At 50.7% G+C, this 115,343-nt stretch carries 99 protein-coding genes, 3 tRNA genes and 8 pseudogenes (1 of these 110 running past the window's edge); 28 read left to right on the top strand and 82 right to left on the bottom strand.

Features of this window, described 5'->3' with window-relative positions; translation table 11 throughout:
• The 12 genes from rlmN to Q9O24_07830 form a co-directional block, all read right to left on the bottom strand.
• Positions 1–798: the 5' portion of a 23S rRNA (adenine(2503)-C(2))-methyltransferase RlmN gene (gene rlmN, locus Q9O24_07885; protein ID MDQ7075055.1), read on the bottom strand. Its footprint begins 309 nt before the window's first position; 798 of the gene's 1,107 nt are visible here — the first part of the coding sequence; it begins with the start codon at positions 796–798; the stop codon falls past the left edge of the window.
• Positions 782–1,210, bottom strand: coding sequence for a nucleoside-diphosphate kinase (ndk, locus tag Q9O24_07880; GenBank protein MDQ7075054.1), 429 nt, complete (start codon positions 1,208–1,210; stop codon positions 782–784). The genes rlmN and ndk overlap by 17 nt, the downstream gene beginning before the upstream one ends.
• A gap of 100 nt (positions 1,211–1,310) precedes the next feature.
• Positions 1,311–1,511: a Fe-S cluster assembly protein IscX gene (iscX, locus tag Q9O24_07875; protein MDQ7075053.1), complete on the bottom strand. Its 201-nt coding sequence runs from the start codon at positions 1,509–1,511 to the stop codon at positions 1,311–1,313.
• Positions 1,512–1,526: 15 nt separating this feature from the next.
• The gene (fdx, locus tag Q9O24_07870; GenBank protein MDQ7075052.1) at positions 1,527–1,865 is read right to left on the bottom strand and encodes an ISC system 2Fe-2S type ferredoxin; all 339 of its coding nucleotides are present in this window, start codon (positions 1,863–1,865) and stop codon (positions 1,527–1,529) included.
• 32 nt (positions 1,866–1,897) lie between these two features.
• Positions 1,898–3,769: a Fe-S protein assembly chaperone HscA gene (hscA, locus tag Q9O24_07865; GenBank protein ID MDQ7075051.1), complete on the bottom strand. Its 1,872-nt coding sequence runs from the start codon at positions 3,767–3,769 to the stop codon at positions 1,898–1,900.
• 14 nt (positions 3,770–3,783) lie between these two features.
• The gene (hscB, locus tag Q9O24_07860) at positions 3,784–4,323 is read right to left on the bottom strand and encodes a co-chaperone HscB (protein MDQ7075050.1); all 540 of its coding nucleotides are present in this window, start codon (positions 4,321–4,323) and stop codon (positions 3,784–3,786) included.
• An 85-nt stretch (positions 4,324–4,408) separates the two neighbouring features.
• Entirely contained in the window at positions 4,409–4,732 is a 324-nt protein-coding gene (gene iscA / locus Q9O24_07855; protein ID MDQ7075049.1) for an iron-sulfur cluster assembly protein IscA, read from the bottom strand.
• 33 nt (positions 4,733–4,765) lie between these two features.
• Entirely contained in the window at positions 4,766–5,146 is a 381-nt protein-coding gene (iscU, locus tag Q9O24_07850; GenBank protein MDQ7075048.1) for a Fe-S cluster assembly scaffold IscU, read from the bottom strand.
• Positions 5,147–5,205: 59 nt separating this feature from the next.
• Positions 5,206–6,420 carry an IscS subfamily cysteine desulfurase gene (locus Q9O24_07845; GenBank protein ID MDQ7075047.1) on the bottom strand — a complete coding sequence of 405 codons (1,215 nt, stop codon included), beginning with the start codon at positions 6,418–6,420 and terminating at the stop codon, positions 5,206–5,208.
• 63 nt (positions 6,421–6,483) lie between these two features.
• Positions 6,484–6,972, bottom strand: coding sequence for a Fe-S cluster assembly transcriptional regulator IscR (iscR, locus tag Q9O24_07840; protein ID MDQ7075046.1), 489 nt, complete (start codon positions 6,970–6,972; stop codon positions 6,484–6,486).
• A 55-nt stretch (positions 6,973–7,027) separates the two neighbouring features.
• Positions 7,028–7,879, bottom strand: coding sequence for a serine O-acetyltransferase (cysE, locus tag Q9O24_07835; protein ID MDQ7075045.1), 852 nt, complete (start codon positions 7,877–7,879; stop codon positions 7,028–7,030).
• A gap of 73 nt (positions 7,880–7,952) precedes the next feature.
• Positions 7,953–8,684, bottom strand: coding sequence for an RNA methyltransferase (locus tag Q9O24_07830; protein ID MDQ7075044.1), 732 nt, complete (start codon positions 8,682–8,684; stop codon positions 7,953–7,955).
• Between the two features lie 119 nt (positions 8,685–8,803).
• Here Q9O24_07830 and Q9O24_07825 point away from each other — a divergent pair.
• Positions 8,804–9,605 (top strand): annotated as a pseudogene (locus Q9O24_07825) (inositol monophosphatase family protein).
• Between the two features lie 7 nt (positions 9,606–9,612).
• On the opposite strand, the pseudogene Q9O24_07820 reads toward Q9O24_07825, so the two are convergent.
• From Q9O24_07820 to msrA, 7 genes and pseudogenes are all read right to left on the bottom strand, one after another.
• Positions 9,613–12,835 (bottom strand): annotated as a pseudogene (locus Q9O24_07820) (type I restriction endonuclease subunit R).
• Positions 12,832–14,019, bottom strand: coding sequence for a restriction endonuclease subunit S (locus tag Q9O24_07815; protein ID MDQ7075043.1), 1,188 nt, complete (start codon positions 14,017–14,019; stop codon positions 12,832–12,834). Before Q9O24_07815 ends, Q9O24_07820 begins: the two are co-directional and overlap by 4 nt.
• Positions 14,016–16,206 (bottom strand): annotated as a pseudogene (locus Q9O24_07810) (N-6 DNA methylase). Before Q9O24_07810 ends, Q9O24_07815 begins: the two are co-directional and overlap by 4 nt.
• Before the next feature lie 158 nt (positions 16,207–16,364).
• Positions 16,365–17,198 (bottom strand): protein phosphatase 2C domain-containing protein, encoded by an 834-nt coding sequence (locus Q9O24_07805; protein ID MDQ7075042.1) that lies wholly within the window; start codon positions 17,196–17,198, stop codon positions 16,365–16,367.
• Positions 17,146–17,910, bottom strand: a complete 765-nt coding sequence (gene tagF, locus Q9O24_07800) for a type VI secretion system-associated protein TagF (protein ID MDQ7075041.1) — start codon at positions 17,908–17,910, stop codon at positions 17,146–17,148. Before tagF ends, Q9O24_07805 begins: the two co-directional genes overlap by 53 nt.
• Positions 17,911–18,195: 285 nt before the next feature.
• Positions 18,196–19,398: a transposase gene (locus tag Q9O24_07795; protein ID MDQ7075040.1), complete on the bottom strand. Its 1,203-nt coding sequence runs from the start codon at positions 19,396–19,398 to the stop codon at positions 18,196–18,198.
• A gap of 43 nt (positions 19,399–19,441) precedes the next feature.
• Complete coding sequence (msrA, locus tag Q9O24_07790) at positions 19,442–20,047, bottom strand: peptide-methionine (S)-S-oxide reductase MsrA (GenBank protein ID MDQ7075039.1); 606 nt, start codon at positions 20,045–20,047, stop codon at positions 19,442–19,444.
• A 449-nt stretch (positions 20,048–20,496) separates the two neighbouring features.
• On the opposite strand from msrA, the gene Q9O24_07785 reads away from it, so the two are divergent.
• Both Q9O24_07785 and Q9O24_07780 read left to right on the top strand, forming a co-directional pair.
• A complete protein-coding gene (locus Q9O24_07785) occupies positions 20,497–20,769 on the top strand; it encodes a BrnT family toxin (protein MDQ7075038.1) in 273 nt (90 codons plus the stop codon).
• Between the two features lie 3 nt (positions 20,770–20,772).
• A complete protein-coding gene (locus tag Q9O24_07780) occupies positions 20,773–21,021 on the top strand; it encodes a BrnA antitoxin family protein (protein MDQ7075037.1) in 249 nt (82 codons plus the stop codon).
• 413 nt (positions 21,022–21,434) lie between these two features.
• Here Q9O24_07780 and Q9O24_07775 read toward each other — a convergent pair whose 3' ends face one another.
• The 10 genes from Q9O24_07775 to queC form a co-directional block, all read right to left on the bottom strand.
• A complete protein-coding gene (locus Q9O24_07775) occupies positions 21,435–22,154 on the bottom strand; it encodes a hypothetical protein (protein ID MDQ7075036.1) in 720 nt (239 codons plus the stop codon).
• The gene (locus tag Q9O24_07770) at positions 22,051–24,222 is read right to left on the bottom strand and encodes a DUF927 domain-containing protein (protein MDQ7075035.1); all 2,172 of its coding nucleotides are present in this window, start codon (positions 24,220–24,222) and stop codon (positions 22,051–22,053) included. The genes Q9O24_07775 and Q9O24_07770 overlap by 104 nt, the downstream gene beginning before the upstream one ends.
• The gene (locus tag Q9O24_07765; GenBank protein ID MDQ7075034.1) at positions 24,219–24,461 is read right to left on the bottom strand and encodes a hypothetical protein; all 243 of its coding nucleotides are present in this window, start codon (positions 24,459–24,461) and stop codon (positions 24,219–24,221) included. Before Q9O24_07765 ends, Q9O24_07770 begins: the two co-directional genes overlap by 4 nt.
• Before the next feature lie 657 nt (positions 24,462–25,118).
• The gene (locus Q9O24_07760; GenBank protein ID MDQ7075033.1) at positions 25,119–25,493 is read right to left on the bottom strand and encodes a hypothetical protein; all 375 of its coding nucleotides are present in this window, start codon (positions 25,491–25,493) and stop codon (positions 25,119–25,121) included.
• 8 nt (positions 25,494–25,501) lie between these two features.
• On the bottom strand, positions 25,502–25,738 hold the full coding sequence (locus Q9O24_07755) for a hypothetical protein (GenBank protein ID MDQ7075032.1): 237 nt from the start codon (positions 25,736–25,738) through the stop codon (positions 25,502–25,504).
• 101 nt (positions 25,739–25,839) lie between these two features.
• Positions 25,840–26,163, bottom strand: coding sequence for a hypothetical protein (locus Q9O24_07750; GenBank protein MDQ7075031.1), 324 nt, complete (start codon positions 26,161–26,163; stop codon positions 25,840–25,842).
• Positions 26,164–26,424: 261 nt separating this feature from the next.
• Entirely contained in the window at positions 26,425–27,492 is a 1,068-nt protein-coding gene (locus Q9O24_07745; GenBank protein MDQ7075030.1) for a site-specific integrase, read from the bottom strand.
• A gap of 368 nt (positions 27,493–27,860) precedes the next feature.
• Positions 27,861–27,936: transfer RNA gene (locus Q9O24_07740), tRNA-Lys, on the bottom strand.
• A 103-nt stretch (positions 27,937–28,039) separates the two neighbouring features.
• Positions 28,040–29,263 (bottom strand): YeeE/YedE family protein, encoded by a 1,224-nt coding sequence (locus Q9O24_07735; protein ID MDQ7075029.1) that lies wholly within the window; start codon positions 29,261–29,263, stop codon positions 28,040–28,042.
• 120 nt (positions 29,264–29,383) lie between these two features.
• Positions 29,384–30,064, bottom strand: a complete 681-nt coding sequence (gene queC / locus Q9O24_07730; protein MDQ7075028.1) for a 7-cyano-7-deazaguanine synthase QueC — start codon at positions 30,062–30,064, stop codon at positions 29,384–29,386.
• 228 nt (positions 30,065–30,292) lie between these two features.
• On the opposite strand from queC, the gene Q9O24_07725 reads away from it, so the two are divergent.
• Positions 30,293–31,756, top strand: a complete 1,464-nt coding sequence (locus Q9O24_07725) for a response regulator (protein MDQ7075027.1) — start codon at positions 30,293–30,295, stop codon at positions 31,754–31,756.
• Positions 31,753–32,316: a hypothetical protein gene (locus Q9O24_07720; GenBank protein MDQ7075026.1), complete on the top strand. Its 564-nt coding sequence runs from the start codon at positions 31,753–31,755 to the stop codon at positions 32,314–32,316. Before Q9O24_07725 ends, Q9O24_07720 begins: the two co-directional genes overlap by 4 nt.
• Here the strand turns inward: Q9O24_07720 and Q9O24_07715 are convergent.
• Both Q9O24_07715 and glgA read right to left on the bottom strand, forming a co-directional pair.
• Positions 32,313–33,077 (bottom strand): polysaccharide biosynthesis/export family protein, encoded by a 765-nt coding sequence (locus tag Q9O24_07715; GenBank protein MDQ7075025.1) that lies wholly within the window; start codon positions 33,075–33,077, stop codon positions 32,313–32,315. The genes Q9O24_07720 and Q9O24_07715 overlap by 4 nt on opposite strands.
• A 132-nt stretch (positions 33,078–33,209) precedes the next feature.
• Positions 33,210–34,673 (bottom strand): annotated as a pseudogene (gene glgA / locus Q9O24_07710) (glycogen synthase GlgA).
• A gap of 180 nt (positions 34,674–34,853) precedes the next feature.
• Here glgA and pgi point away from each other — a divergent pair.
• From pgi to Q9O24_07695, 3 genes are all read left to right on the top strand, one after another.
• Positions 34,854–36,494, top strand: coding sequence for a glucose-6-phosphate isomerase (pgi, locus tag Q9O24_07705; protein MDQ7075024.1), 1,641 nt, complete (start codon positions 34,854–34,856; stop codon positions 36,492–36,494).
• A 171-nt stretch (positions 36,495–36,665) separates the two neighbouring features.
• Positions 36,666–38,594: a hypothetical protein gene (locus Q9O24_07700; protein ID MDQ7075023.1), complete on the top strand. Its 1,929-nt coding sequence runs from the start codon at positions 36,666–36,668 to the stop codon at positions 38,592–38,594.
• A 212-nt stretch (positions 38,595–38,806) separates the two neighbouring features.
• Positions 38,807–39,373 carry a hypothetical protein gene (locus Q9O24_07695; protein ID MDQ7075022.1) on the top strand — a complete coding sequence of 189 codons (567 nt, stop codon included), beginning with the start codon at positions 38,807–38,809 and terminating at the stop codon, positions 39,371–39,373.
• A 44-nt stretch (positions 39,374–39,417) separates the two neighbouring features.
• Here the strand turns inward: Q9O24_07695 and Q9O24_07690 are convergent, their stop codons facing one another.
• Complete coding sequence (locus tag Q9O24_07690; protein ID MDQ7075021.1) at positions 39,418–39,780, bottom strand: CZB domain-containing protein; 363 nt, start codon at positions 39,778–39,780, stop codon at positions 39,418–39,420.
• A gap of 182 nt (positions 39,781–39,962) precedes the next feature.
• On the opposite strand from Q9O24_07690, the gene Q9O24_07685 reads away from it, so the two are divergent.
• From Q9O24_07685 to Q9O24_07670, 4 genes are read left to right on the top strand one after another with little or no spacing between them, the layout of a single operon-like run.
• A complete protein-coding gene (locus Q9O24_07685) occupies positions 39,963–41,201 on the top strand; it encodes a serine/threonine-protein kinase (protein MDQ7075020.1) in 1,239 nt (412 codons plus the stop codon).
• 52 nt (positions 41,202–41,253) lie between these two features.
• Positions 41,254–42,543: an FGGY-family carbohydrate kinase gene (locus Q9O24_07680; protein ID MDQ7075019.1), complete on the top strand. Its 1,290-nt coding sequence runs from the start codon at positions 41,254–41,256 to the stop codon at positions 42,541–42,543.
• Between the two features lie 41 nt (positions 42,544–42,584).
• Positions 42,585–43,319 carry a sulfate transporter CysZ gene (gene cysZ / locus Q9O24_07675; GenBank protein MDQ7075018.1) on the top strand — a complete coding sequence of 245 codons (735 nt, stop codon included), beginning with the start codon at positions 42,585–42,587 and terminating at the stop codon, positions 43,317–43,319.
• Positions 43,320–43,336: 17 nt separating this feature from the next.
• Entirely contained in the window at positions 43,337–44,188 is an 852-nt protein-coding gene (locus Q9O24_07670; protein MDQ7075017.1) for a peptidoglycan DD-metalloendopeptidase family protein, read from the top strand.
• A 22-nt stretch (positions 44,189–44,210) separates the two neighbouring features.
• On the opposite strand, the gene Q9O24_07665 is transcribed toward Q9O24_07670, so the two are convergent.
• The 6 genes from Q9O24_07665 to Q9O24_07640 all read right to left on the bottom strand — a co-directional run bounded on the left by Q9O24_07665 (position 44,211) and on the right by Q9O24_07640 (position 48,506).
• The gene (locus tag Q9O24_07665; protein MDQ7075016.1) at positions 44,211–45,440 is read right to left on the bottom strand and encodes a molybdopterin molybdotransferase MoeA; all 1,230 of its coding nucleotides are present in this window, start codon (positions 45,438–45,440) and stop codon (positions 44,211–44,213) included.
• A 26-nt stretch (positions 45,441–45,466) separates the two neighbouring features.
• A complete protein-coding gene (gene moaB / locus Q9O24_07660; protein MDQ7075015.1) occupies positions 45,467–45,997 on the bottom strand; it encodes a molybdenum cofactor biosynthesis protein B in 531 nt (176 codons plus the stop codon).
• A gap of 57 nt (positions 45,998–46,054) precedes the next feature.
• Complete coding sequence (locus tag Q9O24_07655) at positions 46,055–46,369, bottom strand: hypothetical protein (protein MDQ7075014.1); 315 nt, start codon at positions 46,367–46,369, stop codon at positions 46,055–46,057.
• The gene (locus Q9O24_07650) at positions 46,366–46,713 is read right to left on the bottom strand and encodes an ArsC family reductase (protein MDQ7075013.1); all 348 of its coding nucleotides are present in this window, start codon (positions 46,711–46,713) and stop codon (positions 46,366–46,368) included. The genes Q9O24_07655 and Q9O24_07650 overlap by 4 nt, the downstream gene beginning before the upstream one ends.
• A 3-nt stretch (positions 46,714–46,716) precedes the next feature.
• On the bottom strand, positions 46,717–47,898 hold the full coding sequence (locus Q9O24_07645) for a pyridoxal phosphate-dependent aminotransferase (protein MDQ7075012.1): 1,182 nt from the start codon (positions 47,896–47,898) through the stop codon (positions 46,717–46,719).
• Positions 47,899–48,020: 122 nt separating this feature from the next.
• Positions 48,021–48,506 (bottom strand): YajQ family cyclic di-GMP-binding protein, encoded by a 486-nt coding sequence (locus tag Q9O24_07640; protein ID MDQ7075011.1) that lies wholly within the window; start codon positions 48,504–48,506, stop codon positions 48,021–48,023.
• Between the two features lie 64 nt (positions 48,507–48,570).
• Here Q9O24_07640 and Q9O24_07635 point away from each other — a divergent pair, with 64 nt between their 5' ends.
• Positions 48,571–48,945 carry a DUF423 domain-containing protein gene (locus tag Q9O24_07635; GenBank protein ID MDQ7075010.1) on the top strand — a complete coding sequence of 125 codons (375 nt, stop codon included), beginning with the start codon at positions 48,571–48,573 and terminating at the stop codon, positions 48,943–48,945.
• Positions 48,946–49,044: 99 nt separating this feature from the next.
• Here Q9O24_07635 and Q9O24_07630 read toward each other — a convergent pair.
• Together Q9O24_07630 and Q9O24_07625 are read right to left on the bottom strand one after the other, a co-directional pair.
• Positions 49,045–49,121 (bottom strand) — tRNA-Val (locus Q9O24_07630).
• Positions 49,122–49,198: 77 nt separating this feature from the next.
• Positions 49,199–49,795, bottom strand: coding sequence for a SprT family zinc-dependent metalloprotease (locus tag Q9O24_07625; protein ID MDQ7075009.1), 597 nt, complete (start codon positions 49,793–49,795; stop codon positions 49,199–49,201).
• On the opposite strand from Q9O24_07625, the gene Q9O24_07620 reads away from it, so the two are divergent.
• Both Q9O24_07620 and Q9O24_07615 read left to right on the top strand, forming a co-directional pair.
• Positions 49,790–51,094 carry a glycosyltransferase family 4 protein gene (locus Q9O24_07620; protein MDQ7075008.1) on the top strand — a complete coding sequence of 435 codons (1,305 nt, stop codon included), beginning with the start codon at positions 49,790–49,792 and terminating at the stop codon, positions 51,092–51,094. The genes Q9O24_07625 and Q9O24_07620 overlap by 6 nt on opposite strands.
• 18 nt (positions 51,095–51,112) lie before the next feature.
• Positions 51,113–51,754 carry a hypothetical protein gene (locus Q9O24_07615; protein MDQ7075007.1) on the top strand — a complete coding sequence of 214 codons (642 nt, stop codon included), beginning with the start codon at positions 51,113–51,115 and terminating at the stop codon, positions 51,752–51,754.
• Positions 51,755–51,836: 82 nt separating this feature from the next.
• On the opposite strand, the gene Q9O24_07610 is transcribed toward Q9O24_07615, so the two are convergent.
• The 7 genes from Q9O24_07610 to Q9O24_07580 form a co-directional block, all read right to left on the bottom strand.
• Positions 51,837–52,694: a PA4780 family RIO1-like protein kinase gene (locus Q9O24_07610; GenBank protein MDQ7075006.1), complete on the bottom strand. Its 858-nt coding sequence runs from the start codon at positions 52,692–52,694 to the stop codon at positions 51,837–51,839.
• A gap of 184 nt (positions 52,695–52,878) precedes the next feature.
• Positions 52,879–56,358 carry a DEAD/DEAH box helicase family protein gene (locus Q9O24_07605; GenBank protein MDQ7075005.1) on the bottom strand — a complete coding sequence of 1,160 codons (3,480 nt, stop codon included), beginning with the start codon at positions 56,356–56,358 and terminating at the stop codon, positions 52,879–52,881.
• A 133-nt stretch (positions 56,359–56,491) separates the two neighbouring features.
• A complete protein-coding gene (locus tag Q9O24_07600; GenBank protein ID MDQ7075004.1) occupies positions 56,492–56,884 on the bottom strand; it encodes a hypothetical protein in 393 nt (130 codons plus the stop codon).
• Positions 56,881–58,149, bottom strand: coding sequence for an AAA family ATPase (locus Q9O24_07595; GenBank protein ID MDQ7075003.1), 1,269 nt, complete (start codon positions 58,147–58,149; stop codon positions 56,881–56,883). The genes Q9O24_07600 and Q9O24_07595 overlap by 4 nt, the downstream gene beginning before the upstream one ends.
• A 564-nt stretch (positions 58,150–58,713) precedes the next feature.
• Positions 58,714–59,349 carry a restriction endonuclease subunit S gene (locus Q9O24_07590; GenBank protein MDQ7075002.1) on the bottom strand — a complete coding sequence of 212 codons (636 nt, stop codon included), beginning with the start codon at positions 59,347–59,349 and terminating at the stop codon, positions 58,714–58,716.
• Positions 59,350–59,500: 151 nt separating this feature from the next.
• Positions 59,501–59,791 carry a GIY-YIG nuclease family protein gene (locus Q9O24_07585; GenBank protein ID MDQ7075001.1) on the bottom strand — a complete coding sequence of 97 codons (291 nt, stop codon included), beginning with the start codon at positions 59,789–59,791 and terminating at the stop codon, positions 59,501–59,503.
• A gap of 40 nt (positions 59,792–59,831) precedes the next feature.
• Positions 59,832–61,319, bottom strand: a complete 1,488-nt coding sequence (locus Q9O24_07580) for a class I SAM-dependent DNA methyltransferase (protein MDQ7075000.1) — start codon at positions 61,317–61,319, stop codon at positions 59,832–59,834.
• A gap of 153 nt (positions 61,320–61,472) precedes the next feature.
• On the opposite strand from Q9O24_07580, the gene acs reads away from it, so the two are divergent.
• Entirely contained in the window at positions 61,473–63,419 is a 1,947-nt protein-coding gene (gene acs, locus Q9O24_07575; protein MDQ7074999.1) for an acetate--CoA ligase, read from the top strand.
• A 112-nt stretch (positions 63,420–63,531) separates the two neighbouring features.
• A pseudogene (locus Q9O24_07570) lies at positions 63,532–64,642 on the top strand (Fic family protein).
• Here Q9O24_07570 and Q9O24_07565 read toward each other — a convergent pair.
• From Q9O24_07565 to recD, 3 genes are read right to left on the bottom strand one after another with little or no spacing between them, the layout of a single operon-like run.
• Positions 64,619–65,485, bottom strand: coding sequence for a DNA ligase (locus Q9O24_07565; protein ID MDQ7074998.1), 867 nt, complete (start codon positions 65,483–65,485; stop codon positions 64,619–64,621). The pseudogene Q9O24_07570 and the gene Q9O24_07565 sit on opposite strands and share 24 nt — an antisense overlap.
• Positions 65,442–66,407 (bottom strand): DHH family phosphoesterase, encoded by a 966-nt coding sequence (locus tag Q9O24_07560; GenBank protein ID MDQ7074997.1) that lies wholly within the window; start codon positions 66,405–66,407, stop codon positions 65,442–65,444. The genes Q9O24_07565 and Q9O24_07560 overlap by 44 nt, the downstream gene beginning before the upstream one ends.
• A gap of 28 nt (positions 66,408–66,435) precedes the next feature.
• Positions 66,436–68,262 (bottom strand): exodeoxyribonuclease V subunit alpha, encoded by a 1,827-nt coding sequence (gene recD / locus Q9O24_07555; GenBank protein MDQ7074996.1) that lies wholly within the window; start codon positions 68,260–68,262, stop codon positions 66,436–66,438.
• Positions 68,263–68,286: 24 nt separating this feature from the next.
• Between recD and mltF the strand changes: the two genes are divergently transcribed.
• A complete protein-coding gene (gene mltF / locus Q9O24_07550) occupies positions 68,287–69,786 on the top strand; it encodes a membrane-bound lytic murein transglycosylase MltF (protein MDQ7074995.1) in 1,500 nt (499 codons plus the stop codon).
• A gap of 6 nt (positions 69,787–69,792) precedes the next feature.
• Here the strand turns inward: mltF and recB are convergent, their stop codons facing one another.
• The 12 genes from recB to Q9O24_07490 form a co-directional block, all read right to left on the bottom strand.
• A complete protein-coding gene (recB, locus tag Q9O24_07545) occupies positions 69,793–72,294 on the bottom strand; it encodes an exodeoxyribonuclease V subunit beta (GenBank protein ID MDQ7074994.1) in 2,502 nt (833 codons plus the stop codon).
• Positions 72,295–72,299: 5 nt separating this feature from the next.
• Complete coding sequence (locus Q9O24_07540) at positions 72,300–73,367, bottom strand: UvrD-helicase domain-containing protein (GenBank protein MDQ7074993.1); 1,068 nt, start codon at positions 73,365–73,367, stop codon at positions 72,300–72,302.
• Positions 73,368–73,436: 69 nt separating this feature from the next.
• Positions 73,437–73,910, bottom strand: coding sequence for a cyclic nucleotide-binding domain-containing protein (locus Q9O24_07535; GenBank protein MDQ7074992.1), 474 nt, complete (start codon positions 73,908–73,910; stop codon positions 73,437–73,439).
• An 81-nt stretch (positions 73,911–73,991) separates the two neighbouring features.
• Positions 73,992–76,325 carry an MMPL family transporter gene (locus Q9O24_07530; protein MDQ7074991.1) on the bottom strand — a complete coding sequence of 778 codons (2,334 nt, stop codon included), beginning with the start codon at positions 76,323–76,325 and terminating at the stop codon, positions 73,992–73,994.
• On the bottom strand, positions 76,322–77,146 hold the full coding sequence (locus Q9O24_07525; protein ID MDQ7074990.1) for a YCF48-related protein: 825 nt from the start codon (positions 77,144–77,146) through the stop codon (positions 76,322–76,324). The genes Q9O24_07530 and Q9O24_07525 overlap by 4 nt, the downstream gene beginning before the upstream one ends.
• A 144-nt stretch (positions 77,147–77,290) precedes the next feature.
• The gene (locus tag Q9O24_07520) at positions 77,291–78,658 is read right to left on the bottom strand and encodes a DUF1329 domain-containing protein (protein ID MDQ7074989.1); all 1,368 of its coding nucleotides are present in this window, start codon (positions 78,656–78,658) and stop codon (positions 77,291–77,293) included.
• Positions 78,659–78,672: 14 nt separating this feature from the next.
• Complete coding sequence (locus Q9O24_07515; GenBank protein ID MDQ7074988.1) at positions 78,673–80,505, bottom strand: DUF1302 domain-containing protein; 1,833 nt, start codon at positions 80,503–80,505, stop codon at positions 78,673–78,675.
• 56 nt (positions 80,506–80,561) lie between these two features.
• Entirely contained in the window at positions 80,562–81,089 is a 528-nt protein-coding gene (locus Q9O24_07510) for a hypothetical protein (protein ID MDQ7074987.1), read from the bottom strand.
• A gap of 1 nt (position 81,090) precedes the next feature.
• Positions 81,091–82,656: a hypothetical protein gene (locus Q9O24_07505; protein ID MDQ7074986.1), complete on the bottom strand. Its 1,566-nt coding sequence runs from the start codon at positions 82,654–82,656 to the stop codon at positions 81,091–81,093.
• A gap of 248 nt (positions 82,657–82,904) precedes the next feature.
• The gene (locus Q9O24_07500) at positions 82,905–84,104 is read right to left on the bottom strand and encodes an acetyl-CoA C-acyltransferase (protein ID MDQ7074985.1); all 1,200 of its coding nucleotides are present in this window, start codon (positions 84,102–84,104) and stop codon (positions 82,905–82,907) included.
• A gap of 13 nt (positions 84,105–84,117) precedes the next feature.
• Entirely contained in the window at positions 84,118–86,490 is a 2,373-nt protein-coding gene (locus tag Q9O24_07495; protein ID MDQ7074984.1) for a 3-hydroxyacyl-CoA dehydrogenase/enoyl-CoA hydratase family protein, read from the bottom strand.
• A 70-nt stretch (positions 86,491–86,560) separates the two neighbouring features.
• Positions 86,561–88,789 carry an acyl-CoA dehydrogenase gene (locus tag Q9O24_07490; GenBank protein MDQ7074983.1) on the bottom strand — a complete coding sequence of 743 codons (2,229 nt, stop codon included), beginning with the start codon at positions 88,787–88,789 and terminating at the stop codon, positions 86,561–86,563.
• A 166-nt stretch (positions 88,790–88,955) separates the two neighbouring features.
• Between Q9O24_07490 and folE the strand changes: the two genes are divergently transcribed.
• Positions 88,956–89,495 (top strand): GTP cyclohydrolase I FolE, encoded by a 540-nt coding sequence (gene folE, locus Q9O24_07485; protein ID MDQ7074982.1) that lies wholly within the window; start codon positions 88,956–88,958, stop codon positions 89,493–89,495.
• Here the strand turns inward: folE and lolD are convergent, their stop codons facing one another.
• The 11 genes and pseudogenes from lolD to holA all read right to left on the bottom strand — a co-directional run bounded on the left by lolD (position 89,496) and on the right by holA (position 102,033).
• Entirely contained in the window at positions 89,496–90,203 is a 708-nt protein-coding gene (gene lolD, locus Q9O24_07480) for a lipoprotein-releasing ABC transporter ATP-binding protein LolD (protein MDQ7074981.1), read from the bottom strand.
• Positions 90,196–91,445: pseudogene (locus Q9O24_07475) on the bottom strand (lipoprotein-releasing ABC transporter permease subunit). The gene lolD and the pseudogene Q9O24_07475 overlap by 8 nt, the downstream one beginning before the upstream one ends.
• A gap of 84 nt (positions 91,446–91,529) precedes the next feature.
• The gene (locus Q9O24_07470) at positions 91,530–92,354 is read right to left on the bottom strand and encodes a carbon-nitrogen hydrolase family protein (GenBank protein MDQ7074980.1); all 825 of its coding nucleotides are present in this window, start codon (positions 92,352–92,354) and stop codon (positions 91,530–91,532) included.
• 5 nt (positions 92,355–92,359) lie between these two features.
• Complete coding sequence (locus Q9O24_07465; protein ID MDQ7074979.1) at positions 92,360–92,719, bottom strand: hypothetical protein; 360 nt, start codon at positions 92,717–92,719, stop codon at positions 92,360–92,362.
• Positions 92,703–96,602, bottom strand: a complete 3,900-nt coding sequence (locus tag Q9O24_07460; protein MDQ7074978.1) for a YhdP family protein — start codon at positions 96,600–96,602, stop codon at positions 92,703–92,705. Before Q9O24_07460 ends, Q9O24_07465 begins: the two co-directional genes overlap by 17 nt.
• A 7-nt stretch (positions 96,603–96,609) precedes the next feature.
• Positions 96,610–98,067 (bottom strand): ribonuclease G, encoded by a 1,458-nt coding sequence (gene rng, locus Q9O24_07455; protein MDQ7074977.1) that lies wholly within the window; start codon positions 98,065–98,067, stop codon positions 96,610–96,612.
• Positions 98,068–98,101: 34 nt separating this feature from the next.
• Positions 98,102–98,569 carry a 23S rRNA (pseudouridine(1915)-N(3))-methyltransferase RlmH gene (rlmH, locus tag Q9O24_07450; GenBank protein MDQ7074976.1) on the bottom strand — a complete coding sequence of 156 codons (468 nt, stop codon included), beginning with the start codon at positions 98,567–98,569 and terminating at the stop codon, positions 98,102–98,104.
• A 7-nt stretch (positions 98,570–98,576) separates the two neighbouring features.
• Complete coding sequence (gene rsfS, locus Q9O24_07445; GenBank protein MDQ7074975.1) at positions 98,577–98,930, bottom strand: ribosome silencing factor; 354 nt, start codon at positions 98,928–98,930, stop codon at positions 98,577–98,579.
• A gap of 15 nt (positions 98,931–98,945) precedes the next feature.
• Positions 98,946–99,581, bottom strand: coding sequence for a nicotinate-nucleotide adenylyltransferase (nadD, locus tag Q9O24_07440; GenBank protein ID MDQ7074974.1), 636 nt, complete (start codon positions 99,579–99,581; stop codon positions 98,946–98,948).
• 15 nt (positions 99,582–99,596) lie between these two features.
• Positions 99,597–100,859, bottom strand: a complete 1,263-nt coding sequence (locus Q9O24_07435; protein MDQ7074973.1) for a glutamate-5-semialdehyde dehydrogenase — start codon at positions 100,857–100,859, stop codon at positions 99,597–99,599.
• A 166-nt stretch (positions 100,860–101,025) separates the two neighbouring features.
• Complete coding sequence (holA, locus tag Q9O24_07430; protein MDQ7074972.1) at positions 101,026–102,033, bottom strand: DNA polymerase III subunit delta; 1,008 nt, start codon at positions 102,031–102,033, stop codon at positions 101,026–101,028.
• A gap of 95 nt (positions 102,034–102,128) precedes the next feature.
• On the opposite strand from holA, the gene Q9O24_07425 reads away from it, so the two are divergent.
• Both Q9O24_07425 and Q9O24_07420 read left to right on the top strand, forming a co-directional pair.
• The gene (locus tag Q9O24_07425; protein ID MDQ7074971.1) at positions 102,129–102,692 is read left to right on the top strand and encodes a hypothetical protein; all 564 of its coding nucleotides are present in this window, start codon (positions 102,129–102,131) and stop codon (positions 102,690–102,692) included.
• 6 nt (positions 102,693–102,698) lie between these two features.
• Positions 102,699–103,730, top strand: a complete 1,032-nt coding sequence (locus Q9O24_07420) for a quinone-dependent dihydroorotate dehydrogenase (GenBank protein ID MDQ7074970.1) — start codon at positions 102,699–102,701, stop codon at positions 103,728–103,730.
• Positions 103,731–103,748: 18 nt separating this feature from the next.
• Here Q9O24_07420 and Q9O24_07415 read toward each other — a convergent pair whose 3' ends face one another.
• Together Q9O24_07415 and Q9O24_07410 are read right to left on the bottom strand one after the other, a co-directional pair.
• On the bottom strand, positions 103,749–104,123 hold the full coding sequence (locus tag Q9O24_07415; GenBank protein MDQ7074969.1) for a SirB2 family protein: 375 nt from the start codon (positions 104,121–104,123) through the stop codon (positions 103,749–103,751).
• Positions 104,124–104,126: 3 nt separating this feature from the next.
• Complete coding sequence (locus tag Q9O24_07410; GenBank protein ID MDQ7074968.1) at positions 104,127–104,786, bottom strand: thiopurine S-methyltransferase; 660 nt, start codon at positions 104,784–104,786, stop codon at positions 104,127–104,129.
• 80 nt (positions 104,787–104,866) lie between these two features.
• On the opposite strand from Q9O24_07410, the gene Q9O24_07405 reads away from it, so the two are divergent.
• The 3 genes from Q9O24_07405 to Q9O24_07395 all read left to right on the top strand — a co-directional run bounded on the left by Q9O24_07405 (position 104,867) and on the right by Q9O24_07395 (position 106,375).
• On the top strand, positions 104,867–105,721 hold the full coding sequence (locus Q9O24_07405; GenBank protein ID MDQ7074967.1) for a nucleoside recognition domain-containing protein: 855 nt from the start codon (positions 104,867–104,869) through the stop codon (positions 105,719–105,721).
• Complete coding sequence (locus tag Q9O24_07400) at positions 105,718–106,239, top strand: nucleoside recognition domain-containing protein (GenBank protein ID MDQ7074966.1); 522 nt, start codon at positions 105,718–105,720, stop codon at positions 106,237–106,239. The genes Q9O24_07405 and Q9O24_07400 overlap by 4 nt, the downstream gene beginning before the upstream one ends.
• Before the next feature lie 61 nt (positions 106,240–106,300).
• Positions 106,301–106,375 (top strand) — tRNA-Val (locus Q9O24_07395).
• Positions 106,376–106,420: 45 nt separating this feature from the next.
• Here the strand turns inward: Q9O24_07395 and Q9O24_07390 are convergent.
• The 5 genes from Q9O24_07390 to Q9O24_07370 all read right to left on the bottom strand — a co-directional run bounded on the left by Q9O24_07390 (position 106,421) and on the right by Q9O24_07370 (position 108,355).
• The gene (locus Q9O24_07390; GenBank protein ID MDQ7074965.1) at positions 106,421–106,912 is read right to left on the bottom strand and encodes a YchJ family protein; all 492 of its coding nucleotides are present in this window, start codon (positions 106,910–106,912) and stop codon (positions 106,421–106,423) included.
• On the bottom strand, positions 106,909–107,256 hold the full coding sequence (locus tag Q9O24_07385) for a hypothetical protein (GenBank protein MDQ7074964.1): 348 nt from the start codon (positions 107,254–107,256) through the stop codon (positions 106,909–106,911). Before Q9O24_07385 ends, Q9O24_07390 begins: the two co-directional genes overlap by 4 nt.
• Entirely contained in the window at positions 107,253–107,585 is a 333-nt protein-coding gene (locus Q9O24_07380; GenBank protein ID MDQ7074963.1) for a DUF3301 domain-containing protein, read from the bottom strand. The genes Q9O24_07385 and Q9O24_07380 overlap by 4 nt, the downstream gene beginning before the upstream one ends.
• A gap of 196 nt (positions 107,586–107,781) precedes the next feature.
• A complete protein-coding gene (locus tag Q9O24_07375) occupies positions 107,782–108,111 on the bottom strand; it encodes a toxin-antitoxin system HicB family antitoxin (GenBank protein MDQ7074962.1) in 330 nt (109 codons plus the stop codon).
• Complete coding sequence (locus tag Q9O24_07370) at positions 108,104–108,355, bottom strand: toxin HicA (protein ID MDQ7074961.1); 252 nt, start codon at positions 108,353–108,355, stop codon at positions 108,104–108,106. Before Q9O24_07370 ends, Q9O24_07375 begins: the two co-directional genes overlap by 8 nt.
• Positions 108,356–108,675: 320 nt before the next feature.
• Between Q9O24_07370 and Q9O24_07365 the strand changes: the two genes are divergently transcribed.
• The 3 genes and pseudogenes from Q9O24_07365 to lpdA all read left to right on the top strand — a co-directional run bounded on the left by Q9O24_07365 (position 108,676) and on the right by lpdA (position 114,184).
• Positions 108,676–111,510: a 2-oxoglutarate dehydrogenase E1 component gene (locus Q9O24_07365; GenBank protein ID MDQ7074960.1), complete on the top strand. Its 2,835-nt coding sequence runs from the start codon at positions 108,676–108,678 to the stop codon at positions 111,508–111,510.
• Positions 111,511–111,528: 18 nt separating this feature from the next.
• Positions 111,529–112,753, top strand: a pseudogene (odhB, locus tag Q9O24_07360) (2-oxoglutarate dehydrogenase complex dihydrolipoyllysine-residue succinyltransferase).
• 9 nt (positions 112,754–112,762) lie between these two features.
• A complete protein-coding gene (gene lpdA / locus Q9O24_07355; protein ID MDQ7074959.1) occupies positions 112,763–114,184 on the top strand; it encodes a dihydrolipoyl dehydrogenase in 1,422 nt (473 codons plus the stop codon).
• Between the two features lie 110 nt (positions 114,185–114,294).
• Here lpdA and Q9O24_07350 read toward each other — a convergent pair whose 3' ends face one another.
• Positions 114,295–114,522: a type II toxin-antitoxin system prevent-host-death family antitoxin gene (locus Q9O24_07350; GenBank protein ID MDQ7074958.1), complete on the bottom strand. Its 228-nt coding sequence runs from the start codon at positions 114,520–114,522 to the stop codon at positions 114,295–114,297.
• Positions 114,509–114,916 (bottom strand): type II toxin-antitoxin system VapC family toxin, encoded by a 408-nt coding sequence (locus Q9O24_07345; protein ID MDQ7074957.1) that lies wholly within the window; start codon positions 114,914–114,916, stop codon positions 114,509–114,511. The genes Q9O24_07350 and Q9O24_07345 overlap by 14 nt, the downstream gene beginning before the upstream one ends.
• Positions 114,917–115,061: 145 nt before the next feature.
• Between Q9O24_07345 and Q9O24_07340 the strand changes: the two are divergent.
• Positions 115,062–115,343, top strand: a pseudogene (locus Q9O24_07340) (FAD-dependent oxidoreductase).

The raw sequence follows: 115,343 nt of genomic DNA, 5'->3' as shown, positions 1-115,343 counted from the left end.
ATACTCAAAGGTAATGTGTTTTTTACGGTCGGTGGCCACAAAACGTTTGCACGCCGCCATTAGCTCTTCAATCGGATATTTTTTGTTCAATGGCACCAACCCATCACGCAGCTCATCCACAGGCGCATGCAAAGAAACCGCCAAACTGACGTCCACATCGTCCTTGAGACGATCCATCGCCGGAACCACCCCCGCCGTGCTCACGGTCACGCGCCGTTTACCAAAACCAAACGCTTGATCGTGCATCATCAGTTTCAGTGCAGGGATCAAGTTTTTGTAGTTCAGCAGCGGCTCACCCATCCCCATCAGGACGATATTGGTGATGCGCCGACTGCCTGCGATGCCGCCGCCCAAACGCCGATTAGCTTGCCAAATTTGGCCGACAATTTCAGCGGTGGAAAGATTACGATTAAACCCTTGCCGTGCCGTGGCACAAAAAGAGCAATCCAGAGCACACCCAACCTGAGAAGAGATGCACAAGGTACCGCGAGACGTTTCAGGGATAAACACCGACTCAATGCCGTTGCCACTGTCGAGATCAAACAGCCACTTGGTCGTGCCATCGGTTGAAATTTGTTCTTGAGTCACTTCGGGCAGAGCCAATTCCGTATCGGCTTTGAGTCGCTCACGCAGCTTGTTGCTCAAATCGGTCATGCTGTCGTAATCAACCACCCCTTGGTGGTAAATCCAGCGCATCACTTGAGCGGTACGGAAGGGTTTTTCGCCCAACTGGGCGAAAAATTCTTTCAGAGCCTGCTGGTCTAAGTCCAGCAGGTTGAGTTTAGCGGATTCGTTCACACACACCTTCAGGGAAGAAATAGGCGATTTCAACCGCAGCGGTTTCAGGAGCATCGGAACCGTGCACCGCATTTTCATCCAGACTATCGGCAAAATCAGCCCGAATGGTACCGGCAGCCGCGTCTTTAGGGTTGGTTGCACCCATCAACTCGCGGTTTTTGACAATCGCGTTTTCACCTTCCAACACCTGCATCATCACCGGTCCTGAAATCATAAAAGAGACCAAGTCCGCGAAGAAAGGCCGCTCTTTGTGTACGGCGTAAAAGCCTTCCGCTTGCGCTTGACTCAATTGCAGCATTTTAGAGGCCACCACGGACAAGCCAGCAGATTCAAACCGGCTGTAAATCTGCCCAATGACGTTTTTGGCTACTGCATCGGGTTTTACAATGGAAAAAGTACGTTCAATTGCCACAATCAATTACTCCAAGGTCTTTAAATAAAAAGAAACACTAAAAAAACGCGATGGTACGCGGCTTATTGCCCCATTTAAAGACCCTATAGATAAAATTTATCTACTCTTTCTCTTCAATCCATGTGCCTTGAATCGCTTCCAAGATTTTTTCATTGGAACGTTCGGGGTCATCATCAAAATTGTCCAACGCCGTCACCCATGCGTGTAAATCGGTAAAACGGATGTAACGCGGATCCACATCGGGGTGCGCCTCATCCAGTTCAATGGCAATGTCCAGTACATCGGTCCACTTTAATTCCATGTCAACGCTCCTCTCTTAACCGTGCTCAGAGACCATATTAATGGTGTATTTTGGCAGCTCGACCACCAAATTTTCCTCACCCACCACCACCTGACAACTCAAGCGGGAGTCAGGATCTAAGCCCCACGCCTTGTCTAACAGGTCGTCTTCCAACTCGGTGTTCTCTGACAGTGACTCACCGCCTTCACGCACATGAACGTGGCAGGTGGTGCAGGCACAGGATTTTTCACAAGCGTGTTCAATCTCAATGCCGTTGGCCAACGCCGCATCACAAATGGTGATACCTGGCTCCACTTCAAACATCGCCCCTTCAGGACAGATCTCTTCATGGGGTAAAAAAATAATTTGTGTCATTTTATATGCTCCGCAGCAGCGTAGGCTGCCTATCATTCGTATTCATTTAAATTATGCCCCGCCATCGCTTTACGTACGCTGGCGTTCATGCGACGTGCCACATAGGCTTCACTGCACTGCTCTAATCGTTTAATCGCACTCTTAATGGCCAGATGATCGTCCGCCTCAGCCACCGCCAGCACAGCGGCTCGGGCGGTCTGAATCTGACTCAACTCATCGGCCTGAAGAAAATCATCGCCGTCACTGGCCAGAGCCGCATCCAAGGCTTCAATCACCCGCTGCGCCTCCACCTGCTGCTCACGTAAGCTGCGCGCGTCTTTGTCCGCTTGGGCGTAATCCATCGAATCGCGCAACATCTGCTCGATCTCTTGATCCTGCAAGCCGTACGAAGGTTTGACCTCAATGCTCGCCTGCACACCGCTGGTCAACTCCGTAGCCGTCACGTTCAACAGGCCATCCGCATCCACTTGTAAGGTGACTTTAATGCGCGCCGCACCGGCCACCATCGGCGGAAAACCGCGCAATTCAAAACGCGCCAGTGAACGACAATCAGAAACCAACTCTCGTTCACCCTGTAATACATGCAGCGCCATTGCCGTTTGACCGTCTTGATACGTGGTGAACTCTTGCCCTCGCGCAGTAGGAATAGTCGTGTTACGGGCGATGATCTTTTCCACCAAACCGCCCATGGTCTCAATGCCCAACGAGAGCGGATTCACATCCAGCAACAGCATTTCACCGTCGGCTTTGTTGCCCGCCAACACATCGGCTTGCAATGCCGCACCGATGGCCACCACTCGATCAGGGTCGATGTGAGTCAAAACCTCACGTTTGAAAAAGTCACTGACGTTATCGCGCACCAGAGGCACCCGAGTTGAACCGCCCACCATCACCACCGCAGCGATCTCATCGCGGCTGACATCGGCATCGCGCAGCGCACGACGACAAGGTGACAAGGTCTTTTTAATCAACGGTTCAATCAGCTCATTGAAGGTCTCACGGCTCAACAAGCCCTGCCATTCGTATTCAGAATCTTCAATCTCTACCACCACCTCATCACATTCGCTCAGCAACTCTTTGGCTGCCCGCGCCTGATCCAAAATGTGGCGATTCAAACCGTGATTGTCTTTCACCTCAATTCCAGCCTGCTGTTTCATCCACTCAGCCAGCAAACGATCTATGTCATCGCCACCCAGAGCCGTGTCACCGGCGGTGGCCAAAACCTCAAACACGCCGCGATTCAAGCGCAAAATGGAAATATCAAAGGTACCGCCACCGAGATCAAAAATCGCCACCACCCCTTCAGCGGCTTCGTCCAAGCCATAGGCAATGGCCGCTGCGGTGGGTTCGTTGAGCAGACGCAGCACATGCACATCCGCCAGACGCGCCGCGTCTTTGGTCGCTTGACGCTGAGCGTCATCAAAATAGGCCGGTACGGTGATCACCGCCCCCACCAGATCACCGCCCAAAGTCGCTTCCGCCTGTTTGCGCAGCAGGCTTAAAATCTCCGCCGAGACTTCCACTGGAGTGACCTTGGCACAGGCCGTCTGAATCCGTGGCACCGAACCTTCACCCTCAACAAAACGGTACGGTGAATTGCTCTCAATCGCCAACACCTCCGCCAAAGAACGCCCCATAAACCGTTTCACCGAACTGATGCTGTTGTGTGGGTCAGCAGCGGCGTTATCACGCGCTTCACGTCCCACCTGACGAGAGCCATCAGCCAAATAACGCACCACCGAAGGCAAAATCAACTCACCCTCGCTGCTGGGCAACACTTCGGCCACGCCGCTGCGCACACTGGCCACCAAGGAGTTGGTGGTGCCTAAATCGATCCCCACCGCCAAACGGTGTTGATGCGGTGCCGTGGATTGTCCAGGCTCAGAAATTTGTAATAGGGCCATAATTCAAACTCGCGTTATAACTCATCTTCCAAGGCCAACTCCAGCGCCACGGCGCTCTCTCGAAGTTTGCGTAAAAACTGTAATTTGCGCACCCAATCGCGCGCCTCTGACCACGCCTGCGCGTGCAAGTGCGTTCCTAAAGAAGCAAAACAGCTGCGCGACAAAACCGCGATTTCATCCAGCACGTCCGCCGTCGCTTGCAGAGGATCATCCTTCTCACGCACCTCATCCAACGCTTCACGCAGCTCCATCTGCTGCATCAAAAATGCCATATCCATCTGCGTATCGCTTTCGTTGTCCAACGAAACACCCTGCAAACTCAGCAGATACGTGGCACGGGTCAAGGGGTCTTTAAGGGTCTGAAACGCTTCATTAACCAAGGTTGCGCCCTGCATGGAGAAGCGCCGTTCTTGCTCACTGGCTGAGGCAAACCGGTCGGGGTGCAACAGACGTTGCAACTCCTGAAAGCGCGCCGCCAACATCCCTTGATCCAGATCAAACGAGACCGGCAGAGAGAACAGCTCAAAATAGTCTTTGGAAAAATCCAACTGCACCTTAACCCCCTTTTTTTAATGCCTGTACAGAAAAAACGCCCAGCCAAGGCAGAGCGTTTTTTTATCTCAACGGTAAAACAAATGTTTAAACGGTAAAACTTTCGCCGCAGCCGCATTCGTCTTTGACATTGGGGTTATTGAACTTAAAACCTTCGTTCAAGCCCTCTTTAGCAAAATCCAGCTCGGTACCATCAAGGTACACCAAGCTTTTTTTGTCAATGATCACCCGTACACCGGCATCTTCAAACACTTCGTCATCGGGACTGACCTCATCGGCAAATTCCAATACATAGGCCATTCCAGAACAACCGGTGGTGCGCACTCCGAGACGCAAACCCGCAGCTGCACCGCGTTTTTGCAAAAAATCTTTTACTCGGCCTGCTGCCGCCTCAGTCAAGGTTACTGCCATAACAAAGCTCCTTTTCGGAAGTAAGTGCCGTTTTTAAGACTGTTTCTGTTTCAGATCTGCAATCGCTGCGGCAATCGCGTCTTCAGCCAGTACCGAACAGTGAATTTTCACTGGTGGTAAAGCCAGCTCTTCAGCAATATCGCTGTTTTTAATCGTAGACGCTTCTTCTAAGGTTTTACCCTTCACCCACTCCGTCACCAAGGACGAAGAGGCGATGGCAGAACCACAACCGTAGGTTTTAAATTTAGCGTCTTCGATGATGCCATCCGCGCCCACTTTGATCTGCAACTTCATCACATCACCACAAGCAGGTGCGCCGACCATGCCGGTACCAACACTGCTGTCGTTTTTATCAAAGGCACCCACGTTACGTGGGTTTTCGTAATGATCTAATACTTTTTCGCTGTAAGCCATGTCGTTCTCCTAAGTGCAATCAAGGTTCATTAAGCATCTAACGATGCCCAGTCTCTAATTTAATGCGCCGCCCACTGCACGCTGTCAAGATCAATACCTTCTTGGTACATGTCCCACAACGGTGACAATTCACGCAGACGATTCACCGCATCGCGCACTTGGCCAATGGTGTAATCAATCTCTTCTGCGGTGGTGTAACGACCGATGGTGAAACGGATCGAGCTGTGTGCCAGCTCGTCAGAACGCCCCAAAGCACGCAACACATAAGAGGGTTCCAAGGAAGCCGAAGTACAAGCCGAACCAGAAGAGACAGCAAAATCTTTCATTGCCATCATCAGGCTCTCGCCTTCAACAAAGTTAAAACTGATGTTCAGATTACCGGCGATGCGATGTTCCATATTGCCGTTGATGTAGACCTCTTCCATGTCTTTAAAACCGTCCAGCAGACGATCACGCAATTTAGCCAGACTTTTATTCTCGGCAACCATCTCTTCTTTAGCAATGCGGAACGCTTCACCCATGCCAACAATTTGATGAGTCGCCAAGGTACCAGAACGCATACCCCGTTCGTGACCGCCGCCGTGCATCATCGCTTCCAGACGTACTCGAGGTTTACGACGCACGTAGAGCGCGCCCATGCCTTTAGGGCCGTAAATTTTATGAGCGGAAAGCGAAAGCAAATCAACGTTCATCGCATTGACATCAATCTCCACTTTACCTGCGCTCTGAGCCGCATCCACGTGCAACAAAATTTTACGTTCGCGGGTCATTTTACCAATGGCCGCAATGTCTTGAATCACACCAATTTCGTTGTTGACGTGCATAATGGAAACCAAAATGGTGTCCTCGCGCAGCGCTGCTTCCAGTTTGGCCAAATCCACCATACCGTCGGTTTCAGGAACCAAATAGGTGATTTCATATCCATCACGTTCCAATTGACGACAGGGATCCAACACCGCTTTGTGCTCGGTTTTGACGGTCACAATATGACGGCCTTTTTTCTTGTAAAAGTGCGCCACACCTTTGATCGCCAAGTTATCGGATTCCGTAGCACCAGAGGTCCAGACAATCTCTTTACTGTCTGCACCGATCAAAGCCGCCACATGAGCACGCGCTTCGTCAACCGCCGATTCTGCCTCCCAACCAAAGGGATGAGAACGTGAAGCAGGATTGCCGAAGTGACCGTCACGGGTCAAATAAGCAGACATCTTCTCAGCAACACGCTCATCAACAGGCGTGGTTGCGGAGTAATCTAAATAAATCGGTAGTTTCATATTGCTCATGCTCACTCAAATTTCATTCAATAATTCGTTAACCCTTAAGAGCGTCACACGATCTTAAGAGACAATCTCGACCCGCTGCTGATTTGAAACCGTCAGCGCCTCTAAACAATCTTTCTCTTGGCGCTCCATCACTTCTTGGACAGATTGCTTTTCGATTAAATCCCCTAAGCTGATACCGGCTAAAAAACCGTGAATCTGCTCGCTCAGAGACATCCAGAGATCGTGGGTCAAACAACGTTGCTGATCGTGGCAGTTAGCCAGACCACCGCAACGGGTCGCATCCACTTTCTCATCCACCGCCTCAATAATGCTGGCAATGGCAATCTCGTGCACCGGTTTACTGAGGCTGTACCCGCCACCTGGGCCACGGGTACTGAGCACCAAACCGTTTTTACGCAGTTTGGAAAAGAGCTGCTCCAGATACGAAAGCGAGATCCTCTGACGACTGGAAATATCCGCCAAAGTCATCGGCCCTTCTCCACCGTGCAACGCTAAATCCAACATCGCGGTTACCGCGTAGCGGCCTTTGGTTGTTAATCTCATGCCGCTCTCTTCTGACCCAATATGGCGCGCATCTTTCCATACCCGACGGTTTTAGTCAACTATTCTTCAAAAGTGTACGCTCTGTCTCTTTCGCGGCACGCAACTCCGCTTTTTGCAGACACTTCTCACTCTGGCCGCAATCGTCCTCTTTGTCACAAAAACCGATATCACAGGCCTCCAGCTCCTTAAGGTTGATGGCAGGATCTTCCAAGCCCATTGCCTTCAAGGCACCGCACATCGCCTCCATTTTACGATCCATGGCATGAATATGATCCAGCATACAGTTCATTGCCGTGGCCACAGGGTCGGGCATGTCTTTGCTCACGCCGTAGGCATCAAAGCCCATTTTTCGGGCAATCTCCTCACGGTGTTTCGGCAGTGGTGGCGGTGGTGTTTTCTTTTTAACCACTCTTCCAGGAATACCCACCACCGTCGCGTTGGCCTCCACGTCTTTAACCACCACTGCATTAGAACCCACCTTAACCCCAGCCGACAAGGTGATCGGCCCCAAGACTTTGGCACCGGCTCCTACCACCACCCCTTTTTCTAGGGTCGGATGGCGTTTGCCTTTGTTCCACGAGGTGCCACCTAAGGTCACCCCCTGATAAAGTGTCACATCATCATGCACCTCTGCGGTCTCACCGATCACCACCCCCATGCCGTGGTCAATAAAGACCCGTCGTCCCAAAGTAGCTCCAGGATGAATCTCAATGCCGGTCAGAAAACGCGCCAAATGCGACAGCGCACGCGCCAACCACTTCAACCCCTTCCCCCACAGCCAGTGGCTCACGCGGTGAATCAATACCGCATGCACCCCAGGATAAGTGGTTAAAATTTCCCACGTATGCCGCGATGCCGGATCACGATCAAAAACACAGTGGATATCCTCACGCAAGCGTTTAAACATAACAAACCCTAAGTGTTATAACCGAGTAATTTACTCAAGTATTATAGTGCCAGATTCAGCAAATAACAGCCCTTCATGCTTTTTTCTTTTTTAGTGCCGCACTCAAAATGCCACGCAACATGCCCAACTCCAACTGCGTCGGCTGGCTGCGATGAAAAAAACGCTGCAAACGCGGCATCAACTGACGCGGGTTCTTTGGATCAAGAAACTCAAGCTCAACCAAGGTCTGCTCAAGATGAGTGTAAAAATGCGCCATCTCCTCCGCTCTAGCCAAGGCATCCGCCGCAACGGGTTCCACAACGGGGGCGGACTCCGAACTCAAAAAGGCCATTCTCAACTCATAAGCCACCACCTGCACCGCCGAAGCCACATTCAGGGAGCTGTAATCGGGGTTGGTCGGAATGTGCAACAACGTGTGGCAGAGCTGCAACTCCTCGTTGGTCAAACCAATGCGCTCACGGCCAAAAACAATCGCCACCTCATCCTGCAAAGTGACCTCACTCACCTGCTCCGCACAACCGCGTACATCCACCTCAGGCCACGCCAGCGTGCGCTGCCGTGCGCTGCTGCCGTACACCACACCCACGCCCTGCAACGCCTCTGCCAAAGAGTCACAGACCACGGCTTGATCTAAAACATCCGTCGCCCCTGAAGCCCGTACCAACGCCTCCTCGCTGGGAAAATCGCGGGGAGCCACCAAATAAAGGCGCTCCAAGCCCATGTTTTTCATCGCCCGTGCCGCCGCACCGATGTTGCCCGCATGGGAAGTGGCGATCAAGACCATCCGCACCTTACTCAAATTCAAATCAACTTCTCCTTAAAAGAATCAAAACCGTACGCAGGTCAGCATATTTTCATACTCAAAACACCCGTTCTCTGCTATCCTCTGTGACCATTTTTTAGCCCAAATAAAGACCCAAGCCGATGCATCCCATGCTCAATATCGCCGTCCGTGCGGCACGCTCCGCAGGCAATCTGATCGCCCGTAATGTGGACAGAATCGACACCCTCGCCATCGAAACCAAACAGCGCAACGACTTCGTCAGCGAAGTGGATCGTCAAGCCGAAGCGGAGATTATACGCACTCTGCTCAAGACCTATCCACAACACGGCATTTTAGCCGAAGAGTCCGGTGAGCACTGCAGGCGATGGCCGTCATCAGTGGATCATCGACCCTCTCGATGGCACCACCAATTTTCTGCACGGTTTTCCGCAGTTTGCGGTTTCCATTGCACTCAAATACGAAGGTCGCTTAGAACAAGCGGTGATCTACAACCCCATCAGCCAAGAGCTGTTCACCGCCACTCGTGGCGGCGGAGCCTCGCTCAACAACCGCCGTCTTCGGGTCAGCAAACGCCGTGGTCTGGAAGGTGCGTTACTGGGAACAGGCTTTCCGTACCGTGACGATCAAGCCAAAGATCTGGACGAATACCTGAAAGTATTTCGCACCTTCTTGACCAAAACCGCTGGCATTCGTCGCCCAGGCTCTGCCGCTCTGGATCTGGCCTATCTGGCCGCCGGTCGCATTGATGGTTTTTGGGAGATGGGTTTGCACAGTTGGGACATCGCTGCCGGTGCGCTGCTGATCCGTGAAGCGGGTGGCATTGTAACCGACCTTTCTGGCGGAGATCAGTATCTGGAAAGCGGTGATATTTTAGCCGCAGGGCCAAAGGTCTTTCACGCCATGTTGCAGGTGTTGAAACAGCAGCGGGAGTCTGGCTCATAACCTCAGCTTAACCATAAACCGGTGAGGGTAAAGTGGGGTACACACGATAAATATGACTGAACAGTTCATCGGCTAACAAACCAATCTCCTCCACTTCGTAGCTCTCTGGCAAGCCCGTTTTGTCATCGTACAGGTGGTCATAAATACCCTGTTTGATCGCCGCCCGAGCGCGCCCTTTCTCTTGCCAGTGCTGAATCGTGACCAGCTCCTTTTTCACATCTTTTAACAGCTCCGTTGCCACCCGCTTGATGGTCTTGATCTCTTTTTTTACTTAACTCCGGTTTGTTCAGCAGATCAAACAAGGCCAAACTCTCCTGATCCAAGCCCTCGCGCAGCGCCCGCGCCTCCTCCTGCCCCAACTCCTGCATAAAATTCAACAACTCATCAAAGGTCTGCTCAATGGCGAGATGCTCTTTTTCATCGTTGTAACGCGCCACCACCGCTTCAAAATGCGTTTGAAAATCGGTTCGCAACGGATTCTGCTGCACCAATTTATTCAGCTGTTTCGCCAAGACATCACTCAAATTAAGCACCACGGTTTTTTTCTGCGCCTGCTGAGCAAACTCCGCTCGCAAACGCTCAAAATCAATTTTGCTCATATCGTAGACCCGCGCTTCGCGCACGGTGCGCTCTTCCACCAACACCGACTCATCCACCAGCTTGTGCAGCGCCCTCATAATCTGGCTGATGTCTGCCGTCTCTCGATCCCGTTGCAGCGATTTGTAGATGATGTGAATGGCATCCCGATCCAGCCGATACGCATTCACTTCGGGGCGCAGCGTGATGCAGGCTTTGAATTTTTTCACCACCTCACGCGCCATCACTTCATAGGTTTTTCTGCTCCGATTATTTTCATTGACCGCCTCTTTGGCCTCCATAATGGCTTGATTACGCGCAAAACCAACATCCTCGGTGATCTTTGTTAGCTCAAAGCCCCGCTGATTCAAAAAGGTTTTGACCGCTGCAATGGACTCGGCCAGCGTTGCCAGCAGTTCTTTGTTGGGTCGCACCGGGTCAGGGACAGAACTGCCATTCGCAGCACCCCCAAAGTCCGCCAAGGCTTGGCGTAAATTCTTCAAAATGCCGCAGTAATCCACAATCAAACCGTTATTTTTACCCTCAGCGACTCGGTTGGCACGGGCGATGGCCTGCATCAAGGAGTGGGCTTTCAGCGGTTTATCCAGATAAAGAGTTGATAAACTCGGCACATCAAACCCCGTCAACCACATGGCGCAGACAATCGCCACACGGAAAGGGTGCTCTTCACGCTTGAACGCCTCTTCCAGCTTTAACCGCCCCTTGCCCTCCTGAAAGCCCTCTTTAATCAATTTACGATGGGGAAGGATGTCCAGATCCCAATGGCGAAATTTCTCTACCTCGCCCTGCTCCTCGCTCACCACCACCGCCATCTGGGTCTCTTGCATCCACGTCAGTTGGCGCTCACGAAAGATCATCTCCTGCTCATCCGCTGTCTCGCTGGTAAGTCGCTTGCTCAGTGCCACCTGATGCTGCTGCCAACGCTCCTTGATCAAATCGTACATCCGCACACAGGTCACTTTATCAATGCAGACCAGCATTGCTTTGCCGTTTTGCCAGCCTGCGCTGTAATGCTCGACAAAATCATCGGCGATCTGCTCCAGACGGCTGCTGGCGGTGACGATGTGATAAGCGCGCTTTAATTCGCGCTCTAAGCGCCGCTGAACGTCCAGATCCTCCACATCCATCTCAGCCAGTTTTGCGCTGATTTTTTTGTTCAACCCATTCGGTTCCGCCACCGAACCACCGTTCTCATCGCCCCCCTTTCCCTCAAGACGTAGCGCCTCACCCCGTGCATCGTAGAAGAGTGGCACGGTGGCTTGATCTTCCACGGCTCGTTGAAAGTCGTAGGTGGAGATGTAATCGCCAAACACTTGGCGGGTGATCTGATCCTCTTTCAACAGCGGGGTGCCGGTAAAGCCGATGAAACAGGCGTTAGGCAGGGCGTTGCGCAGATTCAGCGCCAGAGTGCCGTACTGGGTGCGGTGCGCTTCATCGGTAATGACGATGATGTCGTCCCGTTGCGAGCCGCGCATCTCTGCGGTGCTGAATTTCTGAATCAGGGTAAAGATAAAGGCTTTCTGCTGACCAAGCAGTTCATCGAGGTGTTTGCCGCTGTTGGCGCGGCAGGGGTCGCGGTCGTGATTCACCAGCCCCGCTCCGGCAAAGGTTTTGTAGAGCTGATTGTCGAGATCGTCGCGGTCGGTGAGCAGCAAAAAGGTGTAGTTTCCGCCCAGTTTACGGCGGATTTTTTTGGCAAAGAAGAGGATCGAGTAGGATTTCCCCGAACCTTGGGTGTGCCAAAAGACCCCGAGCTTGCCTTGCAGTGACCGACGCTTTTTCACTGCGTCAAGGGCACGGTTCACGCCGAGAAATTGGTGGTTGCGGGCGATGATTTTGACTGTTTTGCCGCTGGAGTCGTCAAAGATGATGTAGTTTTCAAACAGGTCGAGAAAGTTTCTTTTGCCACAGACCCCTTTGAGTAGGGTCTCCATTGCCACCGCTCCGCTCTCCTCTTCGTCCAGCCGTTTCCATTCGCTGAAGTGTTCGTACTTTGAGGAGTGGGAGCCGATTTTAGCCTCGATTCCGTTGCCTAAGATCACCACGGCGTTGTGGTGAAAAAGATGTGGGATAACGTCTTTGTCTCGGTAGTCTGAGAGGTTCTCTTCGTAGGCGGCTTTAACGCTTCGGTGCAGGTTTTTCACTTCCATAAAAATCAGCGGGATGCCGTTGACGAAGCCCACCAAATCGGCGCGGCGGCGGTACACGTCGCCTTTGATCCAGAGTTCGCGCACGATTAAAAAGTGGTTGTTGTCGGCTTGTTCAAAGTCGAAGATGCGGAGGGTTTTCTGCTGGCGTTGGCCTTTTTTGTCGCGGTAGTTGACCGCTACGCCCTGTTTGTAGAGTCGGTCTTTTTCTTGGTTGATCGCGGCGAGGCTTTGGCTGCTGTTGACGCTGATGATCTGTTGCAGGGCGTTTTGGTAGGCTTCGTCGGGCAGGTTTGGGTTGAGTCGGATGAGGGTTTGGCTGAGGTAGCGGCTGAGGATGATCTCTTTTTCGCTTTCGCGTCCGAGGGTGCCGTCTGTGCCGAGTGTTTCCTGCATGGCGTAGAGGGATTCGTCCCACGCCAGTGCGTCACGCAGGTAGTCGGCGGTGGTCTGTTGCACCAGCGTATCTTCGGTCATGCCACTCATACCACCAGCTCTCCGCTCATCAAACGAGGCAATAAAATATCTCGGGCTTGCTCAAGTTTTTTAATTTTCTGAAATAGACAAACAACTTGAATACGAACATCTTCAAAATAGTCATTCGCCTTATTCAACACATCATCATCAGGAATAAAAAAATCAATCATTTTTAGGTGCTTTGCCCCAAGATGTCGCACTGTGGTTCCAGTAATAACTCTATTGAAATCAAAAATAGGCTTTTCAATTGCCTGCTTTACAAACCCCGTACTCACACCATTAGCCCCAAGAACTCTAACAACCCGTTGGTTCAACCATGCTTTTCCACCACACCAATAATTCATATGGAAATCACCATCCATACCAATTAAAAAATCTCCATTTTCTAATAATTTTTCTTCAGGGGCTTCTTCAATGGTAAATACCTTAGATACACGGGAGGGAATATTTCTTATCCTAACAACAGGAAGCCCAATAGCATCACCAGAAAACAGGGTTGACTTAAATGAAAAACCGTATGTCACCCTACTTACTTCAAAAAGATTTTTCTTAACCCACCCCTCCGGCACACCATCAACAACTTTAACCTGCTCATGACCAGGAAAGCGCAGATGCACAAACCACTCTTTGTAGAGCAAACGGGCGGACTCTTCTAGCAATTGAATGCGGCGACGGTTGTTTTCTATAAGATCGTCGTATTGAGACAACACTGTAGAAATTACTTTCTGTATCTCTAGCGAGGGTATATTAAGCAAAAAATCAGGAAAATCTTTTATAGAAAACCTACTCACTGTTGCTCCTACAATCACCTTTGTATCTGCATATTTTTGCCATTGTGGAGATAGAAAATAGTAATGAAGAAAACGTGAATTTATTTTTTTTGGATCTGGCCTTATCAGTCCCATGCGACGCCCCAAACACCCTTCAAACCCTTTAGGAATAATTGCATATCTATGCAAGGTAGCTTCATAAGAAAATACCACATCTCCACATTGAGGCTTTACCCTTATTATCCACTTAGAGTATTCTTCTTTCGATACATATTTTATTTTAGACAAATCAAGCCTGCCTTGAGATGTCACATTCTTAATCCCTAAAAAAACATGACCAGAGGTTGACACTTTAGGCGTTGCGTGCGGACCATCATATACACCAAGCGACACATCCTTTATTGTGGTTAAAAAAAAGCTCATACCCCCAGCCCCTTAAAGTTCTGGGCTATTTTTTCAGCCAGCGTTACCGCTTCTTTATTTAACCCCTCCAACTCACGGTGAATCTCCCGCAGGCTCACGGCAAAATCAAATCCTTCTTCCTCTTCCTCAGCCGCCACCCCCACATAACGCCCCGGGGTCAGGCTCCAATCATTCGCCGCCAGCTCCGTTTGATCCACCAACCTCACCAGCCCTGCCACATCCACCAACTTCGCCTCAGGGAAACGGCTCAACAACCACAACGCCTGCTGATGAAAATAGCTCACCTGCTTCAACTGCTCCACCGCATCCCCTCGCATCCTCTCCAAGCGTTTTTTTAAACTCTCCTTGCCACTGAGCAAGGCCACCCGATCCCAAAGCTTACTTTTCTTGACCTTCTTCGCCTTTAACACCTTCTCAGCGTTCTCAAACAGACCGTTCGACGCTTTACAAACCGACTCCAACTCAGCCATAAAATCACGACTGCGCTCCGCCAACTGCGCCACCTTACCCCCATCAGCGATCAGCTTGTTTAACGACTTCGCCGTCTTAAAGGTGCCAGCTCCCCACTGTTTCGTGACCTGATCCACCAGCGCCTCAAAGGTTTTACTCTCCGCACTCAGCAGAACCACTTTGTCCGAAAACGCTTTTAAGTCCTCTTGTAGCGCGGCGGTTTGCTGCTTATAGAAAGGCGTAATGGCCTTCTCAATCTTCTGCAACAACTCAACCGAGACAAAAATTGGATTATATTCAACGATCTTGATCTCTTTCGAACCGCCTTTCTCAACAACCACCTCCTCTTCATACTCCAGAGCAAAGGCAAGCCACGCATGATCCAGCGCCTTCTGAATGTGACTCTGCACCAACTCAATAAACCGCCCAGACTCACCGCGATAAAGCCAAACAATGCTGTTTAAATTGGCCAACTGCTCAGGGCTAAAGTCGTAAATCTTGCGCGTCACTTGACGGTAAACCTGCCGCGCATCAATCATCAACACCTTATCTTTATGCGCCTCAGGCTTGCCCTTATTCAAAAACCAGAGCTGACAGGGCACCGAACGGGTGTAGAAAAAGTTAGAACGGATGTCAATCATCAGATCCACATGGCCGGTCTCAATCAACGCTTGACGCACCTTTGCCTCAGCCCCTCCAGCACTGGACGATTGCGACGACATCACAAACCCCGCACGGCCTGTCTCATTCAGGTAGCTGTAAAAATAGGAAATCCAAAGGTAATTACCGTTAGAAACCTTGCCGCCTTTATTTACTCCTGCCAAACCGAACGGCAGGCGTGCATCCGTTTCAATTTTGCTCGCATCCACCTCATCCACATTGAAAGGCGGGTTGGCCATCACAAAATCAACATCGCCCACCAAATCATGCGGGTCATTGTAGTAGGTGATCGCCTCACTGCCCCCAGCAACCTCGCCTTCCAGACCATGCACCCGTAGATTCATCTTCGCCAAACGGGTTGTGGTGGGGTTTTTCTCATGACCGTAAAAGGTCAAGGCATCATGAGACTCCTTTTTCTGCTGATCGACAAAATGTGCACTCTGCACAAACATGCCACCAGAACCACAGGCAGGGTCTAAAATTTTGCCCTTATGAGGCTCGATCACATTAACGATCATCTGCACCAAAGAGATCGGAGTAAAAAACTCACCGCCATCGTGCGCCCCCTGGTCAGCAAACTGAGTCAAGAAGTACTCATAGATACGGCCAAAAATATCCCCATCGGCCTGCTTTAACTCTTCTGGGTTGAGACTGCGCAACAACTGCCGCACCACCTCACTGGAGATCCCTTGATACTCCTCTTTTGGTAACTGCTTCTTTAGCCCCGTGTAATCCTCCTCAATGGAGTTCATCGCCGCAATGACCGCTTGCGTACAATCAACTTCATCACTCAGCGCCACCAAATAATCAAACTGCGCCTCTTCACGGAGAAAAATCGCCCCCCCGACCAGCAAAATCATCTTTGCTTAATGCACGAGTTTTTCCACCCCGACTGGGCAGGGTTTTCTCAATCTCAGCCTTGACCGCAAGAAAACGGCTGTAAGCGTGACGCAAAAACACCAACCCCATCACCGGCATAAAATATTCGTTGCTCGCCAGTTCGGAGTTGGAGCGCAAGGTATCGGCTGCTTTCCAAAGACGTTTTTCGATGGCTTCGATCTGTTGCAGTTGTTGCATGAATCCGTTTCCAAGAGAAGGGGGAGCGCAGCAGTATACAACCAGATTTCCCGCCAGCAAACCGCCACGGCAGCTAAGAGAACATCAGAGATGTTCAGCCAAAAAAAAAGCCGAGATCATTCGATCTCGGCTTTTTTTGCTCATCAATCAGCGATTAATCACATCGCAAAATCAATCACGTTAGAGCGCTCTACGGTCTGCAACCCCCGGCCACTGCCAGCAGCAGCCACCACGACCGTCACATTATCTCGCGCGCCACGAGAGAGTGCCAAGGTCACCAAAGCCTCCGCACTCTCTTGGGGTGAACCTTGATTCAACAACGCTTCAATCTCCGCGTTTTCAATCTCTCGATAGAGACCGTCACTACAGAGTAAAAAAACATCGCCTCGGCAAACGGCCTGAATATGGCAATCCAACTCCAACCGCTTAGACGCTCCCACCGCTCGAGTGATGGCATTGGAATCCACATAACTGTCGGACTCTTCACGACTCACCAAACCGCGAGCAACAAACTCTTCCAGTGGACCGTGATCCCAAGTCAAAGAACGCAAACGTTTGTTGCGCAACAAATACGCTCGGCTGTCTCCGGCCCACAGATAAACACAATACTGACGCCACGCCAGCAACACAACCACCGTACTGCCAATGGTTGTTTTACCTCGGCGCTGCGCCTCTGCCAACAGACGCTCATTTACTCCCAACAGGGCACGTTTTACCTCACGGACATAAGCACCGAATCCCAACGGCGGTTCTAGGCTTTGCAGTGACTCCACAATCCATTGACTGGCCAATTCACCGTAGGCGTGACCACCCATGCCATCAGCAACCACCCACAAACCCACTTCTGGACGCTCCAAATAAGCGTCCTCATTATTATTTCTAACCTTTCCCATGTGGGTGATAGCGGCTGAGTTCCAGTACAAACCTAATTCACCACCGTCAAAATCCATCACCGTGGGCAGAGGTAACGCTTCTCTTCTGCCAATCTGCATTTTCCCAGTCTCCTCCCAACATGGCTGCAAAGCCTGTTGTCGGGGGTAATCCCTGACATACTAAAAAAGAAGGTTCCACCTGCTCGGAACCGTGGCTCCACCAGAGGCTGTAGCCAAAATAAAGCTCTTCCAGAGCCTGATTTGCCAACTCAGAACAAGCACCCGCCAAACTCGACGGTGCCGCTAATGAGATATGCCAAGCGGACGAAACCCCCATTATGCCGTTGTGTACCGTCTCTTTAGCGGCACTTTTCGGCACTCGTAAACGTTTCAATTGCTGGTCAAACTCTTCCAGTTCAAAGCCTTCGCGGAGGCTGGAAAGCGCCAAGGTTTCTGCTTGTGCGTACCACGCCCCTCCCGACTGCATCATTCGAAACGGATTCACCCCTTCGGCCAACGGAGTCGCAAGGGTGAAAGGAAAATAACGCCCCATTCGATCCACACTCGGCATCACCACTCCCGCCCACGGCAGAGAACCACAGACCCCTTTGGTCATCACAAAACGCCACACAGGGCTGGTCAGGTAGACATCCAACCAGTCATCCGCCAACTGCTCCTGACTGGAGAGCAAAGACTCTTGCAACCAATGATCCCAAGGTTCAACAAAATGCTGCGCCAAGCGGCGCGACACAAAATCACCCCTAACGGGAATTTTGCCGTAAAAACCGGGGCTTTCCTGACCCAGACGAAACGCCAAAGCCTCATCAATCATTAAAACGCACTCCATGCAATCTATCCAAAACTGAATTTCTATTTATATAGATGATTCAATCTATTACAGCACAAACCTACAGAGGTTTATCCTAACGCCACACTGGATAGAAGTTGCAAAAAACTGAATTAAGTAGAGTAAACCACTCTACCTTACGACGGCCTTAAAACTTCTAAAGCATAAAGACTAGCCCAGAGAGCGCCCTTCATCCAAGCATAAAAATAAGTCGTACCAGATGGTTTGTCACATTTATCAGATTATCAACGGTCAATACTTCGGACAGTTTTAAACCTGAATAGCCCCATACTCACTCAGCTCATGGTAAACCGCCTCGACTTTTTGACAAGATCTCTCCAAACCTAACTTGTCAAAAAGTATTTTCATCAAATATTGATTGAATTTCTTACGTCGCCACGAGGCAATCGAAATCACCGAAGGCTCAGGGTTGCTCTTGTCCTTACGGTCTTCCAGCTTCAATAAATTCAGTGCGGTGAACGAGGCATTAATATGAGTTTGAATGGCCTCTGGGCAACGCGCTTGGCAATCCATTAAACCCGTATGTTGCTTAGCTTCACGAAACAAAAATTCAATCTGAAAACGAGCGGTGTAATATTCGACAATCTTTTCTGGAGCCAACTCCGAATCCGTAGAAAACAGCAGAGCCGAACGGACTTTTGTCTTCTGCTCCCATCGCAGCAGCACCACACGGATTTTCCGTTTGAAACAACACGAGTGAACCACGGCGCTGTAAATCGATACCCCCTTATCCATTACGCCACACGCATCAAAACGGGACAGCTCCGTTTGGAAATTGACTTTACCATCGTACGTTTTAGGACGTCCTTTGCCACCGTACTCGCCCTCAAAATACCAGCTTAGGTTGGCATCTGAACGCAGCTTTCCAATCAGGTGTAAGTCATCTGAACAGACCGCATCGACAAACTTCACCTTGCTGTAGTAGGCGTCTGCGGTAAGGTAGCGAATGCCTTGCGCTTGAAGATCACAGGCAAGGTCACAAACCTGTTTCGCGTAGCAGTCCACTCGGCTCTCACCCTCTTTCTGTTCCGAGTCCAACGTTTGGCGAGCCTCCAGCGCGTAAGCGGTTCGACTTTGAAGATCAATTCGGCAAACCAACGACAACTCCAACCCCACCATGGCTTGCCCCAAAGCGCCGTTGTAAAACCAACCCAACCCTGCTGTTTTCTGACCACTTTTTTTCATAAAGCTGGCATCAATGGCGGCAATTTGATCGTGCTTTTGTGGCAGCCCTTTTTGAAGTAGGCGTCTGTTGAATTGTGCAAAATCAAATGAACGTCGAAACCAACGCGACAGACGTTTTTCATGCAACGAACTGTAACGACTCAAATTACGAAAAGTGGCTTTCCCTTGAAAAACCATCAATGCGGAAAACAGAGCTGAGAGAAAAAGACGTTGTGGTTTTTTAACACTGGACATGGAGAGTAAAACCGATTCTACTATGGATTCCACGGGCGGCCTTCTTTGATTGTCGTTTTTTGAGAACTCTATTTTCTCAGAATCCGCCTGTGGTTCCTATCTTTTTCTCTCTAAAACTGTCCGAAGTATTGAACGGTATTACTGCGGAAAATCGACGCCACACCCCCCCCAAACCACAATAACCCTGCGGATTTTTTGCCAAGTACTGCTGATGATAGGACTCTGCATAATAAAAAAGCGGTGCTGGAATGATTTCAGTGGTAATTTCAGCCAACCCCTGTGAAGACAAGGCATCCTGATAACGCTGTTTTGAAGCTTCCGCTAAAGCCTGCTGATCAGCATTAAAACAGTAAATTCCAGAACGATATTGGCTACCCACATCGTTACCTTGGCGATCACCTTGAGTGGGATTATGCCCCGTCCAAAACAGCTCCAGCAGACGCTGGTAAGAGAGCTGTTCTGGATCAAACACCACCTGCACCACTTCGTTGTGCGCCGTAGCTCCACTGCACACCTCATGATAGGTCGGATTTTTAGTGTGGCCAGCGGCATAACCCACAGCGGTACTGAACACACCGAGCTCTTGCCAAAAGCGTTTTTCAGCCCCCCAAAAACAGCCCAAACCAAACATCGCCAGCTGCATCTGCTCAGGAAAAGGTGCTGTTAAAGTGTGGCCATGCACAAAATGCGCATCATCAACAATGAGGGCTTGATCTCTGCCAGATAAAGCCTCTTCTGCCGATGGTAAACTAGGAAGATTTTTTTGGACGAGACATGATAACTCCACAGATAAAAAAGTGAGTCAATGATCGTACCGGAAAGGTAGCCTATTAAGGCAAAATAAAATGAAAGAATCAACGCTAAGAACAGCGTTTAAAAATATGGTGGGCCGTGAAGGATTCGAACCTTCGACCACCTAATTAAAAGTTTCGAACAACGAATAATCCAGAACAACCAAGAACAATAAAAAAAGAATTAAATCAATAAGTTAATGGCAACCCATTGTTTCCACTTGTTCACGTTTACCCCTGTTTTTGCTGGTCTAGTGTCCCATGAGTGCCCCACAGGGCAGTAACACCACCCCATCTAAAGGATACTTGACTGTATGCACAACCGGCATACACTCAACCCATGAACTTTGAATGGGATGAAAACAAACGCCACACCAACCTAAATAAGCACGGTGTGGATTTTGCCGATGCGGTGGGAGTCTTTTACGATGATATGGCACTGACCCAAACCGACCCAGATCACAACCACCAAGAGGCGCGCCTCTTAACGCTTGGCATGGATTTTCAAGGGCGTGTTTTGCTGGTGGTAAACCTGCACAAAATAGGGGATGTTATCCGCATCATCTCTGCCAGAAAGGCCAATAGGCAAGAACGCAAACAGTACGAGGGCTAAGCCATGAGAGAACATTACGACTTCAATAACGCCCAACGGGGCGCTGTGATCCAAAGCAATAAGGAACGAATCACCATCCGTCTTGACAGTGACGTGGTGCAATGGTTTCGGGATCAAGTGGCCGGTGGTGGTAACTATCAATCACTGATTAATGCAGCCCTACAACAACACATCCAAAGCGTAGAGGGCAAAGAACCATTAGAGGCTGTTCTACGCCGCGTTATTCGTGAAGAAATCCGCAAGGTAGGCTAATGCCCCGAACCCGTTTATTTTGAATAAGGTGGTAAATAACGTCTAAGCGGGGTTCGAATTACCCGCAAACCAAATTCCCTACCTAGTACCTTAAAGCAGTTTATTTGTCACACTGCCACACATAAAAAACCATTTTCAAAGCATCTCATATTTACAGGGATTTTAAATAGTATTTATGTGAGGTGTGAGGATTTTCAGATTGGTTTTTTCACTTTGCTGCTAAAAGGTGTCGTGACAGGCGTGACGGCGTGACAGATCCAAATAACTTATTTAATATCAATATGTTATATGCTATTTTGGCTGTCACGCTACGGGTGTGTCACGGCGTGACAGGCGTGACAGATTTTGTCATGGGCACAAAAAAACGGCCAAATAGCCGCTTTTAAGTCCCGTCGAACCAATCCAACATAACCCTATGAAACTGCGCGCATCTCCACCAGCTCAGGAATTTTTAAACGGTAACACCGCTGACGGCCTCCTTCTGGCAAGCGTTCGGGGCGTGTCGCTCCCCCTTTTGAATCCAGAACAAGCCATTCGTGTTTTTTCAAGACTTCGACAACAAAACGCCAATCCAAGCCGTCACACACGTCACGCTTAAAGCTTTCTCTCAAAATGTAATACTCCACCCCGCCACCCTCCAAGTGCTTACGGAAACCCGCTCGGTTGCTGGTGCTGCGGTATCGCTCATCTTGCACCCAAGGAGAGAACCGCGACTCCCCGTGAACCTCGATAAAGTGGCGAACCTGTTTTAAAGCCTCTCTCTCTTCCTGTGCTCCGTGACCGCCGCGCTCTTTTAACCAATCGTTAAAGCAGCTCTTTACTCCCTTACTGGCCTCACCTGTTGGCCAGCCGGTGATCTTAAATCGAGTGGCCAGCTCACCCGCCGCCGCCACCAACGCAAAACGACCCGCCACACGGTGAACCTGACCATCGGCTTCATCTGGAAGCAGACCCTTAAGGAAGTCCGCCTGTAACCCCTCAACAACGGGCACCAGATCACCCAAGGGCAACAAGCCATTAATAAACGCCTCACCTGCTGTACCGTAAGCCTTTTGGGTGGCAGCCGATAACGCCTTTGAAAGATGGCCGCCAGAACGGTGGCCGTTCAACGTCTTCAAATAACCCCAAGCCACGCCCCGCATCCGCTGGAATATCCACCATTCGCACCGCTTGACCGGCCATGACCCGCTTACCGCCTTGGCGCATCTGTTCCGCTAAACCCACCTCACCGGCTGAAAGAAACAACAGCCGCCACTCTTTTACCGCTGCACTGCTGCCATCCCTTCGGCTGCGCTGCTTACCGGCACCGTTGGCCAGCATGTAGGCAATTTCACCCGCTTCCCGTGGTTCAACCTGCCCCAATTCATCCAAGCACAAAAGGGTATCGTTGTGCATCGAGGCCACCCCTTCAAGGCCGTTACCGGTGGCTCTCCACCGCTGCATCCGATTGGCTCCACCCCACACACTGCACGCCACCCGTAGCGCCGTACTTTTTCCGGTAGAACTGGCACCACGAATATTAAAACCGCCCGACTCTTCCATTAACGGCTTCAACACACTGGCAGCAAAACCCAAACTGACCGCAAACAGCAAACGTGAATTGCCCAGACACAACGCCGCTATCTGCTGCCGCCACTCTGCAAGGCTGCCTTTTTGAGAGAACACAGGGTCTTCTCTTCTTGGAGCCTGCAACAACACCCGATCACCCTCTTTCTGTCCCAGCACCTTGTCAGGCAAAACAAATGCCCCACCATGCCAGCCGATACGATCCACACAGAGCGCCTTGTCTTTCGGTTGTTGCGTCTGTATGTACATGCCCAACAGATCCCGTGATTTGCGGCTCTGCGCCACACTTAAACCTTGGGACATCAACCGCTTTCTGACCTCCAAGCCATCACCGGCCAGCATCTCCATAGGCATCGCCCACTGGTGCGGTACACCGTCTGAATCTACAAATTCCAACAGCCGCCCGTGGCTTTCGCCGTGCGTGTCCCGTGTTCTGGCACTCACCATCAGCCGGTCACAAATCAATATGGGCTTAGGTGCGTCCTGTTGGTCTTCTGATGGTGGATGAAACCACACACCGCTCTCTTTCACTTTGAAGTTATGGCCAAAGGTTGAACCCTTAATCGGTCTCTTTCTGCCTTCCCTCTTCACCGTGACAGAGAGGGCAGTCACCCGCACACACTCCGCTTTTTGGATCAACTGTTTAAGGTGCATTGGCTGCCAGCCTTCGGCCTCTGCGTCCGCCGCGTCCCACTTCTCTGCAAAGCCATCACCGGCCACGGGCTTAAGGCCGTCACCATCGAGACCAAAGGCAAACGGCACCACCAACAAAGCGACCGACTTAACCCCGACACCCTCCACCAGCGCCTTGACCCGATCCGCAAACGCGGCACCGGCTTTGTCATTGTCTGGCCAAATCATCACATCCCGACCTTTTAAGGGCGACCAATTGGCCTTATCCGGTGATTGCGCCCCATTGGGTGGGGTAACGGCGACCCAATCCGGCAAAAGGTATTGAGCGGCATCCGCTGCTTTTTCACCCTCACAGATCACCACCTTGGCCTTTGGCTTGGCTGCCAGTTGGTCAAGATGATAGAGGGGGCGGGGTGCTGGAATACCCTTCCACTTCCAGTGCAAACACCCCGCGCCATAATTGCCGTAACTCAACGGCGCGTAGCTCTTCTTTTTGCCCTCTTGCTCAAAACGGTACATATAAAACAGCACCGCCCCTTGTTCATCCCGATAGACCCAACGGCCTGACGGTTTACCAAAACGGGAATGTTCCTCATGAGGTGCGGGTGCATCGTTGGGAACCGGCAAACAAGGTGCCCATTCAGCGGGGGGGTGCTTGCTCGATTGCGCCACCGTGGCGGTTTTCTTTTGGCTGCTGTGGTTGACCTCTGACAGCCCCAAAAACTGGGACAACTCTTTGGCCGCTGCACCCTGTTTAGTGCCGTTTAGGTAGGCTATCAGGCTTATCAGATCCCCACCTTTATCCTCTGTGGCAAAGTCAGACCACCGGCCACTTTGGGTGTTAACCGAAAAGCTGCCCTTTTTACTGTCTTCCCGTGTTGGGTTTAACGCCGTGTACTCACCGCCACTGCTTGTCCCATCAGGAAGATAATGGTTAAGCACACTTACCGCATTGTTTATGGCCGATTGGTTGATGGCTTGAAAGTCTATTTTCTGCTTCACAGGCCACCCCCTGCCAAAGCGGAATCCAGCAAAAGCAGATCGTGATACCACGCCAAGTAGTCGGGGTCTGGATCAAAGGAGGTAAACGCGCCAATACGGGAAGAGAAATAACGCGATACAGGGCGCGTGGTACGCCCACCAGAACGAGAAAGAGACGTAACACAGACCGTATAAACCACCACCTCAACAGGCGCGTGACTGCAACGGGTAGACGGATTGGGAGGGGATAAGTTAAGCATAATGACAAGCTCCTTGGTAATTTAGGAAGCTGCCACCGACCGTTACGAAGCGGTTTAAGGGTGGCAGATTGTATGGGGTTCGCACTACCGGAAACCAAGGGAACCGGCCAGCCCGAAAGCTGCCCCACACAATCCGCCATAAAGAACAAACGGACTTACACAAAAAAAGCACGGTTTGAGGCCGGTGCTGGTGCGGCTTGGTATTGCTCGGGTTGCGAACCCCGTCCTCTGATTGTGCAGAGGAACGGCAAGGATAGGGCTTCACAGTGCGGGTGGTCAACCCCTTTCCCTTTTTATAAGCGGCAAAAACTTCTGCAACGGCTCCAGCTCGCGCCCCTTTATAAGCGGCAGAAACTTCTCTAACACAGAACAGCAAGCCCCTTATCGCGCAATCTGTCACGCCTGTCACGGCGTGGCACACCCGTAGCGTGACACTCAAAAACACACCTATCCTATTGATAATTAATATATTTTTTTGATCTGTCACGCCGTCACGCCTGTCACGCCACCTTTTAACAGCAAAGTGAAAAAAATCACTCTGAAAATCATCACACCTCACATTAATACTATTTAAAATCCCTATAAATATGAGGTGCTTTGTAAATGGTTTTTTAAGCGTGGCAGTGTGACAAGGCAAGGTAAGTAATCTATTAACCATTAGATATGACCTCCATTCTGGGAGCCTAAAAGCTCTGCCTCTAACCGCCCTCGAAACAGCCCGTATTTCTCCACCAGCAAAGAGGGAGAGGGTTCAGTCCCCACCGGCATCCTAATAATGCCTTTTGTACCTTCACTCCAAACGTAAGCCGCCAACTTCCAGCCAACAGAGGCCAGCTTTTTGGAGTAGTACCGCACTACCTTGGGGTCAATGTTTGGGAAACCGGCCAGCGTGGTATGGACTGCACCAGAAATAACCTCTTTATCATCAAGCCGTGGCGGGATAAACTCGGGGTTCAGTCGCTGTACTGTGATGTTGTGCCGGTCACTGGGTGGAGTTGCAACCCCATCCTTTGGCAGTTTTTTATTCATCATCTTCCCCCTTATGCCGCTTGGCCGTTTTGCTGGTGGTTGTCCACCCAAGCCAAAAACTTCTCTTCATCAATTAAGACTTTGCGACCAATGCGAATAATGGCAGGGGCTAAGCCGTTGCCTTCAATCATCCCTTGGCTGCTCTGCCGACTTTTGGCGTTGAAGATTAAGCCTCTTAGGCTTGATTGGGTAAAAGCGGGATGTTTAACGCTGAATTGAGGGACGGTTAAAAAACTTCTATGTTCCATTTAAAGCTCCAGTAATTATTAAAAATAACGCGGCTTATGCCGTGTTGTGCTGGAGTATGGCTAAATGCCTGTCTAGTAAAAATAGAAGAAACCTGACACCCTTATTCCATTGTTTTTTTAATCGCGATTTGTTGAAGAATTGAAAGAATTTTTTTCACTCTGAAATGATATGGGGTCTTTTGCTCTAATACCGCTTTAACAAAGCGGCAATCCTCTCGATGTGTATTATTTTTGTTATAAAATGCTTTGTGTAAAGTATCAACTGGAAGGTCTTTATGATCGGATTGTTTGCCTTCTTCATTGAGATTTTGTTCTGCCTCAATCTCTAAAGCACCTAAAACACTGCATTTATGTTGATGTTGTATACGGGCGATCTTTGACCCTAGTTCACTATTTTTTCTTTGCCCCCCATTTTTAGCATTCAACTTCACCACCTTTCGGATTGCTCCCCTATTCTCCCTATCACAGAAGGCTAAGTTCTCTAATATCTCCCCAAGCCATTCGGATAAGCTAGATGGTAATGATTCAGAACGCTTTAATTTTTCAGAAGCTAAGAGGTATAAATTCTGAGCCGCTTCTGGGTTTTCCCCCCGCGTAATGAATCATGCCCCTACAAAGAATGGGGCTTTCTAACGGGTCATTTTTATTTTTATCCGTAGCCATTAGCATTTTTTCCTTAATGAGGCTTATCCAAAAATCTTGGCATTCATGGAAGCCACCACACTGGCCGTGTGTGCATCTGAAAGGTGGCTGTAGCGTTTCACCATCTGTAGGGTTTTATGCCCTAGAACCTCCGCTATCTCCGCCATGCTGGCACCGTCCATGGCCAGATAACTGGCCGCGCTGTGTCTCAAATCATGGAAGTGAAAATCTTCTATTTCAGCCTTTGCCAACGCTCTGAGAAACGGCGCTCTAATGCCCATCGGCTTACTGGGATTCTTCAAGCTCGGAAAAAGCAACGGGGTATCAATGCGCCGAACTTTGGCCAAATCACGCACCAGCTCCAAAGCATGGCCTGTTAGGGGCAAAACACGCCGCTCACCGTTCTTTGTTTCATGTAAAACGATCTGTGGAGCATCACGCTTAAGGTCGATGGCCGCCCAAGAAAGGGAACATATCTCCATCTTTCTCGCTCCGGTGGAGAGTGCCAGAACAACAACGGGGTACAGGTATGGATTACTGCTCTCTCGGCAAGCAGCAAGAAACCTAGGCCGCTCTTCTTCACTCAAATAGCGCACCCGTCCCCGTGGCTCCTTAAACTTACTCACGTTCCGCATGGGCGAATCTTCCAGCCATCCCCACTCTTTCACCGCAACCGTAAACGCATGGCTTGCAGAGGCAAGATAGCGGTTCACCGTAGCGGCTGCCCTCTGCCCATTCACTGTGGGTATATTGGCCAGTTTGTCCCGCGTCTCTGTCAGTAAAGCCGCTGTAACGTCCGCCAACACACAATCCCCGATTTGATCAGCCCACCACCTGAGTTGGTAACTGTGATCGTATGCCCCCGCTTTGGGCTTGCGTGGCACCACCTCTTTTATGTACCGCTTCACCAGCTCATTAAAAGTATGCCGTTTGGCCTCTCGGGTTTTGAAGTGTCGCCCTTCCCTAATGGCGACCTCTGTTTGCTGCGCCCACTTTTTGGCATCGGTACGCCGTTCAAAAGAGGCCGTTTGTATTGGGTAGCCTTTCAACCTCACTTTGACCCGATAGGAGACCACTCCCTCTTTGCTGGTGCGCTTCTCAATGCTGGCCATATCCTTCCCTCATAAAACAACCGTGAACAATGGGGAATAGAGTAAGACAAACCACAAAAAACAGCAACACCTGATATATAATCAGGTGATCTATTAAATAATATCTATACAAAACAATAATTTATAAACACAAAAGTAGTCTATGGGGCACTCATGGGGCAGTTGACCGCGAAAAGGGGGCAATTTAGGTTCAATATTCTTTTTTTGCTGGTGGCGATTGCCGAAGATTGAATTGATAAACACGCACGCACGAAAAAATAACAACAAAAATGAATGTCATTGTGCTGGTGTTTGATTTGGAAGTGCCCCACCAGTGTCCCACGGGAAGATTTGTGGAGAGGTGAGTTTTGCTAAGTCTTTGAAAAATATGGTGGGACGTGAAGGATTCGAACCTTCGACCACCTAATTAAAAGTCAGATGCTCTACCAACTGAGCTAACGGCCCTGCTTGAAACTACCTCACCGCTGGGGTGAGGCCGCGTATATTACCCTAATAAAAATTTAACGCAAGCCTTTTTTATAGGCCTTATTAACAAGGGTTAAAATCCCTATAAAGCCTCCAAACGTCGCAGTTTTTTCGGCAATAAACGCAACTCTACCAGAGCGGTTACAAACGCATCCAAAACCGTCGCATCATCGTATAACATTTTGTAATACTGGTACTTCATACTCAACGCACTGCCAAGCACGATGGCGGCAAAGGCCACAAAAGACCCCAAAGCCAGAGTCGATGCACCCGTGACCGCCTGACCAATGGTACAGCCCATGGCCAACACTCCACCAACGCCCATTAACAGACCGCCCACCAAGTGCATACGAAAATCTTTCCAGTTCACAAACCACTCAAAACGGAAGGTACCAGAAAACAGCGCGTAGACAAAAGAACCACAGATGACGCCCAAAGCCGCCACCAAACCAAAGCTCACATAACTGCGATCAAAACCCTGTTCGATGTATTGATAGGCGTGTGCTGTTGGTGCCACAAAAGTAAAAGACTGGGCACCCAACGCATAAGGACGCACATCCATAAAATCAGCTTCTTCTAACAACTGCTGTCCTAACGCACCTGCCGTCACCCACCACGCCAATGCAACCAACAACCCAACCAACAACCCAGCCACAATCAACTCTCGGTTAGCACGAAACTCTGCGGATTTAAAAATACAGCAAAACAGACCCAGCCCAATCAGGGCAGCAACGATTAGATTTAATTGAGAATCCGGCTCAGCCCCCACAACACCTTCAACAATGGAACCCACAGACTGATCATGGATGCCGTAATCAGTAAAGTTAACCGCCAAAGGGGTCATCCAGCTCAAAAACAGATCGTAATCAATGCTGGTGAACATCATTAAAGAGGCTGCGGCACTGATCGCCAACAGCACCACAATAGACTTGCCGTTACCGGCTCCCAAACGCAGCAAGGTTTTATTGCCACAACCGCTGCCCAAGGTCATACCAACACCAAAAATCAACCCACCGACAAGGTAACGCAACCAAACAAAGTTACTGACCCGATAAGGAGGATTAGAGGTTTCATTACTGGTGGTCAAGGACATATCCACCAGCTCCAGCCACTCCATCAACATGACCGCCATAATGGCGGTTGCAATGGCCAACAACCAAGAGCGCATGCGGCTTTTATCACCCATATTGACCCAATCGGATACCGCACCCATGGTGCAAAAACTGGTTTTATTCGCCACCACACCTAAAATGACCGCCAAAACAAACGCCCAGACCAACATCTGACTGAAAAGATCAAATTCCATCACTGCCCCCTTTAAATAACGATGGATTCACAAAACCCATTGATTATTGTAAATAGTGAAAAAACGACCACTATAACCATTAATCAGAAAACAGTTAGCTTAAAAAAACTTAAGTTAAAATCAGCGATAGCGAGTAAGATCATCAATCCCAGCCTGTGCAAAACCTTCGCGTCGCAAACGACACGAGTCACAACGGCCACAGGCTCGGCCTAATTCATCCGCCATGTAACAAGAGACCGTCTGGCGATAATCCACCCCCAATGACACTCCCAACTCAATAATAGCCGCCTTACTCAAGTCAATCAGCGGCGCGTGAATTTTAAACCCTTGCCCTTCAACCCCCTGTTTGGTGGCCAAATTGGCCATCGTCTCAAAGGCGGCCAAATATTCGGGGCGACAGTCAGGGTAACCGGAGTAGTCCACCGCATTCACACCCAGAAAAATATCTCCGACGCCCAGCACTTCCGCCCAGCCCAAAGCATAAGAGAGAAAAATCGTGTTACGAGCAGGCACATAAGTAATTGGAATCCCTTCTTGAGGCTCGGTCGGTACGGACAAGTTCTCATCGGTCAAAGCCGAACCACCAAACGCACCCAGACCAATCTCAACCACCCGATGCTCTTTGACCCTCATTGACTCAGCAATTCGACTGGCCGCCACCAGCTCAGAACGGTGCTTCTGACCGTAAAAAAAGCTCAAGGCGTAACAATCAAAACCGGCATCTAGGGCGTAAGCCAACGTGGTGGCCGAATCCAAACCACCGGACAACATCACCACCGCTTCTTTTTTTAACAACCCCATAAAACTACGTTTCCTTATAGAAAAATCGCAAAATTCAAACGTATATCTGCTGCCAAACTGGACAAATTGTGAGCCACAACGTCAACAAAAATAGGAAATAGTTAAGATGATTGTTCACAAAATGTCATTTTCGTGGGCAATTTAGCAAAAAATAGGCTTCAACTCGCTAATAATAACGAATATTCGGACAACCCGATCAACCAGACATTACTTTAGGATACTGCTCTAATGAGCCAACCTCCCATCCATAAAACAGTCAATCAAGTCGAGAAACTCGCTCTGGTGGTTGACGATGCCAAATCGGCGCGTCTGGCACTGCGTAAACAGTTGGAAAAACAAGGTTTACAGGTTGACACCGCTGAGTCTGCCGAAGCGGCTCTCAGCTACCTCTGCCACACCCGACCCGATGTGATCTTTATGGATCACATGATGCCGGGTATGGACGGTTTTCAAGCCATAAAAGCAATCAAAAACGACCCTAGAACCGCTAAAATCCCCATTATGATGTACACCTCCAAGGAGGGAGAAGTCTATCTAAGTCAGGCACGTGCCTTGGGCGCGATTGGCGTGCTGCCCAAACAGATCTACCATGCCGAGCTGGGAAAAACCCTTAACCGTTTAGGACTGCTGGAGAATAACAAAGGACACTCGCCAGTACAAAAACAACCCACCCATCAAAACCAAAGCAAAGTCCCCATTCCAAAACCCAGCGCCACTCCCTTTGAGAAACGTCATGCCGAACTGAAAAGCAACAATGCCAGACCCGTTGCAACATCCTCTAAAAACAGCAATAACGACAACGCCGAAGCACAACGGCAACGCCAATTAAGAGCTTGGTTTGCTCGTCTAATGGTGGAAGAACGACAAAAAATTCGCCAAGAGATTCAAGAGAGCAGCCAAACCATCGCCCGCAAAGTAGTCGATGAACTGGTGCAAGCGCCTATGTTAAAAACCGGCTCTCACAAGATAAGCAACAACAAAAGCAGTAAAAACCTCTTCAAAGGTTTGCTTTTGATTCTTCTTATGATCGCCCCAGCGCTCTGGTTTTATCAGCTGGCACAACACAATAACGCCGAAACAGTTCGCGTAGAAAAGCTGCTCAATGAGGTTTTACAACACCCTCTTGCCAGCAAAACAGACATCAGCACAGACAATGAAACTACGTTACTGACCAACGAAATCGAAGAACTCAAAACTCTCAACGAACGCTGGCTACAAACCTTTCAGTGGTCTCTGAACCAAAACGGTGCTTATCAATACGCTGAGTTAGCACTGAACGACCCACGTTTACAACAGCTCAAAACCTTACTCTCACGCTTGGCCATTTTACGCTTTCAAGGTGTGATCATACTAAAAGTTCATACCGGTGAATTTTGCCTACGCAAAAACAAACAAGGAAAACAAATTCTCGCTGCAGAAAACATGAAAATGGAGCAGTGTGACTTTCAACAACAGAGCCTCTCGGAATCAATCAAACTCAGTCAACGTCAAAGCCCCGCGTTTACAGAATTTGTTAACCACTCTCCTCTGCTGCAAGGCGGCCTAGTCACATTGGAAATACAGCCCATTGGCAATAATGCGCCACGGGCGGCCTATCCCGACCCAGCCCGCTTAACAAGCGCAGGACAATGGAATAACATCGCTGCTCTCAATAACCGAGTCGAGTTCACACTCATCAGCACTAAACCATGAATGCCAAACTGATCCTGTTTTCCAACCACATCGAGTGGCAAGCCTCCAACAACGTCTTAATCGGGACACTGCAACAGCTGCAACTCATGGCCGATCCTCTGCCAAACAGAGACGATCACTACCGCTCAGGTGAACGATTTATGGAACAACTGACCTTTGTTGGCTGCTCTCCGTTTATCGCCCTGCAACCAGAAGAAGCGAAAGCCGATCAAACCTACTGCGCGATTCATCTGCCGCAACAAAAAAATCACTATTACAGCGCCGTGGATAGCATGAGCACAGCACCTCGCTGCCCACACTGCCGAAAAGCCCATCCAACATGGCAAACGGATCTACAGCAGTGGCACAAAGATCAAACTCAACGGTGGTCATGCAGCGTCTGTGAAAAAACCTCAGCCCCGTGGGAATGGAACTGGCGAAAGCAGGCTGCCTTCGGTAGAAGTGTCATCGAAGTTTTAAACATTCACCCTCACGAAGCCATCCCTAGCCAAGCGTTACTGGATGCACTACACGCGCTCAACCAAACGCCTTGGCAATACGCTTACGTTCGAGAAGCTTAAAAAAGTCGTTCAGGGATGGTCACAATGTCTCCCGGAGCCAAGGCAATGTTGCTCGCCATTTCGCCTTTTTTCAAAATATCATCAAGATGAATCTCACTGACGTGCTGCACACCGTCAATTTTACGATACAGCTTGGTTTTGTTTGGAGCCGCAAATTCATTCACCCCACCGGAGGCCAGCACCGCATCCAATACCGTCATGCCACCACGGTAGGGCATGGAAGAAGGGCTGGTTACAGCGCCGGTGATTCTCACTCGGCGCAGATATTCATGACTGCGCAGCTGGGTCATAATCACCGTTGCACTGGGGTTTCTCACATACTTTGCCAAATAATTTGAGATGATTTTAGAGACCTCTTTAGGGGTTCGCCCTCCCACCAAAATATCTCCTACCAACGGCATGGATATTTTTCCATCGGGGCGCACCGGCACCGTCACATCCAAGTCAGGGTTGCCTCTGACCGTGATCTGAATTTGATCATCTACCCCAATACGGTACATCTCTCTCTTGCTGCTAGCGGCTTTTGCCAACAGCTGCGCGGTGCTGCTGTCCACCGTTAATGAGCCATTGGAACTCACCTGAGCCAATAGGGCATCTTGCTTAATACGCTCTCTTCCCGCTTTGGCATCGGCGGTCAAACCACTCAATGCCTTAGCATCTAAACTGCGTGCGCCACTGCTGGAAGAGGTGGTGGAACAAGCACTCATCAACGGCAAAGCCACGATCAAAAAAACAAGTAACGGAAGCTGAAATAAATTCACTGCAAACCCCTTGGTCTTAACGCAAAAAAACAATTCAAAACAACACTTAACCCATCCTAGCCAGTTCCCTCCCCCTTATAACCTTTGCAATTGAATGCCAAATACAACACGTTTTCCACCAAATTACTACCATTATGCTTTTTTCTGACTCACAATCCGGCGATACAAATCGCAATAATGCTTGGCACCCTGCTGCCAACTGAAATCCTGCTGCATGCCATTCAGCATCAAGTTACGCCATAAATTTGGTTTATCACGGTAAAGCTCGCACGCGCGTCCCACGCAATACAACATATCACCGGCATTGGCAGAGCCGAAGTGAAAACCCGTTGCAACGCCCTTCTCCACTGCATCAGGAGACGCATCCACCACCGTGTCCACCAACCCGCCGACCGCTCGCACAATCGGCACTGCCCCGTAACGCAAGCTGTAAATCTGATTCAGACCGCAAGGCTCAAACCGAGACGGCATCAGGAACATATCCGCTCCTGCTTTAATGCGATGCACTCGATCTTCACTGAAACCCACATAGGTCGCCACTTGTCCAGGATAACGATCCCCCACGACCCACAACGCCTCTTCAAGGTCACGCCGACCGCTGCCCAGCAGCAGCACCTGCATTCCCAAGTGCTCCACCATCGACGGCAATCCCGACAGAATCAGATCCACCCCTTTTTGATCCGCCAAACGCCCCACATAGACAATCAGCGGTTTATCTGGCTCTTCATCAAGACGGTACTCACGCTGCAACGCACGTTTGTTTTCGGACTTCAGCGCCAAACTATCCACACCGTAATTAACCGCAATGGCTTCATCGTGCTCTGGGTTCCATATCTCATACTCCACTCCATTCAAAATGCCCGACAGATCATCCAGCACGACTGCTCAGCAACCCTTCCAAACCGTAACCGTACTCTGGGGTTAAAATTTCCTCAGCGTATTGAGGACTAACCGTAGAGAGGTGATCGGCATAAACCAAGCCGCCTTTCATAAAAGAAAAGTTGCCGTAAAACTCCATTGCCTCCACCCCCAAAGATCACGGGGTAACTGCAACGATTGGAAGCTCTGCCAAGAGAACAATCCCTGATAAGCCAAATTATGAATGGTAAACAACGTTTTCGGCGCAACGGCCTCACATTTGAGCAGCGCGGGCACCAACCCTGTCTGCCAATCATTGCAATGCACCAAATCCGGCTGCCATTCCAAAGCCGCTCGATTTTGCGCCAACTCAACCACTGCACGGGCAAAAAGGGTAAAACGAGCCGCGTTGTCCGTCCAATCATTGCCCTCGCTGTCGGCATAAGGACCGCCCTCACGATCAAAATATTGTGGACAACGAACCAAATAGATCGGCACCGCCGTACCCGGCAAGATGCTTTGCAAAATTTCTACCGGCTGGGCTGCTCCCAATAGAAACAACTCCGCCACCACCTCAATCTGCTCTAATCCTTGCAGTGCGGCACGATAGGCGGGCATCACAATCCGAATCTCTTCACCTTGCGCCAGCAGCGCCGGAGGCAAATGACCGGCAACATCGGCCAAACCACCGGTTTTAATCAACGGATGAACTTCACTGGCAACAAATAAAATACGCATCGTTACACTTTTCCCCAGCGGTTTTAAATGGAAGGTGGACGGCTTTGACAGCAACAAAAAGGAGCCAATCTAGGCGCGCAAATTGTACGTCATTCACAAATAAAATACCGCACTCTTTCCGTTTGATGACCAGTGTGCTAAAACATGAAAAAATTTCCTAACAGCAGAGAATCCGTCACCATGCCCAAACTCACACAAAGCCCCGCTTGGCAGGCGCTCGCTCAACACAAAAGCGACATCGAATCACTCACCCTACGCGAGCTGTTTGCCCAAGATCCCCAACGGTTTGAAAAATTCTCTCTCACCTTTGATGAACTGCTGTTGGATTTTTCCAAAAACCGCATCACCAGCAACACCCTCGACAAATTGCTGGCCTTAGCCCAAGAGCGCGATGTTCCTGCTTGGATTGAACGCCAATTCAGCGGCGATAAAATCAACAACACCGAGCAACGCGCCGTGCTGCACAGCGCCCTGCGCAACCGCAGTAACCGCCCGGTTTTTGTCGATGGCAAGGATGTGATGCCCGATGTAAAACGAGTCTTGCAGCAGATGCGCCACTTCACCGATCAAGTTCGCAGCGGCGAGTGGTTAGGTTACAGCGGCCAAACCATCACCGATGTGATCAACATCGGCATCGGCGGCTCCGACCTTGGCCCCTTGATGGTCTGCGAAGCGCTGAAACATTACGCCCAAGGCCCCAAAATTCACTTTGTCTCCAATGTGGACGGCACCCACGTCAGCGAGACCCTAAAAAACCTCAATCCCGCCACCACCTTAGTGGTGGTGGTCTCCAAAACCTTCACCACTCAGGAAACCCTCACCAACGCCCACGCGGTGCGCGACTGGTTTTTGGCCAGCGCCAAAGAAGAACAGCATCTAGCCAAACACTTTGTTGCCGTCAGCACCAATTTAGAAGCCACAGCAAAATTTGGCATCAACTCCGACTGCGTATTTGAGTTCTGGGACTGGGTGGGAGGGCGTTACTCGCTCTGGTCGTCGGTGGGTCTGAGCATCGCCCTCAATCTTGGCATGGATCAGTTTGAAGAGCTGCTCGATGGCGCACACCAAATGGACGAACATTTTCGCAACGCTCCGCTGGAGCAGAATATGCCAGTCATTCTGGCGCTGATCGGGGTCTGGCACATCAATTTTTTTGGCGCACAAAGCCACGTCCTGCTGCCCTACGACCAATATTTACGCTACTTTGCCGACTACTTTCAGCAAGGCGACATGGAGAGCAACGGCAAGCGCACCGACCGCGAGGGCAACCCCGTCGATTACGACACCGGCCCGATCATTTGGGGCAGTCCGGGCACCAATGGCCAACACGCCTATTATCAACTGCTGCACCAAGGCACCCGCCTGATTCCCGCCGATTTTATCGCCCCTGCCAACAGCCTCAACCCCATCGGCGAGCAACACGCCATTTTGCTCTCCAACTTTTTTGCTCAGAGTGAAGCCTTGATGGTGGGCAAAGAGGCCACCGAGGTGCGCGCCGAGTTAGAGGCCGACGGTCTGAAAGAAGAGCAAATCCAAGCTCTGCTACAGCACAAAATTTTCCCTGGAAACCGTCCGAGCAATTCCATTATGTGCAATCAGATTACCCCCAGCACCTTGGGGATGTTAATCGCCCTTTATGAACAGAAAATTTTTGTCCAAGGCATCATCTGGAACATCAACTCCTACGATCAATGGGGCGTGGAGCTGGGCAAGCAATTGGCGCAACACATCCAGCCCGAGCTGCAAGACAACCAACCGGTCAGCAGCCACGACAGCTCCACTAACGGTTTGATCAACCATTACAAAGCTGCACGAAAATAAGCCAAGAAAAAGGGCAGAGATCACTCTGCCCTGCGTTTTTTCCTCCCTTAAAATGTCCCATCTACACACCCACAACAGAGATGTTGTTTCCTAGCCCGCTTGTCAGTACAAAGTAAAATCCGTTAAACTGGCCCGCCTTAGCCCAGTACCCCGCCTTGAAGGAGCAATACCGTGTCATCCAGCCCATCCCAGCCGAACAAAACTCAAAAAAATCAATTGCAACAACAGCTCGCTGAAATCAAAAACACGCTGGACAATCTCAACGACATTGACGACGACAACCTCGAATCACTGCTAGAACGCATTCACGAGCAACGCTGGTGGTTCATAGGCAACCACCCTGACATTATTTTTGACAGCCACAGAGGTCTGCTTTGGCCTAATTTAAAGAAACATAATATGCCTGAACTGGAAAAGGCCTACATAGAAAAACAGCCACACCAAACTAATCTGAAAACAATCACCCTAGATAACCGCGATACATGGCAACTTCCTACCGCCGCACAACTGCGCTTTGCATTAGAAGATAAAACACTGCCTTTTTTGACGAAGACTTTTTTAATCAGTGATGACCCCAGACTCCAACAAAAAAACGGTCAATCTTACTCTCACCTCGTTACCGAAACGGGCTATATGGATATCACAAACTTCACAACAGACAACCCACTAGCAATCGACCTCCCTTATCTCTTTCTCTGTCATCTTGCCTTCGCCGATCTAAATTTCACTCCACCACAAGAGCACGATCAATCTAAAGAGGCTGTAGAAACCTACACCCAAAAACGACTCATGTTTTTTACCGAGCAACAGTGGCAGCTGGAATTTGAAGGCGAAAAAACCGAACAACTCCAGCAAACCTATCAGCAATGCATGCAGATATTTCAATTGGAACAACAACAGGATCAACTTGAACAGCAGATCGAAGACATCAACAACACCACCCCTTTCAACGGCCTCAACCACAGCGAACGCAAACAGCACTACTCCAGCACCGAAATTGACGCAACCCCCAGCGCCTACGCAGCAGGTTTGCAACGCTGGCTGAATGACTTAAACAACGATCTTTTAAGCGCACAAACAGATCACCCCCAACTCTTCGCAGAACTGCACCACATCAACCAACAACTGCAACAAGCACCCGCAGAACTGCCCGACGACTGCGCCCCACGACAACGTTTTTTACAGCAACACCTTGATTTTAAACTGCACAGCACAGAAAAAAAATTGGCCGCACTGCAAGACGATGTCACTCAGCTACAGCACAAACTGCAACAGATCGAAAAAAACCCACTGAATGCTCTTTATGAACTGCAACAGCAACCTTGCCCAAGATTTGAAGTGGTCGCCGATTACAGCATTCAATTGATCGATGAACAACGGCAAAAAATCGACTGGTACAGCCAACACCAAAACAGCGTCACACTGCTCATCGAACAGCATCAAGCCTGGTTAAAACAGAGCCAACAGCGTCAAACCCAGCACCTGCCCGATTTTCAACAGCGTTGCCAAGAGGAACTGATCGACCATGACCTCACAACCGTCTGGCAACAAGAATGGCTCGATTTTCACGCCAAACTGGAAACCAAACTACAAACGCTGATGGAGCTGCTCTTAAACGAACAACTGCATTGCGACGCAGCCGCCCCCCTCTTCACCGCCCTGCAATCCCATCGAGACCAGATGCAACACCTGCTCACCATCGAACGCTTACAAATCCACCAAGCGTGTGACCTCAACGGCAGCGGCAAACACGCTGAACAACTGGATCTGGAAATCAAACGCACCGAACTGACCCACACCCTGCAACTTGAGCTGGAAAAAGGCCTCTTTGCGCTGGAAAACAGCAGCCACAAAGAAACCTTCTACCAATGGGCTGAAAGCTGGCTGCAACACACCCTCAGCCGCGCCAGCAGCCTGACTGAACAACCCAGCCAACAGAGCACCCTCATCCTTAACAAATTCCGCGAACTGGAAAAGCAGACCCTAGAAAGCCTGTTACAAGACAGCCTTGCATTCTCAAACGCTCGGCAACAGCGCAATAAAGAGTTCAATCAACTGCTCTATAAAATGAAAAAAAGCCTCACCTCAAACGCCGCTTAGGGCAAACAGACCTCAAACAGAAGGAAGATCAACATGGGATTTTTTTAGCACAGTAGGTGATATTTTTACCGGCGCTCTCAGCACCGTCGGCGATCTCTTTAGCAGCAACACCAGCAGCCACAGCAGTAGCAGCCATACAATTTATGAACCCGACAAGGTAAAACTGGCCGAATTGGGCATCGAAAAAAATAAAACTGCACAAAGAGACGCAGATGGAGCTCATCGAGTTCAACACACGCATGGAAGCCGCCTTGCTAGAAGCCAAGTTCAGAGGCGCAGAAGCACTGCAAAACTCAATGATTCAACTGGTCAAAACCGTCAATCAACTGGCACAAGAACGCCTCCAAATGATCGAACACGGTTCTCTGGAACTGATCCAAAAAATCGACCTGCATTACGAAAAAATGAGCGCCTCGCTCATCGAAGAAAACGACAACTACATGCAAAACAAACTGCCCTCTCTAGCCGCACAACTGGATGCCCATCCAGAAGGAAGCAGCGCACACACTCTGTTCAGCAAAGCCATTGAACAAGATATTACCCGCAATTTCGACTACCAACGAAGCCAATTGGATGCCTTACAGCAACGCCAAAAAAGCCTAATAGACTCCTCCCTAACAGCCAAAACCCTCATCTACGAACAGAGCCACACACTGGTCGAATCCCAAATGCAACAATTGCAACAGAGCATCGAGCAACGCTTTGCCCTCGCTGCCCCCAGCGAGCTTGAAACGATGGCGCTGCCCAAAGACAACACACTTTTATTGGAGCAAGAATAAAAAATCGCTCACTTTCTGTTCACAAAAAAGGACAGAGATCACTCTCAAAGAGTTGTTTGCCACGCCTTCATGGTGCGAGTCAAATTGCCCGACAGAGTGGAAAAGGTACTGGTCAGAGTCATTCGGCTACTGGCAGCCGCGTTATCACCTTCTAATACCAAACCCAATATTGCCCCCGCTTCCCGATGAAACTGTGCGTGTAAATCAACGATTTCACTGTAATAGGAAGACCCCTTATCATGGGCATCAATGCGCTCATGCAACCACTTGCCAAAGGCGCAGTTGTTATCCATCGTGACTCGGTCAGGAGTCGAATCACATACGCCGCAATCAATCGCTTTGCGTAATTTATGTTTCCACATGCCGTGTGCTGAAATGGCTTTATCTATCTCGTCGTGTGTACTCATTGTTATACTTTCCCCAAGTCAATTATTTAACACGCACAAAAAACAAGGCATTAATAATGCCAACTTTTATCAGCAAAACAGTACCGTTTAACCTAACCTTTGCTGTTAATGAATCAAATCCGAATTTTTTAAGATCACGGGGTGAGAATGAGCACAAGACATCGACCTAGCCAGGAACTGCTATGCACAAAATCTCAAAACAGGGAGACATCGATTTAGAGTTAGATGAAACCCTTATTGGCCAACAATCACAAGATTTGGAAGCGGCTCTTAACAACATACGCCATGGAAAAGCACAACCTAAAACGAGCCGAAAAATCGCTCCAGCAGCAGAAAGCAGCCTAGATCTGGACGAGACCATCATCGGAGACTCTCCCGACATTGCCGAAGCTCTGGCCAACATTCGCCGCCAACGCACAGACACAAAACACACACCCAAAAAGCGCCCTAAACGCGCACATAAACTCGATTTTGTCCTAACCGAAAATCAGCCCCCCGCGACTCAACGACGCACACAAAAAGCGAGCGTAAAGTCGGCTGGAAAAAACCTTACCGTTGGGCAAACATTGGCTTACCAACGTTACAGCATTAAAGCCTTTCTCTCCCAGGATCGAGTATCCGAGTTGTATCTGGCGCGTGACAGCAGGCGCGGAGAAAACATCGCCATCAGAGTCTTGAACCCCAACGTCAGTGACGGCGACAAAGTCAGCTTTTTTCACAGTGCTCAACGCGCCAGTGAACTGCAACATGAAAACATAGTGCACATCTATGATGCTCAGCACGAACAAAATTTAACCTACGCCAGCATGGAAGTATCGCAGGGTAAAAGCCTGCGCAAACTGATCGCACAACGCCAAAAGCAGAACAGTCCCTTTCAAGAAAATGAAGTACTGGAGATCATCAACCCCCTCTGTGACGCACTCAGTTACGTCCACCAGCAGGGCAGTCACGGTGACATCAGCCCGAAAAACATCTGGCTGGATGTGCATAACAACAGCAAGCTGTCCGGTTTTGCCCGCATCAACTCCAGCAGTTCAAGCAAAAAAGCCCTTTTTTATAAAGCCCCCGAACAGAGACTCAATGCCTCAACAGCCACCCTGCAAAGCGATCAATACTCTCTAGCAGCCATTGCTTATGAAATGGCCACCGGCTCACCACCCAGAGAGATCGCCGTTCCGCTACACAACGTACGCAGCGATCTAAACCAACACTTTTGCGATGCCATTGACAAGGCACTGCAACCGCAAGGCATGAGACGCTTCAAAGAGATTGAAACCTTTAAAACCGCGCTCAACAACCGAGCCAAAACAAACACAGCGGCAAATAACGGCAATGGCGTACAGAATAAAAATCTCACCCCCATCTTAATCGGCATCATCGCCCTACTGGCACTGACCGTGGCGGCCATGCTGATCCTATAACCTCCACAGAGTGTTATAATCATTGCTTTCCTATCTTGAGAGCAGCCCGCCCATGCCCCTAAAACCCCACTCAGAAGCGCTCTATCTGGGGCTGGATTTAGGTACTTCCGGCTGTCGCGCCTCGGTCATTGACAGCCAAGGCCAACAACAGATTTTTTTAAAACAGCCTTGGCCTGCGGCCTTAGAGCAACAAGAGGAACAAGATCCATTAATCTGGTGGCACACCGTACAGCAACTGCTGTACGACCTTTTCCAACAGGTTGATGCTCAGCGCATCCGCGCCATTACCGTTGATGGCACCTCCTCAACCCTGCTGCTCAGTGCGCTGGATGGCACCCCCCTCACCCCCGCGCTGATGTACCACCACAGCGACAACGCCACCGCCGCACAGCTCATCCACCAATACGCCCCAAAAAACAGCGCCGCTCACGGCACCAGCAGTAGCCTAGCCAAACTGCTGACGCTGCAAAGCAGAATTCCCCACCGCGCCTTCAAAGCACTGCACCAAGCGGACTGGATCGCCGCCAAATTAAGCGGCAACGTCATCTACAGCGATGAAAACAACGCCCTAAAATTAGGATACGACCCCATCACCGGTCGCTGGCCCGAGTGGTTAAAACAGCTTCCCATTGAATTGCAGACACTGCCCAAGGTCACGCCCGTTGGCACCGTCATTGGCACTGCAAAAATTGAAATTACCAAGCAGTTTGGCCTGCATCACAGCACCCAGATCATCAGCGGCACCACCGACAGCATCGCCGCCTTTATCGCCAGCGGCGCGCACAAAATTGGCGATGCCGTCACCTCCTTGGGCAGTACCACCGTGTTAAAAGTCATCACCCCTGCTCCTCTTTTTTCTCCACAACATGGCATCTACAGCCATCGACTGGGTGATCTTTGGCTCGCGGGCGGTGCGTCCAACAGCGGCGCTGGGGTGCTTAAGCAGTTTTTTAGTGACGACGAACTCATCCGCCTCAGCCAGAATATAGATCTCAGCAAACCCAGCGGGTTACACTACTACCCGCTGCCCTCAAAAGGCGAACGTTTTCCCCTTGCCAACCCGGATTTAATGCCCCAGCTCTCACCGCGCCCTGATAATCAGCAGCACTTTTTACAGGCCATCTTAGAAGGTTTGAGCCGCATTGAAGCGCAAGGTTATCGACTTTTAGCCCAATTGGGAGCACCCTACCCCCACCAGATTTACAGCGCAGGCGGTGGAGCCATTAATCCAGCGTGGCAGACCTTGCGCGAACGCGCACTGCACGTTCCTTTACGGCTCTCAACGCAGGTTGAAGCAGCCTACGGCAGCGCCAAAATCGCAGCCGGTCATCTTCAACCCTAAACCTTATTTATCAATCTTCTTTCATACAACGGAGAACAGCAATGCTCAGCGGCAGCCTTTCAGGTTTTGGACATTTTATGCGTGGTTTTAGCCTCATCACCAAGCCGAGTGTTCGGCCTTATGTCATTATCCCCTTGCTGATTAACGTATTGCTCTTCTCATGGATGATTTGGTCAGGTTCCGAATACCTCAGCGGCTGGGTTGAAAGCCTATTGCCCAGTTGGTTGCAAATCGAGTGGTTACGCTCCCTGATTTGGGGGCTGTTTGCCATTAGCCTTCTGTTGATCAGCAGTTACGTTTTTATTCTGTTTGCCAATCTAGTCGCCGCACCCTTTAATGCCCTGTTATCAGAACAGGTGGAGTATCACCTCACAGGCAGAAAACCGCCTTCCGAAGGACAAAATTTAGTCACTCTGATTGTAGAGAGCGTTGTCGGTGAGATAAAAAAACTGATCTATATTTTGCTGCGTATGCTGCCCATTTTACTGCTGTTTTTAATCCCTGGGGTCAATCTCATTGCCCCCTTTGTCTGGTTTATTTTCAGCGCCTGGATGCTGACACTGGAGTACGCCGACTACCCGATGGGCAACCACAATATCGACTTTAAACAACAGCGTGCTGCCTTAAAAAAACAGCGTCTGATGTCACTCACGTTTGGCAGCAGTGCGCTCTTTTTTACCACCTTGCCTTTTGTTAATTTAATCGCCATGCCGGTCTCGGTGGCCGGAGCCACCAGCCTGTTTGTGGCACAACTGCGCACCAACACCCCAACCTAACCTTCATGGAGCGATCTATGTTTTACAAACTCTTAATTTTATTGCTGCTACCCGCATTCACTTTGGCCAACGAACTGCCCACCGCCTCGGCGGTACCGGGTGGCATTGCCATTATCCCCCTCGCCGCAGAACAAGCTGGCAAACCCCATGTGCGTTACATTAAGCGCAAAGTGATGGTAATCAAAAACGACGACCAGAGCTGGTCAGCGGTGATTGGTTTGCCTCTCTCCATCAAACCAGGCACTCACCACCTAAGCGTACAGTGGCCAAATAAAAAAACCAATCAGCGCATCGCCTTTGAAGTCAAACCCTATGAATACGAAAGCCAATATCTGACGATTAAAAACAAACGCAAAGTAAACCCGTATAAAAACGACATGCAGCGCATCAAAAAAGAGCGTCGTCGTTCCGGCAAAGCCAAGTTTCAATGGAGCCACCAGACACCCCATTTTGATTTTATTCGCCCCGTCAGCGGCCCTGAAAGCAGCCAGTTTGGTCTGCGACGCTTTTTTAATAAACAGCCTCGTCGTCCACATGGCGGGCTGGACATTGCCGCCGCTGAAGGCACCCCCATCTACGCCCCCGCCGATGGCAAAGTGGTAGAGGCGGGTAACTTCTTTTTTAACGGCAACTGCGTCTTTTTAGAGCACGGCCAAGGCTTGATCAGCTTTTACGCCCATATGAATAAAATCAAGGTCAAAATAGGGGATACGGTAAAACAGGGCGAACAGATTGGCGAGGTGGGGCAAACAGGACGCGTCACCGGCCCCCATCTGCACTGGTCAGTGGGGCTGAACGGCACTTGGATCAACCCCAAGCTCTTTTTGGCTGCCGACGATCAAACGGCCAAATCAGCGCCAAAACACTAGTGCCTAACAACAGCAAAAAACGTTAATTTAGCAATTCAGAAAAGGGGATAAACTCCAACAAATCGCCTTTTTTATGCGCCTTGCCCTCGGGCAAAATCGCCAAACCGTCACTCCAGGTCACCGAACTCAAAACCCCAGAAGAGCGGCTTGGATGCGCTTCTGCCGTCAGTTGCCCCTGCTCGCTGTACAAACGCACCCGCATGTATTCACGACGTTTGTCCGGTCGTGACCAATCAAAACCAGAGCGCACCGAAAACGAATTAGGCAACACCGCATCACGCCCTTGGCAGCGCAAAATAAAGGGTCGCGCCAAAATGGCCACCGTAACAAACAACGACACTGGATTGCCTGGCACGCCAATAAAAGGAGTCTCGCCAACAAAACCAAAGGCCAGTGGTTTTCCTGGTCGAATCGCCACACGCCACAAAGAAAGCGCTCCCAAGGACTCCACCGCCGCCTTCACATGATCCTCCTCACCCACGGAAACCCCACCGCTGGCCAGCACCAGATCGGCTTTTGCCGCCGCCTCAGAAAGCGCCTCTTGGGTGGCAACAAAATCATCGGCCACCCGTCCCAGATCAATCACTTCACAGCCCAACGCCTGCAACAGACCGATAAAGGTGTAACGGTTTGAGTCGTGAATCTGCCCCGCGCCCAGCGGTTCACCCGGCGGAATCAACTCATCACCGGTACAAAGAATGGCCACTTTTAGACGACGATACACCGGCATTTTAGCCAGCCCCACAGATGCCGCCAGCCCCAAATGCTGCGGAGAGAGCTTTACCCCTTGGTTTAAAATCACCTCGCCCTGCCGCACATCTTCACCGATGCGCCGAATGTTCGCGCCTTTTGCCACCTCGTGAGCCAGAGTCAGCAGATCATCGTCACGCTGGCAATGCTCCTGCATCACCACCGTATCCGCCCCCTCTGGTACCGGCGCACCGGTAAAAATGCGCGCCGCAGTGCCGGATTCTAAAAACGTCCCCACCGCTCCAGCAGGAATGCGTTGCGCCACCGTCAATGGCTTACCTGCTTGCAGATCGGCATAACGCAAGGCGTAACCGTCCATCGCGCTGTTGTCCCACGCCGGTACACTCACCGCCGCCAACTGATCTTCGGCCAACACGCGCCCCAAAGCCGCTTCAGTGGCCAGCCACTCAATTTCTGTCACTGGTTTTGCTTGGCTCAACAGATGCTCTAAAGTCTCTTCAATCGGTTTTAACACCGTTGCGCTATCACAACCGCTGGCCATTTTTTTTTCATTCACAATAAAAACCCTCAACGCTCCGTCAAACGACCGCGCAATTCAACAAAGTTACAGGGGCGGTGATTCAGATCCAATTGATGGCGCAAAATTTTATCCCACGCGGTGCGACACGCACCCGTTGAACCCGGCAGGCAGAAAATCAACGTACCGTTGGCCACTCCGCCCAACGCACGGGACTGAATGGTGGAGGTGCCGATCTCCTCAATAGAGACCCAACGAAACATCTCGCCAAAACCGACGATCTCTTTATCAAACAGAGGCCCCACCGCTTCGGGTGTCACATCACGGCCACTGACACCGGTACCGCCGGTGGTCAAAATCACCTCCACCTCAGGATCGGCAATCCAAGCGGAAAACTGCGCCCGCAGCAGATACAGATCGTCAGCCAAAATCACTTTTTCATGCAAAACATGGCCATCGGCTTGCAAACGATCCACCAACGCTTGACCAGAGGTATCGGTCTCTTCGGTACGGCTGTCGGAGACCGTAATCACTGCAATTTTCAGTGCTGCCTGTTTTTTTAACACGCTCTCGTTACTCATTTTTTTAAACTCAAAAGGTTAGAAAATAAATTTTTTGACTCGATCCGTTAACGCTCACTAAACGTACATTTCCCGATCATCGTTGAGCCGCAACCAGCCCCTGACAATGCGATAAATAATCCACAATGGCAGCAGATAGACGATCATCCAACCACCGATCAACATCGTCATCAAACCCACCCCCATCCAGATCAGCGACCACCAAAAGGTACGCATCTGCCAAAGGAAATGAGACTCAGAGAGCGTGCCACGCACATCGCCGCGCTTCAGATGATTGATCACCACCGCAATCACAAAGGTAATGCCAAGCAGAAAAGAGACCGCTTGAAGAATATAAACCAGTTGGGCAATGTTCTTACCTGAACCGCTCATAAAAACAGCTCCGCATAACGTTCGGCTTTAAAACCCAACTCCAAACGACCGTCACCCAGATCCAGCAGCGGACGTTTGATCACCGCTTCGTTTTCCAGCATCACGTCAATGGAATTTTCTGAGTTCATCTTCTGCTTAACCTCATCATCAAACTTGCGCCAAGTGGTGCCGCGTTTATTGACCAACAACGCCCACCCCAATTGCGCTTCCCAGCCCAGCAACATCTGTCGCGTTAGACCCGCTTTTCGGTAGTCATGAAAAGTATGCTCAATGCCGTTTTCCGTCAGCCACTTAAGCGCCTTTTTCATCGTATCGCAGTTTTTAATGCCGTAAATCGTCAGCATAATTTAACCCAAGGCCTTTTTAATCCGCGCCAAGGCATCGGTCAAAATCTCCATACTCGTCGCATAAGAGAGACGCATGTGGCCTTGCAGACCAAAAGCCGACCCAGGCACCAGCGCCACGCCGGTTTTATCCAGTAAGTACGAGGTCAGGGCCACATCGTCTTTCAGTTTCAAGCGTTTGATCACCGCCTCCACATTGGGAAACGCATAAAAAGTACCGTCACTGGGCAAGCAGCTGATGCCGGAAATCTGATTTAATTTTTCCAATACAAAATCATGGCGCTCTTTAAAAGCCTCAACCATCGGGTCAAGGCAGTGCTGATCGCCTTCCAATGCCGCTTGCGCCGCCACCTGTGAGATGGAGGCAGGATTGGAGGTGCTCTGCGACTGCACTTTTTTCATCGCCTGAATAATGTAGCTCGGCCCCGCCGCGTAACCAATGCGCCAACCGGTCATGGCGTAAGCTTTCGAGACCCCGTTGAGCACCAAAATACGGCTTTTCAACTCAGGGCAGGCGTTGAGAATGTTACAAAAAGAGCCTTTTTTCCACAAAATATGCTCGTACATGTCATCAGTGGCAATGAGGATATTCGCGTGTTGCGCCAGCACATCGCCGAGCGCCTTCAATTCCGCCAAGCTGTAACAGACCCCCGAAGGATTGGAAGGGCTGTTGATCACAAACAGGCGCGTACGCTCGGTGATGGCGCTTTCCAATTGGTGCGGGGTGATTTTAAAGCCCTGCGCTTGCGTGCCGTGTACGATCACCGGCGACCCTCCCGCCAGCTTGACCATATCGGGGTAAGAGACCCAATACGGGGCGGGAATAATCACCTCATCCTCGTGGTTCAGCAACGCTTGGGTCAGATTAAAAAAGCTCTGTTTGCCACCACAAGAGACCAACACCTCTTCGAGATCAAAGTGAAAACCGTTGTCGCGGGCAAACTTATCAATGATCGCCTGCTTCAGCTCAGGCGTGCCGTCCACATTGGTGTATTTGGTAAAACCGGCATTGATGGCCTCAATGGCAGCTTGTTTTACATGATCCGGCGTATCAAAATCCGGCTCGCCTGTCCCCAGACTGATGATGTCCCGCCCCTGCGCCTTCAATTGCGCCGCCAAGGCACTGATGGTCAGGGTGGGTGAGGGTTTAATGCGTTCAACACGGCTTGATAAGGTGATTTTCAACACGATTCTCGTCTCTGTTTGATGGCTCGGAAAAGGGCTGTTTCAACCTTTTTTGCAGTGGCCAAACTGTACCGAGGAAGGCCAAGAATGTCCAACCCAAACAACGCACGTTTTCCCTTCTGCTAATCTCGAAAATTCTTAAACTGCAACGGCAGCCCCAAACCTTCCGCCCCACGCAACAGCGCCATCACCTGTTGCAGATCGTCGCGCTTTTTGCCCGTCACCCGCACCTGCTCGCTCTGAATTGCCGCTTGCACTTTGATTTTGCTGGTTTTGATCATTTTCACAATCTTTTTTGCCGTATCGGTTTCAATCCCCGCCTGCACCGTCAGATATTGGCGCACGCCTTTGCCCACGGTTTCGATTTTACCCTCTTCCAGACAGCCCGCTTCCAGACCCCGTTTGGTCAATTTTTGGTAGAGCATCGGGTGAATTTGACGGGCTTGAAAATCACCGTCGGCGATGATCGTCACCTGCTTGTCGTTTAACTCAACCTTGGCGCTGCTGCCCTTAAAATCGTAACGGGTGCCGATTTCACGGCTGGTTTGATCAACCGCGTTGGCCAATTCGTGCATATCCACTTCAGAAACCACATCAAACGATGGCATAACAGACCCCTTTTTTAGTTCGTTGCGCTAGAATGAGAGCTATTTTTAATCCAGAGACTCTCTTATGTCCAGACGTTTTATTGGCCTCGGCGCACTCTTGGCGCTGTTGGCCGTTGCCATCGGTGCCTTTGGCGCACACGCCCTCAAACCGCTGCTCACCCCTGAAGCCAAAGGTTGGTATCAAACCGGCGTGAGCTACCACATGTTTCACGCTTTGGGATTGATTTTGATCGGACTGCTGATGCAACTGCAACCACAAGCCAAACTGAAACTGGCCGCTTACAGCATGATCATCGGTGTGCTGCTGTTTTCCGGCAGCTTGTATCTGATGGCCATCACCCAAATGCGCTGGCTGGGAGCCATTACCCCGCTGGGAGGCTTGGCGTTTTTAGTCGGCTGGGGAAGCTTGACTTGGAGCCAGTGGCGAGTGGAAAAGTAAACACTCTAACCTGACATAACAGACTAAAACCCACAAAAAAGCCCCAGATGAATAAATTCATACTGGGGCTTTTTGCGATTTGATCTCTCAAATCTATGTTGGTAGGCGCGATTGGATTCGAACCAACGACCCCCACCATGTCAAGGTGGTGCTCTAACCAACTGAGCTACGCGCCTGCGTCGAGCGGAGCGAATACTGCCACTACTTTACCGCCCAGTCAAACCTTAAATTCAACTTTGGCTAAAATAGTTGCTCACACGCCTCGGTTCGGCTGATCCAACTCCTGCTGATAACGCCGCCAATTGGGCAGAAAACGATCCATCAACGCATAAAAACGTGCATTGTGAGAGGACTCCAATAGATGCACCATCTCATGCACCAGCACCATCTCCAAGACCTGTGGCGAACGCTCGGCCAAAACGAGGTTAATCCGAATCGTGCCCTTGGCTGGTGTGCAACTGCCCCATTTGCTTTTCATTCGACGCAGAGTGACCTTCTGCACCGAAACCTGCATAATCGGCTGCCAATGTTGCACCAGACGACCTACCTCCACTTTTAAACGCTGCCGTTGCTGCTCCCATCGCTGATGTTGCCGGTTTAATTGCTCTGAGGAGGTTCGTGGCCGCGCAGCCAATTGAGCCTGTTTTTTCTCAAGCCATTGCCATTTGGAGAGCACAAAACGCTGCACCACCGCCAAAGGCATCTGCACAGGAGCCGAGACCGTCACCCGACCCTCAGGAGAACGCACCCTGAGATGAAGGTGTTTAATACGTTTAAAACTCACCTCAATGGCAAGGCCGCGCAACTCAATTACCGTAACCAATGAATAATCGACTCCCAATTTATGCACATAAACTCACACCAAAAAACTCATCTGCTGATTATCGGCTACGTCTGGCCAGAACCCAACTCATCGGCAGCGGGCAGTCGCATGTTACAACTGATCAAGCTGTTTCAACAGCACGGCTGGCAGATCACCTTCGCCAGCGCGGCGAGCCAAAACGAACAGAAAACCGACCTCACCACCTTGGGCGTTACCGAACAGGCTGTTCAGCTTAACAGCCGCAGCTTTGATGATTTTATCCAACAGCTGCAACCACACATTGTTTTGTTCGACCGTTTTGTTACAGAAGAGCAGTATGGCTGGCGGGTGGCGGAACAGTGCCCCGAGGCGCTGCGCATCATCGACAGCGAAGATTTGCACAGCCTGCGTGACGTGCGCCAAAACCAGCTCAAAGCGCAGTTAAAAATTGAAAAAACCAATAAACAAGATCATCACGTCGCAGCGATTAATCCCGAATCACTGTTTAAAAAAATGAGTCAGCGGGACATGTGCCAACGTGAAATCGCGGCGTTTTATCGCTCTGATCTGACCTTGCTTATTTCGGAATTTGAGCAGAAATTGCTTACGGAGCATTTTTCTCTGCCTGCTCAACTGCTGCACCACACGCCGTTTTTATTGCCGCCGCTGGAAAACAGACAACGGCTGCCAAAGCACCCACAACGCCAACACTTTATCCACATCGGTAATTTTCGCCACCCACCCAACTGGGATGCGGTGTTGTGGCTTAAAGAACAGATCTGGCCACGGATTCGACAACAGCTGCCCCAAGCCGAGCTGCACATTTACGGTGCGTACCCTCCCCCCAAGGCCACGGCGTTGCACAATGCCAAACAGGGCTTTCATGTTTTAGGTTGGGCAAAAGACGCTCATCAAGTGATGCAACAGGCACGGGTCTGTTTGGCTCCGTTGCGCTTTGGAGCCGGACAGAAAGGCAAACTGATTGATGCCATGCAGTGCGGTACACCCAACGTCACCACCGCCATCGGTGCAGAGGCAATGGCGGCTGGATTGCCTTGGAGTGGCTCGGTCGCGAACAACCCCACCGAAATTGCCACGGCGGCGGTGAAACTGTATAAGGATGAAAGCCACTGGCAACAGGCGCAGCAGAACGGCTTCTCCATTATTCAGAAAGGTTACAACGCCCAGCAACAGGGTGAAGAATTGATTGCTCGGATTAATGCCATTCGAAACAATTTAGCTGCCCACCGACAACAGAATTTTATTGGCACTCTGCTTACCCATCAGAGCCTAAAAAGCCATTATTATATGGCCAAGTGGATTGAAGAAAAAAACCGCATCACATAAAAAACCAGAGGACAAACCATGTTAAAAACCATCGCCCTAATAGGCTTAGCCCTGCCCTTAAGCGTAAATGCAACCGACCAGACTGCGGGTCACACACCGGATTCAAACGCAGAGATGAAAAATAAAATAGCCCCCATGCAGGCCACGCCGATGGAGCCTGAAAAACGTAAAAAAATGTTTAACCTGCGTCTGCAACCGCTGAACTTTGCCCTCGGTGGCCTGGGCTTGGATGCCGAAATAAAGCTATTCGAGCGGTTTACCCTGTCGGGCACCTACTCCTCTTATGACTTTGATGTTACCGACAGCAGAACCAATCTCGATTTTAATATCAAAGCAACGGGCTACGGAGTACGTGCCAACTGGTACCCCAGTGGCGCTTTTTCTGACAGCACTTACATCAGCCCGCTGATCCAAACCGCCAGCATTGATATTGTGGATGGGGATTTTTCGGGTTCTACCGACGTGACCAGTTACGGTATTTTGTTTGGTAACCAATGGATGTGGGACAGCATCAATCTCAATTTAGCCGCCGGTTACTCGTTAAGTCAACTGGAAGACATTACTCTAAGAAGCCCCATCGGTGGCGTCAAACTCAAAAACAGCTCCGACATTCCTGCCGGTGGTTTTTTGGCTGAGTTTTCTTTGGGGTTTGCGTTTTAAAGCAGCCTGATTTCAAGCAGACACCGGCATGACCGTCCTATCTGGATAAATATTTTTATTCCTGCCCTTAATGAGTCAGGGTTTATTCTGGTGTTTCTGCTGCTTCTATCCGAGCCAGTCGCTCCTGTTCTTCCGCATAAGCGGCTTTAATTTCGAGCAGTATAGAATCAACATCCGCCTCTTGCTCATCTGCAACAAACTGGCCGGTTAATTGAGTATCCGGGTTCAATTCGCCTTCTTCATAGAGCGCCCAAATCTCCTTATCGTATTCTGTTTCCAATAGATCTGGGGCAAACAAACCGTAGTAGTGCCTCATATTCTCAACATCTCGGGTCAACATGGCTTCAGCGGCATTGTTGGCCGCCGCATCGACCGCTTGGGGCAAGTCGATAATGACCGGGCCATTGTCGTCCACCAAGACATTGAATTCAGATAAGTCGCCGTGAACCAGGCCCGCACAGAGCATTAACTTAACGTAATTCATTATTTCAGCGTGATCTTCGCGGGCTTGTTCTGCGGACATGGTCACGTCTTTCAAACGCGGCGCTACCTGACCTTCACCATCAGCAACCAACTCCATCAATAAGACACCGTCAAAACAACCGTAGGGAGTAGGCACACGAACCCCTGCATTCGCGAGACGATAAAGCGCGTCTATCTCAGCGTTTTGCCAAGTATCTTCCTGTTGCTTACGACCAAATTTAGAGCCTTTTTCCATCGCACGAGCACGGCGACTGTTGCGAACTTTTCGCCCCTCCTGATAGGTGACGGCTTGTTTGAAACTGCGTTTCATCGCTTCTTTGTACACTTTGGCACAACGGATTTGATGACCGCAACGCACCACGTAAACGGTCGCCTCTTTGCCACTCATAAGTTGGCTCAGAACTTCATCGACAATGCCCTCGTTGATTAAAGGCTGGATTCGTTTAGGGGCTTTCATGTCTTACTTATGCTTAAGATTAAGATAGTGCTGTCCTTATTTACCCGATCAAAACTCGTTCAGTTGTGTTTCAGATGGGCGCTGCTCATTCATTGGCGTAGTATTCTATTTTTTTGACACAATGTCATACTAAATTTTCACATAGCGCAGGCCATAAGCCATGTTCATCTTCACGCATCATCGTTTACCCCACCGCCACCAAGGCATTCTCATTCACTTCATCAATCACCTTAACCATCTTTATCACATCTGCTGTTGAAAACAATCCAAGCACTCCTTTTTCGTGCAAATTGCTAAAGGGGGGCTGACGTAAACGCTGTTTATCTATCATGCCATTGATCCTCAGATGCTGAATGATGTGCTTCAAAAAGGTCATTTGATCACCACTGAATTGACCCGCTTGCAAAAAATCGGCAAAAGCGGCTTGGACGGCGTTCTGCTCCAGACCGACGATGCCACGGATAAACTGCCCCAAAGGTTTATCACCAAACTGCTCCCTGTAATCCTGCTTGCTGCCCAGCGTCGCACGGTCAAACAAAATCCCCTCCAGCGTTTGAATATCCTGCTCGGTAATGGGTTTGTTGCGCTGTAATTTTTGTATCACCAGATGATCTTTATGTTCACGCACATAGGACGCAACGCGCTCTTTATAATTCATCAAGCGGCCATAAGCGGGCGCAACCACATCATGAATAACCGCCTCTCTCTGATCGAGAGTGTCTTCAAACTCCGTTACCACATTAATCCGACTCTCACGATCCAGATATTTCATTAAATCCCGCAGCGCCACACGCACCTCTTCTAAACGGTTAATGTTGATCGCTTGCCAGAAGGGTTCTGTTTGCAGTTTTTTTAGCATCTCGTGCTGCATTTTGACTGCGGGGATGTTCTGCTTTTTCAACAGCGCCCCAGCGGTTTTGTTGATCTTATTCAAAAAACCCGTGGTGCTGTGAGAGCCATCCAACAACGCCAGCTGATAGGCTAAAATCAGCAGATCAAAACGGCGCGCCAACTCATCCTCATCCTCGTTGGGCAACATCAATGCCGACACGTCGGTGGTGATCTCCAGTTGATCGCTCTTGCTGATGCTCTGCCAACTCTTTTTCTCGCTGAATTTGACCACCGAGCGTAATTTAGCTTTGACCACAAAACGCTCTTGATCCAGTTGCCGCACCGATTGATGCAGCTCTGATATAAAACGCTCTGCCAAGGCTCGCTGTGGCTCATCGCTCTCAGGCTGCTCTCTGATCAACAGCGCCAGCGCCAATTTTGCGCTAAAAATACGCTGGGTTAGGCTGCGTACCTGCTGCGCTTCGATGCCTTCGGGGTTGAGATCAAAAAATTCAAAATTTTGGCAAAAATCAAAAATTTGAAAATGCGTTTTATCCTCACCCTCAGCAAACAGATCAGGACAGAGGCGCGTACCTCGACCGATCATCTGCCAAAACTTAGTTGCAGATTTGACCGCTTTAAAAAAGACCAAATTCACCACCCGTGGCGCATCCACCCCCGTATCCATCATGTCCACCGAAACCGCAATCTGTGGCTCATGCTCTTTATCGGGATCAACAAACGTCTCTAACAGGTCTTGCGCCTTTGACTCGTAGTTGTCAATCACACGCAAAAATTTGCCCGCATACTCAGGGTAATTTTTATTAAAACGCTCCTCGATAAACAGGGCATGATGGTGATTTTTGGCAAAAACAATCGTTTTACCGAGCCGATCACCGCCCGCCACTTTAATGCCGCTGCTCATCAAATGAGCCAGCACCTTATCCACCGTGTCGGTATTAAAGAGCCAACTGTTCAACGCCGAGCTGTCGATCTCATCCGGGGCTTCGCCTGCGCTTGGATCACCAAATTTTTCCTCATACTGCCTCTTTTCCGCTTCAGAGAGCTGTTTGTAATCAATCCCTTCACGGACAAATTTAAGCGGCACCGAGATCGCTTTTGGCGGCACTAAATAGCCCTCCTCCACCGCTCGATCCAGTTCATAGGCAAAGGTTGGGTTGTCATCCTCAATCCCAAACAGGCTGTAGGTGTTGTGGTCCACCTCTGTTTTAGGCGTGGCCGTCAGACCAATCAATACGGCATCAAAGTAATCAAAAATGGCACGGTATTTTTGATAGACCGAGCGATGCGCCTCATCAATGATGATCAGGTCAAAATGATCCACGCCGTAAAAACGGCCATCACCTTCACGCACCCCATCAATGCGATTCATAATGGTGGGGTAAGTAGAGAAGACCAAACGCGCCTCCACCGTCTTCCGCTCTTGGCTGAGGTCAATGGCTGACAAACTGGGCAGATGGAGACTAAACGCGCGTTTGGCTTGGCTCACCAAAGCGTTGCGGTCGGCTAAAAAGAGCACCCGCTTGACCCAGTTACACTGGCTAAACAGATCCACCAGCGCCGCTGCGGTGCGGGTTTTTCCGCTGCCGGTGGCCATCACCAACAGGCTCTGCCGCGCCAGACCACACAGCTCACCTTTCGCATTCACGCCTGCGCTGTTCTCCGCCACTCGGGCAATGGCCTCCAGTTGATAGGCGCGTCCGGCGATCTCCGTATTGGGTTTGTACTGGCGCACATCGGTGCGGCTTTGGCGGCGACCGATCAGACGTTGCAGCGCCTCTTTGCTGTAAAACCCTTGAACCTTACGCGGAGGGTAAAACGAGTCATCCCATAAATGGGTTTCAAAGCCGTTGCTGTAAAAAATAATCGGCCGCTGACCGTGCATCTCTGTCAAACAGTCGGCGTAGAGCAGCGCTTGCTGTTTGCCTTGGCGTGGATCGGTCATGCACTTTTTTGCTTCGATCACCGCCAGTGGCCGACCGTCATCACCCCATAAAACGTAATCCACATAACCGATGCCGTTGGAGTTGGAGTTGGAGTTGGTGCTGAGGGGCATTCCCTGCACTTCGTACTCCAGATCACGCTGTGGCTGTAGATTGTCCCAACCGGCTTCACGCAAGGAGAGGTCGATGTAGAGACGGCGGGTCTCCTTTTCTGATACTTCTAGCGGTACGGCGGTGGTGAGATCCAGATCTTTTTCACGTTCCTGTTTGAGGGCGCTGATTTCCGCTTGTGTCTGTTCCAGTTGCCGTTTTAGGGTGGCGTTTTGTTTTCTTTGGCTGCGGATGTCCTCTTCCGCTTCGCGGGCTTGTCTGTTTTTGTAGTCCATTTTATCCAGCAGTTTTTTCAGCTGTTTGGCGCTGTTTTGCTCCGTTGTGGCTGGGCTGGTTTTCGCGTGTGGGATGAGGCTTTCGTCAAAACGCTGTTCTTTGGGGGTCTGTTTACCGTAGTAGAGGCCAAGGTGGCGTAAAAAACGAAACAGGTATTTCAGTGAGATGAGGCCATCGCTAGATTTGAGGCGTTTGCCGTGGGCGGCGAGGTTGCCGGTTTTTCGCAGCAGGTTAATCTCTCTTAGCAGCGTGGGGGGAAAGAGGGTTTCAAAGCAGGCTTCGTGCATTAAAGTGCTAAGGTCGTCACGCCACGGGCGTTGTAAGCTCGCGTCGTGTTCGTAGAGCCAGTTGATGGCGTTTTCTAGGGTGCTGCGGCAGAAAATGGCGGTGGCAGAGGCTGAGATAAAGGTCAGTTTTTCCGCTTCCTGCGCGTCTTCAAACAGCTCAGGGAAGTCGGGTTTTATGAAGTCAAAGTTGCTCATGGGCTTCCAAGTTTTTTATGACGATCCGTGAGGATTATAATGCATATAAAACGGTGTGATTTCAAATGATAATCGAGTAAGAACGCATCAAAGGATTTAATTTCTCAACAGACTCAAGCAACAAGGGTCGGGCTTACGGCTTTGTTCCCGGAAATACCGCGATCAACTCTTTTTTAACGTCATCCTCGGCTGCAAAAACCTGCATCCAGACTGACCAGAAGCCACTTCTTTTAACCAACTCAGCAAGGGTTTCCAAATCGACGCTCTGATAATCTCGGTATTTTTTCAGATAGCGTTGAGCAGTCTGCCACTCTTGTTTTCGTTTCCGCCATAGATCATCATTACCAGAGTAACCGTCTCGGCCATGCAGTCGATTGAGCTTCACCAAATCAATCAATGCTTGAGCCTGTGGCTTAAGCGTTTCGTCAAGCTCAGGATCAACTAAAACAAAACCGCCTTCTTCATAACGCAGGGGAGCGTAGGTTATTTGATTGCCTTGATAACGGCTTTTATCAATGGGTCTCATTTTAACTCAGTTTTTCTTTCTGCTTTCATCAGGGCAATAAAAACTGGGTCTTGATTAAACTCTAATTCGATCTCATCGAGCTGCTGTTTGATCTTTTGGGTTGTTTCATCTGTGCTTGCTGTTTTCCCCTGCTGGATCAAATCAAAATAGTCAGAAGCCAACTGCTGCATATTGAGAAATTGTTGACTACGCCGAGGTTGCTCTACTTGCATCTCCGTTTCAGTAATTTCTTCGAGACTTTTGGTAAAGGGTGTTTCACCGCTGGCACAATCTAAATTGATCAATTCATTGGTGCGTAAAGATTGCACGATAAAAGGCGAGTGCGTGGTGACAATAAATTGGATGTTTGGGAAGGTTCGTTTTAAATCGGCGATGATGCGTTTTTGCCATGAGGGGTGAAGGTGCATGTCGATTTCATCGACCAAGACCACGCCTGCGGTCTGTGTGATGGCTTGGCTGCCTAGGTGTGGGTTGAGTGTGATGGCGCGATAGGCGATATCGGCGGCCAGTCGTATGATGTTTTGGTAGCCGTCGCTGAGCATGTTGAAGGAGACCCAGCGTTCATTGTTGAGTTGGCCGATCAGGTCATCCAGTGACCAGCTGAAATGGATTTTTGTCCATTCGGGTATCATTTCGGTGATGACGTTGGTGAATGCGTTGTATAGGCTTTCGTTTTTATTGAATTTGAGTTTGTCGTCTTCTAAGGTTTTGAACCATTCTAAAAATTTACGCCGCAGGGAGCTGGAATCAAGGGCGCTGTAATAGCCGTCTAGGCGTGAGCCTTGTTTTTTGTAGGCGGGTTTTTGGTGTTGTTCGCGGGCGAGGCGGGCGGTGCCGTAGTAGGCAATCAGTGGTAGGTTGATGGGCGTACCTGCGCGGACGGCTGCGGTCATCTGTTTGGCGATGTCGATTAAGGGGCGGGCATTTTTGTAGCTGCTGGCTCCACCGATGGCTTTATCGGTGCTTCTGTGCCATTGGTACGATTTTCCGTTGAGGGTGTGGTTGACGGATATTTTAAAGGGCAGTTGTATTTCTAGGCTGTTGGCTGCGACCATGAGGCGGCGTTTTTCGTGTTCTTTTAGTGCGCGGGGGGTTGCGCCGTCTACACCGAGAAAAAAAGTACCCAGCACGAAGGCAACGGCATCAAGAACAGAGCTTTTACCGGAGCCATTGTCTCCAATGAGTACGTTCATGTTGCTGTCAAAGTGAAATTCTTTGTTTTCAAAGCCTTTAAAATTTTGAATTTGCAGGTGGTTTATTTTCATAACTCACCCTTAAACGCCCGCTGCAATAAGCTGTTAAACAACGCTTCCGATTTTTCCAAACTGACCTCAGCCTGCTGCTTTTGCGCTTCAATCGCCTGAATCCGTTCCGCGAATTGGTTTTGTAATTCGATTGGGGGACAACAGAATTTTAATTTTTTGAAACTCTTGGGATTTATAATTGGGCAATTCCAGTGTATGTTTTACACTTGCCGCAAGTAGCTGTTTTCACATGACTAACAACTTCACATAACTTGCATATAATAAATAAGGATTTGATTTGCATTTGTTCGTTAGCTCTAACTCGAAAGATATGACTTTGCATGAATCCAATCTTTCATCTTCATCATATAACCACATTGTTCCACAAGCTCGCTACTTATCTGTTGCTACCTTCGATAATAACATGCTCCTTTTTTAACCATATATTCTCAACTATCCTTACATACTCTAAATCTTTGTACTTCAGATTTAAGTGACCAGCCTGAACCCATTGGCAATTTCATATTATGGTATTCTCAAATAGTGGAATTACTCCGTAACTTTCTAGATTTTGTTACACTTGTATCAATAATCTGATATTTCACTCAAATGAATTGACTCCCATCCCATCGGATTAACTACAGGATCGCCAAACATCTCCAAAAACAGGGATTTCCCCAGTTGAGTGTAGTGGTCGATGATCTGCTGGTCTTTTTGCCTGAGGTCGTCCGCTGCATCGAGAATGGCCGCGATCTTTTTTTGCTCGGCTAACGGGGGGAGAGGGATTTCCATATCCGTGATATGACTTATTTTAATACCTTTCACTGTTGCACCAGAAGAAACCCTATTAAAATATTTTTCCTCAGAAAACAATAGATAAAATAAATATTTAACATCTATTTTATCAGAGCAAACAATAGCCTTTAGGTCTTGGTTAATAGCAACATCAATATCTGTAATCGAAACCCGTCCTACAGCCATCCTTGTTGCTAAGATAATGGTGCCTGCCTCAACCATTTTGCTTGAACTTTTCGCCAAGCCAAGCTTAGATATTGAATCCTGAGTTTCAAGTAATATTGGTTTCTTAAGGTCCTTGACTGTTGCCCAAGGAATATCTCCCTCCCAATATTCAGGCTTCTCTTTTGAAGGAGTCCCTCCGCCATATAACGAAATCAAATCACCCAACAGAGAAATTTCTTTTCTTGTACTTATCACAACCACCGAACCCCACCCTCGTCATTCCCGCGCAGGCGGGAATCCATTCTCAACGACATAATATCAACCACACGCACTCTTTCTTTCGAAAAAAAGAGACCAAAAATATAAAAATAAGTGCAACCAAAGAAAGAACCACAAACCGCGCCTGCCACCCTCATTGAATGCTCTCCCACAAATCATCCCAATTTAAATTATCCTTCTCAATCAATTTTATTTTCCATGCTCGATTCCATTTTTTCAATTGCTTTTCTCTTGTAATCGCATACTCCATAGAACCGTGCAACTCAAAATAAACCAGCCTATGCACATGGTATTTTTTAGTAAACCCTTCAACCACACTGTTTTTATGCTGCCAAACACGCTGAACAAGATTACTCGTGACACCTATATACAATGTTCCATTTTGTGCGCTTGCAAGAATATAAGTACAGGGTTGCTTATTCATGGATTCCCGCCTTCGCGGGAATGACGGTGAGGCCTGACACTCACCCCAATAACTCCTTCAACACTTTCAAAGTCTCAGCGCGTTGTTGATCCAACTGCTCTATTTCGGCGATGATCTCAGCTGGGGGCGCGTACTTTACCTCTTCATAAACAATCTCTTTATACCGGTTGATGCTCAGATCCCACTCATTCTCTTTGATCTCCTCAAACGGCACCAAAAAACTCTGCTCCGTGCGTTTGCGTTCAGACTCCTTGCCCTTTTCATCGCGCTGCTGAAAGCGTTCGATAATGTCCGCTAGATCAGAAGCCTCCAGCTCCGCCCGTTTATCATCCAGACTAAACCCATCCGCCTGCATATCATAAAACCACACCCGATCCGTACCGCCACTGTTGGTCTTCGTAAAGATCAAAATCGCCGTACTGACCCCCGCATACGGCTTAAAAACCCCACTCGGCATGGAGATCACCGCATCCAACTTCTGCCCCTCAACCAACGTCTGGCGCAACTTTTTATGCGCCTTAGACGAACCAAACAAAACCCCATCCGGCACAATCACCGCACAACGACCACCAACCTTCAACATCCGCAACATCAGCGCAAGAAACAGCAGCTCGGTCTTTTTTGTCTTCACCGTCGTCAGCAGCGAACTCTCCACCCCATCGTAATCCAGCGACCCCTTAAAGGGCGGATTGGCCAAAATCAGGCTAAACGCCTCCCGCTGATCATTCACCTCACTGAGGGCATCCACCCCCAACAACTGCGGCGTATCAATGCCGTGCAGCTGCAAATTCATCGCCCCGATGCGCAACATGGTGCTGTCGAACTCCATGCCGGTAAACATGCCACGGTTAAAATGCTCAGCAAAAGCCACATCATGAAAAGCATCCGCATCGTGGTTATGAAAATACTCACTCGCCGCAACCAAAAAGCCCGCCGAACCACAAGCCGGATCACAGACCGTATCCTCCCGTGAAGGCCGCATCATCTCCACCATCATCTTGATAATGTGGCGCGGCGTACGGAACTGACCGTTGGTGCCTGCGGTGGCAATTTTCGAGAGCAGATACTCGTACAGATCCCCCTTGGTGTCCCGATTCTCCATCTTGATCTCAGCGATCATCTGCACCACCTGATCAAGCAGCTTCGGGGTCGGAATCATAAAGGTCGCGCCCTTCATGTATTTAGCAAACACCCCAGCCTCACTGCCGAGCTGCTTCATAAACTCAAAGGCGGTCAGATTGTCCAGATCCGCCTGCGGCTGGGTAAAAAGAGCAAACATCGCCTCAGGATCCACCTCCTTAAACGCATGCCAGCGCAGTTTTTCCTGCGCCTCGCTGTAGCTGGGGTTCTCCAATGGCAACCCCAAGAGCAACACCTCCTGTTCCTCTGCTTGCTGCTGCTCATCCACACGACGCAAAAAAAGCAAAAAGGTAAACTGCTCGATCACCGTCAACGGATTGGAGATGCCACCCGTCCAAAACGCTTCCCAAATTTTATCGACTTGACTCTTTAAATCACCGGTGATCATCGTGTTACACGCCTCTTTTTTACTGGGATTAAGATTAAGCCGCAGAGTATACCTCCCAATGGCGAATTATTTGCATCTTCTCGCATCGGTTGAAATCATCACCATGTGGAGTATTCTATCTCCCACTCGACCTACCCTAAACAAGGAGAGACCATGTCTGAAGAGAGCCGTTATCCCGTACCCGCCGCGTTTGCCAACAGCGCCCACATCAACGCCGCGCAGTATGAAAAAATGTATCAACACTCTATTGACGACCCCGAAGGATTCTGGGGCGAGCAGGCGAAACAGTATTTAAGCTGGTTCACACCGTGGCAAAAAACCCTCGACTGGAGCTACGCCAAAAACGACCTGCACATCGAATGGTTCAAAGGCGGCACCCTCAACGTCTCTTACAACTGTCTCGACCGGCATCTGGAGACACGCGCCCAACAGACGGCGCTGATCTGGGAGAGCGACGACCCCAACAAAGACCGTCACATCAGTTATCAAGAGCTGCACGACGAGGTCAATACCTTCGCCAACGTGCTGAAAAATCGCGGCGTTAAAAAAGGCGACCGCGTGGCGATCTACATGCCAATGATCCCCGAAGCGGCGGTGGCGATGTTGGCCTGCACCCGCATCGGCGCGGTGCATTCGATTGTGTTTAGCGCCTTCTCCCCCGAGGCGCTGAAAAGCCGCATTCTCGACTCCGACTGCCAATGCCTGATCACCGCCGATCAATCCATTCGGGGCGGTAAAAAACTGCCCCTCAAAGTCAACGCCGATCAAGCCCTGCAAGGTTGCCCGAATGTGCATACCAGCATCGTCGTGCAGCACGGCGGCGATGAGGTGGCGTGGACAGAGGGGCGCGACGTTTGGTATCACCACGCCATGAGCGAGGCCGACCCCGTCTGTGAACCGGAGCCGATGGACGCAGAAGATCCGATGTTCATTCTCTACACCTCCGGTTCCACCGGCACACCAAAAGGGGTGCTGCACAGCACGGGCGGCTATTTGCTGCAAGCGGCCATGACCCACAAGCTGGTGTTTGATTATCAAGAGGGCGAAGTCTATTGGTGTACCGCCGACATCGGTTGGATCACCGGCCACAGTTACATCGTCTATGGCCCCTTTGCCAACGGCGCGACCAGCGTGATGTTTGAAGGTGTACCCACCTACCCCGATGCGGGGCGTTTTTGGCAGGTGATCGACAAACATCAAGTGGCCAGTTTTTACACCGCACCCACCGCGATTCGTGCCTTGATGGCCGTTGGTGATGCGCCGGTCAAAGCCAGCTCACGCACATCCCTGCGCCTGCTTGGCACCGTTGGCGAACCGATCAACCCCGAAGCGTGGCAGTGGTACAACCGCGTGGTGGGTGAGGAACGCTGCCCAATTGTGGACACCTGGTGGCAGACCGAAACCGGCGCGCACATGCTGACCCCACTGCCTGGGGCTACGGAGCTGAAACCCGGTTCGGCGACATTGCCCTTTTTTGGCGTGCAGCCGGTGCTGCTCGATGAAGAGGGCAAAGAGATCGAGGGCAACCCCGCCTCCGGTAATCTGGCCATCAAACACCCGTGGCCCTCGCAGATGCGCAGCCTTTACGGCAATCACGAGCGCTTTTATGAGACCTATTTCCAGATGTATCCCGGTTATTATTTCACCGGCGACGGAGCCAAACGGGATGCCGATGGCTATTACTGGATCACCGGACGGGTAGACGATGTGCTCAACGTCTCGGGGCATCGTCTCGGTACCGCCGAGATTGAATCCGGTCTGGTGCTGCATAAACAGGTCGCGGAAGCGGCGGTGGTGGGTTATCCCCATGAGATCACCGGCCAAGCGATTTACGCCTACGTCACCTTGATGCAGGGCGAGACGGGCAGCGATGAGTTGGCCGCCGAGCTGGTGGCGCTGGTACGCAAGGAGATCGGCCCGATAGCCAAGGTCAATTTGATTCAGTGGGCTCCCGGGCTACCCAAAACCCGTTCAGGGAAAATCATGCGGCGCATTTTGCGTAAAATCGCCGCCAATGAGATCGACGAGTTGGGCGACACCTCCACCTTGGCCGATCCGTCGGTGGTGGATGATTTGATTGCTCAGCGGAAGAATCGGTAAACTATGGGGCGTTTGTTGGGGCAATCATCCCTCCCAACAAACGTTAAAAATATATAGAAAAATTAAATATATATATATATAATACAAAAACCTATAGAAAAAGGCCTTTTGTATGCTTGTAACCTTCCCCTTAGCCAACAGTCACACACTTGAAACACACACCGTATTAAAAAAGGTCGCTCAAGCGCATCGACATTTGGCTGAACTCAAAGGGCTCGCCGCCAGCATACCGAACCAAACCATCCTCATTAACACCCTGACACTACAAGAAGCAAAAGACAGTTCCGCTATAGAAAACATCATTACGACCCATGATGAAATCTACCAAACCGATCTCTTCATTCACTCTGTGGAAACCATTGCAGCCAAAGAAGTCCGAGACTATGCACGGGCATTAAGGGAAGGTTTCAACGAAGTCCGAATCAACGGCATCATTCGACTGAGCACCATTTTAAACACTCAGCAAACCATCGAAAAAAAACCGCGCAGGACTAAGAAAATTACCAGGCACCACACTGAAAAATGCCAACACAGGTGAGGTGATCTACACACCACCACAAGATGCCCGAGAAGTTGAACGACTGATGCAAAATTTGCTGGACTACATCAACAACAATGAACTTGATGAACTAGACCCACTTATCAAAATGGCTTTGATACACCACCAGTTTGAAAGCATTCATCCCTTCTACGATGGCAATGGCCGTACAGGTCGAATCATCAATATTCTCTATCTGGTCACACAAAACTTACTGGATTTGCCTATTTTATACCTCAGCCGTTATTTCATCCAAAACAAAGGAAAATATTATCAACAACTGCAATCTGTGAGAAGCGACCATAATTGGCAAGCATGGATACTCTACATGCTGGAAGGCATTATTCAGACCTCAAAACAGAGCATCAGCATGATTCACAACATAAAAAAATTACTAACCGAATACAAACACGGTATCCGCACACGTTTACCCAAAATTTACTCGCAAGAATTACTCAACAACCTCTTTCATCATCCATACACCAAAATTGAATTTATTATGGATGACCTCAAGGTCAGCCGAATTACAGCCACAAAATACCTCACTTTATTAGTCAACAAAGGTTTTCTAGAGAAGAAAAAGGTCGGACGAAATAACTACTACATCAACACAGCTCTATTAACACTACTGGAAGGTTATGCTCAGCTGCCACAAAACACATTACGGCAACAACCGCTGGTGTAAAAAAACCGGAAAACGCGGTTTGCCATAACGGGTCAAACCTTGATAACGATAGGTCACCACACTGCCCAGCGGTGGCGGTGTGCGCCGCTGTTGATCACTCAAACCACTACCGGCATAGAAGGTCACCCCGTCGCTGCGCCGCAGCTGCAACGACCCCACCATGCCCTGATATTTACCTTTGCCGCCTCGATAACCCATCACCACCGCCTCGGCATCTTCAAAGGGTTTTAATTTTAATAACTGCGCGCTGCGCCCTGTTCTGTACAGCGCCGCTTGATGATGCAGCATCAAACCCTCACCTCCCTGCTTTACCACCTCTTGCAGACGCTGTTGCAAAGCCGCCTCACTGGCAAGGCGAAACTGTGGAATGAGTTGCAAATAAGAAGAATTACTTTGCTGTACAACTTGTTTTAATATTTCCAGCCGCGCCGAGAAAGGCTGAGTTTCAAGGGGAGCATCAAACAACATAAATCGGATTTTATCCCAACCTTGGTGCGGCTTGTGGCGATTCACTATCGAAACGGTTTTTTCATACGCGCCCCGTTGCCACCACAATTCACCGTCCAAAACTTGCGTAGGAAAACCAGCCACAAACCAAGTGGGAGCGGCAAAAACACGCCCACCGCGAGAGATCAGTTTTTCTCCATCCCAACGCGCGCGCACCCCATCCAATTTTTCACTGAGCCAATATTCTGAGAGTGGCAAACCGACACGGTATTTTTTCGCCAACATCAGAGCCGGTCGTTCCGCCGCCCACAAAGGCGCTAAAAAAACCGACAGGAAAACCGCAAGAACGGCTCTAAAACATAGGGTATCGCGCTGAAAAACGGGTAATAAACTCATCCAATTGATCCACTGGCAAGTGATTAATTCCAGCGGCGGCTCTGCGGCCACCGCCAGAAGGAAAACTACTGCACAGTTCATCGGCACCCTGTTTGTCGGCTAAAGGCGCACGCACACTGATCACATACGCTCCCGCTGGGTTCAACGTCACCACCGCATGGGCGCGCTGCGGAAATTGATTGGCCAGGTCATTGGCAAACACACCGCTGATGCGCCGAGCCCACGCCGCATCGGGCAATAAAAACAGCGCCACCGCCCCATTATCGTACTCCGGCTTGAGCTGTTCAGCATTGGCCAGATCAGCACAATAACCCGCTTTCAGCGGGGCGTAAGCGGACTGAGAATCGGCAATAAAATCCAGCGGTGAAACATAATGAGAAATAGCGCGATACAGCTCATCGGGAGCAAAATGCAGATCCGCCACACAACTGCCGTAGCCGTTGTAATTGATGCAGATGCCCAAGGTTTTTAGGCTCTCTAATTTTTTTCCCGAGAGAGCCAAACAGTCTGCCGCCTGTTGCGCACTCTGATGAAGGTTATCCCCAAACGCCGCCGTCACCGCCCACGCTCGATGCGCGCCCTTTAAATAGCCGTCCACCAGCAGACTGGTGCAGGTATTGGCATCGGTGTTAATCAAGGCGGTTAAGTTAGTGTGCTGAGGAATCTCACCAGACTGGTGGTGATCGACATAAAACACCGTTGCTCCGCTGGCTAAATGCTGCTGCAAGGCGCTGCTGTTTTTCGCCATGGAAATATCCAGCACGGTCAGGCTGTCACCTGCTTGCGGCTGAATCTTATCCAGTAATTTAATATCCCGTTTAATCCCCGTAATCAATTGGCTCTCTTTGGGCTGCGCCAAACGCAGTTGGTGCAAGGCACAGATGCCATCGGCATCGCCGTTAAAAACATCGTAGTGAGTCATAAAAAATTAATTCCATTGAATGTCATGTTTAATTAAGCGCGGTCAATTGATCGAGCAGACCCGAAGCGCGCTGCACTCGCTGCTCTACCGCACGTTTAAAAACCCGTTCACTGCCCCACAACTGCACCGACGTTTTAGCGCGGGTGAGGCCAGTGTAAATCAACTCTCGACTTAAGAGCGGGCTCTCCACACTCGGCAGCAGCATCACCACCCGCTCAAACTCCGAACCTTGGCTTTTATGAATCGTCATGGCGTAGACGGTCTCAAATTCTGGCAATCGAGAAGGAGAAAAAGAGCGACACTCACCGCTCACGCCAATAAAAAACAGCTGCACAGCACCGCCTTTATTCGGATCAGGCCACGCAATGCCAACATCGCCATTAAAAAGTTTTAACTCATAATTATTCCGAGTGATCATAATGGGTCGGCCACGATACCATTCACTCTCTGCCGAAATCTTTTTCTGGCGCAACAGCAGCGACTCCACCAGCCGGTTCATCGCTTCCACTCCCAGCTTGCCCTTACGGTTCACACAGAGCAGACGAAAGTCCGCAAAAGCCGCAAACGCCTCCTCCACCGATTTCGCCTCAAACAAGGGCAAAAACCCCTCATACAACCGCTGTTCTAGCTGCACCTCTGCACCCGCGTTCAAATCACACCACTCAATGTCTGCACACTCGGTTTGCCGCAGCAGCATCATCGCTTGCGCAGAGTGACCTTGGTTGACCGCCCGCGCCAATTGACCGATACCACTGTCGGCTCCAAAACGATAACTGTGCTGCAACAGCACCACCGAATCGGCCAAGCTTTGCTTACTGGGTTTTTGCTCTTGAGCGTCAATCTTCACCTCACACAGATCCTCTAACTGCTGACAAAAAGGCGCAGAAAAACCCGCTTGATCGCTACAGAGATCACCCAACACCGAGCCCGCCTCCACCGAGGAGAGTTGATCACGATCCCCCAACAAAATCAGCCGCGCCTTGGCAGGCAACGCTTCCAAAGTCTTGCAGAGCAGCGCCAAATCCACCATCGAAGCTTCATCAATCACCAGCAGATCAATGGGCAGTGGATTATCGCCTCGATGAATAAATTTCGTCCGCCCTTGGCGCACCCCCAGCAGCCGATGCAGTGTAAACGCCTCTTCAGGAATAGAAGCCATCACCTCAGGCTCCAACCCCAGCTCAGATTTGGCCGCTAAAATAGCTTCACTCATGCGCGCAGCTGCTTTGCCCGTCGGTGCGGCCAAGGCAATTCTCAGCGGCGTTTCCGCTTGGCCCTGAAGCAGCGCCAAAATACGCACCACGGTAGAGGTTTTCCCCGTTCCTGGTCCACCAGAGATAATACAAAGTGGCTTTAAATAAGCCATCGCTGCGGCAATTTTTTGCCAATTGGTCTCTTCCAAAGCAGACGAAAACAACGCAGTGAGCGATTGTTTAAGTTTTCCTAAATCTAATTCTGCTACAACAGGTGCCAGACGGTGACGAATTTCCGCTGCCAAGCGCCGTTCGTAATCCCAATAACGATAAAGATAGAGGCGATTCTGTTTATCAAGGATTAAGGGAGTAAACTCTCCCGGTTGACCCACAATCGCACTCTGTGCTAATTGCACAGACCAGAGGGATAAAGAAGGCGTTCGATAACCGCCAAAATCCTCTGTTGCATAACAGACACGATCCGCAAATTGACCCAGCTCCAGACAGACATGCCCTGCACTGCTCTGCGCAGTCAACAGCAGACAAGCCAGAGCCAAATTTGGCTCCTCTGACTGCGCCAAGGTCAACATCGAAAGGGTAAAGTGCAGCTCAAGGTCAGAGAGATGACCCTGTTTATTTAAGTTCGTCAACTGTGTCAACATAAGTGCAATACCGAAACCTTTATTATGATTGAAGCTCCCCCACAACGCCAAACCTCTTCGCTCAGAACCTTGGTTAAGCTGTCTGCTTTTTTAATGCTATTGAGTTTGGCCGTTGGTCTGGCTCCACTCTATTTACACTTTAATCACCAGACCCAATTAGAAAATGTACTTGAACGCGGTGAACTGATCGTCGCGACCATCAACAGCGCCAGCACCTATTACGAAGGCCGAGACGGAGCACAGGGTTTTGAGTACGAATTGGCACTCGCCTTTGCCACCTTTTTAAACGTCAAGCTGAAACTGGTCACCGCCAGTCAATTTCAAGACCTTTTCCCTATGGTCAGCCAAGGTCAAGTGGATCTGGCTGCCGCTGGTCTCACCGTCTCTTGGACTTATAAAACAGCGCTGCGCTTTACAACGCCCTACCAAGAGGTTCGCAATCAGCTCATCTACCGCAGCGGCACACCCCGACCTAAAAATATGGCTGATCTAAGCGGAAAACGAGGCGCGGTGGTCAAAGGCAGCTACCATCAACTGCTGCTGGAAACACTGCAAGTAAAACAGCCTACATTGCAATGGCAAAACAACAGCAGCAGCCAAGAAGAGCTGTTAAACCAAGTCTGGGATCGTGAGTTGGATTTCAGCGTAGTGAACTCCAATGTCTTACGCCTCAACCAACCTTATTACCCCGAATTGCGCGTCGCCTTTGAACTCTCACGCCCACAAAAATTGGGCTGGGCGTTTCGTCGTCAAACAGACGACAGCCTGTACAACGAAGCCCAACAGTTTTTTAAACAGGTGAAAAAAAGCGGCCTTATAACCCAGCTGCAAGAGCGTTATTACGGCCACATCCGTACCTTTGATTATGTCGATACGCGCCGTTTTATGCGCCACATTAAAAGCCGCCTGCCAAAATACCTCACTCATTTTAAAAAGGCAGCCCAACAGAACAAACTCGATTGGCGACTGCTGGCCGCCATGAGTTATCAAGAATCGCACTGGCGACCCAATGCCGTCTCCCCCACAGGGGTCAAGGGGTTAATGATGTTGACCCTAAAAACCGCCAGCCAAATGAAAGTAGAAAACCGTCTTGACCCCGAGCAAAGCATCTTTGGTGGTGCGCGTTATTTTGCCAAACAGTTGCAGCGCATCCCAGATCAGGTGCTCAATCCAGACCGAGTTTGGATGGCACTGGCCAGCTACAACATCGGTTACGGCCACCTCAAAGACGCGCGACGCATCACCACCATGCTCGACGAGGACAGTCGTCAATGGGTGGATGTAAAAAACAGCCTGCCTCTGCTGCGGCAACGTAAATGGTATAAACAAGTGACTTACGGCTACGCCCGTGGCAATGAAGCTCTGCACTATGTAAAAAACATCCGCCAATATTACGATATTTTAGTCTGGATTACCGACAAAGAGAAGCAGCAACAAGAGAGACAAAAACCACAAAAAAGCAGTCAGCAAGAACCATCCAAAAAACGCGACCCCATTATGCCCAATATTCCAAGCCCACTTTAGGCACTACTAATCTCCATCAAAAAAATCATCCAGCGCCCGCATCAAAGCCAACGACGGGCGACTGAAAAATACCCCCGTCTGCTCTTCATCTTGACCTGCATCGGCGTTCATACCGCGTAAAAAAAGATAATAAACACCACCAAAATGGCACTCATAATCATAATCGGCCAACCGACAGCGCAAATAACGGTGCAGCGCCAACGCATAAATTAAGTACTGCGCCACATACCCCTCTTGCAACATCGACTCTTGCATCGGTTCCACGCGGTAGTCTGCATATTCATCACCCAAATAATTGGACTTATAATCCAACAAGTAAAACTGACCCTCAGATTCAAACACCAGATCAATAAACCCTTTCATAAAACCGCGCACTTGCCGCTCTTGCCGCGAGGTCAATTGCTCGGCCAATCTCTGTTCTAGTTCAGAGCCGTGCTGCTGCAAAATCTGCCGAAAACGCAGCATTGAAAAGGTCGCCATTGGATAATAAAACTCCAACTCATTCAATCGTGCTTGCTCTGGCAAATTCTCTAAAGCCAAACCGGAATCCCGATTCAGTGGCGTATGCAACATCTGCTCAAACCATTCACTTAATACCGGCAGCCACTGAAGATCAAAACGGAACAACTGCAACGTTTTCTCAATTAAGGGTTCTGCCTGCTCCAGTGGCGCAGAAAAATCAAAATGCTCAAACAAGTGGTGCAAACACTGACCCGCACGCGCCCCACGAGGGAAACCAAAACGATCCAGACGCTCGCATGGTTTGTGCAGCCACTTGGATTCCGTGCCATCGTAATCAGGAGACTCCACCGTCGCCGCCGAGCCGTGTGAAAACAGCGCTGAAAAACTGCTGATGCGCCAATTGGAATAGAGGTGTCCTTTAAATTTTTTCACTTGTGGCACTGAGCCGCTCTTTGTTTCAAGCAAAATAGAATTTTTAGCCAATGCTGGTCTGCTTAAAATCATTCCACTCTGCTGCTGCGCCAGATTTTCCAGATCCTTATAAAGATCCTCAGCAGCGGTTTTTTTACACTCTTTTCCCTGATGCAGCAGGTAAGCCGCAGCGGAGTGCTCCATGCCGGTAATGTTCCCCCACGGCAAGTAGCAACGGTATTTAGCCCGTGTCAAAGCCACGTACAACAGACGCAACTCTTCCGCTAAAGCCTCTTCTGAGGCCTGCTCCACGGCCATTGAATCTTTTGACTCTTGCAGAGCCAAACGACGCTGATGAACATCATGGTCATGATAAGTGACATCCAGCGTAGAACGATTTTGTCGTGGTTTAACGCCCATAGAACCCCATAAAAAAGGGCAAAAAACAACGCCGTACTCCAAACCCTTACTTTTATGAACCGTAACAATGCGCACCAAATTTTCATCGTTTTCCAAACGCAATTGATGTTCATCTTGAGGGCTCTCGGCCAAACGGCGCTGACTGAAATAATGCAGCAGCACCTCCATATTCAAAGCGGCCTCACGACTGCCCTGCAACAACTCCATTAAATGGCGCAAATTGGTCAAACGACGTTGCCCATCAGGCAAACGCAACAGACGTTGTGCCACATCGTTGTACTGCATCCAGTAGTGCATCATCGGCATAAAACCTCGATTTTGCCAAAGTCGATTCGCCTCATAAAAGTGACTCTGCTGCTGCTCCCAAGCCTGCTCGTCTGCCGCCAGACCATGCAATTCCAGCGCGGAAAGCCCCAACAAGTCCGTCGCCAAAGCCGCTTTCACCCAACCAGAACGGTGCGGTTGAGAGATGGCCAATAGAACCCACTCCAAAGCCACCGCCTCTTCGCTTTGAAATACCGAACGAGGTGACTGCTGCACACTGGAGATGCCACGTAATAATAAATGTTCTCGTACCACTGCCGCTTGTCGATGAGTGCGCACCAAAATAGCAATGTCAGCGCCGTTTAAGGGGCGGCCATCAATTAAAGCCTGTTCTTCTTGACCTAAAGACAACAACTGCTGAATTTCTGCGGAGATCAACGCTGACACTTTTTCTTCCGCTTGATTTTTGTTTAAACTCTCTTTTTTTGCCTCTTTTTCTTGATCCTCTTCGTCATTCAACCACCAGAGGTGCAGTTCGTTGCCATCTTCACCCCGCAACTGCAATCCCGTTGACGTGCTCTCTGCCGCCATCACCGCTGGAAAATTAATATCGTTATAAAGAAACGGTTTATCCACAGAGCTAAACAGAGCGCTGACCGCCGACAGCAGCCCTGCTTGTGAGCGCCAATTCACTTGCAATGTGTGACACTGATCCGCTTGCTGGCGCGCTTCAAGGTAAGCAAAAATATCCGCACCACGAAAACTGTAAATGGCCTGTTTCGGATCACCAACCCAAAACACCGGCAAATTGGCCTCTAAATAAAGTTTACGAAAAATATCAAATTGAATCGGATCTGTATCCTGAAATTCATCAATCAACGCTACAGGGTAACGCTGGCGCAAACGCTCACTGAGCGCTTCACCTTGCTCACTCAGTAACGCTGTTTGCAAATTACTCAGCAGTGCATCAAAAGATTGCTGCTGCTTTCTCTTTGGCGCAGCGTCAACTGCTCACGGGCGTAGTGAATCAGCTCTACCTTAAAATTACTCAACTGCTCTAACAACGAATTATTTAACTGTTCCGCAACCTCAACCAGTGCCTCCATTTGTTCAAAAAAAACATGTTGAGGGTAGTCTGTTTTATTTTTTTTCAACGATGACTTCAATATAGACTGAGAGAACATCTCAGCCTTTTTAGGCAAAGAGAATTCAACACATTCAGCAGAAAAAAACAATTGCAATTCATCCAACCAGTTTGGTATGGAGGCTTTACGGTATTTATTGCCATTCAAACTTTTATTATCAACAATCAAGGAAGAAATAGACTCGGCTTCAGCCTGCCATATTTTTTGCGCTGCTCGAAAACATTCGGTATAACGCACTTCATAATCTTTAATGGCAATCATATCAGGCAAAATCAAATACGACTTGGCGATATGCGGAGCCATCTCAGTCGCCAAACTGTACGGATCGTGCAACTGTTGCAGCGCGTATGCGGCAAACGGTTTTGACATTTTGGCGAACTGAACACGCCAAAAATCCTCCACGATCTCTTGCAGAAGCTGCGTTTGATCCCCCACCAATTCAACTTCAAACCCCAAGCCACTCTCAAACGCCGCATCATCCAGCGCCCGTTTACAGTAACCGTGCAAAGTAAAAATCGACGCTTCATCAAAGCCGTGCAACGCCTGCTCCAAAATCCGCAGCGCTTTGTCTCGCTCCGAAAAATGAGTTAACAAACTCTGCAACAGAGGATCGTCACTGTGACCTAATGAAAAAGCCTCCTTGGCTTCCAGCAGACGTGTCCAGACCCGTTCACGCAGCTCTTTGGTGGCCGCTTCGGTGTAGGTCATGACCAAAATGTGTTCAATCGAATACGATTTTTCCAACAACAGCCGCAAATAAAGGCCGGTAATGGTGTAGGTTTTACCCGTTCCTGCACTGGCTTCGATTAAATTAACCCCCGCCAGTGGCATGCTCTCAACAGAGAGAGGCCGAATTTCAGCAGAATTCATCTTGCTCATATTTTCTCATTCCAAAACCAACAAAACCGTCAAAAAGACGGTTTTGTTTATCACCTAAAAAAGCCCAGATCAGTAGCGACCGTGCTGCCCTAGAATGTAATTATTCATCTCAACGTGCTGGCTGTTCATGCGGCGTAAAATCGCGTAAACGGTACGCACAATGGAACGCATGACTTTATAAACCAGATCACAATCCTCACTCAACAACGCTTCAAAATCACTGCGTTTCAGGCAAAAGACCTCACAATCCCCCACCGCACGCAACGCCGCGCTGCGCGCCAAACCATCCAAGAACCCCAGCTCACCGGCCAGATCGCCTTCGGAAAGCATGTTCAACGTCAGCCAGTCACCGGCTCCGGTCTGCTTCAAGACCTCCAAACGGCCTTTCACAATGACGTGCAAGGTATCGTCCTCATCGCCCTCTTGAACTAAAAACTCTCGATCTTTCAAACTGCAAGTGGTTACTTTTGCACCCAATAAAGCACACTGTTCATCACTCAATTCACTACCCAGTGCAGAATTTTTAATCATTTCAACGTGCATACATCCTCCAATTTTTTACTTCAATTTTTTTATTTAACACAAGAGCAGCAACATCATAAACCCAATCAACTTATGGCTTACTTAGCAATTTACTCCACCTACGGTTTTTTTCTCTTGCAAAAAAAAGGCTAAGGCGGGCAATAACACCAAGGCCGCCAGCATGTTCAATAAAAACATAAAGGCCAACAGCAAACCCATATCCGCCTGAAATTGCAACGGCGATAACAGCCACGTCAACACCCCCACGCCCAAGGTCAGGCCAGTAAACAGAACCCCGCTGCCAGTCTGCTCCAGCGTCACAGCGTAGGCCTGAGGCAGATCCAAACCTTGCTCTAAAACACGCTGTAAACGGCTGTAAATATAGATGCCGTAATCCACCCCAATGCCCACTCCCAGCGCCACCACCGGCAAGGTATTCACCTTCAAGCCGATCTGCAACAGTGCCATCAGCGCGTAGGCCAGCGTCGAAACCAGCGCCAAGGGCAGAATAATCGCCAACGTAGCGCGCCAAGAGCGAAAACTCAGCAGGCAAAGCAACGCGATCACAGCAAAAATATACAGCAAAATAGGCAGCTGTGCTGATTCCACTTCCTCATTCGTGGCCGCCATCACACCCACATTGCCACTGGCGAGTCGAAATCGCACCTTGGCGGTCGAATTGAGCTGACGATACTTTTTCACCGCTGCAATAATACGGTTGATGGTGGTCGCCTTATGATCGTCACTAAAAATATAGACCGGCATGACACTGCAATCTCGGTTCAACAGACCGCTGCTGCTTTCAATCGGTGCCACCGCCTGCGCCAGCAACGCCGTTTCACGAGGCAACACCCGCCATTTAAGACTGCCTTCATTCCAGCCTGCATTAATGCGTTTCGCTACCGAACTCAAACTGATGACCGACTGCACCCCCTCGATGTTTTCCATCTGCCAGACAAATTGATCAATGGCTGCCATCACCTCGTATTTCACACAACCCTCTGGTGGTGCTTCAACAATCACCGTCAACAGATCCATGCCGATACTAAAACGCTCTGCGATCAACTCCGTATCCAAATTGTAAGGCGATGTTTTACTTAACTCCGGCACCCCGCGATGCAGATCCCCCACCGCCACCTGATTCGCCTGCCAGGCTCCGCATAAAAACAGCAACAGCGCCAGTAACAGCGTTGGATAAGCGGCTTTTTTTGTGGCAAAAACAGCCAATTTATTCCACAAAGGCTGCATGACTTTTTTGCGCTGCTGCACACGTTGCTGAAAATCGCTGTCAAGCCGCACATAGGAGAGAATAAGCGGCAATAAAAAAAGATTGCTGATCACGATGACCGCCACCCCAATGCCAGCGGCAATGGCCATCTCCTGAATGATCTCAATGTCAATAAAGGTAATGACCAAAAAACCAAAACTGTCACTGAGCAACGCCACCGAACCTGGTAACAGCAGACGACGAAAACCCCGTTTGGCTGCCAATAAAGAATCTGCACCGCCAATCCATTCAAAACGAACCGCACTCACCATCTGTACCCCGTGACTGACACCGATGGCAAAGACCAAAAAAGGCACCAAAATAGACATGGGATCCATGCCGTAACCGAGCAGAGAGAGCAGACCCAACTGCCACACCACCGCCAGCAGAGAACAGAACAGCGGAGCCAAAGCCAGCGGTACAGACTGGGTATAAAAAAGCACCAACAGCACCGTAATTAAAAACGCCAAAGCAAAAAAGAGCACCACCCGCTGCGCGCCATCGGCAATGTCACCCATCACTTTGCTAAAACCGATCACCTGCAGGCTAATCGAAACCCCATTTTTCTCGCCTTGATGGTTTTGCCGAATCGCCTCTAAACGGTGTGCCACCTCCATCAGATCTATTTTTTGTTCTGTCCCCTGATCCAGCAGTTCTGCACTCACCAACGCGGCAGAAAAATCATTCGCCACCAAGCGTCCCAACAGACCGGCTTTAAGAATGTTTTTTCGTACTTGCTGCAATTGATCGGCTTTAAAATAAAATTGATCGGGGATAACATTACCACCGGCAATGCCCTCTTCCGTCACCTCGGTGAAACGCACATTGGGGGTAAACAGAGAGCGAACTTGGGAGCGATCAATACCCGGAATAAAAAACAGCTCATCGGTGACCGCTTTCAGACGACGAAAAAACTCAGGCTGAAAAATATCGCCCTCAGCCACCGTCAATGCCACCACCACTCGATTACCGCCACCAAACTCTTGTTTATACTCAGCGAAGGTCTGCATATACTCATGCTGCATCGGCAGCAATTTATCGAAACGGGCATCCACTTGCAGTTGAGTGGCAAAAAAAGCCATCGCCAGACTCAAAGCTAAAAAAACCGCAATCAACAGCGCACGAAAACGAAACAGCCCCGCTTCTAAAAAGAGAAAAAAATTTCTCACCGCTGCGGCTCAAATGGCACAACGCCCTGTTCACCGATTAAAATCAGTTGTCCTTTTGAATTAACCAACACATCAGAAATGGCCATGCGCTGCGCTAAGGGAAATGGCTTAAAACGATCTAAGCTTGCTTCACTCTGCAACACCGTCGCCTCACTGCCCACCACAAAAATACGCCCATCGGCACGTTGACGCACACCGCTCAACAGCGCCGAACTGCCGCTTTCAATCTGTCGCCACTGCTCGCCGCCATCATCCGAGTAAAAAATATGCCCCCGCAACCCCACCACCAACAGACCTTGCTCATTGATCGGCAACAGTCCAAACAGAGAGCCCATATAAGGAAAGTCCAATTTCTGCCATGTTTTACCCTTATTTAAAGAGCGATAAACCTGCCCCGCTTCGGCTACCACAAACAGACGACCCTGTTGATCAGCGGCCATTTTATTCAGATGAAAATCATCCTCTTGATAAAAATTTCGTGCCTGCCACTGCTGACCACCGTCCCACGTTTCCAAAAAATAGCCGTAAGCACCGATGGCCAAACCGTGCTGCGGATTTTCAAACCAGATATCCAACAACGGGCGATTTTTTTCAGCCGAAACAAATTGACTCTGCCACCGCTCTCCGCCATCTTGGCTGTGTAAAATTTGCCCCTCAAAGGTGGTCGCCCAACCCAACTCACCACTAAAAAAAACCGAGGTAATTAGGCTGCGACTCGGCACATGAGCCTGCTGCCAATTTTTGCCATCGTCCTGAGAGGTTAAAATATGGCCACGCTCACCTACCACCACCATCCGCTGATCGTTGGAAAAACCGGCCACTAAAAGAGAGCTGGATGCTAAAGGAGAAAGGCGGCTAAAAACAGCTTCATTAGAAGAAGAGGTTGCAGACCCCGCTTGCACGGGATGAAAAACAGAGCAGAAATAGAAAGTAGAATGGGGAACATCAACGCCATAAAAAAACCCTTAACGCCGCCCCTCACGTCGCAACGCCGAAATCGAATAATCCGCTTCACTGCGTTGCAGATCAAAATTGTACATAGGGTCTTCGTTATCCAAACCGATGGCAATGTAACGCCCCGCTTGCAAATCTGTGTGTACTTCTAAGGTTGTCCACAAAGTGGGGACTTCGTAATAATTGATCACAAATCCTTCGGAAACGCGCCAAATTTGATCCCGGTTGTCGTATTGATCCACCACCAAAATTTGCCATGAATCCTCATCGACATAGAAGGTTCGTGATTTATAAATGTGCCGTTGTCCCTCTTTTAAGGTCGCCTTGACCACCCAGACCCGATGCAATTCATAACGCAAATATTCAGGGTTGATGTGCTGGGGGGTTAAAATATCGCTGTATTTCAGTTTATCGCTGTGCAGTTGATAATTATTATACGGCACCAACAGCTCTTTTTTACCCAGCAATTGCCAGTTGTAACGTTCAGGGCTGCCATTAAACATATCAAATTGATCATTGGTGCGCATCCCATCGGAAGCCGTACCTGGATTATCAAACGCCACACTCGGCGCACGGCGCACGCGGCGTTGACCTTTATTGTACACCCACGCCTTACGATGCTCTTGGGATTGATTTAAGGTCTCATGCACCAATAAAATACCGCCCGCCAAACGCGCAGGAGAAAGCACTTTTTGCTTTAAATAGAGCAAAGTATTATCCAACGCCTCCTTGCTCATATCCGCATGACTGTAACGCATAAAAAATTCATCGCGGAATTTAACCAAGCTGTAATCGCCACCGCGTGTCGGTGCCGCTTGCCCAATAAAACGCTCTGCGACATCACCACGCCAGCGCAAAATATGATTCCACACCACTTCCAGACCGTTTTTGGGCAATGGAAATGGAATACCAATCACACTGCCTGCCACACCATTGCCATCTTTGCTTAAGCGCGCTGTGGTGGCCACTTTTTTGGTCGCAGCATAAATTCGCTCAGGTGCTGCTGCCGTACGGTGACTCGGATACACTTTCATCGAATAACCTTTGTAAGCGTGTAAAAGCGCTTTATGGCCTTCGGTTAAAGAGGCTTCATACTCAGACATATTATCCGAATTAATCACAAACAGCGGTTGTTCTTCCTCAAAAGGGTCGGGGTGATGATCACCTTTTTTATAATTTTCTGGAGGCTGGGTCAGCCCCCCGTTCCAAGCTGGAATGGTTCCAGCTGCATTGGCCGCTTTTTCGCCCCCCAAAGGGGTCAGGTCTGCACCCAGACGTTCAGCCTCTGCTACTGAAATTTCCGCCATAAGGGAGGTCGAGAACAGGCTAAAAAATGAAAACAGCAGCGGAGTAACAGAGTGGCGTAAAAAAAGTCTCATTCTATTGCTCCAACCTAAAAGGAATATTTGATGTTCATCGCCACAAAATCACGATCATTCAGTACATTATAACGACCCGCACCAAAATAACGGCTGTAACTCAGGTCACCCGTCCAAACATTTTGATACGAACCACCCAGAGCCAGCGTCAGCACCCGACGATCCTCAAGGAAATTACCATCAGGACCTGGCGTATTGCCCTTAACATCGTGCTGCCAAATCAGACGCGGCGATAAATTAATCGGCCCAATCACACCACTGTAATCCAGCTTGCTCACCAAACGATAACCCCAAGAAAATTGATCAGCAAAATGACGCGCCTCTTCCACCACACTGATCGCATCACCCGATTGTTTATCTGCCAAATTGGCATTGCCGCTCACCGCAGTACCAGGGGCTTCCAAACGGAGTTCATCTTTACTCGGCATATTATGCACATAGGTCATGCCCGTTTCCGCCAGCAGCACCACTGAATCCGCTCCCATCATCGGCCCAAACAGATGAGTCGCCGTCATTTGCAATTGGGATAAATCACGGCGAATGTACCCTGGAATATCGGTTTCGTAGCGATTGCTAAAGTCGCCCACCTGATTCAATTGCGCCAAATCGGCATCGACCGGCCCGAGAGCGGCAAACAGCAGTTCAACGTCATCCATCTGCAAAGGCCGATCTTTATGATAAGAGTATTCACCTTGCAGAGCGGTGCTGCCCAACGTGGTATTAAAACTCAGCCCTAACAGGCCAATATCCTCGGGATATTCAGTCCGGTAACGCGCCGTTTCTGCGTAGATATTGGTCAACACCGCCTCTGCGGTAGCCACACTGCCGCCAGCGGCAATAATGCTCGATGCCAACGCCTGACCGTTCGCACCGTTAACAAAATCTGCTGAGACCTGTGTGCCGGTACGCGCACTGATAATGGGTAAGCGGCTGTGATAATTGAGATAAAAAAGACCAAACTCGGTGTCGTTCCACTGCGGCATATAAAACCGATAGTTCACACCAAACTGCCCATCGTCGCGGGCTTCACCTGTGGCCGCTCGTTTAACCGCCAAAAAATCACCCTCAGGCACACTGCCAAAGCCGAGCATCACTCGATCACCGTCAATGCCCGCAAAATCATTGCTACTAAAATAACTGCCCGTCGGATCGGTGATGGTCTCTTGCCATTGCAACTGATAAAACGCCGCCAAAGAACTGTTTTCAGAGAGAGTAAACATCGTTGATAACAGAGGCACAGGTTTTAAAATTTCACGCAACTCTGCTCCCGGCAGACGCGCTTTGGTAATATCAACGGGGTTAATGACATTAATGCCGTTACGAATAAAGGTGCTTTCACCCCAGCTCAAAACCTGATTGCCCAAGCGAAACTCCAAGGGTCGATCAGCAGGATAAAATTCCGCCCATAAATAAGCGTCCAATAATTCACTCGAACTGCCCACCAAACTCAGAGCGTCATCACTCAAAGGGGTACGTTCACGCACCCCATCGCTATTTTCCTGATCGTAAAAGGCCGTGGCGCGCAAAAAAGCACCGTAACGATCTCGATTCAACTCGATTTCACTGGTGATTTTAAACACATTAGAAACGATGCCTGTGGCGTAATTGAGAGTGCCATCATCGCCATTGGCCGAAAATGCCGAACCGCCGTTACTGACCGCCACCAAAGCCGCATCTGGCTCCTGCACACGAGAAAGAAGACCGTAAGAGAGGGTGGTATCCCAACTGCCGCTAAAACCATCACCTGATTGAGAAAATTGGAATGCCGATGCAGTCCCATTTATACCTAACAAGATAAAAATAGAAAAACAGCGAAACCTTGCGCCTACCCCACAACAGTGAACCATAAATCTCTCCAGCGAGTGATGCGGAAACCCCCAATCACCCTAACAAATTAAGACCACTACTCCAACAGCGTTACCGCCTCTGGCGTCAGAGCCACGCTTGCCCCGTCGCTCGCCACAAACTGTGCCGCCACACTCTGCATCACTGCCGTTACCGCCGGATCTGCTGCTGGACTTAAAATGGAAGAGTGATCCCCTGTGCTAAATCGCAGCCACGCGGGTAACTGCACACCACTGGTGGCCACCTTAAGAACGGGTAAGTTCATTGCCATAGCCAACGGATCCGTACCCGACAGAGGCCCTGGAATCGTATTTGCGGGAGCATCAGCAAAACCGTTCGCTAAGGTTCCCACATGATTGGGCACCACCTGATCCGCAGGCGAGCTGACCCCGCCCACCACTTCCAGTAACATCACCCCTCGATTGGCCACGGACTGCTGCGCGTAATTCAACGGATCCGCTGAATCCAATGCCGTCTGTGTCACAGCCAAAAAGGCCTCATAGTCGGCGCTGCCTTTTACCAGCCCTGCGGCCAGGTTCAAACCAAGCGCAATCGCAGGTCCAATCGAGGCCGAACCATCCAACAACTTAGCAATCCCCCCCGCCCGGCATGGCCAATACAGCAGCTCCCACCGTCGGCTCCAGAGCCAAAAATGGCACACCCACCATCGCCCCCAAAGAGTGCCCCACAAAACGCACCGTTGTGGCATCCAAATCCGCACGACCATCACCGTCGTAATCCAAATCCGCGAGTGACGCTTTCAAGGCAAACAGATCAGCAACGCTCTGACGCAAATTGTCACGCCAAGTCAACAAACGGGTTAAATTAGTAAAGTGGCGTCCCGAGCTGTCAATCTGCTGATCCGGCGCTTGGGCGGTAATTGCCCCCGTATTGGCATCTTCTGTGACGTAATCCAGATCAAAGGTACGTTCAAAAGAGGTGTAAAGCCCGCTGTTTTTATCCGTAATGCCGTGCAAGGGCAAGTCAATCGCCAGCGTTGCAAAACCCGCCTGACTCAAACTGTCGGCAATCGCCAACATGGAGCTGCGATTGGAGGTGATGCCGTGTTGAAAAATCACCACCGGCCAACCCGCAGCCGGTTTGCTCTGGCCACTGCTGACATTGGGAATCGAAACCAACAGGGGAATCTTTTGATCCACATACTTGAGTGGTTTTGGATTAAACGCAGTCAGAAAAGAGCTGTTTACTCCGCGCCAAAAACCCTGCAATGGCCCAAAGGGGTTGTCACTGGTGTCTTGCAGATAATAAGGCAACGTCATGCTGCCCACATAGAGATCTGAAATACCCGCCGTGCCTGGCAGCAGCTCAGCCGTATTGCCAATACTGGTTGGAAAAACAGCCGCGACACTTGTGGCTTGATTACGCACCTCATTTAAAACAACACCCACCGATTGAGTAGTAAAACTCCAACTCAAAACCACCTTACTGGCAAGTAAACCGGCGGCCTCAATCTGCACCTCTTGCAAATTAACCGCTTGACGCAAACGCTCCAAACTCTGCGCTTCGGCATCACTCAAACCCGCTTCGGCACTGCTACCATCGGCGTTAATCAAGGGAATGCCTCGTTTTGCCAACAGATAGGTGCTACTGGAGATGACCTGCTCATCCGCCAGCGAGCGCAAATCATCGCTGATTGCCACCAAATAAGAGCGTTGCGGTTGCAGTGCTTTGAGCAATAAAATACCAATCGAATTGCCGGAGGCAGAGGGCAAGTAATCCACCCCATAAACCAACGCACGCTCAATAGAGGTGACCGCCCCACGGGTCAAAGCCACCTCATAAAGACGCACACTGTTTGGTGTTACCGTTGCCGGATCAACCTCAGCGGTAAAACTCACCGACAGCGGAGCAACGCTAGAAAAACCATCCAAGGTATTCAACACCACTTTAGGGTTTGAATAATCATTGGCCGGATCACTGCCTACACTCGGATTGACGGAACCCTCAATAGGAATATTAATGGTTCCATCGGTAGACCCCGTAAACAGCAGGTTATTAGGAAAGGGTAACACCCCTTTCGCAGGATCAAACTCAGCTAAAAAAGTCGAATTCACCGTAGGTAAGGTTAAGGTCTTAATCGATTGTGGCGTTCCCAACTGCACACTCTGATCGCACCCAACTAAAAATGCCATTCCAAGCACTAAAACACACGCAGAAAAAAGGCGACTCATGCGGCCCCCAAAAATGTAATTATGATTATGACTCCATCGTCTAGTTCCAAAGCCGTCCTACACTCTGGCCTTGCCTCTGATCTATATAGAGGCCGACAAGTCTAAGCCTTAGAAAAATAATGTACAGCCCTAGTTTTCCACTGACCCTTTTTTTAGAGCCAATTAACTCCAAAAAAATACCGTTCATCAAAAAAGGGTACAGATAATCGTCAGTCACAGCATTCAAACAGAGCGGCCGCCCCCATCCCCGTCCCGATGCACATCGTCACCAGACCGTATTTCAAATTACCCTGCTGCATTGCATGCAGAACAGACGCTGCACGAATCGCCCCCGTAGCGCCCAAAGGATGCCCCAAGGCAATCGCACCACCATTAGGATTTATCTTGGCCGGATCAAGATCCAGCTCTCGAATGACCGCCAAACTCTGCGCCGCAAACGCTTCGTTTAGCTCAATCCAATCCACCTGTTGTTGCTTCACCCCCGTTTGTTTAAGCAGTTTAGGAATCGCAGCCAGCGGCCCGATGCCCATAATTTCTGGAGCCACCCCCACCACCGAGTAACCAACAAAGCGCGCCAAAGGCTGCAAACCATAACGCAGTACGATTTTTTCACTGCAAAGCAACAGCGCCGCCGCACCGTCGCTTACTTGCGAGCTGTTGCCCGCCGTCACCGAGCCTCGCGCAGCAAACACCGTGGGCAATTTAGCCAACGCCTCTAAGCTGGTGTCGCAACGCGGCCCTTCGTCTTGGCTCAGCCAATGTGATTGAATTTCAACCTCACCGGTGGTTAAATTTGGCCGTCGCTGCACCACCTCATAAGGCAAAATTTCCGCGCTGAAATCACCTCGCTCCATCGCCGCCAACGCGCGCTGATGGCTCTGCAAAGCAAAACGATCCTGATCCTCACGGCTCACCTGCCACCGCTGCGCCACCGTTTCAGCGGTCAACCCCATACCGTAAGCAATCCCCACGCGCTCATCTGTAAAAATACGCGCATTGAGCCTCGGGCGATGACCGCTCATGGGCAACAGGCTCATACTCTCCACACCCGCCGCCAACATCACCTCCGCCTCGCCGAGACGAATGCGATCCGCTGCCTGCGCCACCGCTTGCAGACCCGAAGCACAGAAACGATTCACCGTTACCCCCGGCACCGATTCCGGCAACCCCGCCAACAGCAACGCCATGCGCGCAACATTCAATCCTTGTTCCGCCTCAGGGATGGCACAACCCACCACCACATCCTCCACCTGTTCCGCATCCAGTTGCGGCACACATTCCATCACCCCTTTCAGAACATGCGCCAACAGATCATCTGGACGCTCCTGAGCTAAAGCACCTCGATGCGCTTTGCCAATGGCGGTGCGTTTCGCCGCCACCAAATAAGCCGCTTGAATTTGTCTGGCCATGCTGATGCTCCTCTTAGTTACGCAGCGGTTTGCCGGTTTTTAAGGTGTGCAAGATGCGCTGCTGCGTCTCTTTGTTACGCAACAAAGCCATAAACGCCTCACGCTCCAAAGCTAAAACCCAGCCCTCATCCACTCGACTGCCCGCCTCCAGATCACCGCCGCACAACACCCGCGCCAAACTTTCGGCCACCGTGAAGTCGTAAGGAGAGATAAAACCACCCTCACGCAAATTGAACAGCTTGGTCTTCAACGTCGCCAAACCGCTGCGACCTAAAACAGGCACCTGCTGTGGCAGCGGCGGCAAATAGTTGGACTCCGCCAGAGCCTTAGCCTGCTGTTTGGCCACATAAAGCAACTCATCCACATGGGGCACAATCAGATCCGCAGGTCGTAAATAACCCAACGCTTTGGCCTGCTGTGCAGAACCCGAAACCGTCGCCAGCGCCATCGACTCAAAATAACGCGCCACAGGAGGCAGCGGATCAGCCCCCTCAGGCAAACCCTCCAGAGCGCGCCACAGCATCTCTTTACAGCCCCCACCGGCAGGCACTAAACCCACCCCTGTCTCCACCAAACCGATGTAACTCTCTTGCGCCGCAACCACCCGATCACAGTGCAGCAGCAGCTCACAACCGCCTCCCAGCGCCAGCCCCTGCACCACCGCCACCGTAGGCACGCTGCTCTGCTTGAGGCGCAGACTCACCTGCTGAAATTGTTTCACCAGCGCCTCAACCTGATCCGCTTGACCCGCCGCCATACTCTCCAGCACCAGCTTCAAATTGGCACCGGCACAAAAAGGCGCGTGCGGCTGCCAGATCAACAACGCCTTAAACTCCCTTTCCGCCAACTCAATCGCCCGCAGCAACCCCATCAACACCTCGTTGTCTACGGTGTGCAGTTTGGTGGTGAAACTGACCACCAAAAGGCCATCGCCGTTGTGCCAAAGACGCACCCCCTCACCCTCTTCCACCACAGTGATCTTCTCTGCTGGCAACACACCAACAGGCCGAGGCCGAAACAGTTGACGCTGATAAACGGCATGTTCTGCAAGGGGCTGAAAAATGCCGTCACAGGCAGACCACGAACCCTGCTCGCCGTGAACCTGCGACTGTTGAAACACCCAGTCTGGCAGCGGGGCATCTGCAAGCGTGCTTCCTGCCTTGATCTCAGCTTGCAACCACTGAGACACCCGCTGCCAGCCCAGCGATTGCCACAGCTCAAACGGGCCTTGCTGCCAACCAAACCCCCAACGCATGGCCAGATCCAGATCCGCTGCATTGTGTGCAACCGACTCCAGATGAAAGGCAGCGTAATGAAACAGATCGGCCAGCAGTGCGCGCAGAAATTGCGCTTGTGGTTCATCACAAGCCAGCAACGCCTCGAAGCGTTTTTGTGGGTCTTTAAGGGCAAACAGCGCCCCAAGATCCGGCGCTATTTTCGCCGCACTGACTCGATATTCACCGAGATCAGGCTGGTAAACCCGAATTTGCCCCGCGACCTTTTTATAAACACCCGCGCCGCTTTTTTGCCCCAATGCCTTTTTCGCCAGCAGATCCGTAATCCAGCTCGGCAGAGTGAACTGCTGCTGCCACGGATCATCCGTTAACCGCGTTCTTAACGAACCCACCACCGCCGCCAAAATATCCAGCCCCACCAGATCCATGGTGCGATAGGTGGCGCTTTTAGGTCGCCCCAACAGCTCCCCCGTGAGCAGATCCACCTCTACTGGGGCCAGTTTAAAACGCTCAGCGTGATGACAGATGGAGACAATGGAAAAAGTACCGATGCGATTGGCGATAAAGGCCGGAGTCTCTCGCGCTCGAATCACCCCTTTGCCCAAGCGGCTGGTGAGAAACGCCTCCAGAAAATCGAGCATTTCAGTATCGCTGTCCTCGTGGGCGATCAGCTCCACCAAGTGCATGTAACGCGGTGGGTTAAAAAAGTGAATGCCACAAAAACGCGGGCGTAACTCCGTTGGTAAAGCCTGCGCCAACAGGCCAATGCTCAAACCCGAGGTGTTGCTGGCCAAAATAGCCTCAGGGTTAAGACGGGGGCTGATCTGTGTGTAAAGTGCCTTTTTAATCTCAGGGCGTTCACTGACCGCCTCAATAATCAGATCACAGTGGCTCAACAAGGGTAGGTCATCACGGTAGTTGGCCGCTTGAATGCACGCTAAAACCGTCTTATCCAACAGCGCCTCCGGCTTGAGTTTGCTCAGACCCCGCAAGGCTTTTTCTGCCAAAACATTCGGCTGATCCTCTGATTCTGAGCAGAGATCAAATAAAAACACCTGCACACCACAGCCAGCCAAATGAGCGGCAATCTGCGCCCCCATCACCCCAGAACCCAATACCGCCGCCCGTTGCATCTGATTGAGTGCTCTCATCTTAACCGCCTCTCATAGGTTAAAAATACCGTAGGTTGGGGTGATAACCCCAACAAAAACCAAACCAAATTCAAGCCGCTCGATTGGGAACCGAACAGAGCCGCAGCTCCTCCGCTTTGAAGCTGTCTACTTGAATCGCCTCCTGCACCGCCCTTTCCGCCTCTCGCAGCAACCGCGCCTCAGTGGCGGTAATCAAGGACTCCTGCAACAATTGCTCAAGCCACTCGGCGTACTCCAGATCAAAGGGTTGCGGTGACACCTGAGAGAGTCGGCGTTGAATGGGTTCCGCCAACATCTGCGCCTGAAACGCCACCTCAATGCGACCACAGAGATCTTCTTTTTGATCGCACTGATAAATGCCCGCACAGAGCCGCTGTCGTGCCTCACCGTCCTCTGTGATCAACCTTGCCAGCGCATGATCCAGAGCATCACTGGGCGGTTTACGCCACGTCCCCAAGGGAAAAACCCAACGCTGCAACAGCAGACCCAAGCCTCGGCGAGGAAAATTCTGGCAGAGGGACAACAGCGCCTGTTCGATCTGATAGAAGCAATAATCACAACCCCACTGCAATAAAACACGATCCGACTCCGGTCGCCCTTCAGCGGCAAAACGTTTCAGCAACGCCGAAGCAAAAAAGAGGTAGGCCAAGGCATCGGCAAAGCGCGCCGAAATCCGCTCACGGCGTTTTAACTCGCCGCCTAAGCTCAGCAGAGCCACATCGGATAAAAAAGAAAAAGCGGCGCTGTAACGCCCCAGATGTTGGTAATACCGTCCCTCAAACCCCGCCACCGGACGAGATAAACCACGACCAAAACTCAACGCCGACCAAAAAGATCTCCCGCTGTTTTTCAACAAATAGATCAAATGCGCCGTAAAGTGACGATCAAAACACGCCAGATCCCCGCTCTGCGCCGCCTCTGCCTCCGCCAACAGATGCGGATGACAACGCAACGCCCCTTGGCCAAAGATAATCAGATTGCGGGTAAGAATATTCGCCCCTTCGACGGTGATCGCCACCGGCAGACTCTGATAAGCCAAGGCCAAATAATTTCGTGGCCCGACACAGATGCCCCGCCCGCCGTGCAGATCCATCGCCGCCGTCACCACCGTGCGTGCGCCTTCGGTCAAATAGTGTTTCAAAATGGCGGAGACCACCGCCGGTTGTTCACCGCTGTCCAAGGCGCTCAAGGTCAAACGCCGTCCCGCATCCATCATGTAGGTCAACCCAGCCATGCGTGCCAGCACCTCCTCCACACCTTCAAAACGGGCAATAGGCACGCCAAACTGCTGACGCAAACGGGTGTACGCGCCGGTAGTGAAACAGGCCATTTTGCTGTAACCCACCCCCAAGGCGGGCAGCGAAATACCTCTTCCAGCGGCCAAGGAGTCCATCAGCATCGGCCAGCCACACCCCAAATTGGCCTCACCGCCAATGATCCACTCCAGCGGCACAAACACCCCTGAACCCGTGGTCGGGCCATTCAGAAAGGCCATATCCAGAGGGATGTGCCGCTCACCGATCCGCACCCCTTCTGTAGCGGTTGGAATCAAGGCGCAAGTGATGCCCAGATCAACCTCACCGCCCAACAGGCCATCGGGATCATAAGCTCGAAACGCCAGCCCCAACACCGTCGCCACTGGGGCCAAAGTGATGTAACGTTTTTGCCAACTGACCCTCAACCCCAGCACCTGCTTGCCGCGATGCAGCCCCTGACAGACCACGCCATAATCGCTGATGGAACCGGCATCGGAACCGGCACGCGCTGAGGTCAACGCAAAACAGGGGATCTCATCACCGCGAGCCAGACGGGGCAGATAGTAGTTTTTTTGGGTCTCACTGCCGTAGTGCAGCAGCAGTTCTGCCGGTCCCAACGAGTTAGGCACCATTACCGTCACCGCCGCACTGCCACAGCGACTGGCAATTTTCATCACCACCTCAGAATGCGCCAAGGCTGAAAAACCAAGGCCGCCGTACTCTTTTGGGATGATAATGCCGAAAAAACGCCGCTGTTTAAGAAAATCCCATACCTCGGGCGGCAGGTCATGCAGTTGATGGGTAATCTGCCAATCGTTCAATAAACGGCACAGCTCATGAGTTGGGTCGTCGATAAAAGCCTGCTCTTCATCGCTCAGAGAATGAGCGACAACCGCCTCTAGCTTGCCCCAATCTGGATTACCCTGAAACAGCTCGGCCTCCCACCAAACCCCGCCAGCCTCAAGGGCAGCACGCTCTGTGGCAGAGATGGGAGGCAGGCTTTTACGCACCCTTTGCATGGCAAGACGACTTAAAAAATACATCAGAGCACCCCTTAATTATGGTGAATCCTCTTCAATCTCTGACACTGATTCCGCTGTGAGTTCGATTTACCGGCAAATCCACGCCGTTTTTATGGTATTAACTCTGGCTCTGTTGCCGTAAAATGCGCCACTCAATTTATCACCCCTGCTAAGGCTCCCTTATCTCATGGAAAAACAGTACTCAGAAATCATCAGCTCCCTCGGTGAAGACATCACCCGTGACGGGTTGCGTGATACACCCAAACGTGCCGCTAAAGCGATGCAGTTTCTCACTCGGGGTTATCAACAGAGCGTGGAAGAGGTGGTTAACGGCGCTATTTTTGAGTCGGACACCGATGAGATGGTGATCGTCAAGGAGATCGAGCTCTATTCTATGTGTGAACACCACATGCTGCCATTTATTGGCAAGTGCCATGTGGCCTATCTGCCGAAGGGCAAGGTGATCGGGCTGTCAAAAATCGCTCGGATTGTGGATATGTACGCGCGTCGCTTGCAGATTCAGGAAACCCTCACCAAGCAGATCGCCGAAACCATCAATGAGGTCACCAACGGTTCTGGCGTTGGTGTAGTGATCGAAGCCAAACACCTCTGCATGATGATGCGTGGGGTAGAGAAACAAAATTCGGTAATGACCACCTCTGTGATGCTCGGGCGTTTCCGCGAGGACATCAACACCCGCAATGAGTTTTTGAATTTGATTCGGTAATTAAAGATCCGTGCCTGACTGTTGGTGCAAACCACCGTCAGAGAGGCGCATGGTTTTTTCCATCCGCGCCGCCAATTTTAGGTTGTGAGTCACCACCACAAAGCTGGTGTGATACTCGCGGTTCAGATCCAAAAACAGCGCCATCACCTGCTCGGCGGTGTGCTCATCCAGATTGCCTGTTGGCTCATCAGCCAGAATGCAGCGCGGTTTGGTTACCAAGGCACGAGCAATGGCCGCCCGCTGACGCTCCCCCCCCGACAATTCACCTGGTTTGTGCTGCAAACGGTGTGACAGACCGACCTCGTCGAGCAACGGCTTAGCCTGCTTTTGCGCCTCTTTCAGACTCAAACCACGAATCAGCAGCGGCATGGCCACATTCTCCAACGCGCTGAACTCCGGCAACAGGTGATGAAATTGGTAAACAAACCCCATCTCTTGGTTGCGCAAGGTGCCGCGCGCCGCAGGCGAGAGGCGTGCCATATTTTGCCCACCCACCCAGACCTCACCAGAGCTGGGGGTATCCAAACCGCCCATTAAGTGCAATAAAGTGCTTTTACCACTGCCCGAAGTACCCACAATGGCGATCTGCTCCCCTGCCTGCACCTTAAAGTCGATCTCCTGCAAAACCACCACATCGTCCATACCACGCTGCACAAATTTTTTCTGCAACTGGCGACACTCCACCACCGGAATTTTGATCTCACTCATAACGCAGCGCCTCCGCCGGATCGACTCGCGACGCTTGCCACGCAGGGTAGATCGTCGCCAACAAGGTCATACCAAAAGAGAGCATGGCGATGTTAACCACATCATTCCAATGCAAGTCGGAAGGAAGGTCGCTGATGTAATAGACCTCGGGGGAGAGAAATTGAACCCCCAAAACGTTCTCCAACATCGGCACCAAGGTACCGACGTTCAGTGACAGCGCCACTCCGCCCAGCACACCTAAAAACGTACCGATCAAACCGATCAAGGTACCCTGCACCAAAAACACCAGCAAGGTGCTGGCAGGGGTCAATCCCAAGGTGCGTAAAATAGCGATGTCTGCCTGTTTGTCCGTCACCACCATCACCAAGGTTGAAACAATGTTGAAAGCCGCCACCGCCACGATCAGCGCCAAAATAACAAACATCACCGTCTTTTCCGTTTTAACAGCACGGAAGAAATTCTGATTTTTCTGCGTCCAGTCGGTGATCCAATACTGAAACCCCAGCTCTTCCTTCAGGCGTTTGATCACCTGCGGCGCTTGAAACAGATCCATCAAACGCAAACGCACTCCCGTCACCTCACCCTCTTTTATCCGCAACAGACGGGCGGCATCGTCAATGTGAATCAAGGCACTGGAGCGGTCGTATTCGTACATCCCCACCTGAAAAATCCCCACCACACTGAAACGTTTCAAACGCGGCAACACGCCCATCGGTGTGACGTTGGCCTGCGGGGTCACCATGGTGACTTTATCGCCCACCTCAACACCGAGAAAACGCGCCAAATCATAACCGAGCACAATACCAAAATGCCCCGCTTTCAGATCATCTAAACCCCCTCTTTCATCTTTTCAGACACTTCAGAGACTTTCGGTTCATGGCTGGGCAACACGCCTCGAATCACCGCACCGCTCACCTGCTGGCCATTGACCATCATCACCTGACCCTCAATGTAAGGCGCAGCGCCCACCACCTCGGGGATCTGATAGGCCTGCTGTTCAGCACGTTGCCAATCACTGAGATGACCCACATTAGCGGAGATACTGGCATGAGCGGCCATGCCGAGGATGCGTTCGCGCAGCTCCTTTTCAAAGCCGTTCATCACCGACAAAACCGTGATCAACGCCAGCACCCCAAGGGCAATGCCCATCATCGAGGTTAGGGAAATAAAAGAGATGAAATGGTTACGCCGTTTGGCACGGGTGTAACGCAGACCGATAAACAGAGGAAGTGGTAAGGACATGGGAGCGGATTAAAGCACAAAGTGCCGATTAAGTCTAAGCGGGGTCTGACTAAAATCCTCAGACCCAAAAATTGCCTTTATACCCTAAACCATCTCACAACGCAGACGACGATGTTCAATCACAGGAAAATTTTTCCGCGTGCTGTTAAGGCGCTCTCGATCCAACCGTGCCGAAACATAGCCCACACCTTGTGACATCTCAGCCAATTTACTCCCCCAAGGATCGACAATGACACTGTGGCCGTAGGTGGCGCGGCCGTTGATGTGATAGCCTCCTTGTGCAGCAGCCACCACATGGCTCAAATTTTCAATCGCTCGGGCGCGCACCAACGGCTCCCAATGGGCTTTACCGGTGATACTGGTAAAGGCGCTCGGCACCGCTGCGATCTCCATGCCCTTATCCACCAACTGTCGAAACAGCTCAGGGAAACGCAGGTCATAACAGATCGCCAAACCCAACTTACCAAACGGCGTATCCACCACCACCGCCTCGTTACCAGGTTCAATCACCGACGATTCATGGTAGCTGTCGCCGCTCTCTTCGATCTGCACATCAAACAGATGCAGTTTGTCGTAACGCGCCACCTGCTCGCCCTTATCATCAAACAACAGGCACGATTGGCGCACCCGTTTTTCATCGCTGCTACTCAATGGCACCGTACCGCCCACCAACCAAACCCCGTATTTTTTTGCTTGATCGGCAAGAAAATCCTGCATCAAACCCGAACCCGGTTGCTCCATCACTTTAAGCACATCCTCTGGTTTCATCCCCATCATGCCGAAGTTTTCCGGCAAGACAATCAGCTCAGCACCCGCCTCAGCTGCGTTGCCAATCAACCCCGCTGCTTCCAATAGATTTGCCTGCACGTTCGGCCCAGAAGCCATCTGAATTGCTGCCACTGTACTCACTGCACCTACTCCTTAAAGGTTAAAATTTTTATTTGCAAACGGTTCGCAGCTTGACTGCCAACACGGATCTGAATCTGCGCAGAGGGCGTTCCCAATGCCACCAACCAATCTTGCAGCTCCTTTGCCCATAACACCCCACTCTCCCCTCCAGGATAGAGCACTTCAATTCGCTGTGTCGGATCGTCACGCCAACCTTGCAGCAACGGCTCAATCGCTGGCAAGGCCATCACCCGCTCACCGCTGCGCGGCTGTGACCACTGCTCGGCAGTGATGGAATACAACGCCTGAGCAGAGAGTGACCCTGATAACACACATCCCATCAATAGAGCGTAACGCAATACTACCGAACTACAACTCATCGTCATTTTCATCCTCAAAACTCTCTCCTGCCACCAGCACCAAAGCGGGATTCGCCCAACTTCCGCCCAAAGTATATTTCAATTGTCCCAGCTCCTCGACTTTCGCTCCCATGGCTTTTAAAATTCCCTCCAAAGCCAACACCGCCAACCCCACCCCCGTGCCACCCGCCAACAACCCCACCAATGGCAGTGAACCGGCCAAATTGGGATTGATGGTAATCACCTGATCGTAATCTTGCGCTACCAAACCGGTGCGCCCCTTGACCAACACATGCCCAATCGGCCCTTTCATCATCATGTTACTGGTGTAGGCCTGACCGTCAGCAAAAGAAAAACTGCCCTTGATAAGATCAAAACCAAACCCCTTTCTGAAAAAATCTTTGAAATCCAACGACAAACGACGGGGTAACGCTTGCAAACTCAACAGACCAAAAATACGCCCCACCCCCGGGTTCAGAGAGCTTAACTGCCCCTCTTTAAACAACATCGACAGGTTGCCTTTCAGCATCGCTGCTTGAGGCTGAAAAGGCGACCCAGGCCAAGAGAGGTTCGCTTTCAATTTGCCATGACCTTCATGAATCGCATCGGCATAACCCAAATCCCGAAAGCCTGCTCCCAAATCATCGCTGCTGATGGTCAATTTCAAGCGACTCTGCTGTGCCACCACCGCCCTGCGATCCGCACTCTGTTCCGAACGCCAATAGCCTTGAGCCAGCATCTCCAGATTCGGGTTGGTAAAGCCCAAACGCCGGATCGACAGACCATCGACTTCACGCCTTGTCTGCAACTGCACCTGTCGCAAACGCTGCTCTCCCAAGCGCAACTCCTCAATGGAGACTTTCAGGGGGGGTAACAGACGCGGATTAATCAACCACTCTTCCGATGATGCAGCGCTCTCATCCAAACCCGCTCGCTGAAAGGCACTCAAATCCAACTGCGAGAGATTGATCACCAAAGGTTGGTTTATAAAGTCCTTTCTCGACAGAATCATCCGCCCCCGCACACCGTCGCTGTTCAGACGAGCAATCCAGTTATTCGGTTGCCGCTCCAGTTGCAACGCCACCGGAAAGAGCGGTTTGCCAAACAAAGTTGCCTGTTTCACTTTCAAATCCACCGCCGCCAACAGATCAGCTGCTCCTTCACCCCCAGAATCAGTTTGGTTTTGGATCACCGCCAACCAACGATCCAGCGGCAACTCGGGCAGGTTTCCAGCCAAACGAATCCCTTGAGAAACGGGCAGTTCAGCCTCACCGTCATGAAAACGCAGTTCACCCCGCACCAACTTGACCTCTTTACGCTGGCGCTCAAACTGAAACAGACCGTGTACTGCTTTACCGTATTGAAAACGCAATGTCTGTACGCCCAAACCCGAAGCCAAACGGGTCTCCAGCAGCAACCTTTTCACCTCTTGCTGCGATTTAGTAAAGGGCGCTGGCAAGCTTACCTCCGTGCCTTTCAATGAACTGCTCAAACGCAACAGAGGCGAGCCAAAATCAGAGTGTGGAATGTCCAGATCCAATTGCCATAAAGAGCGCCCATGCAGATAATCTCCCAGAGCCACGTTATATTGTTTACTCAAGGTAGCCGCTTTTTGCTGAGTACGAAAACTCAAACGGGTCACTCTTTGGTTTTTATCGTTTAACAATGCCGTTTTAATCTTCAACAGACGCCCATTCAGATAGGCCCGCACTTTTTTAATCACAAAGGCTTTTTCACTGAAGCTGATCGCTCCATCACAGCGACTCAAACGGACATTCAGCTGCTTTGAATCGAGCCGGTTTTGATTTAAATTCAGCACACCCGAAACTTTGGTGCGTTGTGTTGCCGTCAGAGGAATGTCTAATTTCAGTCCCAAAGTAGCTTCGCCTTTGGCTTGCAGATCCAATAAAAAATTCCCCACCGAGGTTTTTAAAGGGCTGTGACGGACAAAATCCAACATCGTTTGCAGTTCGCCGCTTAAATTGGCATCCACTCGCAGTTGCGCCTGCTGCAAATCTTCAAAGGTAATTTGGCTATCACTCAAAGCAATACCACGAGAATCAGCTTCAACGGCAAGAATATCCAAACGCGAGCCAAAAAAGTGCAGTTGTGCCTTCAACTGCTCAATATCAGGCCAACGGGGATCGTACTGCAAACGCACCTTGTCCAGATCCAAGACGATATCAAACACACCCTCATTATCACGGAAAGGAAACCGATCCGCCTGACCGTATACAAGCAGCCCACCTGAGCTGAGTTCGCCGCTTTTAATCCCGCTATCCAACCAATTGACCAAATTTGACGACATAATACCAACCGGCAAATAATCCGAGAGCGCGCTCAGATCTCCACGCAAAAAATGGCTGCGCAGATCCAAAAAAGGCGCTTGTTGCGGTTTAAAACGCAGCTTCACGCGAGATACGATAGCCAGATTCTCTGTTGCCAGCTGTAACTTCGGTGAATGCAGCTGCCACTCCGTCCCATTTTGGCTCAGTTGAAAAGCCCCCTGTAGCTGGTTGAGTTGCAGGGGTTGGCGAAACAAGCTCGGCAATTCAAAACGTACCTTTTGGCTGTCCAACAGCAGGGTTGCTAATTTAGCATCAACCTCAACTGCACCGTGCAAACCCTGCACACTGGGCAGGGCTTCATACCCCTGCCAACCCAATTGGTTAAATTTTGCGTGTAAATCAAGTCCCTGCAAACCCGTTTGATCAGGTCGATACTGCAACTGTAAATCTTGCACTTCACCGTGCAGGTTAAGCCGCTGCACATTCAGCAACAGGTGTCGCGCTTCAGACTCAAAGGAACGGCTAGGAATCATTTTTAACAGCGGCAACAATTCGTGCAGACGCAAATAATCAGCAGAAAAAGCCAACTCGGTGGCTTTTGTCAGACGCCTGGCATTTGAGGAAAAACTAAACCCACCCACCGGCCAAGGTTCTGCCGTACTCTGAAACTTGAGTTGATTAACATCCAAACGCCAACCCAATTTTTCCGGCTGCCAATGCCAATTGGCGGAAAATTTCTTCAAGGTCTGCAATTCTGACGGCTCTGAACGCGAAGCAATAGACAACTCTGCCAGTGCTGTCTTAGCACTTAAAGAGGTCAGTTCCCCCCTGTCCCAACGGCTCCAAAGTTCAAATTCAAACCAACCCGACTCGATCTGAAACGGACTCTCGGGCCAATATTCCAGCCAATTGTGCAGCCGCAAACGACGGGCTTTGACATAAACCACCCCCTGCCACAACTCGGGGTGATGAGCGGGTCCCTCAAAATCCAAACCAAACTCTAAGGTTTTACCAAAACGAAACGGCAAATCGACTTTTGCCCACAAACGATGCCGCTCACCTTCATTGCGAACCTGAATGTCCACATCATCAAAACGGTAACTCTGATCGTTCAGTTCATCGTAAAAATTCAGCTGACTGTCGAGCAGTTGCAGACCCCGAACCTGCTGCAACCACTTCAAGTATTGGCGACCATCAGAAGCACCTTCAGCATCCAAACCGGCCAAAGAGAGGTTGCCCTGAAGATCCCGATGAATTTCCAGACTTAAACCCTCCAGACTGATGCGCCGAATCTGAAAACGATGGTGACGAATCACTCCAGCTAGATCCAGGTCAATGTACGCCTCAGCCAAACGCAGCTCCTCCTCACCGGACTCCGCACCGATCAAACCGATATTGACCAGCTTTAAACTGGGGGCAAAACCACGCCATTGCAGATCCAATTTTTCAATCTGCACCTGCACCTGCAGGTAATCGCTGACCCATTGCTCCACATCGGCGCGATAATCTGCCGCAAACGGCAACAACAAACGCATGGCTCCCACAAAGACCGCAGCGGCGATCAAAAACACCGCTAACAGCATCCAAGCAAACCCCCACACTCTGTTTAAAAAGCGTTTCATCACGCCACTACAGTAACACTATGTCGTACTGCTCTTGGGTATAGAGCGCCTCCACCTGCAAACGGGTAGAGATACCAATAAAATCTTCCAACTCCGCCAAACTGTTGGACTCCTCGTCCAACAACATGTCCACCACATCCTGAGAGGCCAACACCATCATCTCTTTGGCATCAAATTGACGCGCTTCACGCAAAATCTCACGAAAAATCTCATAACAGATGCTCTCCGGCGATTTCACCGATCCCGAACCCTTACACTCTGGACACGGCTCACAGAGCACATGTTCCAAACTTTCACGGGTGCGTTTGCGGGTCATCTCCACCAGCCCCAGCGCCGAAACATCACAAACTTGGGTTTTTACGTGGTCTTTTTCCAGACACTTCTCCAACGCCCACAACACCTGTTTCTTATGCTCTTCACGCAACATGTCGATAAAATCAATAATGATGATACCGCCCAAGTTACGCAGCCGCAGCTGCCGTGCAATCGCCTGAGCTGCCTCCAGATTGGTCTTAAAAATGGTCTCTTCCAAGGTGCGATGACCGACAAATGCCCCTGTATTGACGTCCACCGTGGTCATCGCCTCAGTCTGATCAAAGATCAAATAGCCACCGGATTTAAGCTGCACCTTGCGCCCCAGCGCTTTTTGGATTTCGTCTTCCACATTGTAAATATCAAACAACGGCCGCTCACCTGGGTAGTGATCGAGGCGATCCAAAATTTCCGGTAAAAACTCCTCGGCAAACACCTTCATCTGTTGATAAGACTCGCGGGAATCCACTCGAATGCGCTCAATGGAGCCGCCGAACATGTCTCGTAAAGTACGCAGTTTCAACGGCAGATCCGCATGCACCAGAGCGCCTTTCTCCACACTCTTAACCCGCTCTTGGATCACCGTCCACAATTTATCCAGAAAATCCACATCCCGCAGCAGAGCGCCTTCTTCAGCGCCTTCCGCAGCGGTACGAATGATGTAACCGCCCTGCTGCTCTTGGCGATACTCTTTCAGCATACTTTTCAGCCGATTACGCTCTACATCGCCCTCAATTTTACTGGAGATGCCCACATTGCACTCACCGGGCATGAAAACCAAATAGCGAGAAGGAATGGTTAGATGCGTGGTCAAGCGAGCACCTTTGCTGCCCAAGGGATCTTTGATTACCTGCACCAGCAGAGTTTGACTCTCATGCAACAGCTCATTGATCGTTCGTTTTTCTCCCTCACCTTTACGCCCAGCGTTACACGCGATGTCGGAGACGTGCAAAAAAGCGGTACGTTGCAGACCAATATCAACAAAGGCCGCTTCCATCCCTGGAAGCACCCGCACCACACGGCCTTTATAAATATTACCCACAATGCCCAAACAACGCTCACGTTCGATATAAACGTCTTGTAATGCGCCATTTTCCACCACCGCCACCCGCGTCTCTTGCGGGGTAATATTGATCAACAGTTCCTCACTCATCGCACTCTTATCCTCCAAAAATCAGTTGAATTCATTAACGGTGGTAAGGATGGTTACGATAGAGGCTCCAAGCGCGATAAAGCTGCTCGGCTAAAATCACCCGCACCAGCGGATGAGGAAAGGTCAGCGGTGAAAGACACCAGCGCTGATCCGCTCGTTGCAAACAGGCATCAGCCAGACCATCAGGGCCACCCACCAACAGCGCCACATCACTGCCAGCAGGCATCCAATTGGCCAGCTGATCCGACAGCTGTGCGGTTGACCATGTTTTGCCGCTCAAATCCAGCGCCACCACATGCGCACGAGCAGGAATAGCGGCCAACATACGCCCCCCCTCCTCCTCTTTCATCCGCTCAACCAGTGCATTTTTAACCCGCTTAGCAGCGGCCACCTCATGCAAAACCAAGCGGCACTCAGCGCCCAAGCGTTTGGCGTATTCCTGATAACCCTGCTCCACCCACTTGGGCATTTTATTGCCCACCGCAATCAGATGAATGCGCACCTCTGTTTCAGGAAGAAGCGGCTTGACGCGCCGTCTCTGCATCCAGAGACCAGAGCTTTTCTAAGCAATACAATTCACGGGTTTCAGGGTGCATCACATGCACCACCACATCCCCCAAATCCACCAATACCCAATTACCCTCGCTCTCGCCTTCAATGCCCAAAGGCTGCTCACCACTTGATTTCATCACCTTCACAACGTTCTGTGCCAATGACTTTACATGCCGCTGCGAGGTGCCACTGGCAATGATCATGGTGTCACAGACGTTGCTTTTTTTGCGCACGTCCAACACCACAATATCGATCCCTTTCAGGTCTTCCAACGCCTCTTGAGCCAAGGCGGATAACGCTTCACTTTGCATAACTTTTCTGTCCAATCACGATAAATAGAGCCGGTGTTGTTCAATGTAATTGCGCACCTTTTCCGGCATCAGGAAACGCAAATCACCACTTTTAGCCGCCAATTTGCGGGTCTGAGTGGCGGAAATATCCAATTGTGTCACGGGGTGCAACAGCACCACCCCCGACGGCTTTTCCAACAAACGACGAGGTTGTCGGGTAGAAAAATGTTGTAACAGATCACCCGGCACACCGCGCAGAGGTACCTCTGCTCCTGGGCGCGAAGCCACCACCAGATGCGCCAAACGCAGCAACTCGCGCCAACGATGCCAGCGATGAATGCCCGCAAAGGCATCCATGCCCAAAATCAAGCAAATAGGCCGTTCACCCAATTCTTGGCGCAGGGAGGTCAAGGTATCCACCATATAAGAAACCCCCTCTCGTTGCAGCTCACGCTGATCCACCGACATGCCCTCCAACCCCTCCAACGCCAACTGCAACATCGCCAAACGATGTTCAACACTGGCTTTGGGTTTGGTTTTATGAGGTGGAATACGACAGGGTATAAAGCGAACTTCCGCCAGTTTCAAATCCTGCTGCATCTCCAGCGCCGGACGCAGATGACCGTAATGCACCGGATCAAAGGTGCCACCAAAAATACCGATGGGACTCATACCTAGAACCTCATCTTATTGACGAATATGGCCGTCACCCAACACCACATACTTCTGGCTGGTGAGCCCTTCCAGACCCACGGGTCCACGGGCATGGAGCTTATCGGTGCTGATGCCAATTTCAGCCCCCAAGCCGTATTCAAAGCCATCGGCAAAACGACTCGACGCATTGACCACCACCGAGCTGGAGTCCACCTCGCGCAGAAAACGCCGCGCCTTGCTGTAATTTTCCGTCACGATCACATCGGTGTGATGGGAGCCGTGCGTCTCAATATGATCCATCGCCGCCTCCATATCAGCCACCACACGCACCGACAAAACAGGCGCCAGATATTCCGTATCCCAATCCTCGGCGGTGGCCATAATCATCGATTCCACAATGGCACAACTGGCCGCACAGCCGCGTAATTCCACATCTTTTTCAGCATACAACTCCGCCAGCTTGGGCAGCAATTCTCTGGCACGGGAATGGGCAATCAGCAAGGTTTCCATCGCATTACAGACCCCATAACGGTGCGTTTTAGCGTTCAAGGCAATTTTAAGTGCTTTTTCCTCATCCGCATCATCATCGATGTAGACATGACAGATGCCGTCCAGATGTTTGATCACCGGCACCAAAGACTCTCGACTGACCCGCTCAATCAAATTTTTACCACCACGAGGAATGATCACATCCACGAACTCTTTGGCGCGCAACAACTCACCCACCGCCGCTCGGTCGGTAGTCTCGATCACCTGCACCGTAGTCACGGGCAGCCCCACCGCTTGCAAACCTTCAGCAATGCAGACCGCAATGGCACGGTTGCTGTGAATCGCCTCGGAACCGCCGCGCAAAATGGCCGCGTTGCCCGACTTCAAGCAGAGCGCCGCCGCATCGGCGGTCACATTAGGGCGCGATTCGTAGATGATGCCAATCACGCCCAGTGGCACGCGCATCTTACCCACCTGAATGCCCGAAGGGCGATGGCTCATATCCGTTATTTCGCCAATAGGGTCTTGCAGCGCGGCCACTTGACGCAAGCCTTCCGCCATCGCGATGACCCCATCGGACGTCAACGCGAGGCGATCCAACAATGCGGAATCCAAACCGTTGCTGCGCCCAGCGGCCAAATCTTTAGCGTTTTCTTGGGTTAAGGTCGCGCTTTTGGCCAACAACACCTCGGCAATCGCCAACAACGCACGATTTTTTTGGCCACTGTCGGCACGACTGAGCAAGCGCGCCGCGTGACGCGCCTGCCGCCCCACCTCGTTCATGTACGTTACAACATCAAAAGTCATCGTTCTTACTTCAGTTTGAGCTGGAAAAGCCGTGAAAAAATGGAAAAAACCAAAGAAACAGCCGATTTCGAGCAGAATTTAGGGGAAAAAGAAAGTGACCTATAGTAGACCAGCCACCCCTGATAAGAAAGTCGAGCTGACACCAATCACTCAAACAAATAAGCCCTTATGATCGTTTTAAGGCACGAAATCCGGCCATGGTCAACGCCAATTGCAACAGTGCCTGCCACGCATCACCCTTCTCTTGGCCTTTCACCAGTCGTTCAATTTGAGCACAACGCTGCAACAGGCGTAAGGTTTTCGCGTAGCTAAGACGCTTTAAAGCCGCCTGATAAAATCCCTGCTGACTGCTCCAGATGCCAAGTTTGGCCATTGGCAGCGCACCTGCCGGAAAACTCAACTGCGCCAATAGGCGCAGATCACGGTTCAAGAGCCAAAGCAGCAGATTGGCCGCCGTGCCTTCCGCTTGCAGACCATAAAAAACCCGCAGCACGCGCTCGATGTCTCCCAACAACACCGCTTCACTAAGGGCATAAAGACTAAAGCGGGCGCTGTCCGCTACCGCTTGCTCCACCTGCTCGGCGGAGATATTTCCCTTACCGTGCAGCAGTTCGAGTTTCTCGACCTCTTGCATCGCCGCCAACAAATTGCCTTGCACTCGCTCCACCAACAGCGCGATAGCCTCTTCAGAAAAGTGCAACCCTCTCGCCAGCAGACGACGATTCAACCACTGTGGCAACTGCGCCCGAGGAACCTCCCGTACCGCCACCGTCACACCAAGGGCATCCAAGGCTTTAAACCATGCTCCTTTGAGGGCGCTTTTATCCAGTTTGCCACAGCTGATCAGCAACACCGCATCCTCTGGCGGACGTTGCACGTAATCTCGCAACGCTTGGCTGCCCTGCGCGCCCGGTTTACCACTGGGCAAGCGCAGATCCAACAAACGACGACTGGAAAACAGCGACAAACTGTCAGCACTGGATTGCAATTGATCCCAACGGAACTCTGGGGTGACATCCAACACCTCACGTTCCAAATAACCTTCAGCTCGAACGCGAGCGCGTACCGCATCTACCGCCTCACGCATCTGTAACGGCTCATCACCGTAGATCAGATAGATCGGCGCGATGTGTTTTTTCAAGGAAGCCGGTAATTTATCAGGATAAACGTTCATTCATTAAGCTTTTCAAAAGACAAAGGGGTATTATACGTGCTGCTGCTAAAACTGCGCGGCTTAAGCCCATCATTCAACTCTGAGAGCGCAACCACGTGATTAAAAACCGTTCTATGTCAGCTCATACCTCTTTTTACCGTTTTACACACGCCTTGATCGGTCTGCTGTTATTGGGGCTTTCTCCGTCCCTATCGGCCAATGACGAGTGCCTCAAAGTGGTATTCAAACACTACTGTTTAGGTGGGTCAGTTGATGAATTGCTGGCCACTCACCCCAATGCCAAACACACTCGTTCCGAACAAGGCCTGCAACTCAAAATCACACAGAAAAACCAGCTGTTGATCATTGACGCTGAAAAGGGACAGATTGTGCGCATCAGTCGCCAACACCCCCCAGGTCGTTGGATCAACTTTGAAACTTGGAAGCGCAAACTGGTGCGCCTCTATCGCAAGGCCGAAGTGCTCGGTCACTTCCCCGCGTACGCCAGTTCACGCAGCTCGCGTTTAAACGCCATCAACGCCGGTAAAGGTTTTGCCCATGACCGTTGGTCACAAAAAGGCTGGCATGTGGATCTGATCTGGAACAATCCTGATTACATCCTTTTGAGCTATCAACTCAACCCGACACAATCACCTAACAACAACGATGACGACCTTTAATTTATTATGTTCTATCCCCTTCTGCGCAGCGCACTGTTTACCCTCGAAGCCGAAAAAGCCCATGACATGACCCTAAAAGGTCTTGATCGCCTACTAAAACAGGGCCTGTTAGCCCGTTTTATGAAAAGTCGCGTACCGCACTCGCCTCGTAGCGCAATGGGTCTGACGTTCTGCAATCCTGTGGGACTGGCAGCGGGTCTGGATAAAAACGGCGAATACATCAACGCTCTGAGCAACCTCGGTTTTGGTTTTCTGGAGGTCGGTACGGTCACCCCACGACCACAAGCAGGCAATGAAAAACCGCGTCTGTTTCGCCTTGCCCATCAACAAGCGATTATAAATCGTATGGGGTTTAACAACAAAGGGGTTGATTACCTACTGGATCAGGTGGAAAAAGCCCAATTTCGCGGCGTACTCGGAATCAATATTGGCAAAAATTTCGACACCCCCGTTGCCAATGCTACCGATGACTACCTCTACTGCTTGCGTAAGGTTTATCACAAAGCCGATTACATCACGGTCAATATCTCTTCCCCCAACACCCCCGACTTACGCTCTCTGCAACTGGGTGGCGCTCTGGTTGAACTGCTGCAAAGCCTCAAAGCCGAGCGCAAAGCACTGCAACACGCCTACGGTCACTACGTGCCAATGGCGGTTAAAATTGCTCCTGACTTAAGTCCCAATGAGATCAAAGCCATCGCCATCAGCCTGATGGAACACGGCATTGATGCGGTCATCGCCACCAACACCACCAGTGGCCGCGAAGGCATTGAGCACAACAAACACGCAAAACAGATGGGCGGCCTCAGCGGCAGACCCTTAATGAAAAAATCCACACAAGTGGTACGCGAACTGGCAAAACATTTGGAAGGCACTCTGCCAATTATCGCTGCTGGAGGAATCTCCAGTGGAGCCGATGCCAGAGAGAAAATTGATGCGGGAGCCACGTTGATACAAGTTTACAGTGGACTGATTTACCAAGGCCCTGGTTTGATTCGTAACATCGCTCGCGCACTGGAAGATTACCCACCAAGGTAATCCTCGTTGCACTTAAACCTAAAACGGCATGGGGTTATGGCTGATGGCCGTGGCGTAAATATAAACAAACGTTACCACCGCAGCCACAAACGCCATGTTGCGAACCGACTTGCTTTTGCCTCGTTTTAGAGCCACGGTGCCCAAATAGATGTAGAGCAATAAGGCCACGATTTTGGCCATAATCCAACTCTGATCCAGCGGATTCCAACCGTACATCACCAACAAGCTAATCGCACTGAGCAGCAACACCGTATCCACCACATGCGGCAAGACCTTGACCAACTTCAAATGCAATAACAGCGGGTTTTTCATCATCCAAAAACCGCGCAGTAAAAAACCGGCAATCGACAACAACGCAAAAATAACATGAATCTGTTTAACCACAGCCAACATCACTTAATCCTCTTTCCGAGTTAACACATATATTTTTTCATACCAACCACCCAAACCCCGCTCTTGCAGCTCGCCTTTTGCTGGAATCTCAAACACCTCTTTTTGCTCTATTTCAAAGTGAGCAAAAAAGAGAGACTCCACTTCAGATTCACTCACAGAAAAGGGCGGGCCTGACATCAGCTCTTGCGGGTATTCCATCGTTACCAATAATATTTTACTGCCGGTACTTAGCAGCTCAGCCATCTTATTGGCGTACTCCACTCGCATCGCATCGGGCAAAGCAACTAATGCCGCCCGATCAAACACCAAGCGACAACCTTTTAGCTCGCTCTCACCCAAAGCAAAAAAATCACCGCAAAACAGCGTCACATTATCAGCAGAAAAACGCTCAAAAGAACCCTGCTGCTCTGCCCTCACCGCCAACCGATTCTCAGCAAAAAAATCCTGCAAGGCTCTTTGACTCAATTCAACCCCAAGCACCTCATGGCCTTGCTGCTGCAACCAAAGCAGATCCAAGCTTTTACCACACAGTGGCACAAAAACAGAACCCGCCTCATTGCCCGTTACATCAGACCAATATTTTTGCAGATGAGCGTTGGTCTCCGCTTGATGAAAACCAATCTGCCCTTTACTCCAGCGTTGATGCCAAAAATCGTGCTCCATAAAACGTTCCTCTGTGACAACGTGGTAAAATTTTTGCCATTCTACTCCATGATTCCGAGTAAGCGAGCCAAAAAACCGTGATGAATTATCTCTGGGCAGGGTTGATCATCATCAGCCTGCTCTCCGCTGTTGGCCAAGACATCAGCGATGAACTCAATAACCGCTGGTTAAACGGTCAGACCATCCATGCCCGCTTGAGCCAAAATGAATTAGGCGAAGTACTGATTCAACTGCCAAAACAGCAGCTTTACGCTCACTGGCAAGGCCAACAACTGCAACTCAAGCCCGATCAAAACCTGCCCCCGCACTGGCAAAACATTGCAGCGCAACAAGATAAAAAAACCCCACTGCGTTTAAGCCTCACTCCCAAAGGGCAACAAAACGACTCTGTGCAACTCGTGCTGCCCGAAGTACATCATGTTCGGCTCAAGGCCATCACCGAAGCGGCCTTTGATATGGCCAAATTTAGCGTTAAATTGGCGCTTGGGCTGGCGGGCATTATGGCGCTCTGGCTGGGGCTGATGCGCATTGCCGAACAGAGTGGCCTGATTAAAAAACTGGTCTGGCTGGTACGCCCTCTGCTCGCGCCGCTGTTTCCCGACGTGCCCAAAGATCACCCTGCCTTTGGCAGCATCAGCCTTAATCTGACCGCCAACCTACTGGGTTTGGGCAACGCCGCCACGCCGATGGGCATCCGTGCCATGCAGCAGTTACAGGAACTGAATCAGAATAAAAAAGAGGCCAGCGATGCGATGTGCATGTTTCTCGCCCTCAACACCTCCAGCGTGCAACTCCTGCCCCCTGTCACCTTGATCGCGCTGCTTGGCGCACAGAGTGGCGAATTGATTTTGCCCATTATTCTCGCCACTCTGGCCTCCACCACCGCAGCCATTATCGCGGCCAAATTCTACGCTCGCAAAGGAAAAGCCTCATGAGCTTTTTTTCCAGCCTGATTTTGCCACTGCTGATCGTTGCCATTATCGTTTACGGTTTGCTAAAAAAAGTCCCCGTTTATGAGGAGTTTGTCATCGGTGCTAAAGAGGGGTTTGCCACAGCGGTACAGATCATCCCCAACTTGGTCGCCATTCTGTTTGCCATTGGGATGTTTCGCGCCAGTGGCGCAATGGAATTTATCGCCACTCTGCTGGCTCCCCTGTTTGAACTCACCGGTTTTCCCAGCGAACTGCTGCCGATGGCGATTTTTCGCCCCCTCACCGGCAGTGGTTCGGTGGCCATTTTAGCCGAGCTGATCCAGACCCACGGCGAAGAGAGCCTGATCGTCAAAATGGCGGCAATCATGTTCGGCTCCACCGAAACCACGTTTTATGTGATTGCGGTCTATTTTGGAGCCATTGGAGTGCATAAAATCCGCTACGCCGTGCAAGCGGGGCTGATCGCCGATTTCGCAGGCATGGCAGCAGCGGTGACGGTGGGTTATTGGTTTTTTGGCTAAAGCCATTTTTTTCCTTGATCCTCGCTGAAAAAACCGTACAATGCGCGCTCCCATCTTATTGGGGCGATTAGCTCAGCGGGAGAGCACTGCCTTCACACGGCAGGGGTCACTGGTTCAATCCCAGTATCGCCCACCAATTTCACATCCAAAATAGCCTTATACTGCTTATCAATCAGCATCCTTACGCCTTACCACAGCACTTCTTATACTTTTTGCCACTCCCACAAGGACAAGGGTCATTACGCCCCACTTTGGCCTCAGCACGGCGCACCTGAGAGACTTTTGGCGCACGAGCATCTAAGAAAAACCACTCATCGCCTTCGCGCTGAAAAAGGCTCTCTTCGTGATGTGCTTCACGGTTGCCTTTGTAATTGTAATGAGCAATAAATTCAATCAATCCTTGCTCATCATCGGGCTGGCCTTTTTCCGTGTTGACGATCTCCAGCCCTAACCACTCCGACTCCTCCGCCCAACTGCGGGTCTGTTCCAGATCAATCTCCGCGCGGGTTTTTTCATGCTGGGTTTTTACGATGTACTCCATATCCGCCATCGTGTGAGCGGTGTAACGTGAACGCATCAACGCCTCGGCGGTGGGCGCTTTTTGCGCTCCGCTGATGTAAACACCACAACACTCATCGTATGATTTTTTTGATCCACAAGCGCAATTACTCATTTTTTATTCTCTCCGTTAGTAAAACTGTTATTGATCTTTTCTTGTTGAAACAGTGCCAGCAATTTCTCTTTACTCCAACGCAAATTATTTGCATCTAGATAATGAAACAACGCCGCACACTCTTTTTGTGACTGAAAATGCTGCCAAGTCAGATTAAAACTGATCTGCCCCAATGAACGAAACAGCAGATAACCCAAGGTGGCAATCACCACCGCCCCCAAGCTCTGACCCTCGCTCCAAGCGTAGGCGGCCAAAAAATAGCCGCTGAACGCCGCCACTACAATCGCCGTATTAATTTTACGTGCATAGGTCAAAACCCGCGTGAGATTGGCTTCCAAACTCATGGCGCGTCCCTTGAGGCATTCTCTGGCGCTTCGATGCGTGGAAAACGCACATCCATCACCCGCTCACCCAGCAGCAACACATAACCTTGTTGACGTTCCACCCCATCGAGGCTGAAATCAAAGCGATAGAGGCGCGCCACCCGAATCGCTCCCGCTGCGTCTCGTTTCAGGCGCATCTGATTCAACATCACACTGCCATCCAACAACTGCACGCTCTGCCGCTCACACACCTGCTGCGCTCGTCGCATCGCATTTTCACGCGCTTTTGTACCGCCCCACCAGAACCAGACCACCAGCACCAATAAAAACAGCGTTAACTCTGTACCCATAATTTCAAACCTTGCCAAACCAAACATCATTAACACAGCTGCCGATTCAACTGGCTCCCCCTCTATTTTGAATCAAAAGAAACCCATTGAGCATGTCGTGGTTGCCACACCGAACGGTGGGTTTTCGGTAAAGAAAAATTATTAGCCCTTCTAATGAAAACCGAAAAAAGAGACTAAAATCTAATTTGTTATCAAATTAATGAGCCAGTTTAACACTTGCGATGCGGTTTAAACTGACTCCAGACTCAGCCGCTTCTACAGCAAGGTTGCGATGAACTTCTGGAGGGACTCGCACCATAAACTTACCGCTAAACTTACGTGCAGACAGAGCCGTTGGTATTTTTTCTTGATTATTGGACATATCAACCACACACTCTTTTACAACGGCTTGTATTCCTTTTAAAGCTTCAGTTGAGCTAGAATCCAACCAACTAAGGCTAGGAAACTCGGCACACAAACCAACAAACTCTCCATCTTCTTCAGACCACATTACACGATAGGTATATTTTTCAATTTCATCAATCATGCTGCACCTCAATTTTTTCTACAGCAAGTAATACTTGCTTTACCTGATAGGGTTTAGCTTTGCCTTTTTTATTTTGAATATTTACGCGTGGATCACTCGGCCACGGCGTTTTATAAACACAGTGACTGCTGCCACTCTGCCGTGGTTTTCCGAAAAAATGCTCACACACTTTTTGCAGATCGTTAAATCGAATCCCATTAGGATTCGACTTCATTTCTTTTAAAATTTTAGATACACCAGCCATTACTAAATAGTATCATTATTGATACCATTGTCAAGTTGTGCACTTATTGGTTGAATCCAAGCTGTATTGAATTTTTCTCATAAGTTTTTTTCCTTTTCGCCAATAACCCGTACCGAAACAGGTGCAGTGACTCTACAAGAACAACGATAATCGCTGCAACCACCCCAAAACAGTGGCTTCGATCCCACTTAGCAACAAAACCGGTCGTAACCGCCCACCATCACGGTCTATACTTCGTTTAATTCACCACCTGATCCGTTATGGCACTACTTTAGCAGTCATGATCATAAGAGCGAGAAACCGTGGAGGAACCGCGCACCATGAGCGACAGGGATAACAACGCACACCCCAGCACCGAACCCGACTCCTACCTCAACGGAGCCAACAGCGCCTACCTAGAACAGCAGTACGAGCAGTACCTAAGCAACCCCAACGCCCTCGACCTGCAATGGCGACAGCATTTTGACCGACTGCCGAAAAAAGACCCACACGCCCCCGCTGAAATTTCAGAAGCGGAAATCCGCCAACAGTTCTACCGCTTTGCCGACAGCAGCCAAAACGCAGGCAGCAACTGCAACATCAGCTTGGCACACGAACGCCAACAGGTGCGGGTGTTGCAACTCATCAACGCCTACCGGTTTTTCAGCCACCAAGCCGCCAGTTGCAACCCACTGGGCAACGCCATCTCCGCCAATCTTTCAGAGCTGACCCTCGCCTACCACCAATTGACCAAAAACGACCTCGAAACGGTCTTTCAAACCGGCTCATGGGTCGGCCCCGTCGAAGCCACCTTGCAAGAAATTCTGCACGCCTTGCAGCGCACCTACGGCAGCAGCATCGGTTTTGAATACATGCACATTCTTGAAACCGAAGACAAACGCTGGCTGCAACACCGCATCGAAAGTGTGCAAGCGCACCCCAAAGTCAACCACGCAACGCGCCGCTGGCTATTGCAACGCCTCACCGCCGCCGAAGGCATTGAACGCTACCTGCACGCCAAATACGTCGGCCAAAAACGCTTCTCACTGGAAGGGGGCGAGAGCCTGATTCCGATGATGTCCGAGTTGATCGAACGGGCGGGCAGCAAGGGCGTAGAAGAGATCGTCATCGGCATGGCACACCGAGGGCGGCTTAATATGCTGATCAATATTTTGGGCAAAACCCCCGCCGCCCTCTTCTCCGAATTTGAAGGCCAACACACCCAGCGCCACAGCGACGGCGACGTTAAATACCATCAAGGCTTCTCATCGGACATGCACACCAGCGGCAAAAACGTGCATCTGGTGCTGGCCTTTAACCCCTCACATCTGGAGATCGTCGCACCGATGGTGGAAGGCTCGGTACGCGCGCGTCAAGATCGCCGCAACGACCCCCACGGCGACACGGTGCTGCCCATATCCATTCACGGTGACTCCGCTTTTGCCGGACAAGGAGTGGTGATGGAGACCCTCAGCCTATCGCAGTCGCGGGGCTTTTCCACCAAAGGCACGATTCACATCGTCATCAACAACCAGATCGGTTTCACCACCAGCAACGTGCAAGACACGCGCTCCACGTTCTACTGCACCGACATCGCCAAAATGATCAATGTGCCGGTCTTTCACGTCAACGGCGACGACCCCGAAGCGGTGCTGTTTGTCACCCAGTTGGCGCTGGACTACCGCATGGCCTTTAAAAAAGACGTGATCATTGATCTGGTCTGTTATCGCCGCCAGGGTCACAACGAAGCAGACGAACCCTCCGCCACCCAACCGATGATGTACAAACACATCCGCTCCATGCCCACCACCCGCGCCCTCTACGCGCAAAAACTGGCGCAAGAGGGGGTGATTCAAAGCGGCGAAGCGGAACAGATGATCGAAACCTACCGCACACAATTAGAACAGGGCGGCAGCGTCGCCCCGCATCAAATCCTCGACCCCGCCTTTATCCAGCAATACGGCCTCGATTGGCGACGCTTCAAAGGCCACAAATGGAACGTCCACCACGACAGCCGCTACGATCTGGCGCACCTGCGCGAATTGGCCAGCCAACTGCACCAACTGCCACAGGGCTTCACCTTGCACCCTCGGGTGGAGAAAATCCGCGACGACCGGCGCAAAATGAGCGCAGGCGCACTGCCCATCGACTGGGGCTACGCTGAAACCCTCGCCTACGCCACCCTACTGAAACAGAACTACTCCATCCGCCTCTGCGGTCAAGACAGTGGCCGTGGCACCTTTTTCCATCGTCACGCCGTGCTGCACAACCAGCAAAACGGCGAAAGTTACGTGCCGCTGCGCAACCTCAAAGAGGTGGAGAGTAACTTTCTGGTCATCGATTCCTTGCTCAGCGAAGAGGCGGTGCTGGCCTTTGAGTACGGTTACTCCGCCACCAGCCCCGACCACTTGGTCATCTGGGAGGCGCAGTTTGGTGACTTTGCCAACGGCGCTCAAGTGGTCATCGACCAGTTCATCAGCTCCGGCGAAGCCAAATGGGGGCGGCTCTGCAACTTGGTCATGCTGCTGCCCCACGGCTACGAAGGCCAAGGCGCGGAACACAGCTCAGCACGGCTGGAGCGTTATCTGCAACTCTGCGCCGAACACAACATGCAGGTCTGCATCCCCACCACCCCCGCACAAATATTCCACCTGCTGCGCCGCCAGATGCTGCGCCCCTACCGCAAACCCTTGGTGGTGATGTCGCCCAAAAGCCTGCTGCGCCACAAGCTGGCCACCAGTAGCCTGAACGAATTGGCCAAAGGGCATTTCCAAAACGTGATCGCAGAAGTAGATCCGCTGCCCGACGAGGCGGTAACACGCATCGTGCTCTGCTCCGGCAAGGTCTATTACGAACTGCTGCAACAGCGCCGCACTCTGAAATTGGACAACGTCGCCCTAATTCGCATCGAGCAGCTCTACCCCTTTCCGCGCAAAGAGCTGGAGAAACAACTGCAACGCTACCCCAATGCAGAAGCCTTTTACTGGTGCCAAGAGGAGCCGATGAACCAAGGCGCGTGGTACTCCAGCCAGCATCACATTCGCAAACTGCTGCCCAAGCCCCACTATTTAAGCTACGCCGGTCGCCCAGCCTCCGCCGCCCCCGCCGTCGGTTATCCCAGCCTGCACGCCCAACAACTCAAAGATCTGCTCCGTGCGGCTCTGGGGCACGAATAACAACCACAAGGATTCATCATGTTGACTGAAATCAAAGTTCCACCTCTGCCCGAGTCTGTCAGTGACGCTGTGATTGTTGGCTGGCATAAAAAACCCGGTGAAACGATCCAGCGCGACGAACCGCTGGTGGATCTGGAGACCGACAAAGTGGTCTTGGAAGTGCCTGCGCCCTGCGACGGCCAACTGGCAGAGATTCTATTGGCAGAAAATGAGACCGTCACCAGCGGCCAACTGCTCGGCACCCTCAAAGCCCTCGCCACAGCCCCCGCTGAACACTCCAACCCAAGCAGCAACCAAAACATCACCCCCGCGATGGGGCCGGCGGTACGCAAGCTGCTGCTGGAGCACGATCTGGATCACCACGACATTGCACGCCAAAACCCCAAGCGTCTTAATAAACAAGATGTGTTAGCCCACCTAGAACAACAGCCCAAAAACGCATCGGCTCCTGAGCCAACCCAACCCAAGGCCGAAACCAAAACCGAAGCCGTTAAAAAACCCACACCCAAAGCCCAGCCCCGCAGCGTGACGGACACCGAAGAGCGTCCGCACAAACGAGTGCCCATGACGCGGCTGCGCTCACGCATCGCCGAACGACTGCTGGATGTGACCCAAAACACCGCCATGCTGACCACCTTTAACGAGGTCAATATGGCGGCGGTGATGGAGCTGCGCAGCAACTACCAAGAAGCGTTTGAAAAGAGCCACAACATCCGCCTCGGTTTTATGTCCTTTTTTGTCCGTGCCGCCAGCGAAGCCCTAAAACGCTTCCCCGAGATCAACGCCTCACTGGACGGCAACGAAGTGGTCTACCACGGCTTTTGCGACATCGGGGTCGCCATCTCCTCCGAGCGCGGCTTGGTGGTGCCCATTTTGCGCAACAGCGAGCGCATGAGTTTGGCCGAGGTGGAAAAACAGATCAGTGCCTACGCCGATAAAGCGAAAAACAACCGCCTCAGCATCGACGACATCAGCGGCGGCACCTTCACCATCACCAACGGCGGTGTGTTTGGCTCCTTGATGTCCACCCCCATTCTCAACCCACCGCAGAGCGCCATTCTCGGCATGCACAGCATTCAACAGCGCCCCATCGCCGAAAACGGTGCAGGTGGTGATTCGTCCCATGATGTATCTGGCGCTCTCTTACGATCACCGCATTATTGACGGCAAAAGCGCGGTGCAGTTTTTGCGCAGCATCAAAGAGATGTTGGAACAACCCGCTCGCATGTTGCTCGACCTTTAGGAGGCTGTTATGGCTCATTCGTACGATGTGATTGTGATTGGCGCAGGCCCTGCCGGATACAGCGCCGCCATTCGTTGCGCCCAATTGGGCTTGCACACCCTCTGCCTTGACCGCTGGCGCAGCGGTGAGCAACCGGCGCTGGGGGGAACCTGTCTGAATGTGGGCTGCATCCCCTCCAAAGCCCTGCTGGAAAGCTCGCAGCTCTACCAAACGCTGCAACAACAGGCGGCGCAGCACGGCATTTTGCACGACACGCTGCGTCTGGATCTGAAACAGATGATGCAGCGCAAAGAGCAGATCGTCAGCCACCTCAGCCGGGGCATTAGCCAACTGTTCCGCGCCAATAAAATCGACCATCTGCACGGCGATGCCACCCTACACGCTGAACATCACGTCCATTTTATGGATGCCAACGGCCATGAAACAACCTTTCAGGCCGAACAGGTTATTCTCGCTCCAGGCTCCGTGCCCACGGAGCTGGAGAACGCCAAGTGGCTGGAGCAACGCATCGTCAATTCTGCTGGGGCATTGAGTTGGGAGCAGGTTCCGCCACGGCTGGGCATCATCGGTGCGGGGGCGATTGGTCTGGAGCTGGGCAGCGTTTGGCAACGCCTCGGTGCCAAGGTCACGCTGCTGGAAGCGCAAGATCAATTCCTTACCACCACCGACCGCCAAATCGCTCAACAAGCGCAGCGCGCACTGCAAAAACAGGGGCTGGAAATTCGCCTCAATGCGCGTCTGCTCAGCTGTCAGGCCGAGCCCAATGACGGCATAAAACTGCACTACGAAGACGGCGAAGGCAAACACGTCCTGACGGTGGATCGGGTCATCACCGCCGTGGGTCGCCAGCCCAACACCGACACTCTTTTCAGCAGTGAGGTGGATCTGCAACTGGATGAACGCGGCTTTATCCATGTGGATCGTTACTGCGCCACCAGTCTGCCGGGCATCTACGCCATCGGCGATGTGGTGCGCGGGCCGATGTTGGCGCACAAGGGCAGCGCCGAGGGGGTGATGGTGGCGGAACGCATCGCCGGTCAGCAGAGCAAGTTGGAGTACCAGCACATTCCAGCGGTGATCTACACCCAACCGGAGATCGCGTGGGTGGGGCAAAACGAGGAGCAGCTCAAAACCAGCGCCACCCCTTACAAAAGCGGCCAATTTCCTTTTGCTGCCAACGGGCGCGCCAAGGTGATGTGTGAGAGCCACGGCACGGTAAAAATCCTCAGCCACGCCGACAGCGACCGAATTTTAGGGGTACACATCATCGGCCCACACGCGTCCGAGCTGATCGCTCAAGCGGTGATTGCGATGGAGATGGAGGCCAGTTGTGATGATCTAACGCGGATGGTGTTTGCTCATCCGTCCTTGTCTGAGGCGTTGCATGAAGCGGCTTTGGCGCTGGATGGACGAGCGATTCATTTGCCTTGAAATATGATGAAATCCAGGGTGACAGGCGTTGTCGGTAGCACGACAACCTTAAGCAGTTTCTGCTCCTAGGCTCACACTTTTTTCAGCGCAGTGAAACAGCGCAGTATTTATTAGCTGTAATTTCGCTCTCTGCCTTCTCTGACAATATCTACAATTTCTGCTGAACTAATCCCCAGGTCAACACCTTTAACATCAAAAGGTGATTTCTTCGATATTGCAGGCTTTATATAAAATGTCTCTCCATCTCTTTTTTTAATACAGACAACACCTTCTCTTCTTGCTTCTTCTAAAATAGATGCAAAATTCTGACGGGCTTCAGTAAAGCTATATTCTCTCATTTTGTAACTCCAAAATATGAATCCCCATTGCTTTTGCTGCTACCTTTAACCCCTTGTCTAACGTAAGCAGTGAAGTGCTGGTAAGTTGAGCGCATTGAATAAGGTATGCATCATAAGCATAAATATTTAATGCGTGAGAAATCTCCAATGTTTGCTCAAGTGGAACATCAATAAACTTGATCGGAATTTCACGATATGCGGCCAGAGCAAACTTTGCCATCTCAAGACTTAAACTTCTTCTTTTGAACATAGCAGAAAACGCATTGCCCATTTCCCAATGAACTGAAATGGGCGCACAAAGTGAGTAACCCTTTGTTATTTCTATAATATTTTTCTTAGATGCTTCATTGCCAATAACAGCAATCAAAGCAGAAGTATCCACTGTAATGCTCATTTAACACCATTATTGATGTACATATGTACACAACATAGCCAATGTATGCCACTTTGTACAGCTAACGCAGCGAACAAGAACCAAAACCACCCGTCTGAGACACATTGCTCGACCTTTAAGAGGCTGTTATGACTCATAAAACACTCTTTTCAGCAGTGAGGTGGATCTGCAACTGGATGAACGCGGTTTTATCCATGTGGATCGTTACTGCGCCACCAGTCTTCCGAGCATCTACGCCATCGGCGATGTGGTGCGCGGGCAGAACACATCATCGGCCCACACGCATCCGAGCTGATCGCTCAAGCGGTGATTGCGATGGAGGCCAGTTGTGATGATCTAACGCGGATGGTGGTTGCTCATCCGTCTTTGCCTGAGGCGTTGCATGAGGCGGCTTTGGCGCTGGATGGTCGTGCGATTCATTTGCCTT

It is taken from the genome of Gammaproteobacteria bacterium, from assembly GCA_030949385.1.
In the GTDB taxonomy this organism is placed as follows: domain Bacteria; phylum Pseudomonadota; class Gammaproteobacteria; order JAUZRS01; family JAUZRS01; genus JAUZRS01.
Note: the sequence above shows the minus strand (reverse complement) of the source record. Positions and strands in the feature narration are given on the sequence as shown.

Coding starts and splice junctions, on each gene's coding strand:
- iscX (MDQ7075053.1), bottom strand. CDS start 1,511: ATGGAATTAAAGTGGACCGATGTACTGGACATTGCCATTGAACTGGAT.
- fdx (MDQ7075052.1), bottom strand. CDS start 1,865: ATGACACAAATTATTTTTTTACCCCATGAAGAGATCTGTCCTGAAGGG.
- hscA (MDQ7075051.1), bottom strand. CDS start 3,769: ATGGCCCTATTACAAATTTCTGAGCCTGGACAATCCACGGCACCGCAT.
- iscA (MDQ7075049.1), bottom strand. CDS start 4,732: ATGGCAGTAACCTTGACTGAGGCGGCAGCAGGCCGAGTAAAAGATTTT.
- iscU (MDQ7075048.1), bottom strand. CDS start 5,146: ATGGCTTACAGCGAAAAAGTATTAGATCATTACGAAAACCCACGTAAC.
- Q9O24_07845 (MDQ7075047.1), bottom strand. CDS start 6,420: ATGAAACTACCGATTTATTTAGATTACTCCGCAACCACGCCTGTTGAT.
- iscR (MDQ7075046.1), bottom strand. CDS start 6,972: ATGAGATTAACAACCAAAGGCCGCTACGCGGTAACCGCGATGTTGGAT.
- cysE (MDQ7075045.1), bottom strand. CDS start 7,879: ATGTTTAAACGCTTGCGTGAGGATATCCACTGTGTTTTTGATCGTGAT.
- Q9O24_07815 (MDQ7075043.1), bottom strand. CDS start 14,019: ATGAGCTTTTTTTTAACCACAATAAAGGATGTGTCGCTTGGTGTATAT.
- Q9O24_07805 (MDQ7075042.1), bottom strand. CDS start 17,198: ATGCAGATTGGCAGAAGAGAAGCGTTACCTCTGCCCACGGTGATGGAT.
- tagF (MDQ7075041.1), bottom strand. CDS start 17,910: ATGATTGATGAGGCTTTGGCGTTTCGTCTGGGTCAGGAAAGCCCCGGT.
- Q9O24_07785 (MDQ7075038.1), top strand. CDS start 20,497: ATGAACTTTGAATGGGATGAAAACAAACGCCACACCAACCTAAATAAG.
- Q9O24_07780 (MDQ7075037.1), top strand. CDS start 20,773: ATGAGAGAACATTACGACTTCAATAACGCCCAACGGGGCGCTGTGATC.
- Q9O24_07765 (MDQ7075034.1), bottom strand. CDS start 24,461: ATGCTTAACTTATCCCCTCCCAATCCGTCTACCCGTTGCAGTCACGCG.
- Q9O24_07760 (MDQ7075033.1), bottom strand. CDS start 25,493: ATGATGAATAAAAAACTGCCAAAGGATGGGGTTGCAACTCCACCCAGT.
- Q9O24_07755 (MDQ7075032.1), bottom strand. CDS start 25,738: ATGGAACATAGAAGTTTTTTAACCGTCCCTCAATTCAGCGTTAAACAT.
- Q9O24_07745 (MDQ7075030.1), bottom strand. CDS start 27,492: ATGGCCAGCATTGAGAAGCGCACCAGCAAAGAGGGAGTGGTCTCCTAT.
- Q9O24_07735 (MDQ7075029.1), bottom strand. CDS start 29,263: ATGGAATTTGATCTTTTCAGTCAGATGTTGGTCTGGGCGTTTGTTTTG.
- queC (MDQ7075028.1), bottom strand. CDS start 30,064: ATGGGGTTGTTAAAAAAAGAAGCGGTGGTGATGTTGTCCGGTGGTTTG.
- Q9O24_07725 (MDQ7075027.1), top strand. CDS start 30,293: ATGAGCCAACCTCCCATCCATAAAACAGTCAATCAAGTCGAGAAACTC.
- Q9O24_07720 (MDQ7075026.1), top strand. CDS start 31,753: ATGAATGCCAAACTGATCCTGTTTTCCAACCACATCGAGTGGCAAGCC.
- pgi (MDQ7075024.1), top strand. CDS start 34,854: ATGCCCAAACTCACACAAAGCCCCGCTTGGCAGGCGCTCGCTCAACAC.
- Q9O24_07695 (MDQ7075022.1), top strand. CDS start 38,807: ATGGAGCTCATCGAGTTCAACACACGCATGGAAGCCGCCTTGCTAGAA.
- Q9O24_07690 (MDQ7075021.1), bottom strand. CDS start 39,780: ATGAGTACACACGACGAGATAGATAAAGCCATTTCAGCACACGGCATG.
- Q9O24_07685 (MDQ7075020.1), top strand. CDS start 39,963: ATGCACAAAATCTCAAAACAGGGAGACATCGATTTAGAGTTAGATGAA.
- Q9O24_07680 (MDQ7075019.1), top strand. CDS start 41,254: ATGCCCCTAAAACCCCACTCAGAAGCGCTCTATCTGGGGCTGGATTTA.
- cysZ (MDQ7075018.1), top strand. CDS start 42,585: ATGCTCAGCGGCAGCCTTTCAGGTTTTGGACATTTTATGCGTGGTTTT.
- Q9O24_07670 (MDQ7075017.1), top strand. CDS start 43,337: ATGTTTTACAAACTCTTAATTTTATTGCTGCTACCCGCATTCACTTTG.
- Q9O24_07665 (MDQ7075016.1), bottom strand. CDS start 45,440: ATGGCCAGCGGTTGTGATAGCGCAACGGTGTTAAAACCGATTGAAGAG.
- moaB (MDQ7075015.1), bottom strand. CDS start 45,997: ATGAGTAACGAGAGCGTGTTAAAAAAACAGGCAGCACTGAAAATTGCA.
- Q9O24_07655 (MDQ7075014.1), bottom strand. CDS start 46,369: ATGAGCGGTTCAGGTAAGAACATTGCCCAACTGGTTTATATTCTTCAA.
- Q9O24_07650 (MDQ7075013.1), bottom strand. CDS start 46,713: ATGCTGACGATTTACGGCATTAAAAACTGCGATACGATGAAAAAGGCG.
- Q9O24_07640 (MDQ7075011.1), bottom strand. CDS start 48,506: ATGCCATCGTTTGATGTGGTTTCTGAAGTGGATATGCACGAATTGGCC.
- Q9O24_07635 (MDQ7075010.1), top strand. CDS start 48,571: ATGTCCAGACGTTTTATTGGCCTCGGCGCACTCTTGGCGCTGTTGGCC.
- Q9O24_07620 (MDQ7075008.1), top strand. CDS start 49,790: ATGCACATAAACTCACACCAAAAAACTCATCTGCTGATTATCGGCTAC.
- Q9O24_07615 (MDQ7075007.1), top strand. CDS start 51,113: ATGTTAAAAACCATCGCCCTAATAGGCTTAGCCCTGCCCTTAAGCGTA.
- Q9O24_07610 (MDQ7075006.1), bottom strand. CDS start 52,694: ATGAAAGCCCCTAAACGAATCCAGCCTTTAATCAACGAGGGCATTGTC.
- Q9O24_07605 (MDQ7075005.1), bottom strand. CDS start 56,358: ATGAGCAACTTTGACTTCATAAAACCCGACTTCCCTGAGCTGTTTGAA.
- Q9O24_07600 (MDQ7075004.1), bottom strand. CDS start 56,884: ATGAGACCCATTGATAAAAGCCGTTATCAAGGCAATCAAATAACCTAC.
- Q9O24_07595 (MDQ7075003.1), bottom strand. CDS start 58,149: ATGAAAATAAACCACCTGCAAATTCAAAATTTTAAAGGCTTTGAAAAC.
- Q9O24_07585 (MDQ7075001.1), bottom strand. CDS start 59,791: ATGAATAAGCAACCCTGTACTTATATTCTTGCAAGCGCACAAAATGGA.
- Q9O24_07580 (MDQ7075000.1), bottom strand. CDS start 61,319: ATGATCACCGGTGATTTAAAGAGTCAAGTCGATAAAATTTGGGAAGCG.
- acs (MDQ7074999.1), top strand. CDS start 61,473: ATGTCTGAAGAGAGCCGTTATCCCGTACCCGCCGCGTTTGCCAACAGC.
- Q9O24_07565 (MDQ7074998.1), bottom strand. CDS start 65,485: ATGAGTTTATTACCCGTTTTTCAGCGCGATACCCTATGTTTTAGAGCC.
- Q9O24_07560 (MDQ7074997.1), bottom strand. CDS start 66,407: ATGACTCACTACGATGTTTTTAACGGCGATGCCGATGGCATCTGTGCC.
- recD (MDQ7074996.1), bottom strand. CDS start 68,262: ATGTTGACACAGTTGACGAACTTAAATAAACAGGGTCATCTCTCTGAC.
- mltF (MDQ7074995.1), top strand. CDS start 68,287: ATGATTGAAGCTCCCCCACAACGCCAAACCTCTTCGCTCAGAACCTTG.
- Q9O24_07540 (MDQ7074993.1), bottom strand. CDS start 73,367: ATGAGCAAGATGAATTCTGCTGAAATTCGGCCTCTCTCTGTTGAGAGC.
- Q9O24_07535 (MDQ7074992.1), bottom strand. CDS start 73,910: ATGCACGTTGAAATGATTAAAAATTCTGCACTGGGTAGTGAATTGAGT.
- Q9O24_07520 (MDQ7074989.1), bottom strand. CDS start 78,658: ATGAGACTTTTTTTACGCCACTCTGTTACTCCGCTGCTGTTTTCATTT.
- Q9O24_07515 (MDQ7074988.1), bottom strand. CDS start 80,505: ATGGTTCACTGTTGTGGGGTAGGCGCAAGGTTTCGCTGTTTTTCTATT.
- Q9O24_07505 (MDQ7074986.1), bottom strand. CDS start 82,656: ATGGCATTTTTAGTTGGGTGCGATCAGAGTGTGCAGTTGGGAACGCCA.
- Q9O24_07500 (MDQ7074985.1), bottom strand. CDS start 84,104: ATGGCCAGACAAATTCAAGCGGCTTATTTGGTGGCGGCGAAACGCACC.
- Q9O24_07495 (MDQ7074984.1), bottom strand. CDS start 86,490: ATGAGAGCACTCAATCAGATGCAACGGGCGGCGGTATTGGGTTCTGGG.
- Q9O24_07490 (MDQ7074983.1), bottom strand. CDS start 88,789: ATGTATTTTTTAAGTCGTCTTGCCATGCAAAGGGTGCGTAAAAGCCTG.
- folE (MDQ7074982.1), top strand. CDS start 88,956: ATGGAAAAACAGTACTCAGAAATCATCAGCTCCCTCGGTGAAGACATC.
- lolD (MDQ7074981.1), bottom strand. CDS start 90,203: ATGAGTGAGATCAAAATTCCGGTGGTGGAGTGTCGCCAGTTGCAGAAA.
- Q9O24_07465 (MDQ7074979.1), bottom strand. CDS start 92,719: ATGACGATGAGTTGTAGTTCGGTAGTATTGCGTTACGCTCTATTGATG.
- Q9O24_07460 (MDQ7074978.1), bottom strand. CDS start 96,602: ATGAAACGCTTTTTAAACAGAGTGTGGGGGTTTGCTTGGATGCTGTTA.
- rng (MDQ7074977.1), bottom strand. CDS start 98,067: ATGAGTGAGGAACTGTTGATCAATATTACCCCGCAAGAGACGCGGGTG.
- rsfS (MDQ7074975.1), bottom strand. CDS start 98,930: ATGCAAAGTGAAGCGTTATCCGCCTTGGCTCAAGAGGCGTTGGAAGAC.
- nadD (MDQ7074974.1), bottom strand. CDS start 99,581: ATGAGTCCCATCGGTATTTTTGGTGGCACCTTTGATCCGGTGCATTAC.
- Q9O24_07435 (MDQ7074973.1), bottom strand. CDS start 100,859: ATGACTTTTGATGTTGTAACGTACATGAACGAGGTGGGGCGGCAGGCG.
- holA (MDQ7074972.1), bottom strand. CDS start 102,033: ATGAACGTTTATCCTGATAAATTACCGGCTTCCTTGAAAAAACACATC.
- Q9O24_07420 (MDQ7074970.1), top strand. CDS start 102,699: ATGTTCTATCCCCTTCTGCGCAGCGCACTGTTTACCCTCGAAGCCGAA.
- Q9O24_07415 (MDQ7074969.1), bottom strand. CDS start 104,123: ATGTTGGCTGTGGTTAAACAGATTCATGTTATTTTTGCGTTGTTGTCG.
- Q9O24_07410 (MDQ7074968.1), bottom strand. CDS start 104,786: ATGGAGCACGATTTTTGGCATCAACGCTGGAGTAAAGGGCAGATTGGT.
- Q9O24_07405 (MDQ7074967.1), top strand. CDS start 104,867: ATGAATTATCTCTGGGCAGGGTTGATCATCATCAGCCTGCTCTCCGCT.
- Q9O24_07400 (MDQ7074966.1), top strand. CDS start 105,718: ATGAGCTTTTTTTCCAGCCTGATTTTGCCACTGCTGATCGTTGCCATT.
- Q9O24_07390 (MDQ7074965.1), bottom strand. CDS start 106,912: ATGAGTAATTGCGCTTGTGGATCAAAAAAATCATACGATGAGTGTTGT.
- Q9O24_07385 (MDQ7074964.1), bottom strand. CDS start 107,256: ATGAGTTTGGAAGCCAATCTCACGCGGGTTTTGACCTATGCACGTAAA.
- Q9O24_07380 (MDQ7074963.1), bottom strand. CDS start 107,585: ATGGGTACAGAGTTAACGCTGTTTTTATTGGTGCTGGTGGTCTGGTTC.
- Q9O24_07375 (MDQ7074962.1), bottom strand. CDS start 108,111: ATGATTGATGAAATTGAAAAATATACCTATCGTGTAATGTGGTCTGAA.
- Q9O24_07370 (MDQ7074961.1), bottom strand. CDS start 108,355: ATGGCTGGTGTATCTAAAATTTTAAAAGAAATGAAGTCGAATCCTAAT.
- Q9O24_07365 (MDQ7074960.1), top strand. CDS start 108,676: ATGAGCGACAGGGATAACAACGCACACCCCAGCACCGAACCCGACTCC.
- lpdA (MDQ7074959.1), top strand. CDS start 112,763: ATGGCTCATTCGTACGATGTGATTGTGATTGGCGCAGGCCCTGCCGGA.
- Q9O24_07350 (MDQ7074958.1), bottom strand. CDS start 114,522: ATGAGAGAATATAGCTTTACTGAAGCCCGTCAGAATTTTGCATCTATT.
- Q9O24_07345 (MDQ7074957.1), bottom strand. CDS start 114,916: ATGAGCATTACAGTGGATACTTCTGCTTTGATTGCTGTTATTGGCAAT.